The sequence below is a fragment of the Martelella radicis genome (assembly GCF_014196625.1).
Classification (GTDB): domain Bacteria; phylum Pseudomonadota; class Alphaproteobacteria; order Rhizobiales; family Rhizobiaceae; genus Martelella; species Martelella radicis.
Genome location: NZ_JACIDZ010000011.1, coordinates 57672 through 169447 on the forward strand (window position 1 = coordinate 57672; position 111776 = coordinate 169447).

Genomic DNA, 111776 nt, shown 5'->3' on the forward strand with positions numbered 1-111776 from the left:
GGCGGCGGAAGGAGCCGCTGCAGGCCGTTGCCGAGAAGATTGGCGCGGAAACTTTCGCCGCCGATGCCGCCGATGGCGAAAGCATGAAGGAGACGGTGGCGGCGATCGGCGAACGCTTCGGCGGGATCGACATCCTGATCGCCAATGCCGGCGGACACGGCGTCGGCCCGACGGTCTCGATGAGCGACGAGACCTGGGAGACGTCGATCCGTCTCAACCTTAACACCGCCTTCGTCAGCGCCCGCGAGACGCTGCCGCAACTGATCGAGCGCAAGGGCAACATTGTCGTCCTCGCCTCGATCGCGGGGCTTTTCGCCGGCCCGGACGCGGCCGGTTACGTCACCACAAAACATGCCTGCATCGGCCTTGCCAAATCGCTTGCCCGCGACCACGGCCGCTACGGCGTGCGCGTCAACACCGTCTGCCCCGGCTGGGTGACGACGGCGATGGCGGACGAGCAGATGAAGGCGCTGATGGAGATGAAGGGGCTTTCCAGCGTCGAGGAGGCCTATGCGCTGGTGACAAAGGACGTGCCGCTCAAGCGCCCGGCAAGCGCAGAGGACGTGTCAAACGCCGTCTGCTTCCTGGCCTCGGACGAAGCATCGATGATCAGCGGCGCGATCCTGACGGTCGACGGCGGCACCGGCACGGTCGACCTGCCGACGCTCACATTCGCATCATGAACACAAGAGGAGGAGAACCCATGACAGCCAACAAACCCGACGAATGGAAGACCTACGACCAGTTCGCCTACGGCATCGGCACCAACCGCCTGCCGGAAACCAATGCGCTTTCGGGCAAGAGCTTCAAGCTCAGCTTTGATGACGGCCGCAAGCTCTCGCTCGTCTTTGCTGACGGCAAGGCGAAATGGGCCGACAATGACGGCTCGGGCGAGGATCGCGCCGAGATGATCGAGGTCGCGCCTGACACCTATTTCATCGATATCGACTTCGAAAGCCGGGCCAAGGATGCCGAAACGATCATCCTCAACGTCAAGACCGGCCGTACGCTGTCGATCTATGCCCATGTGCGGGAAAAGGAGGAGGCGGGCGCCGAGCCGCAGGTAGCGCAAATCTTCCGCGCCGGCACGGTGGACGGCATGGAGGCGACCGGCTTCACGCCGGAGGAGACCCGTGACCTGATCGGCCTTCGCGCGCATTTCACCTATAGCCCGAACCACACCTACGAACACACTTATCTGTCGTCGAAGCGCTATGCCTGGCAGTGCCTTGTCGGCGTGCAGCGCGGCCACGGCGATGTCGATCTCGCCACCACCTGGAAGTTCGACAAGGACCTCTACATCTTCACCTTCCGCGAGTTCAAGATCCCGGTGGCCTCCACCTTCTTCTACAATTTCGAGGACCGCCGCTCGACCGGCAAGTTTCTCGGCATCACCGGCGACGGCCGGATCGAGAACAACCCCGCCGGCGCCTTCATCCGCAAGGCCTCTGTCACATTCTACGAGCCGGGCCAGGAACCCATCTGAGGAGAGGCGCATGCCCACAGCCTATCAAATCGTCAAGGCCCATTACGAGGCGAGCGACCGGGGCGACATCAAGGCCATGATGGCCGATGTCGCGGCGGACTGCCGCTGGACGGAGATGGACGGTTTTCCCTGCCGCGGCACCTATGTGGGGCCCGACGAGGTGGTGGAAAACGTGTTCATGGCTCTCGGCAAGGCCTTCGACGGCTATAACCTCAAGCTGGAGCGGCTGCTCGATGCGGGCGACAGCGTCGTCGGCATCGGTGTCTACAGCGGCACGCATCGCGAGACGGGCAAGCACTTTACCGCCCGCGTCGTTCATGTCTGGGATGTCGAGGATGGCAAGATCCGCCGCTTCGAGCAGTTCACCGACACGCTGCGCGTGGCTGAAGCCATGCGCTGAGGCATGACGCTCCAATCAGGCAGCCGCGGCCCCGCGTGGTAGCGCGGGGCCGTTCTCGTTTCGCGTCCTGGTTCTCAAAGCGCGTCGAGCGCCGCCGTCAACCGGTCGACTTCTTCGAGCGTGTTGTAATGCACCATCGAGACGCGCAGCATGCCGCCCTCTTCAGTCTGGCCGAGATATTCGGCCAGGCGCCGGGAGTGAAAATCGCCGTGGCGGATGGCGATGCGGTGTTCATCGATGGCGCTGCAGACATCGGTGGAATCGCGGTTATCCAGGCGGAAGGCGATCGTTGGCACCCGGTTCGGATTGAGGCCGGAGGGATCGCCGATGACCTCACAGTCATTGCGGGCCCTGAGATAGGACAGGAGCCGCTCGGAAAGCGCTATTTCCTGGGCGGTGATCGCCCTGTAGCCCGCTTCGACCTTCGCGCGCGCCGTTCCGGTCTCGCCGGCCTGTTCGCCGAGTTCGCAGAGATAGTCGACAATGCCGCAAGTGGCGTAGGCCAGCTCGTAGTTCGGGTTGCCGGGTTCGAGCTTGCCGGGGATTTTGTCCTTGCCGTAGAAATAGTGGTAGAGCGTATCGAGTTCGGCAAGAAGCGCGTATTTGCCGTACATCAGCGCGTAATGCGGGCCGAACACTTTGTAGAGGCTGAAGACGTAAAAATCGGCGTCGAAGGCCTGCACATCGACGGCGCGATGGGGCGCATAGGCTACCGCGTCCACACAGATGAGCGCGCCGCGTTCATGCACGAAATCGGCGATTGCGCGGACGTCGTTCACCGACCCCAGAATATTGGAGACATGGGTGAAACAGACGAGCTTTGTCCGCTCGCTCATCAGCGGCGCGAGGTCATCCAGTTTCAGCGTCATGGTCGTCTTGTCGAGTGGCCAGAATTTTATGACGACTCCCTGCGCCTGAAGGCGTTCCCACGGGCCGATATTGGATTCATGATCGGCAATGGTGACGATGATCTCGTCGCCCGGCGCGAACTGGCTCTGCATGGCGCGCGCCAGGTTCTGCAGCAGAACGGTCGATGACGGGCCGAAGACAATCTCTTCGGGACGGTCGGCGTTGACCAGATGCATGGCGGCGGTACGCGCCTCATAGAGGGCGGCTGCGGCCTTCTGCGAAACGTCATAGGAACCGCCGATCTGTACGTTCTTCTCATAGAGGAAGGTGTTGATGCGCTCGACCGCGCCTCTCAGGATCTGCGAGCCACCGGCATTGTCGAAAAAGGCCCAGTCCTGTTTCAGGCCCGGAAACTGACTGCGGACGAAATCAAGGTCGAGAGAAGATGATCCGGACACGGGGTTTACCTCTTGTTGTTATCTAGTGATTGAGCACGGCGCGGAGAAAATCGCGGGTGCGCGCCTCCTGCGGACTGTCGAAGATTGCGGCCGGCGTGCCCGCCTCGACGACGCGTCCGCCATCCATGAAGATCACCCGATCGGCGACCTGGCGGGCAAAGCCCATTTCGTGGGTGACGATGATCATGGTGACGCCGGTGCCGGCAAGATCGCGCATGACATCGAGAACCTCGCCGACCATTTCAGGGTCGAGCGCGGAAGTCGGTTCGTCAAACAGCATCACGCGCGGTTCCATCGCAAGCGCCCGGGCGATGGCCACGCGCTGCTGCTGGCCGCCGGAAAGCTGGGCGGGGTATTTCTCCGCCTGTTCGCTGATTCCGACGCGCTTCAGCAGCGCAAGCGCATGGCTGCGCGCTTTCTCCGCCGAAGTGCCGCGCACCCGCATCGGTGCCAGCATGACATTGCGCACCACGCTCATATGCGGGAACAGGTTGAAATTCTGGAACACCATGCCGACTTCGGCGCGCACCTGCGCCAGTTCCGGCCCGCGTTTGACGGGGAGGCCGTCGATCTCGATGCTGCTTTCCTCCGAAAAGCCCTCGAGCCGGTTGATGCAGCGGATCAGCGTCGATTTGCCGGAGCCCGAAGGGCCGACGACGCAGACGACCTCGCCCTCGGCAATGTCGAGATCGATGCCATGCAGAACGGTGAAGTCGCCATAGGCCTTCTTCAGGTTGCGGATGGAAATCTGCGTGCGCGCTTTCTCGGCCATCAGCGCCTCCCCTTGCTGAAATGCTGCTCAAGCCGTGTGACGATGGCGACCATCGGCCAGAGAAGAATGATGTAGATCAGAGCCGCGCCGATCAACGGCGTCGGGTTGGCGGCAAGCGCCTGCGCCTGGGTCGCCTGTTTGAGAAGATCCGGCATGGCGACGACCGAGGCAAGGGCCGTATCCTTCAGCACATTGATGCAATTATTGGTGAGCGGCGGAATGACGATGCGGATCGCCTGCGGCAGCACGACATCGACCATGGTGTGACGTTCGGAAATCCCCAATGCGGCGGATGCCTCGAACTGGCCGCGCGGAATGGCCTCGATGCCGGCGCGGAAGATTTCGGCGGTATAGGCGGCAGACACCAGCGACAGGGCGGTGACGGCGGAGAGGAAAGCCGAAAGCCGGATGCCGACGAAGGGCAGGGCGTAATAGACGACGATCAGCAGCACCAGCAGCGGGATTGACCGGAAGATGTCGATATAGAAGCGGATGAGAATGGCAATGAATTTCGGGGCGTAAAGCCGGGTGACCGCGAGCAGAAGCCCGCCGGCAAGGCCGACGAGAATGCTGACGATGCCGATCTCGAGTGTCACCAGCAGTCCGCGCATCAATTGCGGCAGACTGTCGACGAAGACGTCGACATTCAGGAATGTATTGATCAGATCCATAGGCGGAAGAAGGCTCCGGGTTGGGCCGGCCAGAGCCACCTGTGGCGATGGCCGGCCCGAATGCGGATAAAAGGCGCTTACTTCGCCATCGGCATGCCGAGGACCTCAACCGTGGAGGTGCCGGCCTCGGGTGCTGCGCCGAACCAGGTCTCGTAGATTGCGGCCAGCGTGCCGTCTTCCTTCAGCGCCGTGATCACGCCGTTGACCTCTTCGGCGAGCGGCGCATCCTTGGCGAACATGATCGAGTATTTTTCGCCGGTGGGGATGCGTTCAACCACCTTCAGCTCCGGCTTGTCCTTGACGTAGTAGAGCACGGCGGGAATGTCGGAGATATAGCCGTCGATACGGCCTGCCGTCATATCGAGCATGGCCGGCGCCAGGCCTTCATAGCGGCGGATGTCGGAAAAGCCGTACTCGTCCTTGTGGGCTTCGGCCCACATGTCGCCGGTCGAGCCGGTGTCGACGCCGACGACCTTGCCGTCCATGTCGGCGAGGCCGGACACGCCGGAAGAGGCGCTGGTCGAGAGCGACTGGTCGCTGTCGTAATAGGGCTGGGCGAAAGAGACCGATTCGAGGCGCTTTTCGGTAATCGTGATCGAGGAGACGGCCATGTCGATGCGGCCCGACTGCACGGCAGGGAACAGGCCGTTGAACGGCGTGTTGACGAACTCGACGGTCTTGCCCATGCGCTCCGCGATCTCTTCGACGAGGTCGACCTCGAAGCCGACGGCCTTGCCGCTGGCATCCTCGAATTCCCACGGGACATTGCCAATATTGGCGCCGACGGTCCAGTCGGCGGCGTTTGCGCCGGCGGCGGCCAGCGCGGCGACGGCGGAAAGAAGCGTGATTTTCAGTGTGCGTTTCATTGTGGTTCCCCTTGTGCTTTGGTTTGGTCTTCGCCTAGATTGGCCTAACTGGTTAAACCGGTCTGACCAGTTAGGCCAATCATGCACGGCTTTTTCCGCTTTGCAAGACGGGGCCCAAAAAAATAGACTGACCGGATCAAACGGGGAGGCGGGGACCGCATGCTCAACAAGACACTTCTGCCGCAATCGGTCGCGCGCCAGTTACAGACCATGATCCAGTCGGGAGAACTGAAGGACGGCGAGAAGATCCCGTCCCAGCGCGAACTCTCGCTGAAATTCGGCATTAGCCGCCCGTCGCTCAGGGAAGCGCTGCTGACGCTCGAGACGCTGGGGCTGGTCAAGACGGAACCGGGGCGCGGCACTTTCGTGACAAAAGGCGGTAGCCCGCAGGCGCGCGAAACCGGCAATTGGCGTTATGCCGACAGCTATTCCGTGTTCGACGTGTTCCAGACCCGGGTGATGCTGGAAGGCGAAATCGCGAGGCTTTCGGCGGGAAGGCTCACCCACTACCAGTTCGACCTGATGGAACAGGCAACGGCAGCGATGGAGGAGAGTTGGGCGCGCCACGACCTGATCGCCAATGTCGAGGCCGATCTGGAGTTCCACGGGATCATCGTCTCGGCCTGTTCCAACGTCATGCTGCGCGACCTCTACGAAGCCGTGCGTGACAAGCTGACGGAAACCCAGCGCCAGCCGATCCCGCGCACGGATCCGGAACGGATGAAGGCCTCCGTCGGCGAGCACCGGACCATCGTCGCCGCCCTGCGTGCGGGCGACAGCGAGGCAGCCGGCGCGGCCATGCAGGCCCATATCCGCAACACGGCCCAATGCGCGGGCCTCGCGCCGTAGGGTAATACCGCCAACCTCGACAAATCGCCGAAACTTGGCAAGATGGCTGCGGCCAGCAATGAAGAGACCGGACATTGAACCTCAGGCAGCTTGAGATTTTCCATGCGGTGATGACCGCAGGCACCACCGTGGGTGCGGCAGAGGTTCTGGGCATGTCCCAGCCTGCCGTCAGCAATGCCATCAGGCATCTGGAAGGTGTTGTCGGATTCACGCTGTTCGAGCGGCTCAGCAACCGGCTGGTGCCGACAGAGGAGGCGAAGCTGCTCTATGCACGCGCCGAGCCGATCTTTCAGCTTCAGCAGACGGTCAATCAGAGCGCGGCTGACATCAAGGCCGGCCATATAGGTCGCATTCGTGTGGTGGCGACATCGGAAGTGACGGAAGCCCTCGTGCCCATGGCGATGCGTGAATTTCTGGAGCGCTTCCCGGATGTCTTTGTCGTGCTCGACACCAAGCCGCTGCATAATGTTCTGGAAGCGGTCGAGGCGGGGATCGCCGATGTCGGCTTTGCGATCGACCCCGGCGAGCGGCATTCGCTCATCCTGCAGCCGATCGATGAGCTGAGAACCGTCTGCGTCTGCTCGGCTGACAGCCCGCTTTCGAAACTCCCCTTCGTCTCGCCGCAGGACCTGGCAAGCGAAAGGTTGATCTGTCCGCTATCGGGCACACGGATAGCCATGCTTCTGGAAGAAGCCTTCCGGAAATCAGCGATACCCTACGAGCCGAAGGTGGAGGTACGGTTTCTCAATGCGGCCGCCCGGATCGTGCAGGAGGGTTGGGGCGTGGCGCTGCTCGATGAGGTTACCGCCACATCGGGTCATTATTCGGACCTGACCGTGCTGCCGTTCGAACCCCGCATTCCGCGTCCGCTGACCGCCATCCTGCCCCGCGGCCATGCGGTTTCGCGCCATTCGCGCGAATTCGTGCGCACCTTCACGCTGACGACCGGCACCCGGATCGCCGAAATCCGGGGTTAGGTCGCTTCAGCCGCGCTCGGTGATCTTCCGGAAATCGCCAAGCGTGCGTTGCGCGCCCTCAAACAGGAGGTTGATCTCGTTCGTCGCGACGATCATCCTGGCGCCGAAATCAAGCGCCTGTTCACGCACCCGCTCCGGCGGCAGGCCCATGACGCCGAATGTCTTGCCCTTGCGCTTTGCCGCCCGGCCGATCGCGGCGAAGGCCTCGACCACCGCATCATTGGCGATATCGCCGGGACAGCCGAGTGCAGCGGCAAGGTCGTTCGATCCGATCATCAGCCCGTCGATACCGTCAAGTGTCGCGATCTGTTCGGCGGCCTCAAGTCCGCTCAGGCTTTCGACCATCGCGATCACTTGTGTGCTGGCCTCGGCCTTGTCCACGAGTTCTGCGACCGGAACCGGCTCGAAACCGGTGATGGCCAGCGGACCGGGTAGGGCGCGGCTTCCCGTGGGCAGAAACCGGGTCTTTTCCACGATGGCCTCTGCCTGCTGAAGCGTATCCACATGCGGTACGATTACGCCGGTCGCGCCGCAGTCCAGCACGCGTGCAATATCCGGAGATGCGGGGCCGGTCACACGCGCATAGACGGGCAGGCCCGCCAAGAGACCGGCAACACAGATATCCGTCATCTGGTCTAGCCCGATCCGCCCATGCTCCATGTCCACCACAAGAAAATCGAAACCGGTCCGCCGGGCGACCGCCACGGTCTCGACCGTTCCCATGACACAGATGGCAAGGCCGATGGCGGCGGCTTCGGGGGATTTTCTGGTCATTGGGGGCATGGTCGATCCGGAATTGCGGTTGGCGGGAAGGAGACGGCGCGGGCCGTTTCGAGATGATGTCTTTATCGCCGCCGACGCAGCAAGAGGCAATGCAAATACTGCCTATAATTTGTGCATGCCTAAATATAATACACAGTGCTCTGGCGGGCTTTTCAAACCACGTTAAGCTGTTCCCATCAAAACGACGCCGTTCCTTCCGGGACGAAGCAAAACTGGAAACGTTATGGCAACTGAAACGTCCGTTGCGCGCGGTGGCGCGCAGGCTGGAACCTTCCGTCTACGCGATCTGCCCTGCCTCGCACTCACAGTCCTGAGGCGGCTAGTCGATATCGTCGCGGCCTGCCTGTTCATCTACATGGCCTTTGCCATTCTGGTGCAGATCCTTGGGCGCTATGTCTTTAACTATTCAATTGCCGGGACGGAAGAGACGGCAACCTTCGCACAGGTCTGGCTTGTGATGCTCGGCGCCGGCATCGCCATGCGCCACCATCAGCATGTGGGCGTTGACGTGCTGATCGTGCGATGCCCCGTCTGGATACAGAAGCTCGTCGGCGGCATTTCCTTTCTGCTCGGGCTCTGGTTCCTGGTCGTCGTCGTCAATGGCAGTTTCGGTCTTGTTGCCATCGGCATGATGGTGAAATCGGCCGCGCTCAGGCTGCCGCTCGTCATTCCTTACAGCGCCATTCCCGTTGGCATGACCTATTTCGCGCTCGAGTTCACCATCGCCACTCTGCCCGGCCTTTTGGGCCGCAAGAAGAGCGCTGCCGAAGCCGAACACGGAGAACTGCTATGAGCCTTGCCTTTGGCGGTTTTGCCCTCCTCATCTTTTCCGGCATGCCGATCGTGCTGGCGCTCGGGGTGGCGGCGCTGGTAACGATCGTTGCTTTCACCGATGTGCCGCTTACCATCATCGCCCAGCGCGTTTACGGCGGGGTCAATTCCTTTCCGCTGATGGCAATCCCCTTCTTCGTCGCGGCTGGGTTGATCATGGAAGCGGGCGGCATCGCGCGCCGCTTTGTCGAGCTGGCAACCGCGCTTGTCGGCTGGATCACCGGCAGCCTGTTCATGGTCGCCATTACCACGGGCACAGGTCTTGCCGCGATTTCCGGCTCCGGCTCCGCCGATACGGCGGCCATCAGCTCCATCCTCGTGCCGGAGATGAAGAAGCGCCGCTACAATGTCGATATGGCCGTTTCCATCATCGCGGCCTCCGGCTCCATGGCCTCGATCATCCCGCCCAGCATCGTCATGGTGGTGATCGCCATCACGTCGAACCAGTCGATCGGCGCCATGTTTCTCGGCGGAATCGGGCCCGGCCTGCTGATTTCCGCCAGTCTTCTCTTCGGCGCGTGGCTTTATGCCAGGAATGGCGGCGAAGCCTATCGCGATGCCGAGCCCTTCTCGCTGAGGCGCTTATGGCGGGTGTTCATCGATGCGGTGCCTGCACTGTTCGTGCCGGTCATCATTGTCGGCGGCATTGTTGGCGGCGTGTTCACAGCCACGGAAGCGGCCTGCATCGCGGTCTTCGTCACGCTCGGCATCTCCTGCTTCATCTACCGCGAGCTGAAGATCACCGATCTCGGTCCGCTGATTCTGCGCACCGTCAGCCTTTCGGCCGCCGTGCTGATCATCGTTTCAACGGCCAGCATCTTCTCCTGGATTATCGCCTCGCTCGGCGTCACTCGCGCACTCGACGGCTGGCTGCGCGAGGTTGCCTCCTCGCCGGTCGCCTTCCTGCTTGTCGTCAACGTGCTGCTGCTTGTCGTCGGCATGTTCATGGAAAGCATCTCGGCAATCCTGATCCTGCTGCCGGTTCTGATGCCGATCGCCGTCGGTTACGGCATCGATCCGGTACAGTTCGGCGTCCTGATGGCTCTCAACCTCTCGATCGGGCTGATCACGCCACCCTATGGCATCTGCCTCTATGTCGCTTCCATGGTCGCCGGCCGGCGGATCGAACAGGCGGCCTCCAAGGTATGGCTGCCGCTCATACCCATGGTCATCGTGCTCTTGATGACGGCCTTCATCCCGGCCGTAACGCTTTTCCTGCCCAATCTGGTCTATCGCTGATACGCGGCGGCCCGATCATTCCAACCTGCCTCAAAAAACAACAAGGGGAACTGAAATGAAACTGATACCGGCCTTTGGCCTTGCCGCACTCATGTGCACCACCGCCGTACCCGCGTTTGCTGCGGATTATGTCTTCAAGGTCGCCCACACCAACGCCGCCGATGAGGTGCAGGACAAGGGGCTGCAGTTGATGCGCGAGCTTCTGGAAGAGAAGACCGATGGCCGCGCGACCATCGAGATTTTCCCCAACGGCGTGCTCGGCGACGAAGCCCAGCTTGTCGAAGGCACCATGCTCGGCACGCTCGACATGGCGATGACGGCAAACTCCACCATCTCGAACTATATCACTGATTTCCGCGTCTTCGACCTGCCCTTCCTGTTCACCAGCATCCCCGCCTTGAGCGAGAAGCTTGAGGACGAAGAGGTCTATGCGGCGATGGAGACGTCAGCCGAAACCGCCGGTTTCGAACTGATCGGCGTCTTTTCCTCCGGCATCCGTCACCTGATGACGAAGGATCCCGTCGAAAGCATCGAGGATATTCAGAACCTGAAGATCCGGACCATGCAGAACCCGATCCATGTCGATGCCTTCCGTTCGTTCGGCGCCAATCCGACGCCGCTTGCCTATTCGGAACTTTACGGCGCGCTGCAGAGCGGCGTGGTCGACGGCGCGGAAGGCGCCGCCACGAACTATACCGGTCAGAAGCTCTACGAAGTCGCCCCCGATTTCGCCATTCTTGGCTGGCTGAACATGACGGCCGTCGTGTTCATGAACGAAGGCATGTTCTCCGGTCTTCCCGAAGACATCCAGGTGGCGCTGAAGGAAAGCGGCGAGGAAGCCTCCATGTGGCAGCGCGGCTACGTCGATGAGCAGGAAAAACCGCTGCTCGACGCTCTGGTCGAGAACGGTGTGACCCTCAGCTACCCCGATCCGGCACCATTCCGTGAGGCCGTCATCCCGCTCTATAACGAGATGCTGGAGACCGACAGCCAGAAGGAACTCTTCGGTCTGGCCACCAAGGACTGAGTGTACATAACGCGGCGGCCGCCACCGGCCGCCGCAACAAGGGCTTCCGTGCCGCTTCAGAAAAGCGGCCGGAGAACATCCTCAAGCAAACGCATTTCCTCAGGCTCCGGCTGCCGGTTCGGCGGCATCACGCGGGCAGACGGAATAAGGCCAAGAATATGAAGGCAGGCTTTCAGACGCGCCGTCGGCGTGACACCGGTACGCTTGCGATAGATGGCGACGGAGAGCGGGTAGAGCTTTTCGTGAAGCGCTCGTGCGCGGCTCCAGTCGCCGGCGGAGGCCGCTTCGAACAGATCACAGACAAGCCCCGGCACGATCGCCGCAAGGCTGACCTGACTACCGGTTGTGCCGATCATGTAGCAGGTCAGAAGATGCTCGTCGCCGGAGGCCATGACCGAAAGCCCAGGCCGGATTTTCTGCAGCAGCCTCCAGTTTTCCTCATAGGTGGCGACTTCCCAGCTCCCTTCCTTCACGCCGGCAACCGACGGCAGTTTCGCGAGCGCTTCAAGCGTGTCCGGCCGGTAGGCCATTGCCCCGGCGCTGACCGGCGCCTGGTAGAGCACAAGCGGCAGAACAGTGGCGGTGGCAATGCCGGCATGATGCGCGACGACGGTCTCTTGGTCCTGTCCGAGCGCCCAGCCGTTGGGTGGAAAGATCAGGACCGCATCCGCCCCGGCCGCCTCGGCATCTTGCGCCCTGCGGGCCGCTTCGGCGGTGCTCTCGGCATAGATGCCGGCGGTCAGGAAACACGTAGCCGGGGCTGTCTGACGCGCCAGGCCGACAACGCGCGCCAGTGCCTCGCGGGAAAGCTGTGCGTTCTCGCCCGCATGGCCGTTGATCAGCAGTCCGCGGATACGCCGGTCCTTCGTGACTTCGGCGATATGGGCCTGCAGCGCGTCCGGATCGATCTCAAAATCTTCTGTCAGAGGACAAATGGTGGCGGCATGAATGCCGGTGAGCTTGGCGGCGGTGAGAACCTTGGGCATGGTTCGGGCCTTTCTGTGCAATGCGGGCGCCCGGGAGCGCGGGAAGGGCCGTATTTCTGACTTCGGCCGTGTTTCCGTGCCTTGACGAAAACACGGGAAGAGGGCGGTTTCAAGCGAAAATAACGAATAGATTCAATATTTTAATGGCGAGTCAGTTGTGATTCTCATGGCCAGTAGCCATGGTCTGCGACGCCCTTGAAGAAGGTGTTCTTGAAAATGTCGACCATGGTCGAGATCTGGAGCGGGTACAACGCGGCGGGCGGTGATTTCCGGGCGCCCGCGCCCTGCCGACAAGGGTGCTGAGATGGCAAGGTCTGCAGGAGCCAAGGCCGTGCCCGGCGCGCATATACACGATGTCATCATCGTCGGCGGGGGCATTGCCGGCCTCTCCGCCGCATGGCGTCTTCGTGACCGTGACATTCTGGTGCTGGAGGCGGGCGACCGTCCCGGCGGACGGATCTGCTCCGTCGACGGCGACAATGGCGTGATGAATTTCGGCGCGCATATGTTTGGCGGTCCGGGCACGATCGTCGGCGATCTGTGCTGCGCGCTCGGCCTATCCTTGCGCCCGATCGATGCGGGACTGATGGCGATAGCCCTGAAGGGCCGTCTCCGATTGAAGGGCAGGGCGGAGCTTCTGCCCTTTCTGCTGCCGCTTGCGCCAGCCGCGCGCCTTTCGCTGATCAAGGCGGGACTTGGGCTTCGTCTCGGTTCCGGAAAGGCCGCGGCGATGTTGCGGCGGACGGCCGATGAACCATGGCCGGAGATGACGCGGCAGCGTCTCGATTTCGCAGGTGCGGAAACGCTTGCAGAGCGGCTCGGTTGTCTCCATCCGCAGGCTGCCCTGATTATCCGCGCGATCACCGAGCGATGCGGCGGAGATCCTTCCGGCATTTCAGCCGGTCACGGCCTGCGCTCCTTTGCCAATGTCTGGTCATCGACTTCGCCCGGCTTTCACCTTGTTGGCGGTTCATCGCGCCTGCCCGAGGCGCTTGCAGAACGTCTCGGCAGACGCCTTCGCCTTCAAACGCCGGTGCGGCATGTGGAGCGAGGCGAGGGCTCGCTTGAGGTGAGGGTCGACGGGAAGGGGGCGGAAACGGTCAGGCACTTTGCGCGCACCGTGATCCTGGCCACGCCGGCCACTCAGACGCGAACGATCATGCCCGCCCTGCGATCATCGGTGAAGGCGGCGCTTGGCGAAATCCGCTATGGTCCATTTCTTTCGGTCGCCCTCAATACGGCCGAGCAGGCGCCCGGCCGGCTCGAGCGAACCTATGCGGTCTCCACGCCTGACAGTGCCTTTGGCGTGCTCTTCAACCAGTCGGTCAACCGCTTCTCCTTGGCGGGCCACGAAAAGGGAGGCAGCCTGATGATGTTTGCGGGCGCGGCGCGCGCCGAAAAACTGATGCAGCTTGGCGATGACGAGATCGCGTCCCGTTTTGCCGGCGATCTCCGCAAGCTTCTGCCGGAGCTGATACCGGCAGGAGCCCCTGTGGTGAAGCGCTGGCCGCTCGGTGCGCCTTATGCCTTTACGGGTCGCGCTGCGCTTCAACCAGCCCTCACGCAGAGCCTCGAGCGGATCGCGCTTGCCGGCGACTATCTGGAATTTCCGAACATGGAGGCTGCCATTCGAAGCGGCAATGAAGCCGCTGACCGGGTCTTGCGCTGGCTTTGACGCCGTCGGGCTCAGTCCTCCGTCTGCCGTCCCTTGAAGGATTTGGCCAGCAGGAACATTTCGACCGATTCCGAGCGCGATGCCGCCGGCTTGACGTGGACAACCTGTTTGAAATTCTGTTTCAACATGGTCAATAGATCATGCTCGGCGCCGCCCTGGAAGGTCTTGGCCAGAAAATGCCCGCCTTCGGCAAGGGTTTCGATGGCGAAATGGGCCGCCACCTCGCAAAGATGCATGGTGCGCAGATGGTCTGTGCGTTTGTGCCCCGTGGTCGGCGCGGCCATATCGGAGACCACCAGGTCTGGCGGGCCGTCGAGGGCCTCGCGCAGAAGCCTCGGCGCCTCGTCATCGAGAAAATCCATCTCGAAGAACCTGACGCCGGGAACCGGCGCCATTTCGAGGAAATCGATCGCTGCCACGCGCACATCGGTGTCGGTCGAATCGGTTACCTTGGCGGCGATCTGCGACCAGCTTCCAGGCGCCGCGCCCAGATCGATGATCCTCCGCGCGCCCTTAAGGATCTGATGCTTTTCGTCAATCTCGAGCAGCTTGTAGGCAGCGCGCGCCCGAAAGCCCTCGGTCTTCGCACGCTGCACATAGGGGTCGTTAATGTGTCGCTCGATCCAGCGCCTCGAAGAGGCCTTGAGCTTGGACTTCTTGACCTTCTGGCCGAGCTTGCGGCCCGTGCGGACCGGTTTTTGGGGTTGTTTGGCCATGGTCAGTCCCTGGTGTCGTTGCGAGGCGCGCGGTTGAAGCCGCTGCGGCGTCTTTTCGAACGCCACACGCCGTCGCGCATCATCATGTCGGTCAGAATGCCCTCGCGCAGACCGCGATCGGCTACGCGCATGCGTTGCGCCGGCCAGCGGCGACGGATGGCTTCCAGAATGGCGCAGCCGGCAAGCACAAGGTCGGCCCGGTCCGGACCGATGCAGGGATTGGCGGCGCGTCCGGCGAAATCCCAGGAGAGTAGTTTCTCCTGCATGGCCGAAACCTCGTCATCGGAAAGCCAGATCCCGTCGACCTTGCGCCGGTCGTAGCGCGGCAGGTCGAGATGGACGCCGGCAAGGGTCGTTACCGTACCGGACGTGCCGATCAGGTGGAAGCCATCGTCATCGGCGCCGCCTTCGACTTCCGGACAATGGAAATCGCCGAGGAGCGCGGTCACTTCCGCGACCATATCCTCGAAGATCGCCGGCGTCACGTGGTGGCCGCCGTAACGCTCCGAAAGGGTCACGACCCCGACCGGAAGCGATGTCCAGTGCGAGATGTGGTTGGCGATGCGCTGGGAGCGGTTTTCGCCAAGCTTTATCACGGCGATCTCCGATGAACCGCCGCCGATATCGAAGAGTACCGCCGAACGCGTCTCGCGGCCGATCAGCGAGGCGCAGCTTGAAACGGCAAGGCGCGCTTCGGTCTCGCGGTTGATGATTTCAAGCTCTAGCCCGGTTTCATTGCGCACGCGTTTCAGGAACATGTCGCCATTGTCGGCCGCGCGGCAGGCCTCTGTCGCGATCAGCCGCATGCGGCGGACAGACCGGCCTTTCAGCTTGGCGGCGCACAGCGAAAGCGCTTCGACCGCGCGGTCCATGGCATCCGGGGATAGGCTTCCGGTCGCAGCCAAACCCTCGCCGAGCCGAACGATGCGCGAGAAGCCGTCAACCACGCGAAACTGGTGGTGACGTGTTGGCTGGGCGATCAGAAGCCGGCAATTATTGGTGCCGAGATCGAGTGCGGCATAAAGCGTGTTGCCGGCATGATGCTGGCCGCCGGGCCTCGCACCGCGCAAGGGCGCGCGCTCCCGGCTTTGAGAAACGGGCTGGGAGGCCTGGCCGTTGCGCGCCTCGTGCTGACCGGCTGCAGCCTGTGCCCTCGAGGCGTGTTGATTCTCGGCCTTTTCCGGCCGCTCCGCCTGCTGCGTGCCGGCGCGCTCATGCTTGCAGCCGTCCGCGCCAAGCGGGCCTTTCGTATGGGCCTTGCGTCGTCGCCGACGCTTCTTGTGCCGTCCGCCGCCGGTCTCGTCCGCGCGCGCTGCGTTGTCGCGGTCCTTTTCGGAGGCGTCGACAGCATCCTTTGCCGCGTTCGGTGTCGGCTTGGTGCCGTTCTGATCGGCTACAGCTTCGCCTCCACCGCGTCGTTTGCCGCGGCGGCGCTTGCGTTTGCGGGGACCGGCTGAAGCTTGCGGCAACGCCATGTCATTCGGCGCCATGGCGCCGCTCTTGATCGCGGGCACTCCGGCGGCGGCATTGCTGCTGCCCTTCCGGGATCGGCGACGGCGGGCTCGCTTGCCCTCGCTGCCTTTTGTCAAGCGCGCCCCGCCATCCGACAGCCTGTCGCTGTTTTGGGGGTCTTCCACTTTTTCAGTTCCATCGCACCGCGCAAGCCGTCGCCGCAAAGGGCCGCTCGCAACATGGCGCTCAATCGATTTTCAGTTGGCGTCATCATAGCAGCGGCGGCAGGCAAGGCCAATGCCTTTTCTGTCCGTGCTCGTCTCGCCTGTCCGAGGTCGGCATGCGCTTGAAGGCCGCCTGCGTGCATCGGCCTGGCCGGCCAGAAGGTCAGGGTGGGCAATCATAGGAAAATTTCCAGCCCCCCCCCTTGGCAAGCCGGGGCAATTCTGTTTATAAGCGCCCCACAACGACGGCGCGCCCCGCGCCGGATGTTGGGGAATAGGTTAACGGTAGACCCACGGACTCTGACTCCGTTAGTCCTGGTTCGAATCCAGGTTCCCCAGCCATTTGATTTTCCTAGGTATTTTCTCCTGTTGCACTAGAACATACCGTGTCAGTTGGATGTTCGGTTGGGAATTTCTGTTCCCCTTTCGAGCTTTCTTATCGCGCTCTCTGCAAGTTTCTGGTCTCGTTTGAGGTAGTGCGAATCGAGGATCGATCGCACCTGCCGCAGTGAATGGCCGCTGATCGTCACGATCTCTGGTTCGGTACATTCCACCAGTGCGAGCCGGGTAACCGCCGTGCCACGAAGGTCGTTGAAGGTCACGCCGATAATGCCAGCCTTGCCGCAGGCCTTGCGCCAGGAGGAGCGAAACCCATCCGCCGTCCAGGGTTGCCCCTCGCTGTTCAACAGAACATGCCCCACCTTCTGGCGATGAGGCTCAAGAGCCGCCCTCAAAGGTGCGCCGACGGGAATCACGACACGTGTTCCGGTCTTGCTTTGCCGCAGCCGGATCGTCTTGCCGTCGTATTGCGGCCATGTCAGCGCCAGAAGATCGCCTTGGCGCTGTCCCGTCCAAAGGGCAAGGATCAGCGGCAAATGGAGATGGGCAGGCGCTTTTGCGAGAAACGCCTGTTCGTCAGCCTCGGTCCAGATGAATTCGGCGCGGGAGCCGCGATAAAGCCTGCCGCCCTTCTCGCAGGGGTTCGCGGGCACCAACCCGCGCCCATGCGCCCATGAGAGAATACGGGCAAGAACCTGCCAGCCATAGTCGGCCTGTCGGCGCGATGCTTTCGCCCTTTCGTCGCGCCACGCCATGAAAAGCGCCCGTGAGCGCCGATCGGACAAAGCGGAGATCGGGAACGTGCCGAATTTCTGTTCGATGATCTTGATGAGGCGCACATAGTCGCTTCGGGTGCGCGGCGCGAGTCTGTCCCAGTCGCTGCTGTCCTGAAAGCCATTGATGACGGTCTGCAGGGTTCCGGCCTTCGGCGCCACCTTTTTGGAAATGGCAGCATAGTAAGCCGCCATGAACTCGGGGTCACCGCGCTTTCCCGGCAGGCGAGGCCCGCCCTTCCAGGCATAGAAATACTCAACCGTCTCACCCGAGGCGAGCTTCTTCCTGACCTTGTTGAGACCCTTCAGCTTAACGCGCATTGGACTTCAGCCAGTCATCAAACGGGGAGGGTGCGGCATTGGTATCGGCGCTCGACACGATCACGATCTTGCCGCCGTCGATTTCGACCCGACCGACATCGACGCCGCCGGCTTTGACGGCTTCAATTGCGCGCGTCACGTCGACCTTGCGCCACTGGGTTTCGCGTTTTGCCATCACACCTTCCCTTCCGCTTTCAAGCGCTTATAGAGCGCGGCCTGTTTCTTAGGCAGATATGCGGCGGCACTGGCGATCAGTGCCGCGCGCTCTTCTTCGCGCCGGATAGCGCGTCGGGCGGCCGCCTCGCGGCGCTGCTTGTAAGTGCGGGCCACTACCGTTTGCTCCTGCTATCCGAGCTGATCTTCTTGAGATCAGCCTCGCGCATCCGGATCGGAGACGTGCCGCCGCCAAGCTTGAACGCGCCGGGAAGGCGACCTTCCTTGAAATGCCGGGAGACCGTCCGCTCGCTCACTCCGAGCTCGTAAGCGATTGCCTTGCGCGTAAGAATTTTCTCAGCCATCCAGATACTCCACTACTCAAGTGTTGCGCAGATCTTCCCGCAAGGCCGACTGTTCTTCTTCCGAAAGTGAATCGAAAAAGTCGTTCCAGAATAAACCCGCCACCCGCTTTATGGTTGAACCGCTTATCTTTCTGGTCATGAGAAGGTCTTTGAAGCTGTATCTATGAACATAATCGATAGGAGATAAAGTTTTTGTGCTTTCCGAATATAATTTACTTTCGGAAATTTTCTTAGAGAATGCTTCTTTACCAAAATATATAACTTCGAAAAAGCAAGATTTTTCTTCAGAGAAAGAAAAATATATTTGTATTTGTGCCATCGCAATGGGAGAGAAAAACTCAATTTCGATGTTTCTATATGAAAAATCCTTTACTTTTCTCGGCTCTTTATTTTGAAAAGATATGAATTCGTCATTCAGCTCCGCTTCAATAATTGCTTCGATTGCCTGCACAAAGCTGTGCCCCGGTCCTAAGGCATCGAGACTAGGAATGCCGACCCCTTCGAACTCGAATTCTCCGCTTCCTCGTGCCGCACTATCTTTATGTTGTTGATCTTCACCCTCTAAAAATGTCGTCCTGGTTATGCGTGTGCTCTCAGTGGCCTTAAGTGCACTATAAGTTCTGGCCACGTCGCCAACACTGCCATTCTCAAGCATCCGTCCACCGATGGTAGTAAGAAGCAACGCAGCTATTCGAGGGGTCATCGCAATAGCGCTCTTTGGGCCGCGCCCGGCTTTCGGCACCAAGCCCTCTTCTCTCAACCGCCGGTAATATGTTGCGACCACGGTCTCAGGAACACCGAGAACGTCAGCAACTTCTTGAACTAGATATCCGCTAGTTATCACTTCGAGTCCTATTGCTTCCTGCTGCTAAAGGAATATTTTTCTTTTAGGTCGAAGTCAACCCCTAATGGAATCGGAAACCTTTAGGATGGCATGTATCTTGCCGACTGGCGCTTGCGCGGAATGCGGGCGAGCAACGCCCGTCCGTCGCGAACGCCGGTTCCATAGAAATTGCCGCCCACGCTCCATTCCTGCAAGCCGCGTTCTGTGAGTCGTTCCTCGCCGTCCTGGTCGCGGTCTTCGCTCCACCCGCAGAAAGGCTCCAGGTCATCGCCATCATCTTCCCGATCCGGCTCAATTCCGCTGTCGCCAATAGCGCCGGCCAGCGTCCATCCGAGCGAAGGCTCGTTTTCGTCGCCGCTCTCTTCGCAATCCGAGTCGTCGAACTCACGATCTTCATCGCAGGACATGGCGTCGGTGATAGGGTGTGAGCCGGTGCGCTCATTCTGATTCGGCCATCCCAATAGCGGTTCCGCGGTGCCATCGTCTTCGTCTTCTCCCTCGCCAGTCGGCGCGTAGTATTTCCGGTGCGGCACTTCCTCATCTGTCCACCCCAAAAGCGGCTCTGCATCCGGTTCGCCGTCATAGTCGTCAAGTAATGATACAAGGTGTTCGATCGTCCGCTCGATCCGCTTCCGCAGCTCCGGCGTCAGCTCCAGAATGCGGACAAAGTTCTCCTGTTCGCGAAAATGAGTGTTCATTCGCGTTGCTCCTAATTTTGCAGAGTGGTAATAGACATAATACGTGCAACTTTGCTCGTTTTATGTCAACACAAAAAGTGCAATTAGGTGTTTTTTATGATTACTTCTGCTCAGTGTCGCGCCGCTCGTGCTCTTATCGACTGGTCCCGCGACGAGCTGGCAAGAGCGTCTAAGGTTGCTGTTCGAACGATCGTTGACTTTGAACGGGGTGCCAGAGAGCCCAGAGAAGTGACGAAAGATGCAATTCAGAGAGCACTGGAGGGCGCCGGTGTTGTCTTCGTCAGCGAGAATGGTGAAGGCCCCGGTGTCAGAATGAGGAAGGTCAAAAGATGACGCCGCGCGCACTGGAAATGATCGATCGCATGCTTCAAGCGGCCAGTCCTGCCGACTATGGCATCACGGTCGGGAAGGCTCAGAATATAGCCGCTGACCTCAGGCAGGATTTATCCTCTATCCGAGGCGAGGTGCTGCAGGCTGGGCTTGCCCCCAACCTTAGGGCGATCGAAACACTGATTTCAGACCTTTGCCGTGAGCGGTCTGATAAGGCCGACGTGCTCTCTCGTTTACATTCAGCTATATATGCTCTGAAATATTAGGACGGACAGAAGCGGGCAGGGGTTATCTTCGTCGGGGAGAACGGTGAATATGCTGGTGTTAGAATGAGGAAAAACGCCAATGAGTAAAAGAGACGATTTTTTGTTTGCGGTTCAAACGGCGATTTTAGCGGACTGTATCCTGCGACAGTCCAAAAAGGACCCGACCAGCAAGGAAAAGACCTTTTCACATCCGGCTCATATTATCGGCCGTATGGATGATCTTCTTTATGCAGCAGATCGTATCCCCGAGCACATGACCGCCTTTGAAGCGGCACATTCCTACTGCTTTTATATGATCGATAGCCTCCGTGAGGATGATGAACGGTCATCAGGGAGAGAAGCTGAGTTACCTTCTTGGTTCGCTCGATACTGATTGCTGACATGAACCAGATTCACAATGAGCGTATCAAGCTGCTGGCGACCTTTCTGAATGGCCTCGGCATTGCCGTGTTCGGTGTCGGCGGGCTGGCGCCGGTCTTTTCCAGCCTCAACAGCGCCACCGGCACGCCGCTGTTCCTGATCCCGGTCAGCATCATTTGTTTTTTGACGGCCGGTGCACTACATTATGTGGCGAGCACCATTTTGAAGAGGCTGAAGCCGTGACCATGATGGAAATCATTTCCCTGCTGATCATGCCGGTCGCCGCCCTGGCGATTGCCGGAACGGCCTGGTACATCGTCAGCCACCACAAAGTCTGAACAGGAATGGCGGCGGAAGACACTCCGACGACGCGCCAGCGTAATGCGCTCCGCGCCGCTGCGGATCCCGACGGAGCTTCTGTTGCTGAATTCAGCAAGGAAGGCGCGGGCGATGGAACAATCGCTATCCTTCTCGAAAACGGCTGGATCGAGGAGTTCCTTTCGCCAGACGGAAACAAGCGGTGGAAGATCACCGAGGCAGGCAAGGAGGCGCGGCGGCGCAAGCCCGAGAAAAAGCCCAAAGCGCCCAAACTTGCATCGATGAAGCCCCGATTAAGCCCCGCACCGTCAATCCTTGAAGCCCGTCGCAATCGCAAGGCCTAGGCCGCCTCAAGCATGCCATCGAAGATTGCCGGCGTCAGCGGCCGAGGATCCGGAACAGGCAGGCAAACAATTGTCGAATCGGACAAAGCTTTCTTCCGATTTCTATACGCTCGGCTTCTTGCTCTAGCACTACACTGATCCCCGCAGTACCGGCTATTTTGCGACTGCGGCGTGAAGTCGGTCCCGCATTCATCGCATACTCGTGTTTCTACCGCTAGCCGTTCTTTCCGCGCTTTTCGAGCTCGCTGGGCAGCTACGGCGGCGCAGACCCTGGAACAGCAGACACCGTTGCTGTATTTGGGTTTGAAGGAATCGCCGCAAACAGTGCAAGTTCGCGGCTTGATGGTGTTGACAGCGTCGTAACAAGCAGAAGAGCAAAATCGTCCAGCACTTGCGTAATGGGGATGAAACATGCTGCCGCAAGCTTCGCAGGTCACCTTGGGCTTGTTTGTTCGGTTGATGAGCATCCATGCTGCCCGCCAAGCTACATCCCTATCGCGCTTATCACGTCCCGCCATCGATTCTAACATCGATCGCGCGCATTCGCGGGAACAAAATCGCCCGGAACCAGCCTCAATTGGTCCATGGCACCAGTTGCAATTGCTAGTTCCATCGGCGTAATACCGCTGTCCTTCTTCCCACCGAGGCCGTATCGCTCCAATCGACTTCAGCGCTTCGCTTACCAAGAGAGCGGCCTCGTTGTCCGCAGCCGCCCAAGAGTGTCCTTCAAGACAAAGCGCGGACCTGAGACCGTGACGGCAAGTCGCCTCATGCTCGAACCGCGTTTGTCTAAAATCGTCGAGGACCTCAATAAGCTGCGAAACAATTTGCTTTCTTTTGTTGTGGTTGAAGAGACGTTTGGGCGGGCGTTTCTGCTGCTTGTCGCCATTTCCATATCGGAATTCGGTCCAACCGGAGCGGAGACCGTGAACGTAAAAATTACTTCCTCTTCCCTTTTTGGCCATCACATCACCCGAAAATCGCGTCGAAGAGGCCCGGCGTCATCGTGCGTCGAGACTGTTTATTTTGTCTCGAATTGCCCTCCGGAAACTGCATGGCTGCGACCTGCTTCAGCCAGGCCGCATCCATCGCCTGAAGTATGTCGACATGCACTCTGCTGATCGGCCAACCGGTTACGCGGCAATAGGCAATGATCTCGGCAAAGCTGATCGGGTTCGGTCCGTTCGCGTTCCAGGTCCGGGTGGCGCTGAGTTCACAAAACCATTGCCACAGAAGCTCCGAGCCTGCTGGCAGGACAGGAACCTCTCCGGACGCGAAATGCTGATCGAGCGCCGAAATCACCAGTCTTCTGAAGCACGCATCACTTGTCATGATCAGCCCTTCTGTTGGGACCATGCCTGTTGCACGGTATTGATACCGCCTCGCTTCATCTCTCTGCCGAAGGTCTCCAGCCCAACGGCTACCGCCCCGTTGGCTTCTTGCTGCGAAATACGCACAACCTCAGCCCTCCAGTTGTGGTTTTCATCCATGAAGACACGAATGTCGGACTTCACCGCGACGGACTGGCCCTTGCTTGCCGCCGTTGCCTTTGTTGGCCGCAGCATGTGGTTTGGAATGACCTGAGAACCACGGGGGAGGTTTACGAGCTCCGGGCCTCGTTCACCGACGATGGCAGGCCCGCCCGGCGCAAAGTTTGTCCCATCGGCATACAGGCCGGTGACAAGGCCGGCAGCGACATTTGACGATGCAACGGCCATCTGCCCGCCGCCAAACCCACTGAACAAGCCGCCGCCGAACATGCCGGCGAAAGGACCGGTTCCCAGCAGCGCCGCCTGCGCAGCCGCCTCAATCAGCTTGTTGATGAGGTTGTCGAGCGCGGCGTTTCCGGTTTCGATCGCGGGGATCAACGCCGTGAAGCTGTCATAGGCCGTTTCCCTGAAGAAGTCCGCCGTCTCTGCCGCTTGCTCTTGAGCTGCCTTTTGATCATGAATGGCGCCGGTCAATTCCGTTATCGCCGCCCGCTCGTCATCGGTCGCGGCCTCACCCGCCCTGCGCAGGTTGGTGAAGATTTCCTTCTCACGCTCGCTCATGGCAAGCGTTGCCTGTTCGTCCTTGAGCGCCTGAATAAGCCGCTCGATAGCGCGGCGATCCCGATCCGCCGAGCGTCCCCCTCCGCCACCTCGGCCGGATCCTCCGCCGCTCGGTTTGGTGGTGACATTGACCGGAGGAAGCATGATCGTGTCATCATCATCGCCTGGCGAGAGCCTGTCGTTCAGGATTTGCGTTATCTCGGCATCCTTGCGGTTCGCGTCGGCAAGCTGGCGGTTGATGTTGTTTTCCGCCCGCCGTCGGCTCTGATCCGTCATATTCGGATTGTTGCGAACCTCGAGGAGCTGGTTCTCAAGCGAGAAGCGTTCATGGGCGAGCTCTGCCTGTTTGACCTCGAGGCTCTTCGTGCTTCTGTTCTCGAATTCCCGGAACATGTCGAGAAACGACGCCAGGGCGGAAGCCGCCTCGACGATCGCGGATTTGAGCGCGGTTCCAACAGTGTCCGCCACGATGCCGAATTGCCGGTCAAGCTCCACGGCCTTGTCGATGAGCTCTTCGTCCATGACGATGCCCATTTCATTGGCCGTATCGATCATTCGCTGAATGCCGGCCTCTCCGTCATCGATGAGCTTGACGAATTCCTCACCGCCCGTTCCGCCGAATATCTCGTCAGCAATCCGGATTTGAGCGGCCTTGTCGAGCTGCTGAAGCCTGCCGATGATCTCGGCAAACAAGGCGGATGGCGTCTTGAGCTTGATCGCCAATGTCTCGGCGTCATAGCCCAGCCGCTGGAATGCCTCGGATGCAGAGCCGCTCTTGCCGCCGGAGAAAATGAATTCATCTGCCCGCAGGTTCATTTCCTTCAACCCGTCTGTCAGAGCGTCGACCCCGATCCGGTTTTGCTCGGCAACGAACTTCAATTCCTGAAACGACTGCACGTCGACGCCGGCGATGCGAGCCTGATCTCCAACTTCAGCAACACTAGCGGCAACATCGCGAACCTTGGAAACCATCGCCGTCAAACCTGCGATCGTCAGCCCTCCCACGATGCCTCCGGCGAACGCCTTCCCGAAGGTGCCGATCTGCGCGGTCGTCGAGGCGAGAGCCTTGTTCATCGCTGAGGTTGACCGCTGCATGTCCCGTTCCATGCCTCGCGTGGCAGAGCGTGAGGAACGCCGCATGCGATCGAAGTTCTTGTCCGCGGTGTAGCTCGCCTTGGCCATGTTTTTTTCGAGGTCACGAATACGCGCCTCGACCAGGACAAGCAGTCGCTCTTCATCACTCTTGGCCATCAGAACCACCCCATGTCTTCAGTGAAGTCTTCGCTGTCATAGACCGATCGGCCGGTATCGCCGGCCGCCGCGCGGCCCACTGCCATTGCGCAGGCAACCGCGCCGTCGATGCGATCCTTGCTCTTGCCCTTGTGGAAGGCCGTATTTCCCGCCGCGTCGACGTGCACCACGATGTTCTCGAAATTCCACCGCAACACCGGGTGTCCGCCATGGATCAGCCGGCGGCCGAGAATGGCGCGCTCAAGCTCCTTGACGGCGGGCGCCATGGTCACCCAGCCCTGCCGCATTTCCACGGCAGGCAGGCCGTCTTCCTGCAGGTTGTTAAGCATGTTGCGCGCCATGTGCGGATCGAAGGCGATTTCCTGCACATTGAAGCGAGCGCAAAGCTCCCTGATCTGGTCTTCGACAACGCGATAGTCGACGACGTTTCCGGGCGTCGGCGTGATGTAGCCCTGTTCGGCCCATTCCGGATAGGGAACGCCGTCACGATCCGCCCGGCCGCGAAGATTGTCTTCCGGACAGAAGAACCACGGATGAACGATATAGCCGTCGCCGTGCTGCCAGGCGGCAACCACTGCGGTCAGGTCGTTGTTTGAGGAAAGGTCGACAGCCAGCCAGCACGGATATTCCTCCATGTCATCCACATCGACGGGGAAGGCGCCCTGATCATAGACCAGCATGTCAACGAACGGGTCGGAGGAATGGTCGAGCCATACATTCAAGTGGAGCTGGCGAAACGCCTCACGATCGCCCGGTCGCTCTTTGGCCTCGCGCGCCATCTGGCGAAGCCCTTCGATGTCGGGAAAGCCATCGGTAAGGCCGGGATTGGCGCGATACCATAGGTCTTCATCCAGCCAGTCAGCATCGCGTGGTGTTTCGAAGAGAATCGGAAGGGTCGCCGGGTCATCGATCTCACCGCGCGCCACCTTGCGCGCATAGTCATAGAAATCATAGGCGACATTCTCTTGCCCGCGACCGGCAGTCGAGATCACCATGAGAAGCGAGCCCGGCACTTTCACAAGGCCGGTGCGAACCACATCCCACAGTTCACGCTTCTTCCAGGCATGAAGCTCATCGACCAGAGCAAACAACGGGGTGCGCCCATGCTGGGTTCCGGCATCCGCCGATATCGCCTCGAGGAATGCTCCGCTCTTTGGTGCCGTCAGCCGGTTCTTGGAATCGGTCAGCTTCAGGCGGCTTTCAGCGGCAGGAATAGCCCGCACGATGCCGATTGCCTCATCATAGGCAATGCGAGCCTGTTTGCGGTCGGAAGCCGCACAGATCGCCTCACCACCCTGCACGTGCTCCGGGCCGATGGTGTGAAGCAGACCAAGCGCCGCTCCAAGCGATGTTTTCCGATTGCCGCGCGGCAGAAGCATGGCGACATTGCGCACGATCCGCCGCCCGTTTTCGTTGCAGGGACCATAAATGCGCCGAATGATACGTTCCTGCCACGGCGTCAGGTCGAAGGCGCGACCCGGCAATCGTGATTTTGGATGGCGCAACGACCGCAGAAAGCGCACAGCGCGCTCGCCATAGCCGAACGGGTCGGGGATGGGGGATTCGTCATAAATCCAGTCCGGATAAGTATCAGAAGGTAAACAGGCCGAATTGCTCATCGCCATCCTCTTCCGGTCCCATGCCAGCCCGCGCGCGCGATGCCGGCGTCAGGCCAAGTTCGGCTGAAAGCCGGGTGATTTGCTGTTGCGCGCGGCCGAGAACCGTGCAGGCCGGGTTCTGTTTCAGGAAGCCTTCCTTGGTGGCGATCAGAGCGCCATGCTCGGCAATGGCCTTTTTGGCTTCTCCCTGCATCCACCGGGCAAGGATGTAGGTTTCAACGGCCCCCAGCATTGCCTTGCTGAGTATCTGACGCTTCACCAACTCGGTGGTCACCGCGTCCCATTCGTCACGCATGCTATCCGGCATGCTGTCCGGCATCGGTGGCGCTTCGGTCAGCGCATCTTCCAGTTCGCGCGGATCGGCTTTACGTCCGCGCGTGCTCATGGCCCTGCCTCTTGACCGCTCGAAACGCATCGCAACTCCAGACCTTTGCGGCGGCCGATTTCCTTCACCTGTTTCAGCTTGAAGACCATGCCGTCATGAACGACGCGATCGGCCGGGGTGATACCGTCGCGCCAGCGAACCCGGAACACCACTGCGGTTTCATCGATCGCGCCATAGTCGCGCAAGAATTCGTCCGTGCTGGCCTCGACTTTCTGGGCGCGCAGCGTATCAATATCCGTCCAGGAGAAGACGGGTGCGCCATATTCATTCACCGTCTCAGTACTGCGCTGAACCGTAATGATCTGATCGAGGCTTCCGGCTCTCATGCGGTCACCTCGACGACGGCTTCAATGGTCACAACGCCATGGCTGAATTCCCCGCTCGGGTCGCGAAGGAAGCGGGAAGAAGAGACGAAACAATCAGCGCAGTGAAAGCCGGGCGCGAGAACAGGACGACGCATATTCAGGACCGCCCGGGCGACGGAGGCGATCAGCTTGGCGCCGGTCAGCGCCTCTTCGCGCTTCCAGACATGCAGGTCCATGTAGATGCGCAGGCGGTTGCGACTGATCGCGCCGTCATCGACGCTCTGCCCCTCGCCAATGATGATGGCCGGGTCTGGCGCCGGACGCTCATTGCGGTCCAAAATGTTCTCGGCAGGCACCAGGGCGGTCATTGCTGCGCTTGAGATCAGGCGCTCACGAATGGCTTTCTGAAGGGCGAGTTCGGCGCTCATCACTTACCCCAGCGCTTTCTGACGGCTTTGGATATCGTTCGCTTCGTCCGGCTGGTGATCCGCTTCTTCAGAAGACGGTATGCCGGCCAGAAGAAGGGTTGCGCCGGCGCTGCCTTCGTTCCGTACTCGACAAGGTGCGGATAGCGGACATCTTCATTCCCGACCGTCACCGCCACGGCGTTTTCCGGAACCATGCTGGCGCCGCCAGGCTGCGAGTACGGTGGCGTCTGCTGTCCGGGTCCTGTGACAGCGATGCTGCTCTTCAGGTCTCCACTGTCTTCCGGCGCAAGGCTTTTCATGGTCGAAGCAAGCTCATTTCCCGATTTCATGAGGTCAGGGACGATCGCCTCGCGAACATCCTTGGGGATTGCGTTCAGCCTTCGCTTCAGTCTGGAGATGCCGCCGTCATTCGCCATGTCAGAAGCTCCAGTCCCGATATTCTCGGATGATTTCCCGGACCCCGAGGGGCATGGGAATGGCGGTCACGCCGACAATCACGGCCTCCCGGTTTTCATACCAATGAGCGGCAAGTTGCATCACAGCCTCGGCCAGTGAAGGCGGTACGGGATCCTGATCGGCATTGCCGTAGCTCTCTTCGATCCGGTATCCCAGAAGACGCTCGATATGGTTTTGAGCGGCGGCGATCTTGTTCGTGATCAGATCGTCGTCGCTGTCGCTGGTCACGTTCAACTGTGCCTTCATCTGATCGAGCGTCACGATTGCCATTGGATCAGTCTCCGGTCGTGGCCGCGATCTTGACGACGTTCGAGTTGACTGCCAGCGAGAGGTTCAGCTTCGGAACATTGTTGGCCTCGTCATAGGCTTCAGACACGCTCATAACCTTGGCAATCCACATGCGCTCGGAAGGTGCGGGCGCACTTCCCGTTTCCGGGGCGTCGGTCAGCACCAGCCGGAAGGCATAATCGTGTTTGGTTTTCTCAGCCGCCAATGCCGCAATCTGGCCGGCGTCCTCATTGTTGACGCTGCAGATGACTTCCATCGTCCCCGCCGAGCGGACGCCCTTCAGCGTGCGTTCCCGCGGATATCCGATATGCGCGACGGTGATCGGCTGGGACGTATCGCCAAGAGACCCCAGGTTTTCGAGATCGGCAATCTCAGTCCATGTCTCGCTGGAAAAATCGGCCTCGGTAAAGTCGGCGCTCTTCTGCGCCTTGGCACGGCCGATATAGAGCTTGGCGCCGGCTGTCGGGAAAAGGCTCATGGTTCCACCTCTTTGGATGCGCGCCGCTCTTCCGATTGCTTGGCGCTGTTGTGACAGTGATGGCAAAGGGGTTGCCAGTTGGTGCGGTCCCAGAAGAGCCGCTGATCGCCCCGATGCGGTATCTTGTGGTCGACCAGAGCGGCCGGCTCTCCGCAGCGGATGCACATGGGGTAGTCTTCAAGGAAAGCCTTGCTCTCCTTCTCCCACTGTCGGGTGTAACCCCGCTGGCGGGCATTCGGTCGCTTCCGGTCAAAGCGGGCTTTCGTTGCCCTGTCCCGCGCGGCCACGAGCCTGCATTGCTCACCCGTCATATGGGTGAGGCCGCAGTATCCACACACGCGCGGGGCTTTGCTCGGCATGGGCGTCAGGCCACCGGCCGTTCGGCGGCATTGCCCTTGATCAGCACCGCGCCGGCCGCGATCGAGGTGCCGCCATTCTTGGTGACGACGAGCCGGACATAGCGCTTGAAGCCCTTGTAGCCGACCTTCACAACCGCGTTTTCGGCGAGACTGGCAGGGAACGCCCCTTCCAGGTGACCGGCCGCGACATCGGTGAAATCGCCGCTGGTCGTGGTGTCCGATTCCTGCAGCTTCGCGGTAAAGTCTCCGGCCGAGTCGATCGCTCCGGTGTTGATCACAACGGCCACGCTGCCGAAGCCGATCAGGTCCAGCGCCGCGCCCGTCACTGTCGCGGTCAGAACGGCCGGCGCAAGCGCCGCGACCGCTCCGATATTGTTCACAAGATCACGCATATCGTGTTCCTCATCTGAGATGCGGCATTCGCCGCCGTTGAAATCGGGAGACGGTAACCCTTACGAGGTCGCCATCTTGAGTTTCTTGAACCGCGCGGCCTGAAGCACGCGCCCGCCGACGCGCCGCGTGGCGTGAATGCGGGTGAGGCCGGAGGTTGCGAGAAGGTAGGGGTTGACCAGAATGGACAGGCTCACCCGGTCGAGGATCCGGTAGGCGGAAAAGTCGCCGTAGATCAGCGGGAAGGCATTGGCCGCGATATCCTCCATGTCGACCATCTCGACAACCGGACGGCCGAGAATGGTTTCGGGCTGGCCGGCCTGATAGGACGGCTGCCAGAGATAATTGCCGTTGCCATCCTTCAGCGTGCGGATGACGCCGAGCGTGGTGCCGTTCATGGCCCAGGAGCCGCGACCGCGATAGGTTGCCGGCAGCGAGTACATGAGCTTGATCAGCGCATCGGCGGAAAGGTTGGTGGCGTGGCCATTGGCGAAAGAGGCGATATCCGGGTTGGTCATGAACCCTTCGGGCTGCTTGGCGCCCGTGCCGTTGACGAAGGCCGAACCTTCCTTCTGGCCGAAGTCTTCCGACAGCGCCAGGCGCACTTCGGTTTCAGCCTGTCCGGCGCTGTCGGCTAAGAGCTGGTTGGAGATATCGACGTAGGTCTTCAACTCATGAACCGGAATTTCGGCCTGTCCGAAGCTGGCCGTCGATTCTTCCTGCGCTTCGGTCTCGCCGCCCCACTTGGCATTGGTGATGCCGGTTCGCTTCGGATAGACCACGGAAGGTGCGCCGGTCGATCGCACTGAAGCGACCGAACGAACGGGAGAGAACTCGACCAGATCCTTGATGAACTCGGACGACATTTCCGCCGGCGCGAAATAGCCGCCGCTCGGGTCGCTCGAAACCGTCAGCGCCTTGCGCTCTTCGGCGGGAAGGGCATCGCCGCGCGCCAGATAGATCGAGAACGCCTTGCGCTCTTCAGTCGGCTCTTCGGTTTTCTTGTCGCCGCCCGGCCGGTTGGCTTTCGTCTCCAGCGCCTTCAGACGCTCTTCGACCTTCGGGTCGACGCCCTTTTCCTCGACCTTCTTCAGGCGTTCGTCGACGGTTTTCGACAGGTCCTCGATCGCCTTGGTGACGATGTTTTCGGGGTCGTCTTCCTCACCCTTCAAGATCAGCGCCGAGCTTGCCAGCGCCTGTTTGGTGAAATGCTGCATAGGTTGTTCACCCTTTCAGTTGCGCCGTGGCGCGGTTGAGGGCTTCTGCCAGTGTCAGAGCCCTGATTGCGGATTTCGCGCTGGTAACCCGTGCGCCGGGATGCATGCCGAAGGTGACAAGCGACACCTCCCAAAGATCGAGCTTGGTGATTGTCCGGCCGCCGCCCTTGCGCGGACTGGCCTTGCGGGTCTGGAAGCCGACCGAAAGCCCTTTGACGGCGCCAGCCTTCACCAGCGCATGAACCTCACGGGCGCGGGCGACTTCCTCGATCAGAAGCGAACCCTTCACCTTGAGGCCTTCATCGTCTTCGTCGGCCTCCGTCCAGGTTCCGACTGGATCATTCGGATCGTGACCGAACAGGAGAGGAAGCGGCAGCGACACACCCTTAAAAGCGCCCTTTTCGATGACGTCGCCGACACGATCGGGTGAGCCCCACGGCCACGCGATCCCCTCGATTACGCCGTCATCAAGCGCGGCCAGTTTGGTTTCGAAGAGGATTTTCTCCATCGTCACGCCTCCGGCCTGAAATTAGCGCGATCGCCGGCAAAGGCATCCGCCTGCGCCTGTATCCATGTGCCGGCGCAAAGGACGCGAACCACGGCCTTGTGGGTCATGGCGATAGCCTTGCCATCCTCCTCGATCTCCCAGCGCAGAACGCAGCGGGCGAGCATGTTGAGGCGGGCCTTTTCGCGGCTGGTCGCCGAAACCTTGCCGTGTTCGTCGGCAGCCTCGGCAAGCTCATCCATCATCGCGATGCGGGCGCGCCGCTGGGTGTCGCTGTCGGGGCCTGCCATCCAGAACCGCATGCCGGTTTTGGTCCCGGTCCACGGATCGATGATTTCGAGCATGCGGCCCTTGTCCTGGTCGGCCACGTTGGAAAGAACGTCACTCAGGTCCATTGCCGGGCTCCTGTGTCTGGTCATCGAGCGCAGGCCCGCCATTGTGGCCAAGGCCTGGCTGGTTGCTGCCCGTGTTCGGGTTCGCATACTCCTCGCCGCCATCGCGCGGCGGCAGGTCGAGCCATGCCCGGCCCTCATTGGGGTTCAGCACGCGGCTTGCGATAAGGCTGTTGATCGCCGTCGCACGGTCGTTCAGATCGGCGCGGGTCAGGTCGTCGCGGTCGAAGCGAATGCGGAAATCGCCGCGCTCCTCAGGCAGAAACAGCGCCCGGCGAAGCGCGCCCTCCAGCGCTCGCAGCCACGGCTCCAGCGTGTAAGAGAGGAATTCCTTGCCCATCTGCTCCGAGTTCGACCAGGTGGCGCGGTCGAGGTCGTAGATCATCGATGGCGGGACGCGGAAGGCACGGGCGATTTCGATGATCTGAAATTTGCGATTTTCGAGGAATTGGGCGTCGGTCGAGGTCAGCGTCATGGCCTGCCAGGTCGCGCCGTCCCAAAGAATGGCCGTGCGGCCGGCATTGTCTGGACCTTCATGGGCGGCACGCCAGGCCGCCCCCATCTTCTTGAAGCCTTCGTCGCCGAGAGGTTTCGGAGACTGGATCACGCCGCCGGGACGGGCGCCGTTCTTGAAGAGCTTGCTCGCGTGCCCTTCCATGTCCTTTGCCGCGCCGATGGCGCCGGCGGCGAGCGCCAGGCACGACCGACCGAAGGGGCCGCGAAGATGGACGATATTCTGCGCGTCCTCGGCGCGATTGTTGATTTTGAAGCTGGGTTCCTGCCGCCCGTCGGCGCTGAAGTCGACGGTCACATGGTCGGGCTCATACCGGACGATTTCCCGGACTTCATCGCCGACGCGGTTCACCCAGGCGATGCCGCCGCGATCATGGGTCAACGCCGTGGCGACGAGATCGCGGATCAGCTCGAAGGTCGAGGTCCAGTCATTGGGCCGGTCAGCCAGAAGGCGGGCGACCGGATGTTCGGTCTCGCGTGTCCAGTTGTTCCCGTCGCGCCTTTCAACGATGATATCGAGCGTGGCGGATGCTTCGGAGATCAGGCGGATCGACGATTGTACGGCCGGGACCGTGAGCGCCGTCGCAAGCGACACAGTGGATCCTGCCACGCTCCCGCCGGTGAACAGCGCGTATTCCGCCTCGGTCGGATTGCCGAGCGATTTTTTTTCAGAACGTGGAAAGGGCCATATCTTCATGTTCCATTTTATGCCCCCAATCGAGTCGTTTTCGGAAGGTGACAACTGGGGACAACTTGGGACACGAAATTTTCCTTACTAAATGTCACGCGCTTCCGCCGAAAACCCCATAACATATTGGTTCAAAATGGTTTTTCTTCCCAATTAGAAAAAATCTCGCGCAAACCTCCCCGCACCGGTCCCCGATAAGGGCGGGAAGTTTGAGACCACCCCCGGTCTGGCGCGGTCAGTCCGCGAACCTGTATCCATCGCGATCGATATCCACGATCGGCCCGCTATCTTCGGGGTCCAGTTCCGGCTCGCCCCGCAGGTTCCGGATGGCGCGCGCCTGACGCTGCCGAACAGCCGCCGCATAATTCGGGTCGCGGCCCATTTCGCGAACTTCGGACAGTTCATGTTCCAGCCGTTCACGGACTTCCCGCTCCCTGTCAAGGCGCTCATGAAGTTCATGGCATTCATGCCGAACGTTGCCATCGTCTTGTCTCTGCGATGCGAAATCGTCAGGTTGACGCCACCTCTTCCATTCGAAAGCCTCTTTCGGCCTTTCCTCACGACGATTGTTCGTAGTGTTATTGTTCTTGGTCTTCGAGGGGTTCAGCTTCTTGAACCCTATCAGGTTCTTCAGCCATCGCTTCCATTCCTGCGACACGATGCGAATGATGTTCGTGAGGTTCTTGCGTCCAGGCCGTGGCCGCTCCTGAATAGCGATATAGGGAGAAGCGCCGGACCGTGCTTTGCGGAAAGCATTCTGACAGGTCGTTCTTGATACGCCCGCAAGCGCCGCGATCTTGTCAATCGGAAGGTCACAGAGTCCGTTCCGCTTAACCTGTTCCGCTACGATGCTAAGCGCCGCACGTTCGCCTTCAGTGAACTCCTCACGCATTTCCTTGGGCAACCGGCTTGATCCGGCCCACGACCGCTTTCGCCGGCGGGATGCGTCCCGGTCAGGCGAGGCAACGCGCAGGCGATCCTTCTCGATAAATCGTCCTGGCCGACGACCGCCAACATTGCGCGGGCCGTGAAATGCCCGCCAAGTGTGGGCTTTCCCTGTCTCATAGGCATGGGCCAGTTCACCGTCACCAGTCCAACCACGCGCGACGATGGAACTGCGCAGGAGCGCAGCCGAGGGAGCGAAGCTGTCTGCCATCACTGCCCCCCGAAGTCGATCTCGTGAGCGCGCTTGGCGGCGTCAATGGCCTGCAAGTTCGTAAGACCAAATCGGTCTTTGAGGGCAGGTACGAACGCCGACCCAATCTCATCTCTGTGCTGGTTGAGACAATTCGCTGCTTCTTCAAGACGTGCGTCATCGTCCCGAAAATCAGTTGGATTTTCGGTCGTAACCCTTTGATTTCTCATCGGGTATTTTCTCCGGATTTGGAGAAAATCGTTCGGAAATTCAGCCTTTAAGCTGGGCCTCTGACTCCGTTAGTCCTGGTTCGAATCCAGGTTCCCCAGCCATTTTTTTCCTGCCTTGTTCAACATGATCTCCAGTCACGGACCCTCTCATCCTGAATTTTCAGGGTGTGGTTTGATGGCGGGTACAATTTCGGCGTCTGTATTTTTTGCGCGGTATGGCTGTATGGACGACCTAAAGTCACAATGGGCGTGACAAAGCCGCGAGGACCCCTTAAGGAAGCCGAAGCAGATGTTGGAAAAGGTCGGTTCCGCCAATGCCGCTTGTTGTCGAACAATTCCTGAAGTATGGCCTTGTCGGCGTAATGAACACGCTCATCACGCTGTTCGTAATAGCGGTTCTGAGCTATCTCGGCTTTTCTCCTGTCGCCAGTAACATCATCGGCTATGCCTGCGGGTTGCTGAACAGCTTCATCTTCAACGGCCGGTTCACCTTTGCCTCGTCTTACAACAGAAGGGCGGTCTACCGCTTCCTGGCAGGTTTTGCCGTGGCTTATGGCCTCAACCTGGTCGTCCTTGTCGCTTTGACGCGGCAAGGCGAGTTGCCTGAAATGGTCTCGCAAGTCGTGGCGATGGTGGCCTACAATGTCTGTTTCTTCCTGGTCATGAAATTCTGGATTTTCGAAAAAGATGGCTGATCCCTATTCCCTGGATGTCGTGGTTCCCTGTTACAACGAGGAAGACAATCTTCCCCACACCATTCCAGTCCTTCATGACTATCTCGCAGGCCTTCTCACGCGGGAGGACGTGAGCCTGGCTCGGTTCAGGATCATCCTCGTCGACGATGGCAGTTCGGATCGGACCTGGCAGCAGATCGAGGCGTTTACGCGGGAAATCGGCGCTACCGGTTTGAAGCTCAGCCGCAATTACGGCCACCAGAATGCCATGCTGGCGGGCCTTTCGGTCGCTGATGCCGACGTCGTTCTGACGATTGACAGCGACCTGCAGGACGATATCAACGCCGTTCTCGAGATGTTGAAGGCTTACCAATCCGGCGCGGATCTTGCGCTCGGCGTTCGCCGCTCGCGCGGCGAGGACAGTTTCTTCAAGAAGAACACCGCGAAGGGATATTATGCGTTGATGAAGCTGATGGGCGCGCAGATCATACCCGATCATGCGGACTTCAGGCTGATGTCGCAAAAGGCGCTCAAGGCGCTCCTGGCGCATGAGGAGACAAACCTGTTTCTGCGCGGGATCATTCCGAACCTCGGTTTTAGGGCTGAGGTTATCAAGTATGACCGGCAGACGCGCGAACATGGCGAGACCAAATACACGCTCAGGAAAATGCTCTCGCTGGCCGTCAACGGCGTGACATCGTTCTCTGCCGCGCCGCTCCGGTTCGTGGCCGCCTTGGGTATTTCCGTGTTTGTGCTTTCGATGTTGCTTGCTTTCTGGTTCCTCATGGAGCGGCTGTTTGTCGCCAAGAGCACGGTTCCGGGCTGGGCCTCGACCGTGCTGCCGTTGTTGTGGCTCGGAGGCCTCCAGATCTTTTGCATGGGGATCATCGGCGAATATGTCGGCAAGATATATCTGGAAGTGAAACGGCGGCCGCGGTTCATTATTGATGAAGAAATTAGCGCTGCAGATATTATGTAAGTATATTATATGTATCTATATTGAATAACTAATGTAAGGTGTAGGGAATGGACAAGGGGACTATCGAATCTAAGTTAATGTATTGGAGTTTCGGAGCGTTTATTTTATCATTTTCGCTAGGAATCGTTCATCACAGTCTATTTTTCCCAACTTTCTTTGATGGCGATGCGGCGGCCATGCAAGTTTTGGCTTCTGCCATAGTTGATGGAAAATCAATATTACCATCTGACTTTAGCTATGGAAATCAGATAATAATTCTTAGATCAAGTCCATTCATTGCTTTCTCTCTGGCTATCGGCCTTAAGGGCTATACAGCATTCTTAATCGGATCAGCTCTGAGTGTCGCATTCTGGGGCGTGGTGTTATATAATATTCTAAATATTCACTTTAAATATCCTCAAAAATCTATCTTGCTCACCGCAGTTATGCTTCTCCCCTTGGGAGTGTTTGAGTCCAATTATATCTTGGGTCAGCAATCTCACCTAACAAATGTGATACTAGCATTAGGCGTTGTCATCTTTGCAAAAGAATACTTGCATACCTTTAATAGAAAATATCTAATATTATTATCAATCACTGTATTTTTACTATCATTTGAGTCCCCTATTAGAGGGCTCCTCGTGATGTTTCCAACTTTTATGGCGGTTTTTCTATTTTCAAAACTCAGAAGCGCGGTATCTGTTTTTTCTACGGTCTGTCTTTCATTTGTGGCGGCTTTCTTCACAAATAAAATTCTTGTTCAAATGAAGGGAGTTAGAGTAAATTACTTTGAAACCTTAACATTTCGATCCGTAGATGAGATAATTTCAAATATTATAAAAAATTCGAATGAAACTTTGAATAACCTGTCAAGTTTGAATTTGTTTGCCGGGCAAAAACTTTCATTTTTTGCGCTTGTAGTTATTTCCTTCTCAGTATTATTATTATTTAGCTATTTTTATTGCCTCCTTTCTGGCGTGGCACGGGCAAATCAACTTGCTAAGTTAATGTTGCTCGCCATTCCAGGTGGTCGTTTCCCCAGTTCAATAGGGAGTCCAGACTTTGTACAGCTTGTGGGAATATTCGGTGTTCTCGTTGGCGCGATCGCCGTAGCTACACTGAATCCGGATTCATCAAGGCACTACCTTTGGGCCATTTTTGTATTAAAGCTGGTTATCTTCGATTGGTTCTATAATTTGTTCGCGCATAGAATTCGTAGAATTCCAGCTTCGCTACTTTTGAGTTCGCTTGCATTCGTCATGTCTCTCTGGTTCGCGCTGATTGTTCGGGATGGGGTATCTGTAGTGCATTCCGTCGATAGAAGATTGAGCGATAGCTCCGTATCCGAGATTGGGCGGTTGTCGCGCGAACTTGAAATTAGGAATATATATGGTGAAGACTTCTGGCGGATGATGCCCCTGAATGCGTTTGTCGACGATATGCACGCGCAAACTCTTTTGCTCTACGATGGCGAAATCCGCCCATATATGTGGCTATCCCGTCCGAGCGTTTTTTGCGCTAGTGATGAAGTGCTGTATTTTCTTAAAAATGGTGAAGCTGATGAAGCCCTTAAAGAACGGCTGCCAAGCCTTGGCGGTCAAATCATTGCCGCGGGAGATGGGTATTCGATCTGGAAAGGTCAGCCTGCTTGGAAGAAATTGGATGACTTAGACTGTGAGGAATGAGGCGGTGTTGCCCTTTGACTGAACGGCCCAAGGTTTCTCGGACATCCCTTCCGTCGTCTTCGCGTAAATCTCACTCCGTTAGATTGATGGACCTTACTGCGGGCGTATTGTCATGGCCTCTTCCCTGAAAGGCCCACCGAAGGAGCAGATTGTGCTTCACGAGAAAGGCCGCCAGTCCATCCTGGCAAACTGTGCCCCAGCTTCGAGTGGAGCAGCAGCGGCGCTTCGACAAGGAGCTTCTGGTTGATGGTCTCAATACACTCGTATTCGATTTGCCTGACGCTCGTAGGCTTGGTGGGCCGGACCAACGCGAACTGGCATTCGGCGTCAAAGAGATCGCGATCCGATAAATTCATGAAGCGAAGCCAGATGTTTGACGCAGGCTACTAGATGCAGTTCTGTTGGCGTCGACGAGGGACGCTTTATGGCCGATACGTCGTGTAGAATTCTCAAGAAGGGGAAATTATGCAATCGAAGTCTGGATACGGCATCGTGCTGGGGGGCGCGATACTCGTATTTGCAGCGCTGAACATATCGCTCGCACTGAATGTGGGGGCCTTGTCCGCACCTCCGGTCTATGACGATAACGGCTACCTTCTGGATGGCTACTATCGGTTCATGTTCGACGGTGTGCGCTCTTTTCGGTCACTGGCCGAGAACTTTGTCCAGCACCCCCCGCATGCGCCGGTCGAAACTTTGACGGTAATTCTCGGTTTTTGGCTCTTCGGTTCGAGCAATATCGGGCCGTACATCATGAATTTCTGGGGCTTTACCGCCTTTGCCGTGATGATGTTCAGCGTTGCGCATGACAGGATTGACGCCCGCTCGGCGACATTTCTTGCGATCACCGCCATGTTCGTTCCAGCCGCAGGCGCTATCATGTCGGAACTCAGGCCCGACATGATAGCCGGGCTTTTCTTCGCGTACTCCGGTTATGTGCTTCTCGTCCGGGACGGGGCGAGGCGCGACCGTCGGTCCGCGGCGCTAGTCGGTCTTCTCTGCGCGTTTTCGCTGATCATCAAACTTAGCGCCGTTGTGATCACTGTTCCGATGCTTGGTCTTGCGCTTGTCGCCGGCGCTGTCCTTCAGCGCGAGTTTAGATCACAAGCCATCTCTCGCGCTGCCATCACTGTGGCGACAACGCTCGTCATTCTTGTACCGGTCACGTATATTTGGGGAAGTCAGACGTATGCCTATATCTACCAGGCTTTGATTTCAAACAGAGATGTTTGGTTTACGCCCGGAGACAGGTGGTTCCATCTCAATTACTACGCAATGGGTCAGGGCGGTTCGATAGGGCTGGGTAACCTCTTTTATATCGCGGTCGCTTTGGTTCTTTTCGATGTCGCCGTCTCACTGGCGACAAAGAGAGGCGATCTTCGTTCCTTCGCTTATTATGCTTGGAGTTTGTTGATCTTTATCGGGATCGCCAATTCGGCGGAGAAGACGGTTTATCAGGGTAGCTTCTTTTTCTTTCCGCTTGTCATAAGCGCGGTGTTGGCCCTTAGCAGGTTGCTTGCGACGATTCCTCGCCGGGCTTTCGGGCTCGCGGGCGCTGTCACCCTGTTGGCGGTTGTGTTTCTTGAGCCCGCACACACCTATCAACAGGGCGTCTATCGCAAAGACACCTGGCCGATGCTTGAACAAATCTCGGATCTGGTGGTTCAGGGGACCTCTGTTGCACCTATTTGCAGCGGCCCCTTCTATCGCTACGCCACAGTGGGCTCTTATCCTGTAACGGCTCAAGCCGTCGCATTGGAGGTGGCGAAGCAGGATCACCTGCGCCTCGCCATTGATCAGTTGTTTATTATGCGGGAGTTGGAGCCAATGATGCAGGAGATCGAGAAAGCCAATTTTGTCCTGCTCCCAAATGAAGCCGGGATGCGCGAAGCCGTCAACCAACATCTGCCAGGTGTTGAGTTTAGCGATCAGATCATGGGTTTGCTGCGACAGGATAGTCGTTGGCGCGAATACCGCATTGATGCGACCGATCCGCCCACACTGTTTGTCCGTGAGGTCTGCGAACAGGCAGGATAACCGACGGAAGAGCCATGTGACTATTCCCCAGCGCTGTATTGTTGTTCCTGAAGCAACCTGTCGATGACGTGTTGCTTGGCATGCCGATCAGCGTCGATCGCGTCGCGTTCCGATACTAGTCTGTCGATGACAGCCTGCTTCGCTTGCCTGTCGGCATCGATATCGTCTCGATCTCTGGTGAGCCTGTCGATGACAGCCTGCTTCGCTTGCCTGTCGGCATCGATATCGTCTCGTTCTCTGGTGAGCCTGTCGATAACGGCCTGCTTTGCCTGCCTGTCGGCTTCAATGGTGTCGCGCTCGTCCAGAACTTGCTGGATGATGTTGGCTTCATCGTCAAAGAAGACGTCACCCATCGATTCTTTCCTGACGTAACGGGCTGTCTCTATCTGGTCGAAAGCCCCCGGTGGCAGGACAAAGTGCTTTTTCAGCTCAATGTCTTCATTTCGAAGGTAAAAATTATTCAGCCCGTCAAACCAGACCCTATTGTAGCCGTTGTCGGTCAGGATATGCTCCCATTCATCGCTGACCTGTTTTGTACCGTTGACCTCGACCGCTTCCATGACGATCGCCCGTGGTCGATACCGGTTCCAATCACCGCTCATGAGCAGTTCCGTTTCACCGCCTTCGACATCGATCTTCATGAAATCGATATCCTGTCCGTCAAGAAAGCGTTCGCAGATTTCGTCAAGGCGCATGAAGGGAACATCATGGGTCTTGATGGTGTGCCCCTGTTCTTCGAGATGGCGCGCAAGGCTTTCCAGCGCTGTCGAGTTTTCGGGATAGTCGGCGATTTCGTAGAACCGGCACGAACCGTTGGCGTTGCCGACGACTGCCTGAACGTTGATGTCTTCCGGGCGCAGGGCCGAAAGCCGACGTTGACAGCGCGGTAAGGGTTCAACGTTCACGCCGCGCCATCCCTTGTCGTAGAAGTGCTTGGTGACGGAGAGATACACGGGATCGGCCGCTCCGATGTCCAGATAAACGCCCCGGTGGTTCTGGGGGAATAGACGTGCGAGCATCACATCTTCGAAGTTTTGAGCGTAAGAGATCATTCGTCTTGCCTCCTGCCTGATGAGCGCGAGTTTGCGCAACTCTGCCCGGGTGTGATCATAAAGTTTTCGTCCTTCTCCGCAACGTATGTAAATATATCAGGGAAAGCTAAAGTGAACGCCTGATTCAGACGGCAAGGGCAATTTGGAGTTTTGCTAGTTCTCGTGATTGACGTTCGTAGCGAAATCCCTATCACTGCATTCATTGGACTAGAATCGGGCAGAAGCGCGATGCGTGGCAGTTGAGACATTAATCAGGCAAGGCTGAGGTCGTCGGCATGATGGGTAAGAAAAAAGAACTTTCGGAAAATGTAACCCAAGTCGTTGACTATATGTTTCGAAAGTATCTGAACCGCAGCCCGGACCCTGAAGGGCTAGAGGCTTACAGGACGGCCCTTCTGGGTGGAATGTCGCTTATATCCTTTATCAAGAGCATCTCCGACAGCGAAGAAGCCAGACAGAAGCGAAAGGGCAGGCGCAGGAGAGCAAACCTGGACTGGGCCGTTGATGACATCGATACAGTGATTGCCCTGTCATACCGCCTCTACCTGCATCGAGAGCCCGACGAAGCTGGCAAGCAAGGCTATCGAGCGGCAATCGAGCGTGGGATGTCCGTTTCCACGTTGGCCGATATCCTCTCCTCAAGCCCTGAGGCAGAGCAGAAGCAGCAGTTCTTCTCACCCGGAAACGAAAAGGCCGGTATCTCGGATGGCGCATTCATTCGCGAGATCGGTTATCTGCTCTTTGAAAGTACGGTGGCTCGGCCCCGGGATTTCGAACACTTCAAACAAAGGCTCGGCGAAGACCCGTTGAACCGCATGCCGGTTGTGCAGCAGCTTGTCTCCGAGCAGATTATCCGCCGCGAAGCACAGAAAAACTTTCGTCTGGAGATGGATAAGTGCTGGATAATGGGCACCAATGAGTTCCTCACACGGGAATCCTGGGACGCCAAGGTTGCCAGCCTTGACCCCGCAGCGATGGCATCACCGCCTCATGCTCGGCTCCAGGAACTCGAGCAGCGAAAATTCCGTCACACGGGCGAGTTTCGCGTATCAGCGATTGCCAGCATGTACAAAGGCGGGAAGTACCTTGAGACATTTCTCGAAAACATCGTCTCGCAGTCCATGTTTGACCAGTCGGAGCTGATTATTGTCGATGCCTGCTCGCCGGATGGCGAGAAGGAGTTGATTTCGCGTTACATGAAGGTCTACCCGAATATCGTTTATAAGCGTTTCGACTACCGAATAGGGATCTATGATGCTTGGAACTACGCGGCTCAGATCGCACGGGGAAAGTATCTCACCAATACGAATCTCGATGATCTGCGTCGCTGCGATTCGTTTGAGATTCAGGCCGCTGCATTGGACAGGCACGCGTTTGCCGATGTCGTTTACCAGGATATTTACTACAGTTTGGACTTCACGTTCGATTTCGAGACGATTAGCAAATGTGGCTTCAAGAGCAATCTGCCGATCGTGACCGTCAACAACATGTTGGAGTTCAATTCTCCCCATAACGCTCCCATGTGGCGAAAGCAGCTCCATGAGGAGATTGGCTATTTCGATCCGAGCTATCGGTCTGCCGGTGACTATGAATTTTGGCTGCGCTGCCTGAAAGGCGGGAAGTCTTTCCTCAAAACAAACACACCGCACGTTGCCTATTATCAAAACCCCGATGGAATTTCGACGGAGGCCGATACGCCAGGCATCCACGAGGCCCGCCGTGCGTGGCGGGCGCATGCCGAAGAGCTGATGTCGCGCGACTTCGAGAAGTCGCGTGCCGAATTCGCGCATGATCTCGGGTTGGCCGAAGCTCCCGGCACGGAGGTTTCTGACTATGATATGGTTCAGCAGAGACTTCGGTCCTTTGCCGCCGAGGCGCGGGCTGGTTGGCCCGAAGTGCGGCAAGTTGCGCAGACGGCCTGATCTGACTGAGAAGACGCAATGGAGTTTATATGAGACTTTTGGTTGATGGTGTTTTCTTTCAGCTATCGAACTCGGGAATTGCTCGCGTCTGGCGCTCGCTTCTCCCGCGCCTCGCGGCGTTTCCCGGCGTCGAAATAACGGTGCTAGACCGTGGGCGAAGCCCGCGTTTTGCGGGTGTCGAATATATCGACTTTCCTTCCTACACCTTTACGAGTACCGCTGCGGACTCCCTTTTGATTGATGTTTTCGCCAAGGATTGCGGTGCTGATGTGTTCTTGTCGACCTATTATACGACACCCACCCAAATACCTTCAGTCCTGATTGTCTATGACATGATCCCCGAGCTTTTTGGCTTCGACCTGAAGTTGCGCGCTTGGCAGGAAAAGAATCTGGCGATAAGCTTTGCTCAGTATTGTTTGTGTATTTCTGAGAACACACGAAAAGATTTGTTGGATATTTATCCGGATTTTGACCCGGATCGTGTTGTTACTGCCTATTGCGGACTTGATTCCAAAGCATTTCGCCCGCGTGAAGAACAAGAAGTTTCGGCATTTCGGAAGGAATACAAAGTTGCGGAGGATTACTGCATTCTTGTCGGCTCGCGCGAGCAGCATACCGGCTACAAGAACGCTGGCCTCCTTTTTGAGTCGCTGAAGAAGCAAGATCAGCTTCGCGACGTGTTCGATCGGCCGAACCGGCCAGAGTTCGAAGTATTGTGTGTTGGCGGTGAGCCCGAAATTCAGGCGCACTTTACCGAAGGTCTGCCGGATAACATCACGGTCAAACGCGTCGATTTGACGGATGACGAGCTGGCGTGCGCTTATTCTGGAGCTCGTGCGTTGGTCTATCCCTCCTTGTATGAAGGTTTTGGATTGCCGGTGGTCGAAGCCATGTCCTGCGGCTGTCCAGTAATTACCACCCCTCACGGTTCTCTGAAGGAGGTGGCTGGTGATGCCGCGGTTCTAATTTCGGGCAAGGACCCTGGCGAGTTGATGAATGCCCTCAAGCTGGTTCGTAATCCCGCAAAACGAGACGAATTGCGCGAGCGCGGCCTTGAGCGCGCCGGGCGCTTTACCTGGGAGCCTATGGCTGAGGAACTGCGCAGGCTTGTCTTCAAGGCGGCTGACGAGCGTGCATCGCCCGAAATTGTCAATTTCATGGAGGAGTGGAGCAGGCTTCGGCGGATTCAGGCCGACATTGACGTTAGTCTGTAGCGGAAGGGTATCGAGTTTCCAGCGGCCAGCCAAAGGCCGACTTCGGCCGATATTTGCAATAGTGAGGGTCGTTTCGACCTCAGAAAAGTTGGATTGGTGCGACATGGGGCGGTCGATCCTTAGTGCGTCAGTTGGTTTTGCACGGAAATTCAATTCCGCCCAGAACCTAAAACCCGCCAGGGGAATGGATTGAGACATCAAAGGGCTAAGGATGAAGCGAGCTCTCATTACGGGCATCACGGGGCAGGACGGATCATACCTCGCGGAGTTGTTGCTCGACAAAGGGTATGAAGTTTATGGCTTTGCCCGTCCGGAAAGCTGGTATCGGGCGAATTGTGCTACCCATCTGGCAGGGAAAATCAAAATGCTTCTCGGCGACATTGCCGAAGGCCTTGATGTTTCCAACGCCATTTGTGATTCGATGCCTGACGAAATTTACAATCTCGCTTCGCAGTCGCGCCCAGGTGAGTCATGGTCGCGTGCTGCAGAAACCTTGCAAGTAAATGGATTGGCTGCAGTACGACTATTCGAGGCTGTCAGACACAACCGGCCTACGGCGAGGATCTACCACGCCTCTTCATCTGAAATGTTCGGGCGGCCATCAAAAGCGCCTCAAGATGAGGATACGGCGTTTAGCCCGGTAAACCCTTATGCCGCAACGAAGGTTTATGCGCACAACATGGCATCGATCTACCGGTCAAGTTATGGTCTCTACATTGCGTGCGGAATTCTCTTCAATCATGAAAGCGAGCGAAGGCCACTGCACTTTCTGACGCAAAAGGTCGCCTACGGCGCTGCCTGCGCGGCTCTTGGGGTTACGGATTCACCCGACAGAAACGAACGCGGGCGTCCTATCGTGGAGCAGGGACGGCTTGCGCTGGGAAACCTGCAGGTAGCGCGTGATTGGGGCTATGCTCCGGATTTTGTTCGCGCAATGTGGATGATTTTGCAGCAACCGGAACCTGCCGATTTCGTAATTGGGACTGGAAGGTTGCATACGCTGGAAGATCTATGTGGCTACGCCTATGAATGCGTCGACTGTGATTGGCGAGAAAGCGTATTCAGTGATCCAGAGCTCGTTCGCCCCCTGGAAACCGCGCATGTGCTGGCTGATGCCTCCAAGGCCGAGAACGATCTTGGCTGGAGGCCAACAGTCAGCTTTCAAGAGATGGTCCGTCTGATGGTTGAGGCTCAGATAAAGCGCCTGAAACCACTGATGACCAGATAGGCCCTCAAAATGCAGGAGTGCCCGACGATCGAGGAACGCGCACCAGTCGCCTTCCGAGTGACAGGATGCTTTTGGGAAGTGACGGCTTATTAGCCAGGCTCGCCTCACCAATTTGTGTGTTGCACTAGACGTGGTGGCTTGATCCGGGCCGAATTCGGGGAGGTGGGTCTTGGCCCGAAATGGAAAAAGGTGTAGTTAGCCAGCAACCTGCGAAATCGGTCTGCCCGTGGTGGATATCTGCACTTTGAAGTTAAGGTTGGGGTGTTTGGTGCTTGCCGGCGAAGGACACTAAACATCAGTGCTTTCAACTATTTGGAGGCAACAATGACTTACCGCATCCGAGGGGAGAGTGGCGTTCGAACTTGAAGGCGCTCGCCCCGCGGTGCCAATGGCAGCAGGGGCGGATGCGCCGAAGGGCTGCGGTATTCATGCGGTAGGTCCTTGGCATCTCTGAGCATTTCTAAGAAGTACGGTCTGTCAGTTCGGGGCAGACATAAATGGATGATGAGAAGATGGTGCAGCTCACGGTTTCTGAGCAAAAGAAAACAAAACGTTCTCTTCGCTTGAAGTCTTTTTATCATCACCCATTTTCAAGCGAGAAGCGGAAGCATTACCGCAATCGCAAATTAGGCAAGCTGGCCGATGCTGCAGGCACGCCCGCGGCCGTCACTTCTGATCTCGGCCCCGGTTTCAGCGAGCGCGAAGAACGAAGAAAGATCAGATATACGGCGTTGTTGCGACATCCTTTCAGCGCCAGGAAGCGTCGGAAGTATCGGCGCAAGCGTCTGGACGCATTGGCGTTTGCGCTTTTGCCGCGCTTCGCCATGCCGGTTCCGCCCGCAAGAAAGCCGCATTCCGCTCGACCGGTCAAGGATTCTCCGGACCTCTGGTTCTATCTCGGCGACACGGTCGATTGGCTTGAAGTGCATGAGCGTTTCACCGGCGTCGGGCGTGTGTCGATTGAGCTGTTCGATGCGTTTCTGCAGGAGGCGACGGCATCGATCCGGCCATGCCGCACCGGCCAATCCGACCTCGATATTGTCGGCATGAGCAGCGCGGAATTGCGCAGTGGTGTGCTCGACCGGCTGGATGAGCGCTACGGCATAGGCCTGGGGACATTCAGTGGCGGCGGCGCTCCGGCAAGGGGCGATCATGTTTTCTTCACGGGTTTGGTCTGGACGCCCAAATTCACCTCCCTTTTCCGCCACCTTTCTTCGAAGGGTATCGGTTTTTCCATTCTGGTCCATGACATCATCCCGCTTGAGGGAGGCGACCATGTGGAGGAGGCGGAAGCCGTAAATTTCGCAGAATGGCTGGCCGTTTCTCTTCAGACAGCTGACAGGCTTTACGTGTCGACGAACGTCGTTCGAGACCAGATCCTGCGTTGGGCGACGCTGGAAGGGATCGAAGTGGCGGCTGAGGTCGTCAAGATCTCCTTCGGGTCGAAGCCCTGGAGCGAGGACGAGCTTCAAGACGCCGAGGGACTGAAGGCGTGTTTCCCAACGCTTGATGCCGATGATTTCGTCTTGAGCGTGGGAACGATCGACCCACGCAAGAATCAGACCATGCTCTGCCGGCTATGGCGAAACCTGATCAGGAGCGGCCTCGATGTTCCACAACTGGTGCTGGCCGGACGCGACGATCTGGGACTAGGCAGCAAGCATTCGATCTTCAGCGATCTGATGCGATCAGGCAAATTGCTGGTTCTGCCCGGGCTTGGCGACGCCGACATAGCCTCGCTGACTGCCGCCTGCAGGTTTACCGCCTTCCCCTCGACCAGCGAGGGCTATGGTTTGCCGGTTGCCGAAAGCCTGCGTCAAGGCAAGCTGTGCCTGGCATCCAGGCTTCCGGTGATCGAAGAGCAGGCAGGGGATCTGGCCTGGTATTTCGATGTTGACGATCTTCAGCAGGCTGAAGCGCTGTTCCGCACGGCCATTCAGGACCGTGATGCCGTTGCCGCGGGTGAAGCGAAAATCAGGTCCGGCTTTGTCCGCCCCAGTTGGTCCGAGGCGGCAAAGCGTCTTGAAGCCGAAGGCCTTGAGGCGGCGCGCGAAAAGCCGATTTCCATTATTCCCGGACGGTTTCTTCCGGAGTTTCCGGGCGCCGAGACGTGCAACAAAACCGAAGTGTTGAACCTGGCGTCGCGCTGGTGCACGGTCGATGCGCCGGAAGTGTCGATCTTGATCGTGAACTGGAATGCCGCGCCACTGACGCTCGAATGCATACGGCAGATCTGGATGCATACCGAGGGGCACACCTATGAGGTCATCATCGTCGACAATGGTTCGGACGAGGACGACATTGTCCGCTTTTCAAGACCAATCCCGGGTGTGACCTTCATTCCGATCGGAAGAAACCGGTTCTTCGGCGAAGCCAACAACATCGCTGCCGAGGCGGCGCGCGGAAAATACGTCGTCCTGCTCAATAATGATGCCTTTCCGCAGGACAAATGGCTTGCGGCGCTGATGAATATGATGGCTGAAAATCCCGCCCTTGGCGCGGCTGGGCCCATGTTTCTCTGGCCTGACGGCCGTGTTCAGGAGGCCGGCGGCATGATCGACGAAGGCGGCTATCCGGTCCGATATGGCCGCGGGTTGGCCCACCCGACGCCGGACATCCTCATGGAGCGTTATGTCGACTACATATCGGCCGCTGCTCTGCTGATCGATCGCGCTCTGTTCGTGAAGGTTGGCGGGTTCGATCTCACATTTGAGCCCGCCTACTATGAAGACTCCGATTTGTGCTTCAAACTCAAGGCATTGGGGCATCCGGTTGGCTATTGTCCCGCAAGTCGCGTCATCCATATCGAAGGGGCGGCCGCAAACGGAAATACCAAGGCCGAGGCCAGGCGAAAGGCACTGGGTGACGCCAACCGCGACAAATTTGTGTCGCGCTGGGCCAGTTTCCTGAAACCGGATGGCGACAAGACGCCAGAATTCTCTGTCGAAAGTATTGTCCCAACCAGGTGGTCTTCGCCGCCCGGCGAGAACTGCCAGCGGCCCACTGCCGTCGTCTACACGCCCTATGCCGTGACGCCCGGCGGTGGAGAGCGCTATGTTCTGAGCGCGGCACGCCAGTTGGCGCGCACACATCGTGTCGAAGTTGTAACGCCTTATCGCTATTCGAACCTGCGGCTTCAACAGATTGGCTGCGCCCTCGATCTTGATCTCGGCATGTTGCGGTTCAAGACGCTCCAGGAATTCGAACAGGATCCTGAGCCGGACCTGATGTTGACGATGGGGAATGCGGTTCTGCCTCCGATTGCCGGTCGCGGACGCAAGACGGTCTATCATTGCCAGTTTCCTTTCCTCCTGAAGGAGGAGCAAGAAAGTGACGAGGCCATGCTGCGGAGTTACCAGGAGGTCATGGTAAACTCGGCCTTCACGCAAGGGTTCTACGAGAGGCGCCTGGCGGAAGCCGGCATGGCCTCCATCCCGACGCGCATTGTCAATCCGCCGGTGCCGCCGGTGGCGCCGAGGACGCCACGCAAACGGTCCATATTATCCGTCGGTCGTTTCATCGTCGGCGGTCATTCCAAGCGGCAGGATCTCCAGGTCGAGGCTTTTCGCGCGCTCATTGAAAGCGGCGTCGAGGACGTCGAGCTGCACCTGGCAGGTTCCTCGTTCCCTGAGGCGACCGATATCGACTTCCTGGCCGCGATCAGACAATCTGCATCCGATCTGCCGGTATACTTTCATGTCAACTGCTCGGTGAGCGAACTCGAGACCCTCTATGGCGACAGCCTAATCTATTGGCACGCCACCGGTCTTGGCCGTGACCTGGAAGCTGAGCCGGAAAAGGCGGAGCACTTTGGCATCAGCATTGTCGAGGCTATGTCGGGCGGAGCCATCCCGATTGCGCTCCGTGCGGGCGGGCCGACAGAGATCATCACTGAAGGTGTCAACGGATTCTTCTATGATGATATCGAAGGTCTGGTCGATCAGACCAGACGCGTGCTGGATGAAACGCCGGAGGATGGGTTGAGGCAATTGAGCCGAGCGGCTCATGCACGCGCAGCGGATTTCAGCTACGATCGCTTCAACGCCGCGGTTTCCTCGCTTTTCGGGCTGGACAGTAGCGAAAGAGGCTCGGGCGTTTCCGGCAATGCCTAGAGTATCCGTGTTGCTCAAGCCCGTTTCCTGACCCATTTCCGATTATCGCGGAGCAATGCATTTGCGATTACGACGAGCTTTCGCATGACCGCTGCTATCGCGACTTAAGAGCATTTCGCAGTCAGATGCGAGCAGCTTGCCGCTTACGGTCTTTGGCCCGGCGCTTGCGAGCAAGATTAGCGGTTGACCTGCGCATCTTGCACATCCCAAGTCAGGCCTGCGTCACAATGTGTCCTTGCAATCTAGATTGCTTCCGTCGTGATGCCGAATGAAGGTCCTGGGGCAAATCGTGCGGCCTCGAGGTGTGACTGCTGCAAGCGGCGGGTAGGCGTCGGCAACATGGGCACGCGGGCTGCGGCGCCTGGGCTACGTGATGTCCGCATTGGGTCGAGGAATGATGCAGGCTCAAGCCGGTTGATAAACTTACCGGCGCCAGGCCGCTCACCGTGCTGCAGTTGCTCGTTGGAAAAGGCGGGAGGCGAAAAAGGGTCGCGGCATTCGCGCCGCGACCGAGGTGGGTTACTTCGCCGCTTCCGGGAAGATCGCTGACCAGTCATTTTTCATGCTGATCACGGTCCAGTCGCTGGCATCCGCCTCGTCGAGGGTGGACTGCGACATGTGACCAAAGGGGGAATCGGGCAGTCCGCCTGCAGGCCCATAGGCATATTCGCGAGTTCCGTCATCGTGATGGACCAGCATCATCAAGGTTGCGGCATCGCCGGCAGCGGTCCATTCCAGCATCTGGCGGTCGCCGTCGGAATTGCCGAAGGCGGCAACGGGCCGTTTGCCGATGAAGGCGTTGATGCCGACGGGTTTGCCGTCCTTGTCATCGTCGAAAGCGACTTCGGCGAGCCTGGTGAGTTGCGGTTTGCCGTCGATGATCTCGAACTTGGTCTTGACCGAAGAGCCGACGACCTGCTCGGGGGGAATGCCGTAGACATCCTCGGTGATGACGCGCATGAACTCGATGCCGCCGCCGGAGACGATATAGGTCTTGAACTCATTGTCGCGAAAGTAGTCGAGCACTTCCAGCATCGGCTGGTAGGCGAGCTCGGTATAGGGGCGGTCGAAGCGCGGGTGTTTGGCCGTCTTGAACCAGTCGGCGACGATTGTCTCGAATTCCGCCGTGCTCATGCCGGTATGGGTCGCCATGACCAACTGGGCCACACCTTTCTCGCCGCTCTTCGCCAGCCCCTTCATGTCGCCGGCGAGCACGGACTTGAACGGCTCGGTCGTCTTCCATTCCGGATGCTGCGGCGCCAACGCCTTGACGCGGTCGAGCGCGAAGGCAAGCTGGGTATACATGGGATGCTCGGTCCACAGCGTGCCGTCATTGTCGAAGACGGCGATCCGGTCCGCCGGCGCGACATAATTGGGGCCGGTCTCATCCGTGGCGCGTGCCACGAAGTCGAGAATGGTCTGCTTGGTGTCGCCCGCGTTCCAGGAGGGAAGCGGGTCTTTTTCCTGGGCCTCGGCGAATGCCACCATCGCGAATGCCAGGACGGGCGCGACCAGCGCGACCCGGAAATTCCTGCTCATTTTCATTGCATGTTTCCTCAGTTATCCGCTGAACGGAAAAGGCGACCCCGGGGCCGCCTTCTCTCGAAATTTCGACTTCGGAACTAGTCGCGCGCGGCGTTCGAGTTCTTCACCTGCTCCATGACCGCATCAAGGTTGTAGGCGGCCGGCTGTTGCAGCGGCGGGAACTCCTTGTAGGTCTCCAGTTCCTTCATCCACAGCGCCTGGCCGATGGGCAGCATGTTCCAGTCATAGGCATAGGCCGTCGCCGGAGCGCCGAGCGCGCCGCCAACGCCGTTGAACGTCTTGGAGAACGTGCCGATCGACTGTTCGAAGGGGTCGCGCTTGATGTTGACCACCTGCGTCCAGCTATAGTTCTCGACGCCGTTGAAGGTCTTGGTCGGGTCCTGGTCGACCATGGCGAAATACATCTTCCAGTTTTTGTAGCGAACCGCGGAAGCCGTCTTGCCGGAATAGTAGAAGAAGGTGTCACGGTTCGAACCGCCCTTGCCGGTCAGCGATCCGACCTGATTGACGCCGTCGATCGTTGTCTTGACGATGCCGGGATATTCGCCGGCCTCGATCTGCTTCTTCAGGTCGTCGCCCTTCGCGCCGCCGGCAAGTTCGACCAACGTCGGCACCCAGTCGAGCGCCGCGAAGATATCGTTGTTGACGGTGCCGGGCTTGATGTGGCCGGGCCAGCGCACGACGAGCGGAACGCGCATGCCGCCTTCCCAGGTCGTCAGCTTGCCGCCGGCAAACGGGGTGACGCCGCCATCGGGGAAGGTGATGGTTTCCGCGCCATTGTCGGTGGTGAAGACGACGATGGTGTTGTCGAGCTCGCCCATGTCCTCGAGCTTTTGCAGCACGACGCCGATATTGTCGTCGACCTGCTTCATCGCGGCTTCGTTGACGCCCCAGTCCTTGCCGCCTCTGGTGCCGAGCATGGCCTGATATTTGTCGGACAGAACCGTGGTGACGTGCATGCGCGCCGGGTTGTACCAGACGAAGAAGGGCTTGCCGGTCTTGTCGGGGTCCTTGCGGTCGAGGAAGTCGACGACCTTGGCGGAGATCTCCTCGTCAACCGTCTTGGAGCGCTCGAGCGTCAGCGGGCCTTCGTCCTTGCAGCTCTGGTTGTCTCCCGTGCCGTCCGATGATGTGCAGGCGATCACCGGGCGCGGCGGCGTCATGCAGAGGCCCTCGGAGGGGTCGATCGCGCCGGGCGGATCGGAAAGGCCGGGCACGGGCGTATTGGTGCAGGGCGGCGCGACAGCCTGGTCCGTCGGGCTGGAATTGATATCGGGGAAGGAGACGCCCTGCATTGCGTCGAGGTGGTAGAGATAGCCCCAGAATTCCTCGAAACCATGGGCCGTCGGCAGGGATTCCGCCGTGTCGCCCAGATGGTTCTTGCCGAATTCGCCGGTCGTATAGCCGAGGTCGCGCAGGAAGACGGCAAGCGAGGGGGTGCCCTTGCGCAGATAGGACTCCGAGCCCGGAATCTCCGGCAACAGCATGCCGGCGCGCACCGGGTTCATGCCGGTGAAGAAGGCGGTGCGGCCCGCCGTGCAGCTCTGCTGGGCGTAATAGTCGGTGAACATTGCGCCTTCATAGCCGATCCGGTCGATATTCGGCGTTTCGCCGACCATCAGGCCGCGGTGGTAGATGCCCGGCTGCATGTAGCCGACATCGTCTGCCATGATGAACATGATGTTGGGTTGGGCCGGCGTGGTGCCAGCGCTGTCCTGGGCGAGTGCGCTCATCCCCGTCAGGGCCGAGGCGCAAAGGGCAGCGGCCATCACGGCCCCCGTCTTTGCCATGCGTGCAGGCTTGAAACTCAGTGTCATGGGTAGTCCCTCCATCTCGCTCCGGCTTGGCCCGGGCGTCGCTAGAATGGTTGCGAATGCGTCAAGTGCGTTGTCGGACGGCAGGTTGCCGCGCAGACCGAAATTGGTGTGACCCCCGAAGCGGCCGTTGGACCGCTTCCACTTGTCTGAACTTGTCTTGTCGTCATCTGCGCGTTGAGGTTGATGCCTAAAATTGCTATGTCAGACACGGCATGAGTATCGTCAGTTCCGCCTGCGGGCTGATGGAGTAGCATTTGACGCTTGTTCAGTTTAAATCGGTTCGCACCCGTCCCTTGGTGCTCTATTTAAGTATCGTCAAATGAGGCAGATAGCTTTTCATTTGACGTCACTTTGGAGATGACAGTGCCGAAAAGAAGAGGTTCAGTCGCGCTTGCGCGCCTGCGAGGGATCGGGCCGCTACCGGTGATGATCGAAGAGGCGGCCGGTGAACGCGGACTGATCAGGGCGTTTCAGATATCCGGCCTTCCTCTCGAGATCCTCGAACACAAGGATATGCCGATACCGCTGAACCTGATGAGCGCGCTCTTCGAGACCAGCGCCAAGGCGCTCGGCGATCGGGGCTTCGGTTTGTCGGTCGGAAAACAGATGTCCTATCAGGTCTATGGACAATGGTCCGAATACGCGGCGCAGGCTGGGCGTTTGGGCGAAGCACTGCTCCGCGCCTCTGCGACGGTCGAATCGCAATTATTCGGTACGACGATGACGTTGGGACCGGAAGATGGCCGGTGGATCTGGCGGGTTGTCCCGCCGCTCGGTCACGAAACAAGCGTGCAATACGCCGACCATATCATCTTTCCCATGCTGGCATTCGCGCAAATCTATCTCGGTTCGGGTTGGCGGCCGGACTTTGTCGAGGTTGGCTATTCGCGCGATAGCGTCGCGGCGGCAATTGAGAACGCGCTTCAGACCGGTCTGCGCTGCAATCGGGGCGGGGTTGCGCTTCCCTTTTCGCCGGAGGATCTCGCCCGACCGCATCCTGCGGCGGCCGCGGCGGGACCGGCGTCGATTGCCCTTCCAAACGTGGTGGACGACCTCGTGTTGAAGGAGGCGCCCGAACCGGCGCGTTCGTTCTCGGCGATTGTGTCGGTGCGGCTTCTGGCTGGCGATACCGATATCGAGGGTGCTGCTGAGATCGCCGGTTTCGGCGTACAGGGCCTGCAACGGCGCCTGCGAACCACGGGATATACCTATCGCGACATCATCGAGGTGGCGCGGCGAGAGCGGGCATTGACGCTACTGGCGCAGACCGATTTATCTGTCTCGCAGATCGCACTTGCCCTCGGTTACGAGGAACATGCGAATTTCAGTCGGGCCTTCCAGCGCTGGATGGGGTGTTCTCCGTCTGAATTCAGGGCTGCAAGGAAGCAGACCTGTCCGTCGACGGTCGGGTGAGAAATTGTGTCTTGCGAGAGCAGAACATCCCCGGAGGCGAAGCCTGCCGGGGATGCGGTTCGCGCAGAGCGCGAAAAGGCGTTTACGCCGATTGGCCGTCGGAGCGGCGTCTTGCCTTTTCCTCTGCCGCGGCGTGGTAGAACGCGTCAGCCATTATACTCTTCGTCGGTCACTTTCTCGCCCCAGTCGACGGCCGAACCGTCGACCGATTCCTGGATAGCGTAATGGGTCACGGAAGTGGTGTCGGTCGCGCCGTGCCAGTGTTCAACGCCCGGCGGGCACCAGATGACATCGCCGGCCTGCATGACGAGCTTATCCTGACCGCGTTCCTGCACCCAGCCCGTGCCGGAGGTTACCACCAGCTTCTGTCCGCCGGGATGGGTGTGCCAGGCCGAACGCGCGCCGGGCAGGAAGGTCACTTCGCCGGCGCTGACATTGGCCATGTCCGGGCCGAATACCGGGGCGACATAGGCGGTGCCGGTAAAGGTTTCCGAACTGCCGATGCTGCCGCCGCGGTCTTCGGCGCGGGTGATCTCCATGGACTGGGCAAAGGCTGCCGGCGCGGCAAGGGCGATGGCGATTGCTGCGAGTGTACGTTTCATATCAGGTCGTCTCCTTGTTGATGAGGCGGCCATAAGGGCCCGTTCAGGACGGTTATCCGTCTCTGCCATTGAAGTGGGGCGCAGAAAAAGGAGAATAATGCCGGCACTTCACAAGACACTCATGAGGCCGGTTCATGACCCTGCCGACGTCAATCATGGTGTAAGAGCCAAAATTGATGAGTTGTGCTCATGAGTGACTGTATCTTACGGGGTATTATCTTTGGCCCTCAGAGCGCCATTTATGGAGCCAGAGAGGAAAGGGAGATCATATGTTCGGCAAGCACGCAGTTCTGACCACAGCGGTCGCGACCTTCCTTTCCGCCGGTTTCGGTTTTGCCGAGACGTCGAAAGGAGCCGAAATGATCAGGATCGAGTTCATCGCTGGAGAAGATGTGCTGACTGCAACGCTGGACGACACGCCAGCCGGTCGCGATTTCGCCTCCCTTCTGCCGCTTGAGTTGACGCTCAGCGATTATCACGGCGTCGAAAAGGTCGCCGACCTTCCGCGCAAGCTGGATACCACTGGCGCACCGGCGAGCTACGAGCCGAAGAAGGGCGATATCACGCAATATGTGCCCTGGAGCAATATCGCGATCTTCACCAAGCCGTTTTCCGATTCACGGGGGCTGCTGCGCCTCGGCGAATTCGACGGGCCGATCGATGTTCTGACTGAGAACGACGAAGTGTCCGTAGAGATCCGGCTTGCCGACTGAAAATTCCACCGAAGGCGGCTTTGCCTCTCCGGCTGCCATGGGCGCCGGTTGATTGGGCATTCCCGCACAACGAAGGAGCCTATCATGACCGACAATATCAAAGACAAAGTCATTATCATCACCGGCGCCTCGAGCGGCATGGGCGAGGCGACAGCCCGCGACCTGGCTGCCAAGGGCGCAAAACTCGCGCTTGGTGCAAGACGCAAGGACCGCCTCGACACGCTCGTCAAGGACATCACGGACAAGGGCGGTGAGGCAATTGCCGTTGCAACCGACGTCACGAAACTTGAGGATGTTCAGGCTCTAGCTGATGCGGCCAAGGACAAATACGGTCGTGTAGACGTGATCTTCAACAATGCCGGCCTGATGCCGCTTTCCCCGCTTGAAAGCCTGCGCATTGACGAGTGGAACCAGATGGTAGACGTCAACATCAAGGGTACGCTCTATGGTATCGCGGCCGTTCTGCCGATCTTCAAGGAGCAGAAATCGGGCCATGTGATCAACGTTTCCTCCGTCTACGGCCACAAGACCGTGGCGACCGGGGCGGTCTACTGCGCCACCAAGCACGCCGTGCGTTCGCTGTCAGAAGGCCTGCGGCAGGAAGTCAAGGACTACAATGTCCGCGTCACCGTGATCTCGCCCGGCGCTGTCGATACCGAACTGACCAGTCATATCAGCGAGCCCGGCGTTGGCGACCAGGTGCGCGATTTCGTCAGCCAGATTGCCGTCCCGGCCAGCACCATGGCCGACATGGTATCCTTCGCCGTTTCCCAGCCGGCCAATGTGGACGTGAACGAGATCCTGTTCCGTCCGACCGTCCAGCCGGAATAAGGGCGGCAAAAACAACCATTCAGGGCGGCTCTCGAGCCGCCCTTTTTCGCGGCGGCCTGAACCTCCGCCTCGTCTGATCCTGCCAAGAAGAAAAGGGGAAAACCATGGCTCACTCACCCATTCGCGTCGGCTTTATCGGTCTCAATCCGGACAGCAACTGGGCGGCGACCGCGCATGTCCCGGCGCTGAAATCGCTTGGCGACCGGTTCGAGATCGTCGGCGTTGCCAATTCGTCGCCGGAAAGCGGAAAACGCACGGCCGAGGCCCTCGGGCTCAAGCACGCCTTCGATACGCCGGCTGATTTGGTTGCCTCGCCCGAGGTTGATCTGGTCGTCGTCACCGTCAAGGTGCCCTTCCATTTCGAACTGGTGTCGCTGGCGCTCAATGCCGGCAAGCACGTCTATTGCGAATGGCCGCTCGGCAACGGGCTTGAAGAGGCGAAGACGCTCGCCGCGCTCGCCGAGGAAAAGGGCGTCGTCGCCGTTGCCGGCACGCAGGCCCGCGCCGCTCCGGAGATCCTGCATCTGAAGACGCTCATCGAAGACGGCTATGTCGGCAAGATGCTTTCCACCTCGCTGATCGGCACGGGCGGCAACTGGGCAGACCAGACGAGCGCCGCGCTCTACTATCTCTTCGACGCCAGAAACGGCGCCAAGATGGAAGATATTCCGATGGCCCATACCCTGGCCGCCGTGAAAGACGTTCTCGGCGATTTCGGGCCGCTGGATGCGACGCTCGGCTTCAATTTCGAGACCGTGAAGATCACCGACACCAACGACGAAAAACCGAAGACGGCCGCCGACCAGGTGATGGTGCAGGGTAAGCTGAAGAGCGGCGCGGCCTTCTCGCTGCACTACAAGGGCGGGACCAATCGCGGCACCAATTTCCTCTGGGAGATCAACGGCACGGAGGGCGACATTCAGGTCACCGCCGGTCTCGGCCATGCCCAGATGGTGCAGCTCACGGTCAAGGGCGCGCGCGGCGAGGAGAAGGTTTTGAGCGACCAGATGCCTGATCCGTCTGTCTACAAAGGCAAGCCCGAATTTCCCGGCGCCCGCAATGTCGCCGGCATCTATGCTCGCCTTGCCGATGATATTGAGAACGGCACGCGCACGGCGCCGACCTTTGCCGAGGGCGTCGCGCTGCATGAAGTGCTGGACGTTATCGCGAAATCGGCTGCCGCCAAGGCGTGAGCCGGCCGGAATCTCGGGTTTGATGAAGGCGGGCGCTGCGGCGTCCGCCTTTTTCTTTCGGTGCGTTTTGATAGCCTGCCCTTTTCGCAAGCGCCAAAAGCGGATAGGGCTCGGGAAGAGCCGGAAGGCCGTTGAAACCGATTGGCCAGGATGACGCGCGATGATGCCGAAGCAATATATCATTCCCGGGATGATGATCCGGGACATGCTGGTGCCGGTGCCGCTCGACTGGTCGAAGCCCGATGGCGCCTTCATCCAGATTTTCGTGCGCGAGATCGTCGATCCGGTCAAACGGCGCGATGACCTGCCGACGCTTGCCTTTCTGCAGGGCGGGCCCGGCGGCAAATCGCCAAGGCCCGTCGGCGGCGGCCCGTCCTGGCTTGCCGAAGCGCTGAAGACCCACCGTGTGATCCTGATTGACCAGCGCGGCACGGGGCGAAGCGCCCGCATCGAGGCGGAAACCATGTCGCGCTATGAAAGCGGCGAAGCGGCGGCCGACTATCTGATGCATTTCCGCGCCGACAGCATCGTTGCCGACTGCGAGCATGTGCGCAAGAACCTCATGGGCGATCGCAAGTGGGAGACGCTCGGCCAGAGTTTCGGCGGGTTCATCACGCTCACCTATCTGTCGCAGGCGCCGGAAGGGCTTGCCGCCTGCTATGTGACGGGCGGGCTTTCCGGGCTTTCGGCCTCTGCGGACGAGGTCTATCGCCGCACCTATCCGCGCGTGGCGGCCAAGAACCGGCAGTATCACAAGCGTTATCCGCATGACGCCGCGCTGTTCTCGCGCATTGCCGATCATATCGCGGCCAATGATATCCGCCTGCCGGACGGCGACCGGCTGACCGTGCGCCGGCTGCAGACGCTGGGGATCGCCTTTGGCGGGGCGACCGGCTTTGAAAGCGTGCACTGGCTGATGGACGAGGCCTTTGCCGATCCGGATGAGACGCGGCTTTCCGATAGTTTCCTTTTTTCGCTGATGGCTGAAACGGGATTCGATACAAACCCGCTCTACGCCGTTCTGCAGGAGAGCATTTACGGGCAGGGGGCTGCGCCCACAAACTGGGCCGCCGAACGCATTCGTTCGGAATTCCCGAGGTTCCATCCCGATCAGCGGCCGCTGATGATGACCGGCGAGATGGTCTATCCGTGGATGTTCGAGGAAATGCGCTCATTGCGTCCGTTCCGCGATGCGGCGGAAGCACTCGCCGCGCGGGCCGACTATCCGCCGCTTTATGATGCGACCCGGCTTTTTGCCAATGACATTCCCGTTGCCGCTGCCGTCTACCACGACGACATGTATGTCGATGCCGGGCTTTCGCTGGAGACGGCAGGCCGGCTCGGCAATTGCCAGGCCTGGGTCACCAATGAATACGAGCATGACGGGCTGCGCCAGAGCCCGGCAGTCTTCCGCCGCCTGCGCAAGCTCGTGCAGGAGCGCGGCGGCCCGCTCTGAGCGGTTTGCGAAGCTGCCTGAAGCCCAGAAAACCGCGCCTTTCAAGGCGGCCGGGGCGTGATTTTGTGCGCCTGGCGCTGTTGCCGCCTGTTATGAATTCTTCATCTTCCGTTTAACGAATTGTCGCGTTGCGAGCGTAATTGCAAATAGCCATCACATTGCAATTTTCGTTGCGACAAGGATTTTTCGAATGATGAAACTCTCCGCCTATCTTCTGGCCGGCTCCGTCGCGCTTTCCGCGTCAGCCGCCTTTGCCGCCGACACCACGGTTGAATTCTGGCACAGCTTCTCCGACACCAGCGCCAATGGCGCAGCATTGGCAGAAATCATCGACAATTTCGAAGCCGCCAATCCCGGCATCACCATCGATTCCCAGTTCATCGGCAACTACAACGACATCGTCGCCAAGCTGCAGGCCGCCATCCCCGCGCGTCGCGCGCCCGATGCGGTGATCATGGAAGTCACCCGCTATGGTCTTTTTGCCGACCGCGGCGTGCTCGATGATCTCTCCGATCGTCTCGCCAATGATCCGCTTGCCGACAACCTGTTCGATTTCGCCCGCGAGGTCGGCGTCTATGAGGGCAAGAACTATATCGTGCCGTTTAATTCCTCGACGCCGGTTCTCTATCTCAACAAGGCCGTTTTCGACGCTGCCGGTTTTGAGGAAGAGCCGAAGCTCGAGACCTATGACGATATCCTGGCTGCCGCGCAGCAGATCACCGATAGTCTGGGTGACGAAGGTATCATGGGTATGACGGCGCCGGGCCAGTTCGCCCGCTGGGGCCTGATCATGTCGAATGACAGCGATCTGATCGATTCCAAGACCGGCGAAATCCTGATCGACGCGCCGAACACGGTCGATGCCTATGAATGGATGGCTTCGCTGGTCAACGACTACAAGGTTGCCTCGCCGGATGGCGTGACCGACGAGAAGAAGGACAAGCAGTTCTTCATGTCGGGCAATGCCGGCATGATGATGAACTCGACGGGCAATTACGGCGATGCCAAGGAAGCGCTCGGCGATGATCTTCTGGTCCGTCCGATGCCCTGCAACAAGACCTGCGCGGTTCCGATCGGCGGCGCCGGTATCGGAATTCTCTCCTCGGCCGAGCCGGAAGTGAAGGACGCCGCCTACAAGTTCATCTCTTTTGCCGCCTCGCCGGAATCGAACGCCATCTGGTTTGCCGGAACCGGCTACATGCCGATCAACCGTCATACGGCAGAACAGCCGCGTGCCGCCGAAGCGCTCGCCAATGCCGAAGGCATCGATGTCGCCATCAACCAGCTCGATTTTGCCCGTGGCCGTCCGCGCCCGGTCGTCGTCACCTGGATGCGCGCCAACGAATATGATGTCTGGCAGTCGATCGCACTCGGTCAGCGCAGCGCCGAGGAAGCGCTGTCCGACTTTGCCGAGCGCACCCGTCAGGAAGCCCAGCGCCTTTCCAACTGATTGGTCTGTCGAAAACAACGGCCCGCGCGGTGTTCACGCCGCGCGGGCATCTTCCAATGACAAGCGCATTTCCGGCGCCTGTGCGAAAGTCCGCCCCATGCCGCGCAAGCTGACGCCCTATCTCTTCGTCCTGCCGCTGATCTCCTTCATCGCGGTCTTCACCTATATTCCGATTGCCACCAGTATCGATCTGAGCTTTCGGCAATGGGATTTCATGACCGCCGACAAGCCGTTTGTCGGGTTTGAGAATTACCGGATCCTGTTCAATTCCCGCGAGTTCTGGAATTCGGTGCGGGTGACTATGATCTTCGCCTTCGTCTCCGTGCCGATCCGCCTCGCGCTGGCGCTTTTGATTGCAAGCGCGTTGACGCGCGAGACCTTCTCACGGCGCATTCTGCGCGGCGCGCTGTTTCTGCCATCGGTGACCTCGACCGTTTCCATCGCCGTCGTGTTCTCATGGGTGTTCTCCACCGATTTCGGCATGGCGAATGGCGTGCTGGAGATGTTCGGCGTCGAGAAAATCCGCTGGATGCAGCGGCCGGATCTGGCGCTTGGCGTGCTGATCTTCATCAACACCTGGAAACAGCTCGGCTATGATATCGTCATCTATATTGCCGGCCTGCAGGCCATTCCGCAGGAGCTTTACGATGCGGCGGCCGTCGATGGCGGCAAGCGTCGTCATGTCTTCCGACGCGTCACCATCCCGCTTGTCATGCCGACGACTTACTTCCTGCTGGTGATCTCGGTGATCGAGGCGTTTCAGGTGTTTACCCTTGTCTCGGTGATGACCGAGGGCGGTCCGGCTGGCGCGACCGATCTTCTGGTCAACCTGCTTTACCGGATCGGCTTCACCTTCTTCGACATCGGACAGGGCTCGGCGCTTGCCGTGCTGCTCTTCATCCTCCTCATCGCGCTTGCCGTCATCAAGTCGCGCGTTCTCGGCCGGAAGGTGCATTATGAAGCCTGACAATCCCATTCTGGCCGGGTTGGCACTCCTGGCCGGGCTCATCTTCCTGTCGCCGGTTCTCTATTCGATCTGGATGTCGTTTCAGACTTCGACGGCCTACTACACCGGCACGGTCGATTTCACGCTCGGCAATTACCAGCTCGCCATCGGCCAGTATAATTTCGCGCGCTATCTGCTGAACAGTCTCATCGTCTCCGGCGCGGTCACGCTCATCGGCATCAGCTTTGCCACCATGGCCGCCTATGCCTTTGCCCGCTACAGCTTCTTCGGCTCGAACCTCTTGTTTGCCGCAACGGTGGCGACGCTGATGATCCCGAGCCATATCAGCCTGATCCCGAACTATCTGACGCTGGCGAAGGTCGGGCTGCTCGACAGCTATGCCGGCCTCATCCTGCCGGCGATCTCGAACGGCTTCGCCGCCTTCTTCCTGCGGCAATATATTCGCGGCATTCCGCGCGCGTTGGACGAGGCCGCCTATATGGATGGCGCATCGCCGCTGAAGGTCTTGTGGCGGGTGATCGTACCGATTGCCAAACCGGCCATTCTCTCCATGGGCCTCTACATCTTCATCACCGAGTGGAACAACTATATCTGGCCGCTCGTCGCCACCAGCCGAGAAGATCTTTACACGCTGCAGGTCGGCCTTGCCCGCCTCTACCGGATCAATCCGGGCGAGGGGCTGATCAACTGGCCACTGGTCATGGCGGCATCGGCCATTTCCATGCTGCCGGTCATTGCCGGCTTTGTTCTGGTCGAACGGCATCTGGTGCGCGGCATCACCATGGGCGCCGTCAAATGACGCGACATTTCATAAAAAAGGAAAAGACTGTGACACGCATTGCCTCCCATCGCGGCGGAACCCTGGACTATGGCGACAGCACCTTTGCGGGCTTTTCCGCAACGGCGGCGATGGATGTCGATGAGGTGGAATTCGACCTCCACCCGACCGCCGACGACCGCATCATCGTCAATCATGACGCAACGCTGGACCGAACCACCGACCGCACCGGCGTGATCGCCGAGATGAAGGCAGCGGATGTGCGCGCGGCGATTGTCAATCACGCCGCCGACGGGTTTCGTCATCCGCTGTTCGTCGAGGAGCTTTGCGACATCTTCAGGCTGAGCAAGGTCGCCTTCCGCTGCGAGATCAAGCCCGGCGCCGATGGCCGGCCTTACGAGAACTTCGTGCCGCAGGTGATTGCCGCGCTCGACAGGGCCGGCCGGCTGGAAACCACGGTGTTTTCGTCCTTCCTGCTAGAAAGTCTCGATGCTCTGAGAGAGGCAACCGAGCGGCCCGCGCTCTGGCTTGTCAGCCCGCCGGTTCTGACCCAGCTTGGCAGTCGCGGCGTGATCGAGATCGCCCGCAGCCGCGGCATTGGCGAGATCGCCGTCAATATCGACATGGCCGATGCCTTGCTGAAACAGCAGGCGGAAGACGCAGGCCTCGCCTTCGGCGCCTGGGCCGCGCACACCACCGCGCAGATCACCAGGGCCTTCGATCTCGGCCTCAAGGTGTTCACCACCGATCGGCCTCGGCTGGCGATCGACATACGTGATCAACGGACAAAGGAGGCCGCGCGATGAGCAGCATTTCCTTGAAAAACATCCGCAAGGCCTATGACAATGGCCCGACGGTGCTGCATGGCGTTTCGATGGATATACGCCCCGGTGAGTTCGTGGTCATCGTCGGCCCCTCCGGCTGCGGCAAGTCGACGCTTTTGCGCCTGATCGCTGGGCTCGAAGATTGCCGCGAGGGCGATATTGAAATCGACGGCAAGCGCGCCAACGACACCTCGCCGCAGGACCGCGATATCGCGATGATCTTCCAGAACTACGCGCTATACCCGCATATGAGCGTGCGCGAGAATATCGCCTTCGGGCTGGAACTGCGCGGCGTGGCCAAGAAGGAGCGCAATCGCCGGGCCGAAGAAGTTGCCGCCACGCTGCAGCTCACCCCCTATCTCGATCGCAAGCCCGCCGCCCTTTCCGGCGGGCAGCGTCAGCGCGTTGCCATGGGCCGGGCGATTGCGCGCGACACCTCGACCTTCCTGATGGACGAGCCGCTTTCCAATCTCGACAATGCGTTGCGCGTGGTCATGCGCCGCGAGATCAAGGAACTGCACAAGGCGCTGAAGGCGACCATCGTCTACGTCACCCACGACCAGACCGAGGCCTTGTCGCTTGCTGACAGGATCGCTGTGATGAAGGGCGGCTATCTGCAGCAGTTCGACACGCCAGAGGCGATCTATGACCAGCCTGCCAACCGTTTCGTTGCCTCATTCATCGGCGCGCCGGAGATGAATTTCCTTGATGCCGGCAATGTGCCCGGCGGCGTTGTGCCGGCAGGGCTGACGATCGGCCTGCGCTCCGATGCGCTGACGATCACGGCGACAAGACCGGAGGGCGTGGCGCTGCCGGCAAGCGTCACCTTGAGCGAAATGACGGGATCGGATGTCGTGCTTCATTGCGAAACGCCTGCGGGCCGGGTTACGCTGACGTGTCACCGCAGCGCGCTTCCGGGCGACCTTTCCGATTGCTGGATTGCCTGCGACATGAATGCGGCGCATTTCTTCGACGCGGAGACGGGCGCGCGCGTCGAAACGCAGCAGCAGGTTGTCTTGCAGGACTGAGGAAGACTTTAAGAGCCGACATGAACATACCCGATGGCATTCCCCAGCACCTGAGCGATCTCGTGGCGCTCAATTCCGAGCGTCTGACCCAGGCCGATACGCGGCTTCTCGACGTGCTTCTGCAAAACCCGCTGCGCGCGGCGCTGGAAAACGGCAAGGAGATCTCGACCCGCGCCGGGCTTCATCCCTCATCCGCCGTTCGGCTTGCCCGCCGTCTCGGGTTTGAAGGCTATCCGGAATTCCGCACCTTTCTGCAGAACAGCCTGGCAGGCGAGGGCGAGGACTTCGACAATGGCGCCGCCCGCGTCGCCGCCCGTCTCCTGCGCGCCGACGAGGGCGAACTGGTCTCCTCCGTCATCGACAGCGAGATCGCGGCTCTCGAGGCGGCCCGCAACAGCGTCGATGACCGGCAGATCCGAAAGTTCGCCGAAACGGTTCGCGACTGCCGCAAGGTCTTCATCATCGGCACGGGACATGCCGGTGCGCTTGCCCAGCTTCTGGGCCTCAGGCTCAACCGCTCCGGCTATGATGCGGTCGATCTGACAGCCACGCCGAACCAGATGCGCGAAAAGCTGATGACGATGACGGCCGATGATGTGCTCTGGCTCTTCGCCTTTCGCAAACTGCCGCCGCTGGTGCAGGATATCCGCACCGTTGCCGCCGAACGCGGCGCAACGACGCTTGCCGTGACCGATGTGCGGGGCGGCAGGTTTTCCCCGCCGCCGGAGCATCACATCACCATTTCGCGCGGCTCGCTCGGCCAGTCGCAATCGCTCGTCATCCCGATGACGGTCGCCAACACCGTGATCCTCGACCTTGCCGCCATCGACAACGGCCGCTCGATCCGCGCCATCGAGCAGTTCGACCGATTTCGCGAAGACGGCCCGCCGCTGAGCTGGGGGTAGGGCGATAAGATCGTGCTTTGCTGCGGGGCAATGATCTGATGATGTTGGGTCCCCGAGTGATTTGCCGCACCAATCTCCCCCCTTGAGGGGGAGATGTCGCGAACGCGACAGAGGGGGGTAACAGACCTCACCTCAGGCACTCTGCCGTCTTGCAGGTGTTTCACCCCCCTCTGCCCCTGTCAGGGCATCTCCCCCTCAAGGGGGGAGATCGGATGACCAGCGACTGGTGCTGTTCCGTCCCAGGCAGACAGGTATTATGGCGATCTCGCCGACTTACTTTTCGCGCCGCTCGACCAGATAGACATGGTCGCAGGCCATGACGACCTCTTCGCGCTGGTTCCAGACGCGGACCTCCTCGATCACCCGGCCATGGCCCGGCCGTTTCGGATCATCCTCGCAGCGGGCGATCGTCAGCACGGTGTGGATCGTATCGCCGATGAAGACGGGCTTCGGAAAGCGCAGCCGCTCATAGCCATAGGTGAAGGAAAGCGGGTTGATCTCGGATGCCGACAATCCGATGCCGATGGCAAAGGTCATGGTGCCGTGGGCGATGCGCTGGCCGAAGGGGTGATCCTTCATGAATTCCGTATCCATGTGATGCGGGAAAAAATCGCCCGTATGGCCCGCATGGACGACGAAATCCGTCTCGGTGATCGTCCGTCCATAGGTGCGGCGCTCCTCGCCGACCTTGATATCCTCGAAATGGCGTGGCCGCTCCATCAGAAACTCTCCTCGAACAATTTATTGATCCGCGCGATGGCCGCATGGGCGGTTGCCCCATCGCTGAGCGCCTCGTTAAGCGCATCGGAGGCTTCCGCCTGGAAACGCATGTAGCCGTTATGGCGCGGACGCAGGAACGACGTTTCCAGCGTTTGTCGCGTGTTGCGGTAGAAATCATGGGTCTTCGCGTTGACCGCTTCATCGGTCCAGCCGGCGTCATGACCGGGCTGCCCGCCGGCTTCCGGGTAGAGACCCGACTGAACCGCGCCGCCTGCGACCCAATAGGCATAGTCGATAGCGGCTTGCCTGTTTTCGGAAAACGCCGAGACGGCAATGCCGGTGCCGCCAAGCGCCGAGCCGCAGGGGCCGTTTTCGCCAAGTGCCAGAATGTCAGTGAAGGTCAGGCGTTGCGGACGGAAGCCGTCCATGGCGTAATTCACATAGCCGTAGATATAGGGTGAAAGGGCCGCCTTCGGCTCAGGCTCGGCCAGCGCTTCAAGCACGGCGATCGGGTCCATGGCAAAATTTTCCGCCGGCACCATGCTGGCCAGTTCGGCGAGTTTTTCATAGACGGCGATGCCGTCGTCAACGGCGATCAGCGGCGCTCGCGTTTCCGTCTGGCAGGGCGTGCCGGTATTGGCGGCGAGCGTATAAAAGGTCATCAGATTGTGCGGCGGGCGCAGCGGCAGCATGACGCGACCCTCGCAGGCAAGCGCGATCAGGCTGTCCCAGTCTTGCGGCAGCGCCGAAACCAGGTCCTCGCGGTAGGCCATCACCTGGGCAGCGGCATCCAGAGGGAAGGCCCATTGATGGCCGTGATAGTGGTAGCTCGGATAGGACGCGCCGACCGACCCCCTAGCAAGCGCATCCCGCTCGTCCTCGCGGCCGGGGACATCAAGCAGCGCCAGGCAGTTCTCGGCCGTGATCTGGCCCACATGCGGATGATCGATGACGATCATGTCGTATTGCCGGGCCAGTTCCTCGACCGGAAAACTCTCGAAATCCTGCAGGCTGCGCTTGTCCCACTCGATTGCGACGCCGGTCTTCTTCTGCCATTCGGCGGCACTTGCCACCATCGGATCATAGCCGCGCGGATGGCTCCAGGTCATGCCTTTCAGTTTGATCGTCACAGGCCGAACTCCGCTCTGATGGCATCGCTCTGCTCGCCGATTTTAGGCGCGGCGCGGTCGGTCTGCATGCGTTTGCCGTCGACCCTCAGCGGCGAGCGCGTGGTGCGGATCGAAACCCCGTCCTCGCGCGTCACCGTCTGCAGCATGTCGAGCACCTTGAAGCCGGCATGGTTCATCAGTTCCGGCCAGTCGAGCACCTTGGCGCACCAGACATCGGCGGGTTCGAGAATGGAGAGCCAGTGTTCCGTCGTTTCGGTGGCAAGGTGTTTGGCGATGATGCGCTTGATGTCGTCGCGCGCGGTAAACCAGAGGTCCGGCTTGCCGCGATAGGGCGCCAGATCATCGAGCTTCAGCACATCGGCCAACTGGTCGATCGGCATCATCGCAAGCGTCAGCCAGCCATCGGCGGTCTGATAGACGCCGTAGGGGGCGGAGAGATAGGCGTGGGCCGAGCGGAAGGCGGAACGCTTCGGCGGCCGCTCACCGTCATTGAGATGCGTCGTCAGAACCTCGAACTGGAAGTCGATCATGGCTTCCAGCAGGCTCGTTTCCACATGGGAACCCTTGCCCGTGCGGCCCTGCTTCACCAGCGCCGCGAGAACGCCCTGCGCGAGCGCGGCGCCCGCCAGCATGTCGGCAATGGCAAGGCCGAAGGGAACCGGTCCCTGGCCGTCATCGCCGTTCAGCCACATCACGCCGGAGCGCGCCTGCGCCAGAAGGTCCTGGCCCGGACGACTGACCCAGGGGCCCTCATCGCCATAGCCGGTGATCGAACCGTAGACGAGGCCGGGAAAGTCCTTCTTCAGCGTCTCGTAATCGAGCCCGATCCGCTTGATCACGCCGGGGCGGAAGTTCTGCAGCACCACATCCGCCTTGCCGATCAGCTTTTTCAGCGCGGCCAGGTCGTTCGGGTCCTTCATGTCCAGCGCGAGGCTTTCCTTGGAGCGGTTGATCGCGTGGAAAATCGTCGAATCGCCGCCGATCTCGGTGTCGGAGAGGTAAAGCCGGCGGGAAAGATCGCCGAGGCCGGGCCGCTCGATCTTGATCACGCGCGCGCCGAGGTCCTGCAGGCGCAGCGAACAATAGGGGCCGGAGAGAAACTGGCACATGTCGAGTACCAGCACGCCCGAAAGCGGCAGGTCAGTCTTGTCTGCGGTCATGGTTTTTCCTTGATCGGGGTCGCCGGGCGGGCGCTGCTCTCATAAGCGGCCTCGACCAGCGCCATGGTGTTCCATGCGTCCTCGACGCTTGTCAGAAGGGTGTCGTCCTTGCCGGCGATGAAACGCTGGAGATTGTTCATCACGCCGATGAAGGCGTGGGGAAACCAGGTGCCGGAAAGAGGGATCTCTTCCCAGTCGCCGCCCTTTTCGCAGAACCAGAGCTCGTCCGGCACGCCCTTGGGGTAGTCGAGATTGACGCCGAGCGTGGTGATGGCGACGCCCTTGGTGCCTTCGAAACGGAAATAGCAATCCTGGAATTTCGGGCCGAAATCATGATTGTGATTGACCGACATGACCGCGCGCACGGGCTCGGGATAATCGAGGATCGCCGATGTGCGCGACTGCGAAACCGTGGTGTCGGGATGGCCGAGGGTCTTTGCGTGGATGCCGCGCGGATCGCCGAGGAAATGGCGCATCAGGTCCAGATAATGGATCGAGTGCAGCAGGATCTCGACGCGCTCCATGCCCTTCAGGAACGGCCAGAGATGCCAGGGCGTCATGATGTTGGCGTGCAGTTCGACATCGACCAGTTCGCCCAGCGCGCCGCTCTTGTAAAGGTCATGGATCGCCAGCATCATCGGCGAGAAGCGAAGCTGGAAATTGACGGCGGCCGTCAACTTGCGCTCGCGGCAGGCTTTCAGGATCGCGGTCGCCTCTGCAAGGTCACGGCCCATCGGTTTTTGCAGAAGGGCGGGCGCCCCTTCCGGCAGTTTCTCGATCACGCCCTGATGAGCGACCGGCGGCAGCGCCAGATCGAAGACGGCGTTTTCCGTCGCGATCGCCTCCTCAAGGCTGGCAAAGGGCGTGATGTCCCAGTCGACGGCAACCTTGGCGGTGCGCTCGGCATCGAGATCGAACACGCCGGCGACCGGCAGGCCGGCCATGCGATAGGCGGGCAGATGGGCATCGGCGACGATTGAACCGCCTCCGATGATGACGATAGGGCGCGGCGAACCTGCCGCTGCCCAGCTTTGCGCCGGGCTGCGAGACGTTTTTGACAACCTGCTCCTCCTTCAGGTGAGAGCGTCATTCTTATGTGAAGAGATTATTCAAATTTGGATGGAATTCAAGGGGGCGCATTCGGCTCCGTGCGTTTTCCTTCCGGTCGCGGTCCTTGAGCGTGCTGCCGCGTAACTACGCGTCTCCACTCGACAGGCGTTCCTTTTCACACTACGAAGCCTTGTTTTCTCGACCATCGCAATATGCGCCGTGCAGTCTTCGTGGCGCCAATCCGGCTCACCGCAGCGCCAACAATCAAGAGGATGATCATGAGCGAATTGCCGCCCTGTCCCAAATGCCAGTCCGTTTACACATACGAAGACGGAGCGCTTTTGATCTGCCCTGAATGCGGGCACGAATGGACGCCGGGGACGGAAGAGAACGGCGAACCGGAATTCAAGGACGCCAATGGCAATCTGCTGGCCGATGGCGATACGGTCACCGTCATCAAGGACCTGAAGCTCAAGGGCTCAAGCCAGGTTCTCAAGGTCGGCACCAAGGTGAAGAACATCCGTCTTGTCGAAGGCGATCACAATATCGACTGCAAGATAGACGGTTTTGGCGCCATGAAGCTGAAATCGGAATTCGTGAAGAAGATCTGAGGCCCGCTCCGACAGGGGCCTCAGTTTTCTTGATGCCTCAGCCGCCATTGCTTCCGATTCGGCAATGGCGACGGATGACCGCGGCTTCGAACAGCCCAGTCCGTTGCAGCCCTCAGGCGAGATGGAAGACGTCTTCCATTTCGACCCACCATTCGCCTTCCTTGGCGGTGTCGAGCGGTTTCTGGCATGGCATGCAGACAGACCACCATTCTTGCGTCTTCGGATCGGCGGCCATCTTGGCCTGATCAGCCTCGTAGTCGTCGCCGGTATATTCGTAATAGGAAAACAGCAGGTTTTCCGGCTCGCGGAGAAAAATCGTGTAGTTCTGGATATTGCACTTCTTGATCATGTCCAGCACGTCCGGCCAGGCATTGGCGTGCAGTCGCTTGTACTCGTCAATCTTGTCGGCGTTGAGTTTGATCACCATTCCGATGCGCTGCATGGGTTCCTCCCTGTTTCAGCAATAAGATGAGGTCGCGTCGATGCCTTCTAGAGCCGGTAGACCTTCTCCGCATTGACGCTGAACAGTTTCTTCTGCTCGTCCGCGCTGGCATCCGCGACCAGTTCCTTCGACGCCGCGACCCAGTCCTCAAGGCTCGCGAACAGCGTGCACACCGGAAAGTCCGAACCCCAGACGACGCGGTCGAAGGTGAAGGTGTCGATGACGTGGCTGACATAGGGGCGCAGGCTTTCGACGCTCCAGTCCGCGCCGCCATAGGCGATCACGCCTGAGATTTTCGCCGTGACATTGGCGAGCCTTGCGATCTCACCGATATGATCGCGCCAGGGGTCCAGTCTGTCATTCTCGATGTCCGGCACGCCGCAATGGTCGAGCACGAACTGAACCTCCGGGCATTTCTGCGCCAGATCGATGGCGAGCGGAAGCTGCCGCGCGGCCACGCAGAGGTCGAAGGTCAGGTCGTGGGCTGCAAGCCGACGGATATTCTCGACAAAAATATCCGACTGGGAGAGCGCGTCCGGCATGATATGCAGCACGCGGCGCAGGCCCTTGACCCCATCGATTGCGGCGATGCGTTCCAGATAGGCGGCAAAGTCCGGACTTTCCGGCCGACCGGCGGCAATCGCGCCGGCAATCCTCTCATGAGCGCCGACGATGAAGGCGCTCTCGGCTTCCATGTCACCCTCCGCGACATCGACCTCCATGTGCAGCGCCTTTTCGATGCCGAGCCTTTCGGCGCGGGCGAAATAGTCTTCCGCCGTTGTCTGGCGGTCAAGGGCCGGGGCGTCCTTCAGCCAGGGATAGGAGAAGCGGTCCTTGTAGACGAGGTGGAGATGGGTATCGATGATGCGCATTTGGTCCTCCCTTGGCCCGCGCGGGCGTATTGCCTCGGTTTGCCCGGCCTTTTCGGGGCGGGCTGTCTAGATGTCAGTCCTCCGGCCGTCCCTTCGACAGGTTGGCGGCAGCCGCGCGCACCAGTTCAAGCGTATGGGCGCGGTCTTCGCTGCTGTCGCGGTCGAGGCGTTCCGTATAGGGCGAGGTGACGACCGCCATCACCGAGCCGAGCGGGCCGATGACGGGGGCCGAAAGGTTTGTGACGCCGGCGATCTGTTCCGACGGCATCATTGTGTAGCCGTCCCTGCGAATGCTTTCGAGCAGCGCCTCGACCTGCGGCGACATCGTCTCGCCCGCGCCCTTCAGCATCAGCGCCCGGTTCTCGGCCGACGAGAAGGCAAGGAAAACGAGGCCGGAGCCGGTCGAGGTCAGCTTGAGTTGAGTGCCGACACGAACGGCGAGCGTCCAGTAGCTCGGCGCGTCCACCTGGGCGACGACGACGGCGGCATTGCGGTCGAACACCACGAGATGGCACGACTGGCCCGATTCCTGCGCGACCTTCTGCAGAAGCGGGACCGCCTGGTTGACGAGCCGCCGCAGCGGCGGGCGGGCATGGACCAGCTCGAACATTTTCAGCGTGATCTCGTAACGGTCCTCCGGCGTGCGGCGGATATATTCGCGCCGGACCAGCCGGTCGAGCATGCGGTAGATCTCGTTTGGCGTGCGTCCGAGCGACTTGGCGATCTCCGCCTGGCTGAGCGCACCGTCCGTTTCCGCGAGCAGCTCGAAAATATCGAGTCCCTTGTCGAGCGCCGGAGCGCGGTAACGGTCGGATTCATCTGTTGCCATGGTCGATCCTCAAGCGGCGGGTAATCTTTTTCACCCTGAAAATGCAGCGAAGTTGCCGGTGTTCCTGTCCAATATCAAGAGCAGCGTTGACGGCCTCGCCGAAATGGTGCTTATATACGAATAGACTTTTCAAATATGGAGGATCAAGTCTTTTCTGGGCTTGAACGCGAGAGGAGGAGAATGATGCGAATGAAACTTCTGAAAGCGACGCTCGTCGCTTGCTGCGCCGTCGGCGGCCTTGCCGCATCGGCCCAGGCCGATGATTTCGACTATGGCAGCTTCCCGGACTATACGCTGAAGGTGAAGCTGATCGGCGGCACTCAGTATGAGAAGCTCTATACCCGTATCCCCGAATGGGAAGAAATGACGGGCGCCAAGGTCGAGATCGTTTCTTCGAAGAACCACTTCGATCTTGACCGCGAGATCAAGCAGGACATTGCCGCCGGCGGCATTTCCTGGTGCGTCGGCTCCAACCATACGAGCTTCGCCCCGCAATATGGCAATCTCTATATCGATCTGTCGGAGCACATTCCGCAGTCCGAGCTCGACAAATATGTCCAGGGCACGCTGAAGGCTTCCACGGTCGATGGCCGCCTCGTGCAGTTGCCGCGCGTCACCGACGTTTCCAACATCTACTACCGCAAGAGCCTTTATGCCGATCCGGCAAACCAGGCCGCGTGGAAAGAGAAGTATGGCACCGAACTGGCGCCGCCGAAGACCTTCGACGAGTTCCGCGACCAGGTGATCTTCTTCGCCGACCCGCCGAACCTCTACGGCACGGCCTTTGCCGGCAAGGACGAGGGCATGTCGGGCCGCTTCATGGAAATCCTCCGCGCCAATGGCGGCGATATGTTTGATGAGGACATGAAGCCGGTGTTCAATTCCGAGGCCGGCGTCGAGGCGCTGCAGTGGTTCATCGACATCTACGAGGCCGGTGCGGTTCCGGCCGGCACGGTCAACTACACCTGGGACGATATCGGCCAGGCCATGGCCGCCGGTCAGCTTGCCGTCGACCTCGACTGGCCGGGCTGGGCAGCCTTCTTCGCCGATCCGGAAGCCTCCAAGATCGCCGATGACCTCGGCTATGCGGTTTCGCCCGTCGGTTCGTCCGGCAAACGCGGCGGCTGGTCCGGCTCGCACTCCTTCTCGGTCACGCAGGACTGCGACAACAAGGACGCCGGCGTTTCCTTCGCCGTGTTCATGACCAATGACGAGAGCGAACTGATGGAAGCCATGGCCGGCAATCTGCCGACCCGCACGGCGACCTATGATGAAGTCGTCAAGTGGTTCAACGAGAACGGCAAGGAAAACCTCGCCGAGATGTTCACGGTGTGGAAGGGCTCGCTTGATGACGCCCGCACGCCGCCGCTCATTCCGGAGTGGATCCAGGTCTCCAACGTGTTGTGGCCCGAGCTGCAGGCGGCCATCGTCGGCGAGAAAACGGCACAGGAAGCCCTCGACGATGCCGCCGAGGAAGCGACCTACATCATGGAAGACGCGGGCTACTACTGATCCCGCTACCTCCCAAGGCATGACGTCGCCGGCCTTCGGGCCGGCGGCATTTGACCGGCCCCGGGGCCGGATATTCCTCCCATTCTTTTCAATTCTCGAAGGCGCGACATGAAGTTTTTCAGGTCTCCGCAGGCGACGCCCTACCTTCTGCTGCTGCCGGCCATCATCGTCATTCTGGCGGTCGTGCTGGTGCCGCTTCTCGTGTCGTTCTGGACGAGCTTCACCAGCTACAACCTGGTGCGTCCCGATTCCCTCTACAATTTCGTCGGACTGCGCAATTACGAACGGCTGATGGGCAATGACGACTTCTGGTGGGCCTTCGGGCGCACCGTCGTGTTCATCACCATTGCGCTCAACCTCGAAATGGTCATGGGTCTCGGGCTTGCGCTTCTGGTCAACCGCATCACCTGGGGCCAGCGCACCCTCAGAACCATCATGATGTTCCCGATGATGTTCTCGCCGATCCTCGTCGGCTTCCAGTTCAAATACCTGTTCAACGATTCCGTCGGTCTGGTGAACAATGCGCTGTTCGCGCTGAACCTGATCGAAAAACCGATCCCGTGGCTGGTCAATGGCTGGCTCGCCAACTTCTCGATCATCGTCGCCGAAATGTGGATGTCGACCTCGATCTTCGCCATCCTGCTGATGGCCGGCCTGCTGGCCATGCCGAAGGAGCCGATCGAGGCGGCCAAGGTGGACGGCTGCAACGCCATCCAGGTCTTCCGCCATATCACGTTGCCCTTCCTGATGCCGTTCATCTGGATCGCGATGACGATCCGCTCGCTCGACGTCGCGCGCGCCTATGACATGGTGAAGATCATGACCAATGGCGGGCCTGCGGGCCGCACGGAACTCATCTGGACGCTGATGACGCGGACCGGCTACCAGAACTCGCAGATGGGCATGGCGAATGCCATGGGCTATGTCTCCATCCTGCTGTCGATCGCCTTCACCATCATCTTCTACCGCAACCTTTCCAAGTCGCGGCTATTCATGGGAGGCGCACAATGAGTAGCGCAATGTCCATCGAAAAGCCCTGGCAGCGCTGGCTGTTCAGGATCACGCTGTTCATCGCCATGATGATCCTCGTCGTGCCCGGCGCCTGGGTGGTGATGACCGCCTTCCGTCCCAATGTCGAGGTCATGGCCCGCCCGCCGGTCTGGATCCCGCAGCAGTGGACGCTGAACAACTTTCTCGGCATTTTCGGGTTTTTGCCTGATCGCCAGCAGGGATTGCCTGTTCCGAGCTATTTCATCAACTCTCTGGTGATCTCGCTCACCTCCACCTTAGTGGCGATCCTCGTCGGCATGATGGGCGGCTATGCCTTTGCCCGCTATCGCTTCAAGGGCAAGGGTGCGCTGTTCCTCTCCTTCATGCTGTCGCGCACCGTGCCGGGCGTGGCGCTGTCGCTGCCGCTCTTCATCCTGTGGAGCAAGATCGGGCTGATCGATACCAAGTTCGGACTGATCCTGGTCTATATGGCGATCAACATCCCCTTCACCATCTGGCTGACGGACGGCTTCTTCCGCCAGATCCCGGCGGATCTTTCCGAGGCCGCCCAGATCGACGGCTGCACACGCTGGCAGGCCTTCTGGAAGGTGGAGTTCCCGCTCGCCCGTTCGGGCCTGGCGTCTGCCGGCATCTTTGCCTTTCTGACGGCATGGAACGAGTTCGCGCTGGCAAGCCAGCTCACCCGGACCACCGCGTCGAAGACCATGCCGGTCGGGCTGATGGATTTTACCGCCCAGTTCACCGTTGACTGGACCGGGATGAGCGCCATGGCGGTGCTGATCATCATTCCCGCGCTCATTCTCACCTTCATCGTACAAAAGCATCTGATTGCCGGACTGACGTTCGGTGGTGTGAAAGGATAATCCCGTGGCCGAAGTGCACCTTTCCAAAATCGTCAAGCGTTACGGATCGCTGGAAGTCGTTCACGGCATCGATCTTGAAGTCGCGCACAACGAATTTGTCGTTCTCGTCGGTCCCTCCGGCTGCGGCAAGTCGACGACGCTGCGCATGATCGCCGGGCTGGAGGAAATCTCCGGCGGCGAACTGAAGATCGGGGACCGCGTCGTCAATTCGCTTCCGCCCAGATCGCGCAATATCTCCATGGTGTTCCAGTCCTATGCGCTTTATCCGCACATGACCGTGCGCGAAAACCTCGGTTTCGGCCTGAAGATCGCCGGCATGACGCCGGAGGATATCAAGCCGCGCGTCGATGAGGCAGCCGGCATTCTGGGGCTGGAAAGCTTCATGGACCGCCTGCCGGCCAACCTGTCCGGCGGGCAGCGCCAGCGCGTGGCCATGGGCCGTGCCATTGTTCGCCACCCGGATGTCTTCCTGTTTGACGAGCCGCTGTCGAACCTTGACGCCAAGCTCCGTGGCCAGATGCGCGTCGAGATCAAGAAACTGCATCAGCGGGTCAAGACAACGGTCATCTACGTGACCCACGACCAGGTGGAGGCGATGACGCTTGCCGACCGGATCGTGATCATGCGCGATGGCTATGTGGAACAGGTCGGCACGCCGACCGAAGTGTTCGAAAACCCGGTCAATACCTTCGTTGCCGGCTTCATCGGCTCGCCGCCGATGAACCAGCTTGACGGCGTTGTCGAAAACGGCGCTGCGAGATTGAATGACGGTACGCTGGTGCCGTTGCCGGAAGATATCGCCGCAAGACTTTCCGACGGTCAGAAGGTCGTGGTCGGCTTCCGTCCGGATGCCTTTGCCCCCAAGGGCCATTCGCTGCACCCGGAAGACCGCTCGATCGAGATTTCGCTTCCGGTGGTGATCTCAGAGCCGCTTGGCACCGAGACCATCATCTTCACCGAGTTCGGCGGCAAGGAAGTGCAGGCCAAGATGCTTGATCCGCGTCCGCTGAACGATGGCGAAACGCTGACCTTCACCCTCGACCTCGAACGTCTGCACGTTTTCGACGGCGAGACCGGCAAGAGCCTGAGGGCCTGACAATGGCAAAGATCGTCCGTGCCGAACTGGTGATGGTGGATCTGAAGCCGAAGGTGACGCGGGTCGATGCGATCCAGTCTTTCGTCAGCCAGGAAACCCCGATCGTTCGCATCACCGATGCGGATGGCGTTACCGGCACGGGCTATTCCTATACGATCGGTACCGGCGGTCCGTCGGTGATGGCGCTTCTGGAGAAGACGCTGCTGCCGGCGATCATCGGCCGCGAGGCGCATGACATCGAGCACATCTGGCGTGATCTCTCCTTCCTGACCCATGCCACCACGGTCGGCGCGATCACCGCGATCGCGCTTGCCGCCATCGACACCGCGCTCTGGGACCTAAAGGCGGTGAAACTTGGCCTGCCGCTGCACAAGCTGGCCGGCGGGGCGAAGGACGAGATACCGCTTTACACAACGGAAGGCGGCTGGCTGCATCTGGAAACCGAAGCGCTTGTCGCCGATGCGATCGAAGCCAAGGCGAATGGATTCTCCGGCTGCAAGCTCAAGGTCGGTCGTCCGCTGTCGGAAGACGTCGCGCGGATTTCGGCGGTGCGCGAGGCTGTCGGCCCGGCGTTCGAGATTTTCACCGATGCCAACCAGGCCTTTGCCGTGGACGAGGCCGTGCGCCGGGCCGCCGCCTATCAGCGGCTTGATATCGGTTGGCTGGAAGAGCCGCTGCCGGCAGACGACATCGAGGGCCATGCGGTTCTCTCGCGCCACACGAGCGTGCCGGTTGCCGTCGGAGAAAGCCTTTATTCGGCGCTGCATTTCCGCGAATATCTGGAGCGGCGGGCCTGCTCCGTCATCCAGGTCGATGTCGGGCGCATCGGCGGCATCACGCCCTGGCTCAAGGTTGCGCATATGGCCGAATGCTTCAATGTCGCCGTGGCGCCGCATTTCCTGATGGAATTGCATGTTTCGCTGTGCGCGGCGGTCCCCAATGCGCGCTGGGTGGAATATATTCCGCAACTCGATGCGATCACGCTTGAGGGCATGACCATCCGTAATGGCCGCGCCATTCCTTCTTCCTCCCCGGGCCTTGGCATTGCCTGGGATTTCGAAGCCATCGGCCGCATGGCCGTCGAGGGTTCGCACAAGACAATCAACTGACGTTCAAGGGAGCGATCATGACCGACCTTTCAGGAAAAACCTGCTTCATCACCGCCGCCGCGCAAGGCATCGGCGCGGCATCGGCCAAGGCTTTCGCAAAGGCCGGCGCGAAGGTGATCGCAACCGATATCAATGCCGAGAAACTGAAGGAGCTTGAGGGCATCGAGAACGTCTCGACGCGGCTCCTGAACGTGCTTTCCGACGAGGCCGTCACTATCGCCGCGCGTGAGATCGGCCAGGTCGATATCCTGTTTAACTGCGCTGGCATCGTCCACAACGGCTCGATCCTTGAGAGCAATGAAGGCGATCTCGACCTTGCCTATGACCTCAACGTCAAGGCCATGGTGCGGACCATCCGCGCCTTCCTGCCCGGCATGCTCGAGCGCGGCGACGGCGCGATCATCAACATGTCCTCGGTCGCCTCCAGCATGAAGGGCGTGCCGAACCGCTTCGCCTACACCACGACCAAGGCCGCCGTTCTCGGCATGACCAAATCGGTTGCTGCCGATTATGTCGCCAAGGGCATTCGCTGCAACGCCATTTGCCCGGGCACGGTCGATAGTCCCTCGCTGCAGGATCGTCTGAAGGCGACCGGCGATTATGAAAAGGCGCGCACCGACTTTATCGCCCGCCAACCGATCGGCCGCATCGGGACGCCGGAAGAGATCGCCGATCTCGCCGTCTACCTTGCGGGCGCCACCTACACGACCGGCCAGGCCTACGCCATCGATGGCGGCTGGACCTGCTGATCCGCACCGACAACAACCGAAGTTCAGACCATGACCGAAATCACCGGACTGTCCGTCCACGACCTGCGTTTTCCGACCTCCGCCAAGCTCGACGGTTCGGACGCGATGAACCCCGATCCGGATTACTCCGCGGCCTATGTCGTGCTCGAGACGGATGGCGAACTTGAAGGCCACGGCCTGACCTTCACTATCGGGCGCGGCAATGAAGTGGTCTGCGCAGCGATCGCCGCGCTTGAAAACCGCGTGAAGGGGCTGAATCTCGACTGGATCGCCGAAGATCCGGGCCGCTTCTGGCGTCACGTCACCGGCGACAGCCAGTTGCGCTGGATCGGGCCGGACAAGGGCGCTATGCACCTGGCGACCGGCGCCGTCGTCAATGCTGTCTGGGACCTGATGGCAAAAGCCGCCGGAAAACCGGTCTGGCAGCTTGTGGCCGACATGACGCCGGAACAGCTCGTGTCGATCATCGATTTCCGTTACCTGACCGACGCGATCACGCCGGACGAGGCGCTCGCGATCTTCCGCAAGGCTGCGGCCGGAAAGGCGGAGCGGATCGCGGAGCTGAAGAAAAACGGCTATCCCTGCTATACGACGTCCGCCGGCTGGCTCGGCTACAGCCATGACAAGCTGCGTCGTCTGGCGCAGGAAGCGGTCGATAGCGGCTTCACCTTCATCAAGATGAAGGTCGGGCAGGACCGCGACGAGGATATCGCCCGGCTGAAGATCGTGCGCGAGGTGATCGGCGAGGACCGCACGCTGATGATCGACGCCAACCAGGTCTGGGAGGTCGATCAGGCGATCGACTGGGTGAAGGCGCTTGCGCCCTTCCGGCCCTATTTCATCGAGGAGCCGACAAGCCCCGATGATGTCGCCGGCCACAGGAAAATCCGTGAGGCGGTTGCGCCGGTGAAGGTCGCGACCGGCGAGATGTGCCAGAACCGCATTCTGTTCAAACAATTCATCGCGGGCGGCGCCATCGACATCGTCCAGATCGATGCCTGCCGCATTGGCGGGTTGAACGAGGTGCTCTCGGTTCTGGTGATGGCGGCGAAATACGGTCTGCCGGTCTGGCCGCATGCCGGCGGCGTCGGCCTTTGCGAATATGTCCAGCATCTGTCGATGATCGACTATCTCGTCGTCTCCGGCACCAAGGACGGTCGGGTCATCGAATATGTCGACCATCTGCACGAACATTTCGTCGATCCCTGCCGGATCGAAGGCGCGGCCTATATGCCGCCGGAAATGCCGGGCTTTTCGATTGAGATGAAGCCGGAAACGCTTCATAACTACGCACACCCGACGCCCCAGGCGTCGTAATACGGGAGAATTGACATGAAACTGCTTCGCCTTGGCGCCAAGGGCGCCGAACGGCCCGCCATCCTGCACTCCGATGGCACTTACCGCGACATTTCCTCCGTCGTCGTCGACATTGCCGGCGACACGCTGACGGCCGCCGGGCTGGCGCGCATCGCCGCTGCCGATATCGGCAGTCTGCCGGTTCTGCCGCAGTCGAGCCGTATCGGTCCCTGCGTCGGCAAGGTCGGAAAGTTCATCTGCATCGGCCTCAACTATGCCGACCACGCGGCCGAGACCGGCGCCGATATTCCGAAAGAGCCGATCGTGTTCATGAAGGCGACCAGCGCCATCATCGGTCCCAACGACGATGTCCGCATTCCGAGGAACTCGAAGAAGACCGACTGGGAAGTCGAGCTCGGCGTTGTCATCGGCAAGGAAGCATCCTATGTGGATGAAGCCGACGCCATGGACCACGTCGCCGGCTATTGCGTCGTCAACGATCTGTCCGAGCGCGAATTCCAGATCGAGCGCTCCGGTCAGTGGGTGAAGGGCAAGAGCGCCGACACCTTCGGCCCGATCGGCCCATATCTGGTGACGCGTGATGAGGTGGAAGACCCGCAGAAGCTCGCCATGTGGCTCGAAGTTGACGGACATCGTTATCAGGACGGCTCGACCAAGACGATGATCTTTGGCGTTTCGCACCTCGTCAGCTATCTGTCGCAGTTCATGAGCCTGCAGCCCGGCGACATCATCACCACCGGCACGCCGCCCGGCGTTGGCATGGGCATCAAGCCGGAACCGGTCTATCTGAAGGAAGGCCAGACGATGAAGCTCGGCATCGAAGGCCTCGGCGAACAGAAACAGAAGACGATTGCCTGGAACGCCTGACGTTCTTTCCCGGCGGTGTGATCATCAGCCATGCCGCCGGTGCTTGCCGTCGCTTAGGTAATCCTGTCGACGGCAAATTGGACGAGCGAGCGCAGGTGAGCGGCCATCGCCTGCTTCGCGCCTTCGCCGTCACCCTTTTCGATCCTGTCAAGGATCGCCTCATGCTGGCGGATATCCGGCTCCAGCCTTTCGGCCAGACGGTCGACCTCGAACAGTTTCGTCGTCACCCTGAGCGAGCGGATGATCCCGGCAACGACCTGATTGCCGCAGAAATCCGTGACCAGATCGTGGACCACCTTGTCGGCGGCCCAGTGCTGTTCCGGATTATAGGCCTGATCGCCCTTGAGCGCCGCCGTCATCGATTTCGCCACGGCCAGCCGGTCGGCAGCAGCATGGCCCGCACACATTGCGCATGCCTCGGATTCGATGATCTCGCGGGCCTTCAGGCTTTGCAGATACTCCTTGAGGTCGACCTTGCGCACGACGAAGGATTTGGTGTTCGCCTTGACCAACTGGCCCTCGATCTCAAGCCGTTGCAGCGCCTGGCGCACCGGCGTTCGGGAAATGCCGAGATAGGCGGCAAGTGATTGCTCGACCAGAACTTCGCCACCCGCAAGCTTCTTCTGCTCGATCAACCGCGCAATTTCCTCATAGGCCAGCGTCGCCCGGTTTCTTGTTGTCTTCGGGGCGAGCAGGGACGTTTCGCGTCCCTTTCTGGCCCTCATATCCTGTTCCGGAATAGCGCTCATCCGCTTATGCCCTCATTGCGTCAGGCTCCGCCTCTGCGCTGTTGCCCGACTCGCCCCTTCCCAGATTTTCAGGTCTATCATGCCTGACCTGAGCCGACAAAGATCAGCCGGTCCTGCCCGGCCGGTCGTCCCATGACGCGATGAAAAGCGCTGCGGCTGCAATCATGTCGCGGAATTCATCGCGGTCGACCCATTCATCGGTGAAGCCGTTCTGGCTGAGATTGCCGCAAAGCGCGCCGAACCCGACGGCGGGGATTGCCTTCTGGACGAAAGGGTTGCGGATGTCGCTGCCGGTATGAAGCGGGTTGAGCGCCGGCCTGTTGCCGGTAATGGCCGCCACGCTACGCGCAAGCGTGGAAAACAAGGGGGCCTCCGGGTCAACCTCGCTTGCCGAGACGCCGGTGAGAAAGGTCAGGTCCGGCGGGTTTTCGGCAAACCAGCCATCCTCTTCGGCGGCGGCCTTCAGCGTGGCCTCGATTTCCGCTGAGACCGCATCCAGGGTCTCGCCCGGTGGAAAGGAAAGCGCAGCGGAGAAACTGCAACTTTGCGGGTAGCGCGCAAGCGCACTCGGCTTGCCCATCGCGATATGGGAGACCATCAGATTGGTGGAGCGCTGCACCGCTTTTTCCAGAACAGGATGACGGATGCGCTCCGCCCGCTCGATGTCCATCCGGCGCAGCGCCGCGACAAGAGCAAGAGCCTTTTCCAGCGGATCGACGCCCTGATGGGCAAGCGCTGTCTGCAAGGGTTCTGTCGTCGGCGGCTGTCGACCCGCAATGGTTACTGAAAATTCGACATGTCCGGAGGACAGTCCCTTGATCTCGCCAAGCCCGGCGCCCGATTCTGCAGGATGAAGGTAGACGGCGATATCGGCCGTGATGCCGTGATTACACAGCAGCGCCGCCGTGCCGCGCGCAAGCGCCTTGCTGGGCGCGGAGGCGAAGATCACCTCGGTATCGTCCAGGTCCGCTGTCGCGTTGAGAACATCTGGCAGAGCGGCCATGGCGGCAACGCCCGCGAGATCATCGGCAATGCCCCAGCCATGCATGCGTCCTTCATCGGTGTCGAGCGTGAACGGATCGCGCGACCAGTTATCCGGCTCGCTGACCTTCTCTGCATCTGGATGGGCGAAGATGAGGATCCTGCGCGCGGCGTTGCTCGCGCCGAGCCGCGCCACAACTGCGGTCTGTTCGCTTGCGGGAAGAAGGGAAGGGTGGGCGAACTCATCCACGAGACGGACATCGGCAGGGTGATAGCGGACCGTCTCGACAGAACATCCATTATCGGCAAAATGCTCCGCGAGAAGCGCCTGGACCTGCCCGCCGCCGGTCTTCTGGTCGGCGATGAGAGCGCCAAGAAGGTCGAGAACCTTCGCCTCTTGTGTTCTGATCGCGTTTCTTATGTCTGCAACAAGGCTTTCGGGTAACGGCGCGTTCATGACGGTTCCTAGAATGTGATGACTTCCGACCGGGCGGAGAGCATGGCGAGGATCGAATAGGCCGTATGATCCGGGCCTTCCGGCGGCCGATCCCTGTATGGTCCGATATCGAGACGGATCGGCGCGCCGCAGCTTTCGATATCGAGCGCGTAGCGCATGTTGCCGACGCCCGGATCGCCGATCAGTTCGATCACCGTGTCATCGAGACCGGCGCCGGCCAGCGCGACGCCGACGGCGGCGTTGAGGTTGAAAGGAAAGCGCGCCGCAGCGGAGCGGACCGACCCTTCGAAGAAGGAACCGGTAAACTGAAAGGCGTCGTTCTCGCCGGCAATCTTGGCCCAGTGAGAGGGAAGATAGGTCTGGCGGAAGCGGACTTTCTCGAGTCCGGCCTTGCGCGCGACCCTGAGAAGGGGAAGGGCGGCGGCGGCTCCAGAGGGAATGTGCAGCCGCCCCGGTCCCGCCTTCGCCGCCATCCGCAGGCGCGTCTCGACGGCGGGGTCTGCAAAAGCGGTCAGCGACAACGCCACGAGATCGGCGCCTGCTGCAAGGATCTCTGCGCCCGTTCCGGCAAGCGCCGGCGGCGAGGCGCATTCGATCACCAGGTCGGGCTTCGTCGCCAGGGCTGCGTGAATATCCGGGAAGACGGGAATAGCCGGGTCCTCGAGATCCGCCGAGATTGCCGCAGGGTTCCTTGCAACAATGCCCGCTAGCGCCGGTCCGTGTCGATCGCGCAAAAGTGCGCCGGCGATCCGGCGACCGATGCGGCCATAGCCAAGGAGCACGCAGGTTTCGCGTTTGATCGGCGGATTGGGGGCCATGGTGAGAAACCTTTGATATCGGGACCGGCGTGCGGATGAGGCGCGCCGGTTCCTGTTTTCGGGAAACGAATGATCCTATTGGGGGCCGGGACCACGGATGGCAAAGCTATCACCGTCGATCTTCAACACGCCATAGCGGTCGAAGAGTTCGTCGTAGTAACCCTCTTCCTTCAGCTCGTTGAGCGCGTCGACTGCGGCGTCCGCAAGATCCTTGTCGGCAAAGGCGAAGGTGGCTGTCTGCGGGAAGAGACCGGAGATGGCTCGGGTAAAGTCACCGCGCTGCTGCCAGTACATGGCCGTGGCGTCGATCGAGGTGGCGGCATCCACCTGGCCGGCGCGCAGCGCCTGGAAAGCTTCGGCGAAATTGTTGAAGGTGCGGACGGTGATGCCCTCCATACCCTTCTCCTCCAGCATCTTGTTGACCTCGCGCGTGCGGGTTTCCTCGACCCCGCCGAGCTCCACGCCGACGGCGTAGCCCGACAGGTCTTCCCAGCTTTCGATGCCGAGCGGATTGCCCGCCTGAACGAGGAAGCTGATCGCCGCCTGCTCATAGGGGATCATGTACATGAGCTTGGAGCGTTCCTCGGTGAAATAGATGCCGGTATTGATCATATCCCACCGTTTTGCCGCAAGGCCCGGCACCATGGCGGCAAATTCGATGCGGATATATTCCGGCTCCAGGCCGAGTTTCTCGGCAAGCGCATTGCCAAGTTCGACCCGCATGCCCTGAAGCTCGCCCTTGTCGTTGACATATTGCAGTGGCGGCAGGGTGGGGTTGATCGACATGGTGAGCTTGCCCGGCGTGATGGTTTCAAACTCGGGAGCTGACTGGGCGAGGGCTGGTGTGCCGGCGACAATCAACAGGCCGGCAAGCCCTGCGGTGGCGGTGAGAAAACGGCGGCGGGCTGATGCGAAAGACATTTCTGTTCCCTTCTGGATTTTTTCGTCGCGCTTTTCAGTTTGAGGTCCGCTTGCGCCTGTCCGTCAAACTGTATATGTATTGTATACCGTAAGTGCACAAATAGGGCAAGCGGCGTGCAAGAGCGATCGCAGGCCCGCGAGACTGCAGGCAGGAATGGCATTTTGACGATAGATGATCCCCGAAAGGGCACGGGTTATGTGGAAACCGTGACCGGCCCGATCCGCCCGGAAACCCTCAGTGCAACGCTGATGCATGAGCATGTATTGTGCGATCTGACGCCTCTTGAAAGACGTGGCGAAGATGAGGCCGAGATCACGCTTCAAAACATCTTCGACGTGAACTGGCGGCCGAATGACTATCCAGGCAATCACCGCCTGCAGGATGAGGACGTCGCCATCCGCGAGGCCCGGTGGTTCGGAGAGGCGGGCGGCGGAACGATCGTCGACGTCACGACCGGCGGGATCGTTCCCGACCCTGAAGGGCTTGCGCGTGTGGCGCAGGCAAGCGGCGTCAACATCGTCATGGGTGCGGGCTTTTACACCGAACCCTTCCTTGATGCCGACACGCTGTCATTATCGGAAGATGCGCTTTTCGACATCATGCTGGGGCAGATGGTGGACGGCGAGAACGGTATCCGCTGCGGTGTCATCGGCGAGATCGGTTGTTCATGGCCGCTGACGCCGTTCGAGGCGCGCAGTCTTGCGGCCGCTGCCCGGACCCAGGTCGAAACCGGGGCGGCAATTACCGTACATCCCGGCCGCCATCGCGATGCTCCCCATGAGATCCTGGATATTCTGGAAAGGAACGGGGCGGACATCAGCAGGGTCATCATCGATCATATGGACCGTACGCTTGAGGAACCGCAGGTTCTGGCGCTCGCGCAACGTGGCTGCGTCGTCGAATATGATTTCTTCGGCATCGAGCAGTCGAACTACTGGCTCGGCATTCTTGATCTGCCTACTGACTGGATGCGGATCAGGACGCTTCGCAAGCTCTTTGACGCCGGCCTCGGCGACAGGGTGACGCTGTCGCACGACATCTGCACGCGCGGCCGTCTGCAAAGCTATGGCGGCCATGGCTACAGCCACCTGCTGCGCAATGTCGTGCCGCTGATGAAAGACCGGGGCTTTGCCCAGGCGGAAGTCGATCAGTTGCTGGTCGAAACGCCCCGCCGGCTGCTGACATTGCAAGGGTAGGGGCGGGGCGCCAAAGACTGCGCCCCTCCGCCTTCAGGCTTCCGCCAGTTCGAAGCGGATGTCCTGTGCGCCTTCCCAGAGCGTCAGGCGGCCGATTTCGGGCAGCTTGTCGAGGTTCGACGTGATTGTGATGAAATGGTTGCCGGCAAGCTGGCCCATCTTCGAGGAAAAATCGACGCCGCCATAGGCAAGCAGGATTTCCGTCTCGCTGATGCCGCCGGGATAGAGAATGATATGGCCGGGCGCGGGATGGCTGGTGTGGTTTTCGTAAGTGACGCCGAAATCCTTGTCGCCGAGCGGGATCCAGACGCCTTCGCCGGACCAGCGCACGTGAACGACCTGCCCGGTGAACGGCATGTGCTTCAGGAAGGCTTTGACGGTTTTCGGCGCCTTTTCGGCTTCCAGAACGGCATCGAATGTGTGCGGGCCGGCGGTGATCTTCAGTTTCATGGTCTGCCTTGCTTTGCTATTGGTTGGATCTATCGGTTTCGCAGGCTCAGTGCTGCAGGATCTTGCTGAGGAATGCCGCGGTGCGCGGATTGTGATTGCCGGAGAAGAAGTCTTCGCTCGGCCGGTCCTCGACGATCTCGCCCTGATCGATGAAGACGACGCGGGTGGAAACGCGGCGCGCGAAGCCCATCTCGTGGGTGACGACGATCATCGTCATACCGTCCTTCGCAAGGTCCGTCATCACGTCCAGCACCTCGGAGATCATTTCCGGGTCAAGGGCCGATGTCGGCTCGTCGAAAAGCATGGCGACCGGATCCATGGCCAGTGCGCGGGCAATGGCCACGCGCTGCTGCTGGCCCCCTGAAAGCTGGCCCGGAAATTTCTTCGCCTGATCGACAAGGCCGACGCGGTCGAGAAGCTGCATCGCCTTGGTATTGGCCGCGCCCTCGGAGCGCCCCAGCACGATTTTCTGCGCCAGCTTGATGTTCTCGATCACCGTCAGGTGCGGGAAGAGTTCGAAATTCTGGAATACCATGCCCACTTGCGCACGTAGTTCCGTAAGATCCGTCTTCGGATCGCCCACCTCGATCCCGTGCACCCGGATCGAGCCCTTTTCGAATGGTTCCAGCCCGTTGATGCATTTGATCAGCGTCGATTTCCCGGAGCCGGACGGTCCGCAGACAACGACGATTTCGCCGCGATCGACTTTCGTCGTGCAGTTCTTCAATACGTCGAAATCGCCGTAGGACTTTGTGACGCCGTTGATCTCTATCATCTGGTTGTTCCCGAAAAGCGCTCGATTGAAAAGGGGGCCGTGTCGAAGCCGGCATCCTCGCCGAGGATGGCTTGCGCTGTCGTTCTGCCGACCAGCGGCCCAAGCGTATAACCGTTGGAGGTGACTGCGTTGAAAAATCCGGGGCAGGCGGGATGTTCGCCCAAAATCGGCGCGCCGTCTATGTTGATGTTCATCGCAGCCCAGCTTCGGATTACATGAAGTTTTCTGAGGCCCGGCACCACGTGCTGGGCGACCCAGAGATTACCTTCCAGGCTTGCGGGCAGGGGGCGGGGGTGCTGGTGGACGGGGTCGAGCCCCGCCGTCCAGCCGCCGCCGATGATGAAATTGCCATTTGACGCCTGTTTCAGGGTGAGGTGCCGGTCGGCATGGGCGACGAGCGCCGTGATCGTCGGCGCCGCAGCCTCGGTGACGACCATCTGCAACGGCGCGCCGAAGACCGGGACATCAAGTCCGAGCATTGCGCCGATGCGGGAGGCAAAGGCGCCGGCCGCGTTGACGACGCGTTTCGCCTTGATCGTGCCGCGCGAGGTCGTGAGCGTGAAGCCATCATGGTCACGCTCAATGGTCTTGACTGTGCAGCGGTCAAAAAGCTGTGCGCCGTTTCTCTTCGCCTCTCTCAGCACGCCATCGGTCGCCACCAGAGGATTGATCTTGCCTTCCTGCGGGCAATAGGCCGCGCCGATGAATTGCTCGGAAAGCGCCGGCTCGAGCTTGCGCAGTTGCTGTTTGCCGATAACGTGACAGGAGATGCCCGCGCGCCGTTCGACTTCGGTTTTTTCTTCCAGAAAACGCAGGTGCGCCTCGGTCTCTGCCACCATCAGGCCGCCGGTGATCTTCAGTTCGAAGTCGCAACCCGTCTCTTTCTGCAGTTCCTGCCACAGCCCGATCGAATCCCGCTGCAGCGGAAGGGTTCGCGCCGCAGGGCCGCCGCCCGCCTCCGCTCTTGCGCCATGATCGAAAGAGAGAAGCTGCGCATGGAGACTACCGGCATTGCCGCCGGAGGCAACGGCATTGGGGAAGGCGTGTTCCAGCACCACGACGTCCTCTCCAGCACGGGCCAGGAACAGCGCCGTCGAGATGCCGGCGATCCCGCCGCCGATGACAACGGTCGACGCTCTTGTGAAAGGCAACGGTTCTTGTGTTTCGAAGGGTGGCTGCAAGGGCAGCATTGCATGCTTGTGACCGCCCCATTCGGCCTTTTCCACGGCAAGCGCTGAGAGCGGTACGGGTCGCAAGGGCATCTGCGGCGCCAAAAAGCTGCTCGTCTCCGAGGAAGCGGGCTTTGCGCCATTGGCTATTTCGGCAAGCGCTCTGCCGCAGTAGCGGGACTGGCAGCGCCCCATGCCGGCGCGGGTCAGCCGCTTCAGGCTGGCGATATCCGAAACGCCGCGCTCGACAAGATCATGCAGTCTCTTGAAGCTCACGCCTTCACAGCGACAGATGATCGTGTCGTATTCGGGAGCCGTGTCGGCATGGCAGACCGGAGCGAAAAGCAGCCAGAGCGCCTTCTGGAAGCGGCGGTGGCGGGCAAGCTTGCGTGTCTCTGTCGCCGTGTCGGCCGTAGTGTCGCCGCCAAGCTGCCTGATCAGAGATGCCGCGGCGATCCGGCCTTCGCTCATGGCAACGAAGGCGCCGCCGAAACGGGCTGCTTCGCCAATCACGTGGATATGGGGAAGCGAGGTCTTGCCGGTGTCGTCGGTCACCGTTTCCAGCGCGCCGTTCCTGGTCGAATGCGCGCAGCCGAGCAGGCGCGGCAATTCGTTGGATGATGTGAAACTGCCACCTATCAGAACCGTGTCTGCCGGAATGGTCTTCCTGCCGCGCGGGCCTTCCAGCGTTACGGTCTCGACGCCGCCACTGCCCTCGATGCGCGCGATACGGCTCTTCCAGTGGATCTTGACACCGGCGGCCTGCAACCGGGCGAGCTGGGCGGTGCCGGCGATCGCAAGCGCCCTGTCGGAGCGCACCAGATCCAGCCCGGCCATCGGCTGTGTGAAGGGAGAAGCCGCTTCTTCGATGATGGCTGCGACCTTGCCGCCAGCGCGGATGATTTCGAGCGCCACCTGGAAATTCAGCGGCCCGTTGCCCGCAATGACGATTGATCGTCCCGAAAGCGTTCCGTAGCTGCGCAGCAGGGTCTGCGCGGCGCCGACCGTCATTGCGCCGGGCAGTGTCCAGCCCGAGACCGCCGGCGGGCGTTCATGGGCGCCGGTCGCGATGATGATCGCGCGGGCCTTACAGTAGAATGCGCCGTCAGGACCAAGACAGGACAGCACGGTGCGCCTGTCTTCCTCGTGGAAGCCGCCCCAGACCAGCGTTTCGTGGTGAATGTTCACCCCGGCCTCTGCCACTCGGGCGATGAGTTCGGCCCCGTCTGCCGCCTGCCTGTCGCCGGCAAGCGCCTTTCGTGCACCGGCATTGGCGGGTTGCTTGAAGAACTGGCCGCCAGCAGCGTGACGCTCATCGACAATCGTGACGGAAAGCCCACTCTTTGCAGCTATCTCGGCGGCGGCAAGACCGCCAGGGCCGGCGCCGACGATCATCAGGTCCGTCTCAACGGACGGAATTGCTTCCGGCAAGGGGGCAAGATCGGCGATAGCGGGGCTTTCGATCCGGGGGCGGGGCTCCTGCAGGGTGATTGCCATGCCTTCTTCGGCCCGGCGCATGCAGGCACGCTGGCTCACCCTGCCGTCGATGGTCACCAGACAGTCATGGCATGTGCCCATGCCGCAGAAGAGGCCTCGTCCATTGCCTTTCACATCGCGCGAGAAACCATGGCAGCCCCAGGCCGTCAGCGCAGCCGCGACCGAACTGCCGCTTTCGGCGGAAACCGGCATGCCGTCGAAGGTCAGACGGACAGTCTGATCGGGCTCGGTTCCTGTCGCGGAAATGGGATCGGTTGCCATGGTCTTCACGTCGTCAGTTTTCGAAGCGAAGGCCGAACTGTTCGACCAAAGCCTTCATTTCGGCGTCGCGCTCGGCAGGGAGCGGTAGGCGCGGCGGCCGGGGCGGGCCGGCCTGAAAGCCCATATGGGTGAGCAGAGACTTGGACCCGGCGACATAGGCCTGACCGCCAACCGCGTTGATGATCGGCAGCCATTTGAGATAGAGCGCACGCGCCTCGTCATATTTCATCTCGTCTGCCACCAGTTCGAAGATCCGCGCCATCGGGCCGGGCGCGACATTGGAGGCGACCGCGACCCAGCCTTTCGCACCCATGACGAAGGATTCGTAGCCCATGATACCGCCGAAAACGGTCATGTTGTCGCCGACACCGAGAATGATATCGCGAACGCGGAAGATTTCGAGCGTCGATTCCTTGATGTAGTCGCACCCGTCGATCTCGGCGATGCGAGCGACGATGTCCGGCTTCAAATCGACATTGGCTGTTGCCGGATTGTTGTAGACCATGACCGGAATGTCGATCGCTCCGGCGATCTGACGGTAGTGTTCGACCAGCTCGTCATCGGTGGGGGTCGAGTAGAAGGGCGGGATCACCATCACCCCGTCCGCGCCCATGGCTTCGGCCTCGCGGCTGAGGCGCACGGCCTCGCGGGTATCTTCCGCGCCGGTGCCGATGAGGACGGGGACGCGACCGGCCGCTGTCTCGATCACGGTGCGGGCAACGCTGTCGCGCTCCTCCTGGCTCAGCGACAGGAATTCGCCGGTGGAGCCGAGCGGGATGAGCCCGTGTATGCCCTGATTGATCTGCCAGTCGGTAAAGCGCGCCAGCGCATCGAGATCGACGGCGCCGTCATCGGCGAGCGGCGTGATCATCACGGTAAAGACGCCGCGGAAAGTCTTGGTCATGTCAGTGGTCCTGTCATTCAGCGCTTCTCAGAGAGCGTCAACCGCTGGTCCGACTGGCCGAAATGCCGTTCGATGCGAACCTGGATAAGATCCCAGAGCGTTGTCAGTAAGAGATAATAAATTGCCGCGACGGCGAAGAGTTCGAGCACCATGAACTTCTCCTGGATCAGGATTTGCGTGCGGCGCAGGAGCTCCTCCATCGAGATGACGGAGGTGACGGACGTGGTTTTCAACAGCCCGTTCACGGAATTGCCGAGCGGGGGGATGATGATGCGGAAGGCCTGCGGCATGATGATCTTGCGCATGATCTGCCGCTCCGACATGCCGAGCGCCCTGCCGGCGCGCGACTGGCCTTCGGAGACCGCCTCAATGCCGGAGCGAATGATTTCCGCGAGATAGGCCGCCTCGTTCAGCGAGAGGCCGAGGAGGGCGGCTTCGGTCACCGAAAAACGGATGCCGATCACCGGCAGCGCCGTGTAGATGACGATGAGCTGCACCAGAAGCGGGGTTCCGCGGAAGAGCCAGATATAGGCTTTTGCGATCATCTTGATCACGCGGATCTTCGAGCGGCGCATCATGGCGATGCCGAAGCCGAGGATGAGGCCCGCGACCAGCGAGACTGCCGTCAGCCAGATCGTGGTGACCACGCCGCCCATCAGGAAGGGATTGAAAAGATAGTCGAAGAAGCCCGGCCAGTTCCAAAGCGACATTTAAGGAAACTCCGTTGGAAACGGACGCAGCCGAATGGCCGCGTCCGCGTTTCATGCATGCGAACGGGGCGTGATCAGCGACCGGGGCCCATGACGGAATAGTCGCCATCGACCATCGGCAGGCCGTATTCTTCGAAAAGCGCGCCGAGCGTGCCATCCGCCTTCATTTCGACGAGAGTCTCGGAAACGGCATCGGCGAGCGCCGGGCTCTTCATCGCAACGGCAACCGGAGCGGGGTAAAGGCCGCTGAGCGCTGTCTTGAAGTCGCCGCGCGTGTCATATTCCTTGGCCACGGCATCGATCGAGACCACGCCGTCGACCTGGCCGGCGCGCAGCGCCTGGAAGGCCATGGCGAAATTGTCGAAGGTGCGGATGTCGATGCCGTCCAGGTTTTCCCCCTTAAGCTCTTCATCCATCAGACGCAGCTTGCTTTCCTCGAAACCGCCGATCTCGACGCCGATGGTCATGCCGTCGAGGTCTTCCTTGGTGGCGTATGTGGTTTCGTTGTCTGGTGCGACGGAAATGCTGATTGCCTGATTTTCATAAGGGATCATCTGCATCAGGCCGGCGCGTTCCTCGGTGTAGAAGATGCCGGTGTTGATCAGGTCCCAGCGGCCGGACTGGAGGCCCGGGATCATCGCGGAAAATTCGATGCGGATATATTCCGGTTCAAGGCAAAGGCGCTTGGCGATTTCCTTGCCAAGTTCGATGCGCATGCCCTGGAGGTCGCCGTTGGAATCGACGAACTGCAGCGGCGGCAGCGTCGGGTTGGTGGACATGACCAGCGTGCCGGGCGTGATCAGTTCGCTGTCTGCGACCTTGGGCGTGCAATCCTGGGCGCTGGCGCTCGCGGCTGCGCCGAGAAGCAGTGCAGCAGAGAGCATTTTCATCGAAAGGGTTCTGGACATCATGTTCTACCTCTGGAGTTTTGTTGCCATCGCTTGATTATGTGTTCAAGTGGGATCCCACTATAGTGCACAAATCGGTTCGTAATGCAAGCTCCCTTCGCCCCGACGCATTCAGTAGTTTCTGAGAACGCCCTCGCGCACCATTTCCAGATGGCGCACCATTGCCTGGCGTGTGCCTTCCGGCTCTGCGGCGGCAAGCGCGTCAAGGATCGCGCGGTGTTCGGCCACGCCGGGCTTCGATCTGACCGACTTTGCCTGTCGCTCGAAAATGGTGGTGTAGCGCCGCATGTCGGCGATGGTTGCCTCCATGAAACCATTGCCGCATTGGCGGGCGATGGTCAGATGCAGCCCATCATCGAAATGCCAGACATCTTCCGGATCCGGGTCGCGCGCGCGGTCAATCGCGTCAAGTTCTTCCGAAAGGGCGGCAAGCGCATCCGCGTTGATATTCCCGCAGGCCTGATAGGCGGCACTCGGCTCCAGCAGCATGCGCATGGCCAGGCTGTCGAGATATTCCTTGAGCGTGACGACCCGGACGGCGAGAAGGCCCTTGCCGGTGCGCACGAGAAGCCCTTCGCCCTCAAGCCGGCTGATGGCGTGGCGCATCGGCGAGCGTGACACGGAGTGCTCGGTTGCCAGACGGCGCTGCTGGATCACCGTGCCGCCGGCAAGCCGCGCCGAGACGATCTCGGCGAGCAATGCGCGATAGGCCTCCTCGGCGAGGCTCGTTTCGGGCGGGTCCTGATTGTCGTCGAGCATCGGCCGAATATGTCCTTTGGTAAAATATGAAGATTATGCAACATATGTGATTCTTGAAAGACGCCGTGCGGCTCTGTTCGAAGACGCGCACAATCTGTTTCCGGGAATAGACCTTTGACTGGCTCTGTCGCACATCAAAAAACGAAACTTTCCGGGGGTGGTCAGCACAACCTCGCCTCTCTGACCTACAGGGCCGTCTCCGACATGATCCGCCACAGGCGCTTGCGTGGCGGCTCGGTCATCGTCGAGGCAAAGCTTGCCGAAGCGCTCGGCATTTCCCGCACGCCGCTTCGCGAGGCGCTGCAGCGGCTCGAGGGCGAGGGGCTGGTGCTGAAGGGAAACGGCCGCAACTACGTGGTGCGTCAGGTCGACATCGGCGAATATCTGCAGAGCCTGAAGCTGAGGCTGCTGATCGAGCCGGAGGCGGCCGTCCTGGCCGTGCCGGCGATCCCCCGCGCGAAGCTGATCGAGGTGCGCCGAGAGATCCAGGAACTCCTCGAGGCAAGCACTTACCATACGGACGAACACTGGTTTTCCGACGACAATCTGCACAACATGATCATCGACCACTGCGGCAATGCGGTCATGGCCAAGGTTCTGCGCGAATTGCGGGCGACGACGCGGCTGTTCGAGATCGACCAATTGAAAGACCGGCTCAGGCCGGATTCGACCGAGCATCTGGAAATCATCGAGGCGATCGAGAAGGAAGACCTTGCGGCAACGCGCCAGTCGGTCGTCAATCACATTCAAAGCCTTATCGATTTCGCCCGCAAGAACCTTGTTCTCGGCGTGGGGTAAGGCAGCCCACGCCTCAGCCATGCGGCTGATAAAGTGCGCGGAAGCGGGCATAGGCCTCGTCGTAGACCACCTTGTTTGCAGCATCCGGCGTGATCGTTGGTCCCTGGCCGACAAAGGCGGACACGCCCGCCCAGTCATCGACAAGGCCCGCCCCCATCGCCGCCGTCCAGGCAACGCCGAGGCAGGAGCCCGGATGACCGGTGAGGCACTGCACCGGCTGCTGCAACACGTCGGCCACGATCTGCATCCAGATCACGCTCTGCGCACCGCCATCGGAGACCAGAAACCGCGTGGTCTCAAGCCCCATATCATTCAGCACATCGATATGGTGCCTGAGCGCATAGGCATAGGATTCCAGCAGCGCCCTCCAGAGATGGCCGATATCGTGCGACAGTGTGAGGCCGGAGATCAGCCCGCGCGCATCGGGATCGTGGATCGGCGTCTTCTCGCCCAGGAGATAAGGCAGGATAACCACGCCTTCAGCGCCTGCCGGTCGGTTCCCGGCCAACCGGTCAAGGTAGCGATAAACCGAAATGCCTTCCGCTTCGGCGGCAAGCTGCTCCTTGCCGGCAAAATTGGCGATGAACCAGTTGAGCGCCGAGCCGCCGGTCGACATGCAGCCATTCGGCATGAAAAGACCGGGGATCAGGTGATAGTCGAGGAACAGACGCGGGTCGGGGCGCACCTTGTCGGTCGCCGTCAGGATATCGACCGCGCCGCCGAATTTTAAGAGAACATCGCCGGCCTCCTGCACGCCCGCGCCGAAGGCGGAAGCCACCATGTCGGCCGCGCCGCCGACAACCGGCGTGCCGGCCTTAAGCCCGGTGAGGTTTGCTGCCTCCTCGGTCAACCCGCCGAGCACTTCATGCGAGGCGATCTTCGGCGGGATGGCGCCTGCCGGAAGGTGTGCCCAGCCGATCAGGTCGTCATCGAGTTCGCCGCGTGAAACATCGACGAAGCCCGCTTCCAGCGCCCAGTTCTGCTCCACCGCGCGCTTGCCGGTGAGCTTGAAATTGATGAAGTCGTAGGAGCCTAAAACCGTGGCAATGCGGGAGAAAACCTCCGGTTCGTGCTTTTCGATCCAGCGCAGTTTGGCGGTAACGAGCTGCTGGTTGATTCCGTTGCCGGCCCTGGCGATGAACGCGGCTTCGTCGCGCTCCTTGCGCATGGCCTCCACCTCGCGCCCCGAACGGCCATCGCTCTGCTGGATGGAGGGGCGGAGCACCTTGCCTTCCTCGTCGAGAAGCACCACGGCCGGCAACATGCCGGTGACGCCGACAGCGCCGATATCGGCGGGTTCCGTTCGCTCTATCGCCAGAAGCTCGCGCGTGATCGCCTGCACATTTTCCCACCACTGAGCGGGGTCTTCCTCCGCCCAGCCGTGATGCGGCGAGGAAAGCGTGACCGGACGGCTCGCAAGACCCACGACCCGGTCAGGCAGTTCGATCAGAATGCCGATCGTGGATGTCGTCCCGATATCGAGACCGATCACATAAGCCATGCGGGGCCTCCGGGCGCGGATCAGCGCAGCGTTGCGACCTTGTCCATGAAGCGGCTGACGCGATCCTGATCGACCGGGTTCCAGGTGTCGCCGTCAACCTTGAAATGCGTGCCGATGATGCAGCCGTCGGCCACCGACATGACGTCGGTGACATTGTCGATATTGACGCCGGTATTGGCAAAGACCGGCACCTCCTCGATCGCCTCGCACACCGTCTTCAGGTCCGACTGGTCGGCTGGCTGACCGGTAATCAGGCCGGAAACCAGAATGGCATCGGCCATGGAGGAGAAGACGGCGCTTTTCGCCCTGAGCGCGATCGGACGCTGGTCCAGCGGATGGGCGAATTCGGCGTTGATGTTGAACAGGAGCTTCATGTCCTTGGCGCCGAGATTGGCGCGAAGCCTTGCCGGCGTGGCGCAATCGGGGGCCCAGACGCCCATGTCGGAGGCGAAGACGCCGGTGAAGATCTCGCGCACGAAGCTTGCGCCGGTGACCGAGCCGATCGCCACGCTTGCTTCCGGATCCCAGAGATAATTGACGCCGAAGGGCACCTTGATCTCGGGCTTCAGCGCCTGCACCACGGCGGTCATCGCGGCAATGCCCTCGACGGGAGCCTTCTTCACATAGGGGCGGTCATTCTCGTTGCCGAACATGATTGCGTCGACGCCGCCGGCCTGCAGCTTCTCGATATCGGCGAGAACATCGGCGATCAGCTTGTCGAGCCCGCCATCCTTGTCATATTGCGGCGAGCCGGGCAGGGCGCCGATATGGGCCATGGCGATGACGGCCTTCTTCTTTGCGCCGAAGAACTCGAAGATCATTGAAAAACTCCATTCAATAAAACAGTCCGGCGTGACCCGGAAATTGCGGTCAGGAGGCCATCTTGCGGGCGGGGCTGGCGATGCGGACCTCGACCTCGGCCTTCGAAAGCGCCTTGGCGATATCCGCCGGCGGCTCGGCGTCGGTGATCAACACGTCGAACTGCTGGAGATCGGCGACGTGCACGAGCGACATGCAGGAGAATTTCGACGCATCGCAGAGAACCACCTTGCGGGTCGAGCGGGCGAGGAAAACCCGCTTCATCTCGGCGTCATCAAAGGAATAATCGTAGATGCCCTGTTCGGTCAGGCCGGAAATGCCGATGAAGGCGATGTCGAACCAGAGTGCCTCGAACTCGGCAATCGCCGACGGGCCGGAGATCGACATCTCGTCGCCGCGCATGCGCCCGCCCGGAAGGTAGACTTCCGCCAGACCCTCGCCGAGGAAGAAGGCATTGCGCACTGAACTGGTGAAGATCTTGGTGTGCTGGCGGTCCTGAAGGCGGCGGGCGAGGAGCAACGTCGTGGTGCCGACATCAAGCGCGATCGTGCGGGCGCCGGCGGAAAGCGTTTCGGCTTCCGCAGCGATTGCCTGCTTGGCAAGGCCGTTCTTTACCGCCCTGAGCTGGAAGGAGGGTTCGCCGGGAAGGGCCGCGGCCGGCGCGGGGGCGGGGTCTGCCGCCTGATCGGAGCGCACGGCGCCGCCATGGGTGCGGGCAAGCTTGCCTTCCTTTTCCAGTTCGGCAAGGTCGCGACGGATGGTCATCTCGGAAACGTTGAGCTGTCCGGCAACATCGGAGACCGAAAGCGCACCGAATTCGGCAAGAACATCAAGGATGCGCGCATGGCGCACCTGCGCGAGAACCTTGGTCTTTTCTCCCTGCCCACCCTGCAAGACGGTTCCTTTCGGTAAGATAAAGGTTGCGGTCGAGCGCCATTCCGGCTGCTGCGACCTGGTCAATTCTGATCTTCATGACTATCAGCAGGTTCGAACAAATTCAAACATTATTTTCTCTTGTTGTGTATGTTTTTGTTGATATATGATCGAACGAACCAATAAGGGGAACGAAAAATGACTCACCCGATCTTTCCGGAGCTTGAGGGCCGCAAGGCGGTCGTCACCGGCGGCGCCGGCGGCATCGGCCGCGCCATTGTCGAGGCGTTGAGACGCCAGAAGGTCAGTGTCGCGCTGTGCGATATCGATCCTGATGCGGCCGGAAAGACCGCTGCCGAGACCGGCTCCGTCGCCATCACCATTGATGTGCGCAAGCGCGAGTCAGTCGAGAAAGCCTTCGCGGAGGCGGAAGAGAAGCTTGGCGGCTTCGACATGCTGTTCGCCAATGCCGGCGTCTCGACCATGCGGCCGGCGCTGGAACTGACGGACGAGGAGTGGGACTTCAACTTCGACGTCAACACGCGCGGTATCTTCCTGACCAACCAGATCGCGGGCCGTCGGTTCAAGGCCAATGGCAAGGGCGTGATCGTCAACACCGCCTCGCTTGCCGCCAAGGTCGGCGCGCCGTTTCTCGCGCACTACTCGGCGAGCAAGTTTGCGGTTCTGGGCTGGACCCAGGCGCTGGCGAAGGAGCTTGCCGGCGACGGCATCCGCGTCAACGCCGTCTGCCCGGGCCTCGTCAAGACCGCGATGCAGGATCGCGAGGTTGCCTGGGAAGCAGAGCTGCGCGGCATGACGCCGGATGAGGTGATCGCCGACTATATTGCCCAGACGCCGCTTGGCCGGCTGGAAACGGCGGAAGACGTCGCCGATGTGGCCGTCTTCCTCGCAAGCAATTCCGCCCGCTTCATGACCGGACAGGGCGTGAATGTCACCGGCGGCATCTACATGACGTAAGCCCGCTTTGCGGACAGGCCTGAACTGACGACGAAAGAGCGGGAAAGCGCATGGCAGACATCATTTTCGACGGCATCGGCAAGCGCTATCCGGACGGTTTCGCGGCGATCGCCAAACTCGACCTTCACATCAGGGACGGCGAGTTCCTGGTGCTTGTCGGCCCGTCCGGCTGCGGCAAGTCAACCGCGCTCCGGATGATCGCGGGCCTTGAGGAGATCACCGACGGGCGGCTGATCATTGACGGCGTGATCGCCAACAACCTCGCTCCGCGCGACCGCGACATCGCCATGGTGTTCCAGTCCTATGCGCTCTACCCGCATCTGAACGTCGAGGAGAATATCGGCTTTGGCCTCAGGGTGCGCGGCGCGGAAAAGAAGGCGCTGGCCGAAAAAGTGCGCCAGACGGCCGAACTGCTGGAGCTTTCCGAACATCTGAAGCGCAAACCCGGCCAGCTTTCCGGCGGTCAGCGGCAGCGCGTGGCCATGGGCCGGGCGCTGGTGCGCGACCCGAAGGCCTTCCTCATGGACGAGCCGCTCTCCAATCTCGATGCGCGGTTGCGCGGGCAGATGCGCACCGAAATCGCCCGCCTGCAGAAGCTCACCGGCGTCACCACAGTCTATGTGACCCATGACCAGGTGGAGGCGATGACCATGGGCGACCGCGTCGCCGTCATGCGCCATGGAGTGCTGCAGCAGCTCGACACGCCGCGCGCGCTCTACGATACGCCTGCCAATCTCTTCGTCGCCGGCTTCATCGGCGCGCCCTCGATGAATTTCATGGCCGCCGATCTGGTTAAGACGGAAGCTGGCATCGATGCCCGGGTCGGCCCGTTCGATTTCCTGTTCGAGGCCGATGATCTTGCCGCAAGGCCGGGCCTCAACCGCTCGGCCGGCGACCGGGTGATCCTCGGCATCCGCCCGGAAATGTTCACGCCCGTGGATAACCCGGACAGCGCGGTCAACACCGTGACCGGCGAGGTCATCTTCGTTGAGGATCTGGGGTCGACCCTGCTCGCCCATATCGACATCGGCTCCGCCGATGGCAGCCTGCGCGAGATCGGCGATGACGGCGAGGACGACGGCGCGTTGTCCGCCCCAAGGCTTCGTGTGGTTCTGGATGGACAGTTGCGGGTGAAGGCCGGCGAGACGATCACGCTTGCGGTCGATGCCGGCAACATCCACGTCTTCAATGCCCAGACGGAAGGCGCTATCCGGGATTAGGGCGGGTGCGTCCCTTTGGACGCACCCGCCCTAATCTATTGAATCTGCGCATCGTGCCTTCCGAAAATCGATTCCGATTTTCGGGCCGATGCGCTAGGCCCGCCGGTCCATCGCGCGCGAAACCAGCAGAACGGGCACCAGGCCGGCCAGAATGATGATCATCGCCGGCACGGAGGCGCTTTCGACCTGAGCGCGCGAGGCGTCCTCGTAGACGAGGGTCGCCAGCGTGTTGAAGTTGAAGGGGCGCAGCAGGATGGTTGCCGAAAGCTCCTTCAGCGTTTCGATGAACACCAGAAGCGCCGCCGTCCACAGCGCCGGGCGCATGTTCGGCAGCAGCACGGAGAAAAGCGCCTTTGCCGGGGAGCGGCCGAGCGTGCGGGCCGCCATGTCGAGGCTCGGAGACAGCTTGTGAAAGCCGGCGTCGACGCTGCCCTCGGCCATGGCGAGAAAGCGGACGGTGCAGGCATAGACGATGGCGAAACCGCTGCCGGAGAGGATCAGCCCGGTGGAAATGCCGAAATTGGCCCGCAAGGCCCCGTCCACGGCGTTATCGAGCCCGGCAAGCGGGATCAGCACCCCGATGGCGAGCACCGTGCCGGGAATGCCGTAGCCGAGGGAGGCGAGCCGCGTGACAGAACGGATCCTCGCGCCGGGATGGGTCCTGACCGCATAGGAAAGCGTCAGGCCGAACAGGACGGCGAAAGCGGCGGCCAGGCCGGAAACCGAAAGGGAGGTCAGAAGCGCTTCCAGCAGGCGTTCGGAGAAAAAGTCATCGAGCCTCTTGAGCGCGAAGTCGGCGAGAACCAGGGCTGGCACGACAAAGCCGATGATAACCGGCAACAGGCAGGCAAGGCTTGCTGCAAGCCCTGCCGCGTCCGAAAGCCGCTGGCGTTCCGTCTGTCCGCTGATCGAGCGCCCGGCGCTGTAGCGCTGGTTGCGGCGGGCGACCCGCTCCAGAAGGATCAGCGCCAGCACGAAGACAAGCATGATCGCCGACAATTGCGCCGCACCGGCAAGATTGCCGCGGTTGAGCCAGGTCTCGTATATGGAGAAAGTCAGCGTGTTGACCCCGAGATATTGCACAGCGCCGATATCGTTGAGGCTCTCCATCATCACCAGGGTCAGACCGACGACGATCGCCGGCCGGGCCATCGGCAGTTGCACGGCGCGGAAAACACGAAACCGCCCCGCGCCAAGCGTGCGCGCCACCTCGGCCGCATTGCGCCCTTGCATCGAAAACACCGAGCGGGCGGTCAGGTAGACATAAGGGTAGAGCACGGCCGACATGACCAGCACGGCTCCGCCAAGCGACCTGATGTCCGGGAAATAATAGTCCCGCGCGGATTGAAAGCCGAACAGCGCGCGGTAAAGCGTCTGGACCGGGCCTGTGAAATCGAAGAATTCTCCGAAGGCATAGGCCGAAAGATAGATCGGCATTGCGAGCGGCAGGACCAGGGCGACCGAAAGAATCCGTCTGAAGGGAAAATCGAAGGAAACCACAAGCCAGGCGGTGACGACTCCGACCGTCCCGGTGACGATGGCGTTGAAGAGAAGAAGCCGGAAAGTGCGGCCTGCCACGCGCGGCAGAACGGTCTCGGCCAGATGCGCGATGGCTGAGACGTCCGAGGAAAGGGCAAGCCAGCAGATCGCCGCCAGTGGCAGAAGCATCAGCGCGCAGATGAGACCGGCGGCCAGGGGCAGCGGCCGCAGCGCGCGTCGCCGTTCGGGGCGGGAAGGGGTCGCGCTTTTGGCGAAGTCGAGGGCCATGCTTTCCGGTCGCGTGTGGGCGCCGCCTGTAAGGTACGCCAAAGTTGACAAGTTTCGACCGGTTTTATTGCCTCTCGTCAAATTGCGCAATATGTCCGCTTGCCGCAGCCTTCGGGCATGGGGTGCGGGAATTCGCCTTCGGGCCTGTCGTCTAGTAGTGGAGCGGCCTTGCCTCTTTCAGCGGCAGGAAGACTTCGACCAGCATGCCCTCGCTTGGCACGGCGTGGACCAGAAAGCGTGCGTCGATTCCCTCGGCAAGCTTGCGCGCCTTTTGCAGGTGCTGGTTTTCCGCCTCCTTGCCCTCCGCGCGCGCGCCGGTCGTGCGCCTTCTGCTCGGCGCAATCCCGTTATCGCGGAAGCGCAGCACGGTCTCGCCGCTGGCAGAGACCGCCGTCGACACCACGACCTGGCCGCCGGCCGGCGTGAACTGCACGGCGCCTTGGAGGAGCTGGAACGCCATTTCTCTGAGCGCATCCGTGTCGCAAGGCGTTTTGGCAAGCGTAGGTGAAAGCGCCGCCCGGATGATGATGCGCCGGGCATTGGCGCGCGGCTGCACCATGCTCACGGCTTCGGCAATCGCGTCGTTGATCTGGGCGGTCTCATGCGCGCTCGACTGGGGCAGGCGTTCGGGCTTTCGGGGTTCATGCACAGGCTCTGGCGGCGCTATTTCCTCCGGCTCAGGCTCCGGTTCGCCGAGCAGCCGGCCGACGATACTGCGCGCCTGGCGGCTCTTGGCGGCGATCTCGCGGGCGAGCGCGTGGTAGCGGTTGTCGCCGAGCGCGCCGAAGGCCTGATGATCCATGGTTTCCGATAGCGAGACAATCGCATCAAGCGGCTGGCGCAATTCGTAACGCAGCGCCGAGCGGACGGTGTCTCGCTCTTCTTCCGCCTCTCGCGCTTCGCGCCGCGCCGTGCGCAGATCCTCTTCGCGGCGCTTCAGGGAGGTGACATCGCGCAGGATCGCGCAAACACCGCCCGATTGGGGCAAAAGGCCGAGCGTTAGGAACAGCGGAATGAGTCCGCCGCCCGATTCGCGGCCGATCACTTCCAGTCCCTCGTGCATCACGTCGCTGCCGCGCCCTTCGAGCAGGCGGGCGATCTGGATCTCCAGGTCGTTATGGCTTTCCTCGGCAAACAAAGTGCCGACATCCTCGCCAATCACATCCTGGCTTTCGACGCCGAAAAGGGCAGAAGCAGAGCTGGAGATGGAACGGATATGCCGCTTCTCATCGAGGATCAGGACGCCATCGGTGGACGTATCCAGCATGGCGTGCAGTTCCGCGATCTCGCCGTCATTGCGCGTGGTCGGCGCTGTTTCGTTCCCGCCAGCACGATCGGCGATGACGGGAAGCTCAGCCCTACCGCCTGCGGCCTGTTCCGGCCGGAGCGTCAGGGCCAGAGCGCGTCCGCCATTCCAGGAAATGGCCTGGAGGTGGAAGGAGACCGGCAGGCGACCGCCATCGGCCGTGCGCAGGAACAGCCGGTCGTCATCGCCGCGCTCGACGAAGGCATCGGGTCCGCCGGCGTCGATCACGGCATCGAGCGATCCATAGCCGGAAAGCGACAGGAAGGCGGGATTGGCGTGCAGAACGCGCTCTCCGGACTGAACGACGATCGCATCCCGGCTGGCATCGATTTCCAAAGCGTCAGGACCGGTGTGTCCGTCTTCTTGAACAGGCTTGGTTCGCCGCAGGATGACCGGCCCGGGCGTGTGCTCCGCAATCACGGGTTCGTTCGCGGGTGCCGGTGCAGCCGATCCGGTCTCGGCGGACCGGAGCTGGCTTGCGATTTCGTCAAGCGCGTGGCGTTCGTCATCCGTCAGTTGCGGTGCTGGTCTTGCGGGACCGGGGGCCGGGCGAGCGGCGGGCACGGCCTCGACACTAGCAGTTTCCTCGCCGAGCCGGACCAGGCCGAAGCCCCTGAAACCTTCGAAACGGCGTTCGCGCGTGTAGGTCGGCAGTGCGGCAAGGTCGATCGGCACCAGCTTGTCGGTGCCTGAGACCGGCCACTCGACCGTGCGGCCGGACCATGTGTCGGCGCTTTGCAGAAGACGTGCGATATCGCCTGCGCCTCTGACGCCAAGCTGCGTCTCGATCTCGCCGAAACGAAGGCCGGTGACGGCGGCCATCTCGGAGCCGACGGCCTTGGCAAGCTCGCCGGAAACATCGCTGATCCGTCCCGCGCTGTCGGTGCGCCAGACGAAACGCAAGGGGCGCGGCGTGTCGGCTTCGGCCCGCTCGGTTTCCCCGGTCCGTTCCTCGGGCAGCGCGGGCTGCCTGCGCACGACGGAAGCAGGGATTGAGGCGGGGTCGACCGGCGCGTGCTCGGCGGCGATAAGCGCGCCCAGGCTTTCATCGATGGCGGCAATCGCCTCGCGGGCGGAGCGCGTATCTGCCGAAGTGTCCTCTTCCTCGGTCGCTTCGATGATGGTGTTGACTTCTTCGGCAAGTTCTTCGGAAACGAAAAGCAGGAACTGCCTGGGGTTTCGCGAAAGCCGGCCGAGCGCCAGCGGCCATATGCCGGTTTCGGTCGTGACAAGCCGCTCGGTGTAACTGTCGGCGCCTGCCGACAGGCTCTCGATGATCGGCCGAAGGTTGCCGGCGCGAAGGCCGGTGCGGTCGAAACCAGCCGACGCCTGTCTGATTTCGCCGTTTTCATCTGTCAGCGCCAGATGCGCCTCGTCTTCCGCAAAGCCCGATACGAGATCGTTCTTTGGTTCTCCGCCGGCTTCGTTCTCGCATTCAAGGAGCAGGTATCGGCGACCATCAAGCACGAACAGGCTGGCGCGCGCCGGGGCGGAGACCCTGCGAAAACGCTGTGTCGTGCTGATCGCAAAGTCCCGGCTGTCGCCGGGTTCCCCAAGAGATCCCGCTGCCGCCATGAACTGGCGCAGGAGAATATTCTTGTCGACGTCGGTCCCCGACGCTTCCGATATCAGCGTGTGGCCGAGCAGTTTCGCGCCGGCGGCGCTGGCAAAGACCACTGTTCTTTCTCTCGGATCGACGACCAGCATGGCCCTGCCATCCAGGAAGCGTCCGCGCAGCGCGGGATGGCTGGCAAAGGCGAGGTAATGTGGAATTGCCGCATTCATGGCTCTTCGGTCCGCTCGGGGTTCTCTTCAAAGCGATGCGTGCCTGACCGGCGTTTCGCGCATCCTTCACTTAACGCTTTCTTAATAATAATAATGGCGATTGTGGTCCAGATCAGGTCCGGTCTTTTCATCGCGCACGGTTAACGGTCGGATTGGCGCCAAGGCACAGGATTTTTATCGATCGGTCATCAAGGGGCTTGCAAAAAGCTGTCAGGCCTTTTATGTGAGCCGCGATGCATGACGCATCGTCCTTGTGCGGTTGTAGCTCAGTTGGTTAGAGCGCAGGTTTGTGGCACCTGAGGTCGGTGGTTCGACCCCACCCAACCGTACCATCCATTTCTTCCGGATATTCGACTTGCAGCGGATAAATGCTTGGCTAAGCGCAATCTTCCCGCGGGCCTAGCGTCGCTCGCGCAGCACGATCACGCCGCTTGCAACGATGATGGCGCTGCCGAGAAGCGAGATGGCGTCGGGACGCTCGCCCAGAATCAGAACCCCGAGAACAAGAGCAAAGAGCAGGCGGGAATATCGGAAGGGCGACACCGAAGCGATGCGTCCGGTTCTCATCGCAAGCGTCAGTCCGCAATAGCCCAGCATGCCAAAGAGCGTTGCCGCCGCCAGAAAGCTCCAGGTCAGAGCTTCTGGTGGTGCGGTGCCGCCCGAAAAGATCAACAGGACGGCGCCAGCCAGTGTCAGCATGGCAAATCCCAGCACGCCGATCTGTGCCGTTGACATGGAGACCGGCGCTGCCCGCGTCGCCAGATCCCGCCCGGCAAACCCGATCGTGCCGAGAACGGCGAAGATCGCGCTGGCGCGGAAACCTTCAAGTCCGGGGCGCAATATCAGCAGGACGCCGATAAAGCCCGCAAGGATCGACAGCCATTTTCGCGCTGTCACCTGTTCGGAGAAGAACAGGATCGCGCCAAGGGCAACGATCGCCGGCGCCGCCTGCAGGATTGCCGATGCGTTTGAAAGCGGCGTCAGGGCCAGAGCCAGAGCATAAAACAGCCGGCCGCCGATCTCGCAGACCGAACGCAGCATCATCACCTTGGAGAAGATGGCGGGATGCAGCGCCCGCTCGCCCTTGAAGCGGGCGAAGAGGGCAAAGCACAGCGTGCCGACAAGCCCGTAGATGACGACAGCCTGTCCGACCGGAATGTCCGTTGATGCCTGCTTGACCGCCAGATCCTCAAGCGCGAAAGCGCCCATTCCGAGCGTCATGAACAACGCTCCCCGGGCTTCCGCGGAGAAATGATCCGGCGGGTTCAGGCGTCGGGAAAGGGGCAAGGCCATCTGTGCTCTCGGATTTCGGTCGGGACGAATGCCCGCGAAGGGCTTGGCCTATATCCATGCGAAGGTTGAAAATGTAAAGCGGATCCTCACTGCAACGCGCAGGGTCAGGTCTCGCCAGACATTCCTCGAATTCTGTTGTCGGGCTCTACTGCGGATGAAGCGTCTTCTGCCACCTTTCGCGACCGCGTCCGATCAGCCAGTCGCTGATGGCGATCGCGGCACGGCGGTTCATGCCGTGCTGGGAAAGTTGCAGGTAGTAGACGGAGGCTTTGTCGATCCGGATATCGGACAGTCGGACCAGTTCGCCACGTTCGAGATAGGGTTCGATCAGGGCTTCCCGGCACAACGCGACGCCGAGCCCGCTGAGCGCCGCGTCGCAGATCAGCGCCGAACCCGAGAAGAAAAGCCGCCTTTCGTCTCCATCTTTCAGTGCCCCAATGCCTGCGGCGGAAAGCCATGTTCGCCACATGCGCATGTCCTCGTCATGCAGAAGCGTGGCGCTGGCGATATCGGCTTCGCTTTCGATCGCGTGGCGGGCCTGGTAGGACGGCGCGCAGACCGGGATTGCCGATCCGGGGATGATCGGCTCGGCACCTTCCGGAATCTGGCCGTCGAGGGCAAAGCCGATCAGAAGATCGGGCTCCGGGCTTACCGGCTGGTCCGAAATATGTTCCTGGACATAGACGGAGACCTCCGGGTTTTCCGCCATGAAGGCTTCGATTTCCGGCAGCAGCCAGTTGGGGATCACAAATCGAAGCGAGGCGATCGAGACGGGAAGTCTCTCGCGCATCGTCAGCCGGTCGATCTCGTGCCTGATCGCGCCGAAGCTCTCGTTGATGACCTGCGCCAGGCTTTCTCCGGCCTCCGTCAGCGCGGTCTGGCGGCCTTCGCGCCGCATCAGCCTGATACCCGCCCAGTCCTCGATCTGCTTGAGCTGATGGCTGACGGCGGAGTGCGAGACGCTCAGCGTCCGAGCCGTTGCCGTCACCGATCCGCTTTGATGAAAAGCCTCCAGGGTTTTCAGCGCCCTTAATGGGGGCAGGCGATCCTGTGCCATGTCGATACCTCCTTGCGGCGCAATGTCATGTTAGTTTTATAGACGAGAAGAGGAAATTTTGTACTTTTTTTGTCGGATTTCTCATTCTAGCCTGTGGTTGATCGATTTTTCGGCTCTGCCCGTTTCTGAGGCATTGCCCTTGGCCGGAGGGACGCAGGATGACCACAACGACTGTCGCGACCAACGATCATGCGACCATCCGTCTCGCAATGGCGCAGATGTGCTCGTCAAATACGCATGTCCGCAATATCGAGATCGTCACAAGCCTTGCCGCCGAGGCCCATGCGGCGGGCGCCGACCTTCTGGCCCTTCCGGAAGCTTCCGGCATGGTCAACAAGGACGTGGCGTCCGCGCGTCTTTCCGTCACGGATGAAACGCGGGATCCCTTTCTTGCGGCCTGCCGTGAACTTGCGGCGAAATACGGGCTCTGGATCCATACCGGTTCGACACCGCTTGCCGGCGCCGATGGCGGCCGGTTCTCGAATGCCAGCCATCTCATCGACGGGAGTGGCGTGTTCGTGGCACGCTACGACAAGATCCACCTGTTCGATGTCGACCTGCCGGGAGAAATCTCGCGCCGCGAATCCGATCGATACGCGCCGGGTGGAGAAGCGGTGCTGGCGGATACGCCCTGGGGGCCCTTCGGCATGTCGGTCTGCTACGACGTGCGCTTCCCCCATCTCTACCGTGACTATGCCCATGCCGGCGCCAGGATCCTGTTCATACCTTCGGCTTTCGCGATGTCGACGGGAGAGGCGCATTGGGCGACGTTGCTGCGCGCGCGCGCCATCGAAAACGGCTGCTATGTCGTGGCGGCGGCCCAGTGCGGCCATCACGATGACGGGCGGGAGACCTGGGGGCAGTCGATGATTGTCGATCCGTGGGGCACGGTCGTGGAGGACATGGGCAAGCGCATCGGGCTTGCGGTGGCCGATCTCGACCTTTCGCTTGTCTTGAAGACCCGCCGCTCAATTCCGTCGCTCGTCAATGAACGCGACTACAGTTTTGAACCGGATGCAACGAACCGGAGGCGGCAAACCGCCTGAAGCGTTGCGGCAGCATCGTCATGCAATAAGAAACGGCGGGCCCGCCGCCCGTTGCGAGAAACGACTTTCAGAGGGATCGCATACCATGTTGAAACGAAGAACGCTTCTGACGTCCGCCATGCTTTTCCTGAGCGCCGGCGTATCGTCCCTTGCCACGGCGCCGGCCTTTGCGCAGGAAGACACAAGACCGGACTTTGCCTTTGCCGTCGACAATCTCTGGTCGACGCTCGACCCGGTGATCGGTCTTTCGACGACCGGCGGCCGGGTCTACGGCAATGTCTTCGACACGCTGGTGAAACGGAATTATTTCGAGGACCCGGAAGGCAACACCATCATCCCCGGGCTTGCTACGAGCTGGGAGCAGGTGACGCCGACCACCTGGCGGCTGCACCTGCGTGAAGGGGTGACGTTCCAGAACGGCGATCCGATGACCGCCGAAGACGTCGCCTTCTCGCTTTCCGAGGAGAGGCTCTGGGGCGAGAAGCCGCTCGCGCCGCGCGGCAAGAACTACGCGCGCGGGCTCGTCGGCGTCACCGTTGTCGATGACTATACGGTCGATCTGGAAACGGCCTATCCCGATGCCACCTTCATCAACCGTCTGACGACGCCGATCGGCTACGTTCTTCCGAAGAACTATTATGAGAGCCTTGGCACCGAGGCCTTCGGCCAGATGCCGATCGGAACCGGTCCCTACAAGATCACGGATTTCGATCCCTCCGACCACGCGATCGCGGAAGCCTATGACGACTACTGGGGCGGAACGCCGCCGCTGAAAAGCGTGACCTGGAAGATCGTTCCGGAGTTCTCGACGCGTTATGCCGGTCTGGTCTCCGGCGATTATGACCTGATCATGAGCGTTCCCGTGGACCAGATGGAATCCGTCGAAGCCACTGACGGGATTCATCTGATCGTTGACCAGATCGGCAATTATCCGATGTTCGCGTTCAACACGCTCACCATTGAGGGGATGGACGACAATCCGCTCGTCGATGCCAATCTGCGCAAGGCGATGGTGATGGCGATCGATCGGGACGCCATTACCGAGGCGCTGTGGAACGGCATGACGTTTACGCCGACGCCGTTCAATTTCCCGGAATACGGCCCCTATTATGATCCCGAACGCAAGGCGACCTACGGCTACGATCCGGAGCGCGCGGCCGAGTTTCTTGCCAAAAGCGACTATGACGGTCAGCCGCTGACCTGGAACATCGTGCGCGGGTTCTACCCGAACTACGAGGTGGCCGCCGAATACATGGTCGAGATGTGGCGCGACCTGGGCATCAATGTCGAACTCAACATCGTCGACAACTTCTCGCTCGCCTATCAGCGCCCGTTCCACATGCTCAACATGTCGATGTCGTCCGAGTTTACCGGAGACCCCTACCGTCCGCTCTGGCTGGACTGGGGGCCCTCGTCGAGCCGCGTTACCGCCGCCCACCGCACATGGGCGCCGACCGAGGATTTCCTGGCCGATGGCGAGCGCTTCGAGCGCGCTCAGACCTTCGAGGAGAGGAATGCCGCCTATCTCGACCTGGTAGAGGACTGGGAAGACGTCACGCCGGGCATGTATCTGTGGCGCAACGTCCAGACGTTTGCCATGAGCGACGAGTATGAATGGGATCCGGGAAGCTCGCAGTTGACGATTTTCACCAGCGATTTCCTGACGATCGAACCCTAGGACATGCATGTGCCTGACGATCGGTCGGAACTGCTGGAAATTCGCGGCCTGACGATCGCCCTGCCGGATGGCGCTGACCGCGAGCATGCGGTCCGCGGCCTCGATCTCTCGATCCGTCCGGGCGAATGCGTATGTCTGGTCGGCGAGAGCGGCTCGGGCAAGTCGATCACCGCCCAGGCATTGCTGGACATGCTGCCGCGCGGTCTGGAAAAGACCGCCGGCGCGATCATGTTCGAGGGCGCTCCGCTTCCGACGGGCGATCCTGCCGCCATGCGCAGGCTCAGGGGAGGAAGGGTCGGCCTGATTTTCCAGGAGCCGGCGGCCACGCTTGATCCGGTGATGACGGTCGGAAAGCAGATCGAGGAATTGCTCCTGGTCCACGGCATGGGGTCGGCGCGCGCCCGGCGCGAGCGAGCCATGGAGATGATTGCGGCCGTCAGGCTGGCCGAACCCGAACGGATCCACAAATCCTACCCGCATCAGCTTTCCGGCGGGCAGGCCCAGCGGATCGCCATCGCCATGGCGCTGGCGCTCAAGCCGGCGCTCTTGATCGCGGACGAGCCGACGACCGCACTCGACGTTACGACACAGGCGGAAATCCTGGCTCTGATCCGAGACCTGCAGGACGAATTCCAGGCAGGCCTTCTGTTCATCACCCACGATCTTTCGGTCGTCGCCGATATTGCCGACCGGGTGATGGTCATGCGCGATGGCGAGATCGTCGAAGCCGGCACGCGCGACGCGATATTCGAGGCGCCCAGCCATCCTTACACGATCCGTCTGCTCGAGAGCCTGCCGAGGCCGGGCTCACGGATTGCTCCGGAACGCGACAGGCCGGCGGTGCTCGAGGCGCGCGATATTGCCATCACCTATCATCAGCGCGACGGTCTTTTCGGGAACCGGGACATCGAGGCCGTGCGCGGGGTGTCGCTTTTGCTGAAACGCGGCGAGACCCATGGCCTTGTCGGCCAGAGCGGGTCGGGAAAATCCTCCCTCGTGCGCGGCATTCTCCAGCTCGAGCCGCTGGCCGGCGGGTCGGTGATCCTCGATGGCACCGACATCGGACAGTTCGCGACCGGCATGCCGCGCGCCATGCGCAAACGCATCCAGCTCGTGCAGCAGGACCCGTTCAGCGCGCTCAACCCGCGCCAGAAGGCCGGATGGAGCGTTGCCGAGGGCGCTCTGATCCACGGCGCGACCCGTAAGCAGGCAGCCGAACGCGCGCGCCAGATACTCGCATTGGTCGGACTGCCGGAACAGGCCTTCGATCGCTTCCCGCATGAATTTTCCGGCGGGCAGCGACAACGGCTCTGCATTGCTCGCGCGCTGGTGGTCGAGCCGGAAATTTTGGTCGCCGACGAGGCGATCTCGGCGCTCGATGTTTCGATCCAGGCCCAGATCCTGGCGCTGTTTTCAGCACTTCAGGAAAAGCTCGGCTTCGCCATGCTGTTCGTGACCCACGACCTGCGCGTCGCCGCTTCGATCTGCGACGAAGTGACGGTGATGTACCGCGGCGAGGCAGTCGAGCAGGGGCCGGCTTCAAAAGTGCTGGTGACCCCGGCCCATGATTATACCCGAACGCTGCTCAACGCGGTTCCAGACAGGGCCGGGCGCGCGACCTCATCGCTTTCGAGGACAGGGGGGGTATCGGCCATGGGAGGCGATCTTTCATGACCCGGATCATCCTGTTTCGCGTTGTTCGTTCGCTGATTACATTGCTGATCGCAGTGACGATCGTATTCTTCTTCATTCGCCTTTCCGGCGACCCGGCGCAGGCGCTCGCGCCGCCGGACGCTCCGCCGGAAGTGGTGGAGGCCTACCGTGTCAAGCTGGGGCTCGACAAGCCGCTGCCGGTTCAATACGCCAATTACGTTCTCGGCCTGTTTCAGGGCGATTTCGGCTATTCGATCCACACCGGGAAATCGTCGCTCACGCTGTTTCTCGACCGGCTCCCGGCAACATTGCTGCTTGGCGGCACGGCGCTCGCCATCGCGGTCGTCTTCGGCATCCTGATCGGCGCAGTCGCCGCGCTTAACCGCAACAGTTTCATCGACCGGCTGGTGATGGGCTTTTCGGTCTTTGCCTTCGCCATGCCGAATTTCTTCTTCGGTCTGGTCGTGATCCTGACGGGCGCGCTCGTCTTCGGCGTGTTCTTCGGCGCGGCGGCCAATGGCCATATCTCGCTGCTTCTGCTGCTGCCGCCTGCGGCAACGCTGGGGCTTGCCTCGATGGGCGCCTTCGCGCGGTTCACGCGGTCCTCGCTGCTGGAAACGATCAACCAGCCCTTCATGATGGCGCTTGAAGCGCGCGGGGTGCCTGCGGCGCGGCGATTGTGGCGGCATGCCGCTTCCAATGCGGCCATTCCCATCGTCACCATGCTGGGCCTCAGCCTTGGCGGACTGGTGGCAGGCGCGGTGGTCACGGAGCAGGTTTTCGCATGGCCGGGCGTCGGGCAGTTGCTGGTGCGTTCGGTCGCCACCCGAGACATCGCCGTGGTTCAGTTCCTGGTGCTTGCCGTCACCTTCTCGATGACCTTCGCCAACCTTGCAGTCGATATCCTCTATTCGTTTCTTGATCCGAGAATCCGGAGGGCTGCGTCATGAGGCACGGAAACTCGCTTTTCCATGGCATGCCGCTCGCCGTGCGTATCAGTATCGGCTTCGTCGTCCTGTTCGTCCTGTTCGCCCTCTTCGGTGGCTTCCTGACGCCCTATGACTTCCGTCAGACGTCGTTGCTTGACCGGTTCGAACCGCCGGTGTTTCTCGGCGGGTCCTGGGATCATGTTCTGGGCACGGACGGCCGCGGCCGCGATCTTCTGGCTCGGCTTGCCATGGGGGCTAAGGTGACTCTGCTGGTCGCCATCTTCGGAACGCTGATCGGCGCGGTGTTCGGCTCGCTTCTCGGGTTGATTGCCGGCGGCATGCGCGGCAAGACGGACACGCTGATCATGATGGCGGTCGACGTGCAGGCCTCGGTCCCGATCATCATCGTCGCATTGTTCGTGCTGGCGCTGTTCAAGAGCAGCCTGCTGCTGATCGTGATCATGGTCGGCTTCAGCGGCTGGGAAAACTACGCCCGTCTGGTGCGCGCCTCCACGCTTTCGGTGCGCGAACGCGGTTACGTCACGGCCGAACGGGTTCTGGGGGCCTCCGCGTCTCGGATCTACCTGCGCTATATCCTGCCCAACATCTTCAACGTCATTCTGGTTCAGTTCACCATCAACCTGCCGCTGACGGTGCTTCTGGAGACGGCGCTGAGCTTTCTCGGCCTTGGCGTGCAGCCGCCAATGACGAGC

General features: G+C 60.5%; 110 protein-coding genes and 2 tRNA genes (2 of these 112 cut by a window edge). 53 read left to right on the forward strand and 59 right to left on the reverse strand.

The features are described from left to right. The 3 genes in view from GGR30_RS15775 to GGR30_RS15785 are tightly spaced (at most 20 nt apart) and all read left to right on the forward strand, a layout consistent with a single transcriptional unit that may run on beyond the window. On the forward strand, positions 1–683 hold the 3' portion of the coding sequence (locus tag GGR30_RS15775) for an SDR family NAD(P)-dependent oxidoreductase (RefSeq protein WP_183488047.1). It extends 106 nt beyond the left edge of the window; only the last 683 of its 789 coding nucleotides appear in the window; its start codon lies beyond the left edge, outside the window; the stop codon is at positions 681–683. 20 nt (positions 684–703) lie between these two features. Beyond that, the gene (locus GGR30_RS15780) at positions 704–1486 is read left to right on the forward strand and encodes a MoaF C-terminal domain-containing protein (RefSeq protein WP_183488049.1); all 783 of its coding nucleotides are present in this window, start codon (positions 704–706) and stop codon (positions 1484–1486) included. A gap of 10 nt (positions 1487–1496) precedes the next feature. Further along, entirely contained in the window at positions 1497–1886 is a 390-nt protein-coding gene (locus tag GGR30_RS15785) for a nuclear transport factor 2 family protein (RefSeq protein ID WP_183488051.1), read from the forward strand. 74 nt (positions 1887–1960) lie between these two features. Here GGR30_RS15785 and GGR30_RS15790 read toward each other — a convergent pair whose 3' ends face one another. From GGR30_RS15790 to GGR30_RS15805, 4 genes are all read right to left on the reverse strand, one after another. Further along, positions 1961–3193: a cysteine desulfurase-like protein gene (locus GGR30_RS15790; RefSeq protein ID WP_183488053.1), complete on the reverse strand. Its 1233-nt coding sequence runs from the start codon at positions 3191–3193 to the stop codon at positions 1961–1963. Positions 3194–3215: 22 nt separating this feature from the next. Beyond that, a complete protein-coding gene (locus GGR30_RS15795) occupies positions 3216–3965 on the reverse strand; it encodes an amino acid ABC transporter ATP-binding protein (RefSeq protein WP_183488055.1) in 750 nt (249 codons plus the stop codon). Beyond that, entirely contained in the window at positions 3965–4636 is a 672-nt protein-coding gene (locus GGR30_RS15800; protein ID WP_183488057.1) for an amino acid ABC transporter permease, read from the reverse strand. Before GGR30_RS15800 ends, GGR30_RS15795 begins: the two co-directional genes overlap by 1 nt. A gap of 77 nt (positions 4637–4713) precedes the next feature. Next, positions 4714–5502: a transporter substrate-binding domain-containing protein gene (locus GGR30_RS15805; protein ID WP_183488059.1), complete on the reverse strand. Its 789-nt coding sequence runs from the start codon at positions 5500–5502 to the stop codon at positions 4714–4716. A 159-nt stretch (positions 5503–5661) separates the two neighbouring features. On the opposite strand from GGR30_RS15805, the gene GGR30_RS15810 reads away from it, so the two are divergent. Together GGR30_RS15810 and GGR30_RS15815 are read left to right on the forward strand one after the other, a co-directional pair. After that, positions 5662–6351, forward strand: coding sequence for a FadR/GntR family transcriptional regulator (locus GGR30_RS15810; RefSeq protein WP_183488061.1), 690 nt, complete (start codon positions 5662–5664; stop codon positions 6349–6351). 74 nt (positions 6352–6425) lie between these two features. Beyond that, on the forward strand, positions 6426–7328 hold the full coding sequence (locus GGR30_RS15815; protein WP_183488063.1) for a LysR family transcriptional regulator: 903 nt from the start codon (positions 6426–6428) through the stop codon (positions 7326–7328). A gap of 6 nt (positions 7329–7334) precedes the next feature. On the opposite strand, the gene GGR30_RS15820 is transcribed toward GGR30_RS15815, so the two are convergent. Continuing rightward, complete coding sequence (locus GGR30_RS15820) at positions 7335–8102, reverse strand: HpcH/HpaI aldolase family protein (protein ID WP_210288077.1); 768 nt, start codon at positions 8100–8102, stop codon at positions 7335–7337. A gap of 232 nt (positions 8103–8334) precedes the next feature. Between GGR30_RS15820 and GGR30_RS15825 the strand changes: the two genes are divergently transcribed. The 3 genes from GGR30_RS15825 to GGR30_RS15835 are packed head-to-tail and all read left to right on the forward strand — an operon-like array spanning position 8335 to position 11208. After that, positions 8335–8904 carry a TRAP transporter small permease gene (locus GGR30_RS15825; RefSeq protein ID WP_183488065.1) on the forward strand — a complete coding sequence of 190 codons (570 nt, stop codon included), beginning with the start codon at positions 8335–8337 and terminating at the stop codon, positions 8902–8904. Next, positions 8901–10181: a TRAP transporter large permease gene (locus GGR30_RS15830; protein ID WP_183488067.1), complete on the forward strand. Its 1281-nt coding sequence runs from the start codon at positions 8901–8903 to the stop codon at positions 10179–10181. The genes GGR30_RS15825 and GGR30_RS15830 overlap by 4 nt, the downstream gene beginning before the upstream one ends. A 55-nt stretch (positions 10182–10236) precedes the next feature. Further along, entirely contained in the window at positions 10237–11208 is a 972-nt protein-coding gene (locus GGR30_RS15835; RefSeq protein ID WP_183488069.1) for a TRAP transporter substrate-binding protein, read from the forward strand. 56 nt (positions 11209–11264) lie between these two features. Here the strand turns inward: GGR30_RS15835 and GGR30_RS15840 are convergent, their stop codons facing one another. Then, complete coding sequence (locus tag GGR30_RS15840) at positions 11265–12194, reverse strand: dihydrodipicolinate synthase family protein (protein WP_183488071.1); 930 nt, start codon at positions 12192–12194, stop codon at positions 11265–11267. A gap of 304 nt (positions 12195–12498) precedes the next feature. Between GGR30_RS15840 and GGR30_RS15845 the strand changes: the two genes are divergently transcribed. Continuing rightward, complete coding sequence (locus GGR30_RS15845) at positions 12499–13869, forward strand: flavin monoamine oxidase family protein (RefSeq protein WP_183488073.1); 1371 nt, start codon at positions 12499–12501, stop codon at positions 13867–13869. 11 nt (positions 13870–13880) lie between these two features. Here the strand turns inward: GGR30_RS15845 and GGR30_RS15850 are convergent, their stop codons facing one another. After that, positions 13881–14585 (reverse strand): RlmE family RNA methyltransferase, encoded by a 705-nt coding sequence (locus GGR30_RS15850; RefSeq protein ID WP_183488075.1) that lies wholly within the window; start codon positions 14583–14585, stop codon positions 13881–13883. Between the two features lie 2 nt (positions 14586–14587). Next, positions 14588–16222: a Ppx/GppA phosphatase family protein gene (locus tag GGR30_RS15855; RefSeq protein ID WP_183488077.1), complete on the reverse strand. Its 1635-nt coding sequence runs from the start codon at positions 16220–16222 to the stop codon at positions 14588–14590. Positions 16223–16529: 307 nt separating this feature from the next. Between GGR30_RS15855 and GGR30_RS15860 the strand changes: the two genes are divergently transcribed. Continuing rightward, positions 16530–16603 (forward strand) — tRNA-Gln (locus tag GGR30_RS15860). 47 nt (positions 16604–16650) lie between these two features. Here the strand turns inward: GGR30_RS15860 and GGR30_RS15865 are convergent. The 6 genes from GGR30_RS15865 to GGR30_RS15890 all read right to left on the reverse strand — a co-directional run bounded on the left by GGR30_RS15865 (position 16651) and on the right by GGR30_RS15890 (position 19754). Continuing rightward, positions 16651–17694 carry a tyrosine-type recombinase/integrase gene (locus GGR30_RS15865; protein WP_183488079.1) on the reverse strand — a complete coding sequence of 348 codons (1044 nt, stop codon included), beginning with the start codon at positions 17692–17694 and terminating at the stop codon, positions 16651–16653. Beyond that, positions 17684–17869 (reverse strand): hypothetical protein, encoded by a 186-nt coding sequence (locus GGR30_RS15870; RefSeq protein ID WP_183488081.1) that lies wholly within the window; start codon positions 17867–17869, stop codon positions 17684–17686. Before GGR30_RS15870 ends, GGR30_RS15865 begins: the two co-directional genes overlap by 11 nt. After that, the gene (locus GGR30_RS15875) at positions 17869–18024 is read right to left on the reverse strand and encodes a hypothetical protein (RefSeq protein WP_183488082.1); all 156 of its coding nucleotides are present in this window, start codon (positions 18022–18024) and stop codon (positions 17869–17871) included. The genes GGR30_RS15870 and GGR30_RS15875 overlap by 1 nt, the downstream gene beginning before the upstream one ends. Continuing rightward, entirely contained in the window at positions 18024–18212 is a 189-nt protein-coding gene (locus GGR30_RS15880) for a helix-turn-helix transcriptional regulator (RefSeq protein ID WP_183488084.1), read from the reverse strand. The genes GGR30_RS15875 and GGR30_RS15880 overlap by 1 nt, the downstream gene beginning before the upstream one ends. 16 nt (positions 18213–18228) lie before the next feature. Continuing rightward, positions 18229–19056, reverse strand: a complete 828-nt coding sequence (locus tag GGR30_RS15885; protein ID WP_183488086.1) for a COG3415 family protein — start codon at positions 19054–19056, stop codon at positions 18229–18231. 80 nt (positions 19057–19136) lie between these two features. After that, positions 19137–19754, reverse strand: coding sequence for a hypothetical protein (locus tag GGR30_RS15890; RefSeq protein ID WP_183488088.1), 618 nt, complete (start codon positions 19752–19754; stop codon positions 19137–19139). 96 nt (positions 19755–19850) lie between these two features. Between GGR30_RS15890 and GGR30_RS23690 the strand changes: the two genes are divergently transcribed. The 5 genes from GGR30_RS23690 to GGR30_RS15910 all read left to right on the forward strand — a co-directional run bounded on the left by GGR30_RS23690 (position 19851) and on the right by GGR30_RS15910 (position 21372). Further along, complete coding sequence (locus tag GGR30_RS23690) at positions 19851–20087, forward strand: helix-turn-helix domain-containing protein (RefSeq protein WP_343066511.1); 237 nt, start codon at positions 19851–19853, stop codon at positions 20085–20087. After that, entirely contained in the window at positions 20084–20350 is a 267-nt protein-coding gene (locus tag GGR30_RS15895) for a hypothetical protein (RefSeq protein ID WP_183488090.1), read from the forward strand. Before GGR30_RS23690 ends, GGR30_RS15895 begins: the two co-directional genes overlap by 4 nt. 79 nt (positions 20351–20429) lie before the next feature. After that, entirely contained in the window at positions 20430–20723 is a 294-nt protein-coding gene (locus tag GGR30_RS15900; RefSeq protein WP_183488092.1) for a hypothetical protein, read from the forward strand. 8 nt (positions 20724–20731) lie between these two features. After that, on the forward strand, positions 20732–20953 hold the full coding sequence (locus GGR30_RS15905) for an amino acid transporter (RefSeq protein WP_183488093.1): 222 nt from the start codon (positions 20732–20734) through the stop codon (positions 20951–20953). Positions 20954–21054: 101 nt separating this feature from the next. Further along, positions 21055–21372, forward strand: coding sequence for a hypothetical protein (locus GGR30_RS15910; protein ID WP_183488094.1), 318 nt, complete (start codon positions 21055–21057; stop codon positions 21370–21372). A 969-nt stretch (positions 21373–22341) separates the two neighbouring features. Here the strand turns inward: GGR30_RS15910 and GGR30_RS15915 are convergent. The 16 genes from GGR30_RS15915 to GGR30_RS15990 form a co-directional block, all read right to left on the reverse strand. Then, positions 22342–22704 carry a phage tail assembly chaperone gene (locus GGR30_RS15915; protein WP_183488095.1) on the reverse strand — a complete coding sequence of 121 codons (363 nt, stop codon included), beginning with the start codon at positions 22702–22704 and terminating at the stop codon, positions 22342–22344. A 2-nt stretch (positions 22705–22706) separates the two neighbouring features. Beyond that, positions 22707–24683, reverse strand: coding sequence for a phage tail tape measure protein (locus GGR30_RS15920; RefSeq protein ID WP_183488320.1), 1977 nt, complete (start codon positions 24681–24683; stop codon positions 22707–22709). Beyond that, positions 24674–26293, reverse strand: a complete 1620-nt coding sequence (locus tag GGR30_RS15925) for a terminase large subunit (RefSeq protein WP_183488096.1) — start codon at positions 26291–26293, stop codon at positions 24674–24676. Before GGR30_RS15925 ends, GGR30_RS15920 begins: the two co-directional genes overlap by 10 nt. Then, positions 26265–26678 (reverse strand): phage terminase small subunit P27 family, encoded by a 414-nt coding sequence (locus tag GGR30_RS15930; RefSeq protein WP_183488097.1) that lies wholly within the window; start codon positions 26676–26678, stop codon positions 26265–26267. Before GGR30_RS15930 ends, GGR30_RS15925 begins: the two co-directional genes overlap by 29 nt. After that, entirely contained in the window at positions 26675–27004 is a 330-nt protein-coding gene (locus tag GGR30_RS15935) for a phage head closure protein (protein ID WP_183488098.1), read from the reverse strand. Before GGR30_RS15935 ends, GGR30_RS15930 begins: the two co-directional genes overlap by 4 nt. Continuing rightward, positions 27001–27411: a DUF3168 domain-containing protein gene (locus GGR30_RS15940; RefSeq protein ID WP_183488100.1), complete on the reverse strand. Its 411-nt coding sequence runs from the start codon at positions 27409–27411 to the stop codon at positions 27001–27003. The genes GGR30_RS15935 and GGR30_RS15940 overlap by 4 nt, the downstream gene beginning before the upstream one ends. Continuing rightward, positions 27411–27827: an HK97-gp10 family putative phage morphogenesis protein gene (locus tag GGR30_RS15945; protein WP_183488101.1), complete on the reverse strand. Its 417-nt coding sequence runs from the start codon at positions 27825–27827 to the stop codon at positions 27411–27413. The genes GGR30_RS15940 and GGR30_RS15945 overlap by 1 nt, the downstream gene beginning before the upstream one ends. A gap of 1 nt (position 27828) precedes the next feature. Continuing rightward, positions 27829–28137, reverse strand: a complete 309-nt coding sequence (locus GGR30_RS15950; protein WP_183488103.1) for a head-tail connector protein — start codon at positions 28135–28137, stop codon at positions 27829–27831. 4 nt (positions 28138–28141) lie between these two features. Beyond that, entirely contained in the window at positions 28142–28633 is a 492-nt protein-coding gene (locus GGR30_RS15955) for a hypothetical protein (protein ID WP_183488105.1), read from the reverse strand. Continuing rightward, positions 28630–28992: an HNH endonuclease gene (locus tag GGR30_RS23695; RefSeq protein ID WP_183488107.1), complete on the reverse strand. Its 363-nt coding sequence runs from the start codon at positions 28990–28992 to the stop codon at positions 28630–28632. Before GGR30_RS23695 ends, GGR30_RS15955 begins: the two co-directional genes overlap by 4 nt. Before the next feature lie 5 nt (positions 28993–28997). Beyond that, positions 28998–29384, reverse strand: a complete 387-nt coding sequence (locus GGR30_RS15965) for a hypothetical protein (RefSeq protein ID WP_183488109.1) — start codon at positions 29382–29384, stop codon at positions 28998–29000. Positions 29385–29444: 60 nt separating this feature from the next. Further along, entirely contained in the window at positions 29445–30599 is a 1155-nt protein-coding gene (locus GGR30_RS15970) for a phage major capsid protein (protein WP_183488119.1), read from the reverse strand. A 7-nt stretch (positions 30600–30606) separates the two neighbouring features. Further along, positions 30607–31107, reverse strand: a complete 501-nt coding sequence (locus GGR30_RS15975; protein ID WP_183488121.1) for an HK97 family phage prohead protease — start codon at positions 31105–31107, stop codon at positions 30607–30609. Between the two features lie 2 nt (positions 31108–31109). After that, complete coding sequence (locus tag GGR30_RS15980; protein WP_246413950.1) at positions 31110–31499, reverse strand: hypothetical protein; 390 nt, start codon at positions 31497–31499, stop codon at positions 31110–31112. After that, positions 31486–32706, reverse strand: coding sequence for a phage portal protein (locus GGR30_RS15985; RefSeq protein WP_183488123.1), 1221 nt, complete (start codon positions 32704–32706; stop codon positions 31486–31488). Before GGR30_RS15985 ends, GGR30_RS15980 begins: the two co-directional genes overlap by 14 nt. A gap of 226 nt (positions 32707–32932) precedes the next feature. Continuing rightward, positions 32933–33853, reverse strand: a complete 921-nt coding sequence (locus GGR30_RS15990; RefSeq protein WP_183488125.1) for a hypothetical protein — start codon at positions 33851–33853, stop codon at positions 32933–32935. A gap of 523 nt (positions 33854–34376) precedes the next feature. Here GGR30_RS15990 and GGR30_RS15995 point away from each other — a divergent pair. The 4 genes from GGR30_RS15995 (at position 34377) to GGR30_RS16010 (ending at position 39416) form a co-directional block, all read left to right on the forward strand. Further along, entirely contained in the window at positions 34377–34757 is a 381-nt protein-coding gene (locus tag GGR30_RS15995) for a GtrA family protein (RefSeq protein ID WP_183488127.1), read from the forward strand. Next, positions 34750–35715, forward strand: coding sequence for a glycosyltransferase family 2 protein (locus tag GGR30_RS16000; RefSeq protein ID WP_183488129.1), 966 nt, complete (start codon positions 34750–34752; stop codon positions 35713–35715). Before GGR30_RS15995 ends, GGR30_RS16000 begins: the two co-directional genes overlap by 8 nt. A 47-nt stretch (positions 35716–35762) precedes the next feature. Further along, a complete protein-coding gene (locus GGR30_RS16005; protein WP_183488131.1) occupies positions 35763–37379 on the forward strand; it encodes a hypothetical protein in 1617 nt (538 codons plus the stop codon). Between the two features lie 465 nt (positions 37380–37844). Beyond that, positions 37845–39416, forward strand: coding sequence for an ArnT family glycosyltransferase (locus tag GGR30_RS16010; protein WP_183488133.1), 1572 nt, complete (start codon positions 37845–37847; stop codon positions 39414–39416). A 20-nt stretch (positions 39417–39436) separates the two neighbouring features. On the opposite strand, the gene GGR30_RS16015 is transcribed toward GGR30_RS16010, so the two are convergent. Further along, complete coding sequence (locus GGR30_RS16015; protein WP_183488135.1) at positions 39437–40468, reverse strand: FkbM family methyltransferase; 1032 nt, start codon at positions 40466–40468, stop codon at positions 39437–39439. 275 nt (positions 40469–40743) lie between these two features. On the opposite strand from GGR30_RS16015, the gene GGR30_RS16020 reads away from it, so the two are divergent. The 4 genes from GGR30_RS16020 to GGR30_RS16035 all read left to right on the forward strand — a co-directional run bounded on the left by GGR30_RS16020 (position 40744) and on the right by GGR30_RS16035 (position 48944). Continuing rightward, positions 40744–42390: a glycosyltransferase gene (locus GGR30_RS16020; protein ID WP_183488137.1), complete on the forward strand. Its 1647-nt coding sequence runs from the start codon at positions 40744–40746 to the stop codon at positions 42388–42390. Positions 42391–42419: 29 nt separating this feature from the next. Beyond that, positions 42420–43604, forward strand: coding sequence for a glycosyltransferase family 4 protein (locus tag GGR30_RS16025; RefSeq protein WP_183488139.1), 1185 nt, complete (start codon positions 42420–42422; stop codon positions 43602–43604). A 211-nt stretch (positions 43605–43815) separates the two neighbouring features. Continuing rightward, positions 43816–44832: a GDP-mannose 4,6-dehydratase gene (locus tag GGR30_RS16030; RefSeq protein ID WP_183488141.1), complete on the forward strand. Its 1017-nt coding sequence runs from the start codon at positions 43816–43818 to the stop codon at positions 44830–44832. A gap of 497 nt (positions 44833–45329) precedes the next feature. After that, positions 45330–48944, forward strand: a complete 3615-nt coding sequence (locus GGR30_RS16035; RefSeq protein WP_183488143.1) for a glycosyltransferase — start codon at positions 45330–45332, stop codon at positions 48942–48944. Positions 48945–49463: 519 nt separating this feature from the next. Here the strand turns inward: GGR30_RS16035 and GGR30_RS16040 are convergent. Together GGR30_RS16040 and GGR30_RS16045 are read right to left on the reverse strand one after the other, a co-directional pair. Further along, positions 49464–50489, reverse strand: coding sequence for a haloacid dehalogenase-like hydrolase (locus tag GGR30_RS16040; RefSeq protein ID WP_183488145.1), 1026 nt, complete (start codon positions 50487–50489; stop codon positions 49464–49466). Positions 50490–50566: 77 nt separating this feature from the next. Next, a complete protein-coding gene (locus GGR30_RS16045; RefSeq protein WP_246413971.1) occupies positions 50567–52222 on the reverse strand; it encodes an arylsulfatase in 1656 nt (551 codons plus the stop codon). A gap of 510 nt (positions 52223–52732) precedes the next feature. On the opposite strand from GGR30_RS16045, the gene GGR30_RS16050 reads away from it, so the two are divergent. Further along, positions 52733–53719 (forward strand): AraC family transcriptional regulator, encoded by a 987-nt coding sequence (locus GGR30_RS16050; protein ID WP_183488147.1) that lies wholly within the window; start codon positions 52733–52735, stop codon positions 53717–53719. A gap of 146 nt (positions 53720–53865) precedes the next feature. On the opposite strand, the gene GGR30_RS16055 is transcribed toward GGR30_RS16050, so the two are convergent. Next, a complete protein-coding gene (locus GGR30_RS16055; protein WP_183488149.1) occupies positions 53866–54321 on the reverse strand; it encodes a (R)-mandelonitrile lyase in 456 nt (151 codons plus the stop codon). A gap of 269 nt (positions 54322–54590) precedes the next feature. On the opposite strand from GGR30_RS16055, the gene GGR30_RS16060 reads away from it, so the two are divergent. The 10 genes from GGR30_RS16060 to GGR30_RS16105 all read left to right on the forward strand — a co-directional run bounded on the left by GGR30_RS16060 (position 54591) and on the right by GGR30_RS16105 (position 64466). Then, on the forward strand, positions 54591–55034 hold the full coding sequence (locus tag GGR30_RS16060) for a cyclophilin-like fold protein (protein ID WP_210288078.1): 444 nt from the start codon (positions 54591–54593) through the stop codon (positions 55032–55034). Between the two features lie 84 nt (positions 55035–55118). Beyond that, positions 55119–55865, forward strand: a complete 747-nt coding sequence (locus tag GGR30_RS16065; protein ID WP_183488152.1) for an SDR family oxidoreductase — start codon at positions 55119–55121, stop codon at positions 55863–55865. 104 nt (positions 55866–55969) lie between these two features. After that, positions 55970–57058, forward strand: coding sequence for a Gfo/Idh/MocA family protein (locus GGR30_RS16070; protein ID WP_183488155.1), 1089 nt, complete (start codon positions 55970–55972; stop codon positions 57056–57058). Positions 57059–57221: 163 nt separating this feature from the next. Continuing rightward, entirely contained in the window at positions 57222–58514 is a 1293-nt protein-coding gene (locus GGR30_RS16075; protein ID WP_183488303.1) for an alpha/beta fold hydrolase, read from the forward strand. 190 nt (positions 58515–58704) lie between these two features. Continuing rightward, on the forward strand, positions 58705–59964 hold the full coding sequence (locus GGR30_RS16080; protein ID WP_183488157.1) for an ABC transporter substrate-binding protein: 1260 nt from the start codon (positions 58705–58707) through the stop codon (positions 59962–59964). Positions 59965–60061: 97 nt separating this feature from the next. Then, a complete protein-coding gene (locus tag GGR30_RS16085; protein ID WP_183488159.1) occupies positions 60062–60931 on the forward strand; it encodes a carbohydrate ABC transporter permease in 870 nt (289 codons plus the stop codon). Beyond that, positions 60921–61730, forward strand: a complete 810-nt coding sequence (locus GGR30_RS16090) for a carbohydrate ABC transporter permease (protein ID WP_183488161.1) — start codon at positions 60921–60923, stop codon at positions 61728–61730. The genes GGR30_RS16085 and GGR30_RS16090 overlap by 11 nt, the downstream gene beginning before the upstream one ends. A gap of 29 nt (positions 61731–61759) precedes the next feature. Further along, complete coding sequence (locus tag GGR30_RS16095) at positions 61760–62515, forward strand: glycerophosphodiester phosphodiesterase family protein (protein WP_343066512.1); 756 nt, start codon at positions 61760–61762, stop codon at positions 62513–62515. Then, positions 62512–63561: an ABC transporter ATP-binding protein gene (locus tag GGR30_RS16100; protein ID WP_183488174.1), complete on the forward strand. Its 1050-nt coding sequence runs from the start codon at positions 62512–62514 to the stop codon at positions 63559–63561. The genes GGR30_RS16095 and GGR30_RS16100 overlap by 4 nt, the downstream gene beginning before the upstream one ends. A gap of 20 nt (positions 63562–63581) precedes the next feature. Beyond that, positions 63582–64466 (forward strand): MurR/RpiR family transcriptional regulator, encoded by an 885-nt coding sequence (locus GGR30_RS16105; protein ID WP_183488176.1) that lies wholly within the window; start codon positions 63582–63584, stop codon positions 64464–64466. Between the two features lie 273 nt (positions 64467–64739). Here GGR30_RS16105 and GGR30_RS16110 read toward each other — a convergent pair whose 3' ends face one another. The 4 genes from GGR30_RS16110 to GGR30_RS16125 are packed head-to-tail and all read right to left on the reverse strand — an operon-like array spanning position 64740 to position 68537. Next, positions 64740–65186, reverse strand: coding sequence for a MaoC/PaaZ C-terminal domain-containing protein (locus GGR30_RS16110; protein ID WP_183488178.1), 447 nt, complete (start codon positions 65184–65186; stop codon positions 64740–64742). Further along, the gene (locus GGR30_RS16115) at positions 65186–66295 is read right to left on the reverse strand and encodes an ABC transporter substrate-binding protein (RefSeq protein WP_183488305.1); all 1110 of its coding nucleotides are present in this window, start codon (positions 66293–66295) and stop codon (positions 65186–65188) included. Before GGR30_RS16115 ends, GGR30_RS16110 begins: the two co-directional genes overlap by 1 nt. A 17-nt stretch (positions 66296–66312) precedes the next feature. Then, positions 66313–67476: a CaiB/BaiF CoA transferase family protein gene (locus GGR30_RS16120; RefSeq protein ID WP_183488180.1), complete on the reverse strand. Its 1164-nt coding sequence runs from the start codon at positions 67474–67476 to the stop codon at positions 66313–66315. Then, the gene (locus tag GGR30_RS16125) at positions 67473–68537 is read right to left on the reverse strand and encodes a Gfo/Idh/MocA family protein (RefSeq protein WP_183488182.1); all 1065 of its coding nucleotides are present in this window, start codon (positions 68535–68537) and stop codon (positions 67473–67475) included. Before GGR30_RS16125 ends, GGR30_RS16120 begins: the two co-directional genes overlap by 4 nt. Before the next feature lie 267 nt (positions 68538–68804). Between GGR30_RS16125 and GGR30_RS16130 the strand changes: the two genes are divergently transcribed. Continuing rightward, on the forward strand, positions 68805–69137 hold the full coding sequence (locus GGR30_RS16130; protein WP_183488185.1) for a zinc ribbon domain-containing protein YjdM: 333 nt from the start codon (positions 68805–68807) through the stop codon (positions 69135–69137). Between the two features lie 112 nt (positions 69138–69249). On the opposite strand, the gene GGR30_RS16135 is transcribed toward GGR30_RS16130, so the two are convergent. The 3 genes from GGR30_RS16135 to GGR30_RS16145 form a co-directional block, all read right to left on the reverse strand. Further along, positions 69250–69579: an L-rhamnose mutarotase gene (locus GGR30_RS16135; RefSeq protein WP_183488187.1), complete on the reverse strand. Its 330-nt coding sequence runs from the start codon at positions 69577–69579 to the stop codon at positions 69250–69252. Positions 69580–69626: 47 nt separating this feature from the next. After that, positions 69627–70451: an amidohydrolase family protein gene (locus GGR30_RS16140; RefSeq protein WP_183488189.1), complete on the reverse strand. Its 825-nt coding sequence runs from the start codon at positions 70449–70451 to the stop codon at positions 69627–69629. A 73-nt stretch (positions 70452–70524) separates the two neighbouring features. Then, positions 70525–71280, reverse strand: a complete 756-nt coding sequence (locus GGR30_RS16145; protein ID WP_183488191.1) for an IclR family transcriptional regulator — start codon at positions 71278–71280, stop codon at positions 70525–70527. Between the two features lie 189 nt (positions 71281–71469). On the opposite strand from GGR30_RS16145, the gene GGR30_RS16150 reads away from it, so the two are divergent. The 8 genes from GGR30_RS16150 to GGR30_RS16185 all read left to right on the forward strand — a co-directional run bounded on the left by GGR30_RS16150 (position 71470) and on the right by GGR30_RS16185 (position 79804). After that, positions 71470–72792 (forward strand): ABC transporter substrate-binding protein, encoded by a 1323-nt coding sequence (locus GGR30_RS16150; RefSeq protein WP_183488193.1) that lies wholly within the window; start codon positions 71470–71472, stop codon positions 72790–72792. Positions 72793–72900: 108 nt separating this feature from the next. Continuing rightward, the gene (locus tag GGR30_RS16155; protein WP_024706237.1) at positions 72901–73803 is read left to right on the forward strand and encodes a carbohydrate ABC transporter permease; all 903 of its coding nucleotides are present in this window, start codon (positions 72901–72903) and stop codon (positions 73801–73803) included. Continuing rightward, positions 73800–74666: a carbohydrate ABC transporter permease gene (locus GGR30_RS16160; RefSeq protein ID WP_246413953.1), complete on the forward strand. Its 867-nt coding sequence runs from the start codon at positions 73800–73802 to the stop codon at positions 74664–74666. Before GGR30_RS16155 ends, GGR30_RS16160 begins: the two co-directional genes overlap by 4 nt. Before the next feature lie 4 nt (positions 74667–74670). Then, entirely contained in the window at positions 74671–75762 is a 1092-nt protein-coding gene (locus tag GGR30_RS16165; protein WP_183488195.1) for a sn-glycerol-3-phosphate ABC transporter ATP-binding protein UgpC, read from the forward strand. Between the two features lie 2 nt (positions 75763–75764). Further along, positions 75765–76871 (forward strand): mandelate racemase/muconate lactonizing enzyme family protein, encoded by a 1107-nt coding sequence (locus tag GGR30_RS16170; protein WP_183488197.1) that lies wholly within the window; start codon positions 75765–75767, stop codon positions 76869–76871. 17 nt (positions 76872–76888) lie between these two features. Continuing rightward, on the forward strand, positions 76889–77620 hold the full coding sequence (locus GGR30_RS16175; RefSeq protein WP_183488199.1) for an SDR family oxidoreductase: 732 nt from the start codon (positions 76889–76891) through the stop codon (positions 77618–77620). A gap of 30 nt (positions 77621–77650) precedes the next feature. Continuing rightward, positions 77651–78937 (forward strand): L-fuconate dehydratase, encoded by a 1287-nt coding sequence (locus GGR30_RS16180; RefSeq protein ID WP_183488201.1) that lies wholly within the window; start codon positions 77651–77653, stop codon positions 78935–78937. A gap of 15 nt (positions 78938–78952) precedes the next feature. After that, positions 78953–79804, forward strand: coding sequence for a fumarylacetoacetate hydrolase family protein (locus tag GGR30_RS16185; RefSeq protein WP_183488203.1), 852 nt, complete (start codon positions 78953–78955; stop codon positions 79802–79804). A gap of 53 nt (positions 79805–79857) precedes the next feature. Here GGR30_RS16185 and GGR30_RS16190 read toward each other — a convergent pair whose 3' ends face one another. The 4 genes from GGR30_RS16190 to GGR30_RS16205 form a co-directional block, all read right to left on the reverse strand. Further along, positions 79858–80529 (reverse strand): GntR family transcriptional regulator, encoded by a 672-nt coding sequence (locus GGR30_RS16190; protein ID WP_183488205.1) that lies wholly within the window; start codon positions 80527–80529, stop codon positions 79858–79860. A gap of 127 nt (positions 80530–80656) precedes the next feature. Beyond that, complete coding sequence (locus tag GGR30_RS16195; protein ID WP_183488207.1) at positions 80657–81991, reverse strand: M20 family metallopeptidase; 1335 nt, start codon at positions 81989–81991, stop codon at positions 80657–80659. 8 nt (positions 81992–81999) lie between these two features. Further along, complete coding sequence (locus tag GGR30_RS16200) at positions 82000–82809, reverse strand: aspartate dehydrogenase domain-containing protein (RefSeq protein WP_183488209.1); 810 nt, start codon at positions 82807–82809, stop codon at positions 82000–82002. 75 nt (positions 82810–82884) lie between these two features. Continuing rightward, complete coding sequence (locus tag GGR30_RS16205; protein WP_183488211.1) at positions 82885–83730, reverse strand: ABC transporter substrate-binding protein; 846 nt, start codon at positions 83728–83730, stop codon at positions 82885–82887. Positions 83731–83892: 162 nt separating this feature from the next. On the opposite strand from GGR30_RS16205, the gene GGR30_RS16210 reads away from it, so the two are divergent. Next, on the forward strand, positions 83893–84927 hold the full coding sequence (locus GGR30_RS16210) for a phosphotriesterase family protein (protein WP_183488213.1): 1035 nt from the start codon (positions 83893–83895) through the stop codon (positions 84925–84927). 33 nt (positions 84928–84960) lie between these two features. Here the strand turns inward: GGR30_RS16210 and GGR30_RS16215 are convergent, their stop codons facing one another. The 7 genes from GGR30_RS16215 to GGR30_RS16245 all read right to left on the reverse strand — a co-directional run bounded on the left by GGR30_RS16215 (position 84961) and on the right by GGR30_RS16245 (position 92360). Further along, positions 84961–85377 (reverse strand): DUF3830 family protein, encoded by a 417-nt coding sequence (locus GGR30_RS16215; protein ID WP_183488215.1) that lies wholly within the window; start codon positions 85375–85377, stop codon positions 84961–84963. 46 nt (positions 85378–85423) lie between these two features. After that, the gene (locus GGR30_RS16220) at positions 85424–86152 is read right to left on the reverse strand and encodes an amino acid ABC transporter ATP-binding protein (RefSeq protein ID WP_183488217.1); all 729 of its coding nucleotides are present in this window, start codon (positions 86150–86152) and stop codon (positions 85424–85426) included. Beyond that, positions 86149–89079: an FAD-dependent oxidoreductase gene (locus GGR30_RS16225; protein ID WP_183488219.1), complete on the reverse strand. Its 2931-nt coding sequence runs from the start codon at positions 89077–89079 to the stop codon at positions 86149–86151. The genes GGR30_RS16220 and GGR30_RS16225 overlap by 4 nt, the downstream gene beginning before the upstream one ends. A 13-nt stretch (positions 89080–89092) precedes the next feature. Beyond that, positions 89093–89983: a 4-hydroxy-tetrahydrodipicolinate synthase gene (gene dapA / locus GGR30_RS16230; protein WP_183488220.1), complete on the reverse strand. Its 891-nt coding sequence runs from the start codon at positions 89981–89983 to the stop codon at positions 89093–89095. 17 nt (positions 89984–90000) lie between these two features. Then, positions 90001–90693, reverse strand: a complete 693-nt coding sequence (locus tag GGR30_RS16235) for an amino acid ABC transporter permease (RefSeq protein ID WP_183488222.1) — start codon at positions 90691–90693, stop codon at positions 90001–90003. 74 nt (positions 90694–90767) lie between these two features. After that, the gene (locus GGR30_RS16240; protein WP_210288086.1) at positions 90768–91601 is read right to left on the reverse strand and encodes an ABC transporter substrate-binding protein; all 834 of its coding nucleotides are present in this window, start codon (positions 91599–91601) and stop codon (positions 90768–90770) included. Positions 91602–91712: 111 nt separating this feature from the next. Next, the gene (locus GGR30_RS16245; protein ID WP_183488224.1) at positions 91713–92360 is read right to left on the reverse strand and encodes a GntR family transcriptional regulator; all 648 of its coding nucleotides are present in this window, start codon (positions 92358–92360) and stop codon (positions 91713–91715) included. Positions 92361–92474: 114 nt separating this feature from the next. On the opposite strand from GGR30_RS16245, the gene GGR30_RS16250 reads away from it, so the two are divergent. After that, on the forward strand, positions 92475–93158 hold the full coding sequence (locus tag GGR30_RS16250) for a GntR family transcriptional regulator (protein ID WP_183488226.1): 684 nt from the start codon (positions 92475–92477) through the stop codon (positions 93156–93158). Positions 93159–93171: 13 nt separating this feature from the next. Here the strand turns inward: GGR30_RS16250 and GGR30_RS16255 are convergent, their stop codons facing one another. Genes GGR30_RS16255 through GGR30_RS16265 form a run of 3 tightly spaced genes read right to left on the reverse strand, consistent with a single transcriptional unit; the run spans position 93172 to position 96372 of the window. Then, positions 93172–94659: an FGGY-family carbohydrate kinase gene (locus GGR30_RS16255; RefSeq protein ID WP_183488228.1), complete on the reverse strand. Its 1488-nt coding sequence runs from the start codon at positions 94657–94659 to the stop codon at positions 93172–93174. Between the two features lie 20 nt (positions 94660–94679). Then, a complete protein-coding gene (locus GGR30_RS16260; protein WP_183488230.1) occupies positions 94680–95480 on the reverse strand; it encodes a BtpA/SgcQ family protein in 801 nt (266 codons plus the stop codon). Between the two features lie 49 nt (positions 95481–95529). Continuing rightward, complete coding sequence (locus GGR30_RS16265; protein ID WP_183488232.1) at positions 95530–96372, reverse strand: DeoR/GlpR family DNA-binding transcription regulator; 843 nt, start codon at positions 96370–96372, stop codon at positions 95530–95532. Positions 96373–96549: 177 nt separating this feature from the next. On the opposite strand from GGR30_RS16265, the gene GGR30_RS16270 reads away from it, so the two are divergent. Then, entirely contained in the window at positions 96550–97329 is a 780-nt protein-coding gene (locus tag GGR30_RS16270; RefSeq protein WP_183488241.1) for an SDR family NAD(P)-dependent oxidoreductase, read from the forward strand. 50 nt (positions 97330–97379) lie between these two features. Next, on the forward strand, positions 97380–98549 hold the full coding sequence (locus GGR30_RS16275) for an ABC transporter ATP-binding protein (RefSeq protein WP_183488243.1): 1170 nt from the start codon (positions 97380–97382) through the stop codon (positions 98547–98549). A gap of 93 nt (positions 98550–98642) precedes the next feature. On the opposite strand, the gene GGR30_RS16280 is transcribed toward GGR30_RS16275, so the two are convergent. Then, positions 98643–100316: an ABC transporter permease gene (locus tag GGR30_RS16280; protein ID WP_183488245.1), complete on the reverse strand. Its 1674-nt coding sequence runs from the start codon at positions 100314–100316 to the stop codon at positions 98643–98645. Between the two features lie 151 nt (positions 100317–100467). Then, a complete protein-coding gene (locus GGR30_RS16285; protein WP_183488247.1) occupies positions 100468–103407 on the reverse strand; it encodes a PAS domain S-box protein in 2940 nt (979 codons plus the stop codon). Positions 103408–103662: 255 nt separating this feature from the next. Between GGR30_RS16285 and GGR30_RS16290 the strand changes: the two genes are divergently transcribed. Next, positions 103663–103739: transfer RNA gene (locus tag GGR30_RS16290), tRNA-His, on the forward strand. Positions 103740–103806: 67 nt separating this feature from the next. Here GGR30_RS16290 and GGR30_RS16295 read toward each other — a convergent pair. Then, entirely contained in the window at positions 103807–104700 is an 894-nt protein-coding gene (locus GGR30_RS16295) for a DMT family transporter (RefSeq protein WP_183488249.1), read from the reverse strand. A gap of 145 nt (positions 104701–104845) precedes the next feature. Further along, a complete protein-coding gene (locus GGR30_RS16300) occupies positions 104846–105757 on the reverse strand; it encodes a LysR family transcriptional regulator (RefSeq protein WP_183488251.1) in 912 nt (303 codons plus the stop codon). Positions 105758–105915: 158 nt separating this feature from the next. Here GGR30_RS16300 and GGR30_RS16305 point away from each other — a divergent pair, with 158 nt between their 5' ends. From GGR30_RS16305 to GGR30_RS16325, 5 genes are all read left to right on the forward strand, one after another. After that, positions 105916–106803, forward strand: a complete 888-nt coding sequence (locus GGR30_RS16305; RefSeq protein ID WP_183488253.1) for a carbon-nitrogen hydrolase family protein — start codon at positions 105916–105918, stop codon at positions 106801–106803. A gap of 85 nt (positions 106804–106888) precedes the next feature. Next, positions 106889–108481, forward strand: a complete 1593-nt coding sequence (locus tag GGR30_RS16310) for an ABC transporter substrate-binding protein (RefSeq protein WP_246413956.1) — start codon at positions 106889–106891, stop codon at positions 108479–108481. 9 nt (positions 108482–108490) lie between these two features. After that, positions 108491–110155, forward strand: coding sequence for a dipeptide ABC transporter ATP-binding protein (locus GGR30_RS16315; protein WP_425488363.1), 1665 nt, complete (start codon positions 108491–108493; stop codon positions 110153–110155). Beyond that, the gene (locus tag GGR30_RS16320) at positions 110152–111084 is read left to right on the forward strand and encodes an ABC transporter permease (RefSeq protein WP_183488257.1); all 933 of its coding nucleotides are present in this window, start codon (positions 110152–110154) and stop codon (positions 111082–111084) included. The genes GGR30_RS16315 and GGR30_RS16320 overlap by 4 nt, the downstream gene beginning before the upstream one ends. Then, positions 111081–111776: the 5' portion of an ABC transporter permease gene (locus GGR30_RS16325; RefSeq protein WP_246413957.1), read on the forward strand. It continues 171 nt past the right edge of the window; the window shows 696 of its 867 coding nt (coding positions 1–696); it begins with the start codon at positions 111081–111083; its stop codon lies beyond the right edge, outside the window. Before GGR30_RS16320 ends, GGR30_RS16325 begins: the two co-directional genes overlap by 4 nt.

What these genes read in the sequence shown, in the direction of transcription:
- GGR30_RS15905 (WP_183488093.1), top strand. Translation starts at nt 20,732, where the DNA reads ATGAACCAGATTCACAATGAGCGTATCAAGCTGCTGGCGACCTTTCTG.
- GGR30_RS15930 (WP_183488097.1), bottom strand. Translation starts at nt 26,678, where the DNA reads ATGAGCACGCGCGGACGTAAAGCCGATCCGCGCGAACTGGAAGATGCG.
- GGR30_RS15805 (WP_183488059.1), bottom strand. Translation starts at nt 5,502, where the DNA reads ATGAAACGCACACTGAAAATCACGCTTCTTTCCGCCGTCGCCGCGCTG.
- GGR30_RS15820 (WP_210288077.1), bottom strand. Translation starts at nt 8,102, where the DNA reads ATGACCAGAAAATCCCCCGAAGCCGCCGCCATCGGCCTTGCCATCTGT.
- GGR30_RS16105 (WP_183488176.1), top strand. Translation starts at nt 63,582, where the DNA reads ATGAACATACCCGATGGCATTCCCCAGCACCTGAGCGATCTCGTGGCG.
- GGR30_RS16050 (WP_183488147.1), top strand. Translation starts at nt 52,733, where the DNA reads ATGATCGAAGAGGCGGCCGGTGAACGCGGACTGATCAGGGCGTTTCAG.
- GGR30_RS16010 (WP_183488133.1), top strand. Translation starts at nt 37,845, where the DNA reads ATGCAATCGAAGTCTGGATACGGCATCGTGCTGGGGGGCGCGATACTC.
- GGR30_RS16030 (WP_183488141.1), top strand. Translation starts at nt 43,816, where the DNA reads ATGAAGCGAGCTCTCATTACGGGCATCACGGGGCAGGACGGATCATAC.
- GGR30_RS15890 (WP_183488088.1), bottom strand. Translation starts at nt 19,754, where the DNA reads ATGAACACTCATTTTCGCGAACAGGAGAACTTTGTCCGCATTCTGGAG.
- GGR30_RS16075 (WP_183488303.1), top strand. Translation starts at nt 57,222, where the DNA reads ATGCCGAAGCAATATATCATTCCCGGGATGATGATCCGGGACATGCTG.
- GGR30_RS16200 (WP_183488209.1), bottom strand. Translation starts at nt 82,809, where the DNA reads ATGGCCCCCAATCCGCCGATCAAACGCGAAACCTGCGTGCTCCTTGGC.
- GGR30_RS16115 (WP_183488305.1), bottom strand. Translation starts at nt 66,295, where the DNA reads ATGACCTGGAGCCATCCGCGCGGCTATGATCCGATGGTGGCAAGTGCC.
- GGR30_RS16085 (WP_183488159.1), top strand. Translation starts at nt 60,062, where the DNA reads ATGCCGCGCAAGCTGACGCCCTATCTCTTCGTCCTGCCGCTGATCTCC.
- GGR30_RS16055 (WP_183488149.1), bottom strand. Translation starts at nt 54,321, where the DNA reads ATGAAACGTACACTCGCAGCAATCGCCATCGCCCTTGCCGCGCCGGCA.
- GGR30_RS15880 (WP_183488084.1), bottom strand. Translation starts at nt 18,212, where the DNA reads ATGGCTGAGAAAATTCTTACGCGCAAGGCAATCGCTTACGAGCTCGGA.
- GGR30_RS16195 (WP_183488207.1), bottom strand. Translation starts at nt 81,991, where the DNA reads ATGAACGCGCCGTTACCCGAAAGCCTTGTTGCAGACATAAGAAACGCG.
- GGR30_RS15840 (WP_183488071.1), bottom strand. Translation starts at nt 12,194, where the DNA reads ATGCCCAAGGTTCTCACCGCCGCCAAGCTCACCGGCATTCATGCCGCC.
- GGR30_RS16300 (WP_183488251.1), bottom strand. Translation starts at nt 105,757, where the DNA reads ATGGCACAGGATCGCCTGCCCCCATTAAGGGCGCTGAAAACCCTGGAG.
- GGR30_RS16180 (WP_183488201.1), top strand. Translation starts at nt 77,651, where the DNA reads ATGACCGAAATCACCGGACTGTCCGTCCACGACCTGCGTTTTCCGACC.
- GGR30_RS16000 (WP_183488129.1), top strand. Translation starts at nt 34,750, where the DNA reads ATGGCTGATCCCTATTCCCTGGATGTCGTGGTTCCCTGTTACAACGAG.
- GGR30_RS16120 (WP_183488180.1), bottom strand. Translation starts at nt 67,476, where the DNA reads ATGACCGCAGACAAGACTGACCTGCCGCTTTCGGGCGTGCTGGTACTC.
- GGR30_RS16190 (WP_183488205.1), bottom strand. Translation starts at nt 80,529, where the DNA reads ATGAGGGCCAGAAAGGGACGCGAAACGTCCCTGCTCGCCCCGAAGACA.
- GGR30_RS15785 (WP_183488051.1), top strand. Translation starts at nt 1,497, where the DNA reads ATGCCCACAGCCTATCAAATCGTCAAGGCCCATTACGAGGCGAGCGAC.
- GGR30_RS15950 (WP_183488103.1), bottom strand. Translation starts at nt 28,137, where the DNA reads ATGGCAATCGTGACGCTCGATCAGATGAAGGCACAGTTGAACGTGACC.
- GGR30_RS16220 (WP_183488217.1), bottom strand. Translation starts at nt 86,152, where the DNA reads ATGATAGAGATCAACGGCGTCACAAAGTCCTACGGCGATTTCGACGTA.
- GGR30_RS15850 (WP_183488075.1), bottom strand. Translation starts at nt 14,585, where the DNA reads ATGGCCAAACAACCCCAAAAACCGGTCCGCACGGGCCGCAAGCTCGGC.
- GGR30_RS16305 (WP_183488253.1), top strand. Translation starts at nt 105,916, where the DNA reads ATGACCACAACGACTGTCGCGACCAACGATCATGCGACCATCCGTCTC.
- GGR30_RS16135 (WP_183488187.1), bottom strand. Translation starts at nt 69,579, where the DNA reads ATGCAGCGCATCGGAATGGTGATCAAACTCAACGCCGACAAGATTGAC.
- GGR30_RS16240 (WP_210288086.1), bottom strand. Translation starts at nt 91,601, where the DNA reads ATGTCCAGAACCCTTTCGATGAAAATGCTCTCTGCTGCACTGCTTCTC.
- GGR30_RS15940 (WP_183488100.1), bottom strand. Translation starts at nt 27,411, where the DNA reads ATGAGCGCCGAACTCGCCCTTCAGAAAGCCATTCGTGAGCGCCTGATC.
- GGR30_RS15900 (WP_183488092.1), top strand. Translation starts at nt 20,430, where the DNA reads ATGAGTAAAAGAGACGATTTTTTGTTTGCGGTTCAAACGGCGATTTTA.
- GGR30_RS15970 (WP_183488119.1), bottom strand. Translation starts at nt 30,599, where the DNA reads ATGCAGCATTTCACCAAACAGGCGCTGGCAAGCTCGGCGCTGATCTTG.
- GGR30_RS16130 (WP_183488185.1), top strand. Translation starts at nt 68,805, where the DNA reads ATGAGCGAATTGCCGCCCTGTCCCAAATGCCAGTCCGTTTACACATAC.
- GGR30_RS16170 (WP_183488197.1), top strand. Translation starts at nt 75,765, where the DNA reads ATGGCAAAGATCGTCCGTGCCGAACTGGTGATGGTGGATCTGAAGCCG.
- GGR30_RS16070 (WP_183488155.1), top strand. Translation starts at nt 55,970, where the DNA reads ATGGCTCACTCACCCATTCGCGTCGGCTTTATCGGTCTCAATCCGGAC.
- GGR30_RS15995 (WP_183488127.1), top strand. Translation starts at nt 34,377, where the DNA reads ATGCCGCTTGTTGTCGAACAATTCCTGAAGTATGGCCTTGTCGGCGTA.
- GGR30_RS16175 (WP_183488199.1), top strand. Translation starts at nt 76,889, where the DNA reads ATGACCGACCTTTCAGGAAAAACCTGCTTCATCACCGCCGCCGCGCAA.
- GGR30_RS15945 (WP_183488101.1), bottom strand. Translation starts at nt 27,827, where the DNA reads ATGGCGAATGACGGCGGCATCTCCAGACTGAAGCGAAGGCTGAACGCA.
- GGR30_RS16080 (WP_183488157.1), top strand. Translation starts at nt 58,705, where the DNA reads ATGATGAAACTCTCCGCCTATCTTCTGGCCGGCTCCGTCGCGCTTTCC.
- GGR30_RS16255 (WP_183488228.1), bottom strand. Translation starts at nt 94,659, where the DNA reads ATGGCTTATGTGATCGGTCTCGATATCGGGACGACATCCACGATCGGC.
- GGR30_RS16005 (WP_183488131.1), top strand. Translation starts at nt 35,763, where the DNA reads ATGGACAAGGGGACTATCGAATCTAAGTTAATGTATTGGAGTTTCGGA.
- GGR30_RS15780 (WP_183488049.1), top strand. Translation starts at nt 704, where the DNA reads ATGACAGCCAACAAACCCGACGAATGGAAGACCTACGACCAGTTCGCC.
- GGR30_RS16310 (WP_246413956.1), top strand. Translation starts at nt 106,889, where the DNA reads ATGTTGAAACGAAGAACGCTTCTGACGTCCGCCATGCTTTTCCTGAGC.
- GGR30_RS16160 (WP_246413953.1), top strand. Translation starts at nt 73,800, where the DNA reads ATGAGTAGCGCAATGTCCATCGAAAAGCCCTGGCAGCGCTGGCTGTTC.
- GGR30_RS16015 (WP_183488135.1), bottom strand. Translation starts at nt 40,468, where the DNA reads ATGATCTCTTACGCTCAAAACTTCGAAGATGTGATGCTCGCACGTCTA.
- GGR30_RS15910 (WP_183488094.1), top strand. Translation starts at nt 21,055, where the DNA reads ATGGCGGCGGAAGACACTCCGACGACGCGCCAGCGTAATGCGCTCCGC.
- GGR30_RS15795 (WP_183488055.1), bottom strand. Translation starts at nt 3,965, where the DNA reads ATGGCCGAGAAAGCGCGCACGCAGATTTCCATCCGCAACCTGAAGAAG.
- GGR30_RS16035 (WP_183488143.1), top strand. Translation starts at nt 45,330, where the DNA reads ATGGATGATGAGAAGATGGTGCAGCTCACGGTTTCTGAGCAAAAGAAA.
- GGR30_RS16245 (WP_183488224.1), bottom strand. Translation starts at nt 92,360, where the DNA reads ATGCTCGACGACAATCAGGACCCGCCCGAAACGAGCCTCGCCGAGGAG.
- GGR30_RS15830 (WP_183488067.1), top strand. Translation starts at nt 8,901, where the DNA reads ATGAGCCTTGCCTTTGGCGGTTTTGCCCTCCTCATCTTTTCCGGCATG.
- GGR30_RS16285 (WP_183488247.1), bottom strand. Translation starts at nt 103,407, where the DNA reads ATGAATGCGGCAATTCCACATTACCTCGCCTTTGCCAGCCATCCCGCG.
- GGR30_RS15870 (WP_183488081.1), bottom strand. Translation starts at nt 17,869, where the DNA reads ATGGCAAAACGCGAAACCCAGTGGCGCAAGGTCGACGTGACGCGCGCA.
- GGR30_RS16225 (WP_183488219.1), bottom strand. Translation starts at nt 89,079, where the DNA reads ATGGCAACCGATCCCATTTCCGCGACAGGAACCGAGCCCGATCAGACT.
- GGR30_RS16065 (WP_183488152.1), top strand. Translation starts at nt 55,119, where the DNA reads ATGACCGACAATATCAAAGACAAAGTCATTATCATCACCGGCGCCTCG.
- GGR30_RS15935 (WP_183488098.1), bottom strand. Translation starts at nt 27,004, where the DNA reads ATGAGAGCCGGAAGCCTCGATCAGATCATTACGGTTCAGCGCAGTACT.
- GGR30_RS16270 (WP_183488241.1), top strand. Translation starts at nt 96,550, where the DNA reads ATGACTCACCCGATCTTTCCGGAGCTTGAGGGCCGCAAGGCGGTCGTC.
- GGR30_RS23690 (WP_343066511.1), top strand. Translation starts at nt 19,851, where the DNA reads ATGATTACTTCTGCTCAGTGTCGCGCCGCTCGTGCTCTTATCGACTGG.
- GGR30_RS16100 (WP_183488174.1), top strand. Translation starts at nt 62,512, where the DNA reads ATGAGCAGCATTTCCTTGAAAAACATCCGCAAGGCCTATGACAATGGC.
- GGR30_RS16040 (WP_183488145.1), bottom strand. Translation starts at nt 50,489, where the DNA reads ATGAAAATGAGCAGGAATTTCCGGGTCGCGCTGGTCGCGCCCGTCCTG.
- GGR30_RS16280 (WP_183488245.1), bottom strand. Translation starts at nt 100,316, where the DNA reads ATGGCCCTCGACTTCGCCAAAAGCGCGACCCCTTCCCGCCCCGAACGG.
- GGR30_RS16275 (WP_183488243.1), top strand. Translation starts at nt 97,380, where the DNA reads ATGGCAGACATCATTTTCGACGGCATCGGCAAGCGCTATCCGGACGGT.
- GGR30_RS15965 (WP_183488109.1), bottom strand. Translation starts at nt 29,384, where the DNA reads ATGCGTGATCTTGTGAACAATATCGGAGCGGTCGCGGCGCTTGCGCCG.
- GGR30_RS15835 (WP_183488069.1), top strand. Translation starts at nt 10,237, where the DNA reads ATGAAACTGATACCGGCCTTTGGCCTTGCCGCACTCATGTGCACCACC.
- GGR30_RS15985 (WP_183488123.1), bottom strand. Translation starts at nt 32,706, where the DNA reads ATGAAGATATGGCCCTTTCCACGTTCTGAAAAAAAATCGCTCGGCAAT.
- GGR30_RS16140 (WP_183488189.1), bottom strand. Translation starts at nt 70,451, where the DNA reads ATGCGCATCATCGATACCCATCTCCACCTCGTCTACAAGGACCGCTTC.
- GGR30_RS16295 (WP_183488249.1), bottom strand. Translation starts at nt 104,700, where the DNA reads ATGGCCTTGCCCCTTTCCCGACGCCTGAACCCGCCGGATCATTTCTCC.
- GGR30_RS16320 (WP_183488257.1), top strand. Translation starts at nt 110,152, where the DNA reads ATGACCCGGATCATCCTGTTTCGCGTTGTTCGTTCGCTGATTACATTG.
- GGR30_RS15915 (WP_183488095.1), bottom strand. Translation starts at nt 22,704, where the DNA reads ATGACAAGTGATGCGTGCTTCAGAAGACTGGTGATTTCGGCGCTCGAT.
- GGR30_RS15975 (WP_183488121.1), bottom strand. Translation starts at nt 31,107, where the DNA reads ATGGAGAAAATCCTCTTCGAAACCAAACTGGCCGCGCTTGATGACGGC.
- GGR30_RS16205 (WP_183488211.1), bottom strand. Translation starts at nt 83,730, where the DNA reads ATGTCTTTCGCATCAGCCCGCCGCCGTTTTCTCACCGCCACCGCAGGG.
- GGR30_RS16215 (WP_183488215.1), bottom strand. Translation starts at nt 85,377, where the DNA reads ATGAAACTGAAGATCACCGCCGGCCCGCACACATTCGATGCCGTTCTG.
- dapA (WP_183488220.1), bottom strand. Translation starts at nt 89,983, where the DNA reads ATGACCAAGACTTTCCGCGGCGTCTTTACCGTGATGATCACGCCGCTC.
- GGR30_RS15925 (WP_183488096.1), bottom strand. Translation starts at nt 26,293, where the DNA reads ATGAGCAATTCGGCCTGTTTACCTTCTGATACTTATCCGGACTGGATT.
- GGR30_RS16260 (WP_183488230.1), bottom strand. Translation starts at nt 95,480, where the DNA reads ATGATCTTCGAGTTCTTCGGCGCAAAGAAGAAGGCCGTCATCGCCATG.
- GGR30_RS15810 (WP_183488061.1), top strand. Translation starts at nt 5,662, where the DNA reads ATGCTCAACAAGACACTTCTGCCGCAATCGGTCGCGCGCCAGTTACAG.
- GGR30_RS15825 (WP_183488065.1), top strand. Translation starts at nt 8,335, where the DNA reads ATGGCAACTGAAACGTCCGTTGCGCGCGGTGGCGCGCAGGCTGGAACC.
- GGR30_RS15895 (WP_183488090.1), top strand. Translation starts at nt 20,084, where the DNA reads ATGACGCCGCGCGCACTGGAAATGATCGATCGCATGCTTCAAGCGGCC.
- GGR30_RS16150 (WP_183488193.1), top strand. Translation starts at nt 71,470, where the DNA reads ATGAAACTTCTGAAAGCGACGCTCGTCGCTTGCTGCGCCGTCGGCGGC.
- GGR30_RS15845 (WP_183488073.1), top strand. Translation starts at nt 12,499, where the DNA reads ATGGCAAGGTCTGCAGGAGCCAAGGCCGTGCCCGGCGCGCATATACAC.
- GGR30_RS16110 (WP_183488178.1), bottom strand. Translation starts at nt 65,186, where the DNA reads ATGGAGCGGCCACGCCATTTCGAGGATATCAAGGTCGGCGAGGAGCGC.
- GGR30_RS15800 (WP_183488057.1), bottom strand. Translation starts at nt 4,636, where the DNA reads ATGGATCTGATCAATACATTCCTGAATGTCGACGTCTTCGTCGACAGT.
- GGR30_RS16020 (WP_183488137.1), top strand. Translation starts at nt 40,744, where the DNA reads ATGATGGGTAAGAAAAAAGAACTTTCGGAAAATGTAACCCAAGTCGTT.
- GGR30_RS16060 (WP_210288078.1), top strand. Translation starts at nt 54,591, where the DNA reads ATGTTCGGCAAGCACGCAGTTCTGACCACAGCGGTCGCGACCTTCCTT.
- GGR30_RS16185 (WP_183488203.1), top strand. Translation starts at nt 78,953, where the DNA reads ATGAAACTGCTTCGCCTTGGCGCCAAGGGCGCCGAACGGCCCGCCATC.
- GGR30_RS15980 (WP_246413950.1), bottom strand. Translation starts at nt 31,499, where the DNA reads ATGGACCTGAGTGACGTTCTTTCCAACGTGGCCGACCAGGACAAGGGC.
- GGR30_RS16155 (WP_024706237.1), top strand. Translation starts at nt 72,901, where the DNA reads ATGAAGTTTTTCAGGTCTCCGCAGGCGACGCCCTACCTTCTGCTGCTG.
- GGR30_RS23695 (WP_183488107.1), bottom strand. Translation starts at nt 28,992, where the DNA reads ATGCCGAGCAAAGCCCCGCGCGTGTGTGGATACTGCGGCCTCACCCAT.
- GGR30_RS16025 (WP_183488139.1), top strand. Translation starts at nt 42,420, where the DNA reads ATGAGACTTTTGGTTGATGGTGTTTTCTTTCAGCTATCGAACTCGGGA.
- GGR30_RS16235 (WP_183488222.1), bottom strand. Translation starts at nt 90,693, where the DNA reads ATGTCGCTTTGGAACTGGCCGGGCTTCTTCGACTATCTTTTCAATCCC.
- GGR30_RS16145 (WP_183488191.1), bottom strand. Translation starts at nt 71,280, where the DNA reads ATGGCAACAGATGAATCCGACCGTTACCGCGCTCCGGCGCTCGACAAG.
- GGR30_RS15865 (WP_183488079.1), bottom strand. Translation starts at nt 17,694, where the DNA reads ATGCGCGTTAAGCTGAAGGGTCTCAACAAGGTCAGGAAGAAGCTCGCC.
- GGR30_RS16045 (WP_246413971.1), bottom strand. Translation starts at nt 52,222, where the DNA reads ATGAGCGCACTCGCCCAGGACAGCGCTGGCACCACGCCGGCCCAACCC.
- GGR30_RS16090 (WP_183488161.1), top strand. Translation starts at nt 60,921, where the DNA reads ATGAAGCCTGACAATCCCATTCTGGCCGGGTTGGCACTCCTGGCCGGG.
- GGR30_RS15990 (WP_183488125.1), bottom strand. Translation starts at nt 33,853, where the DNA reads ATGGCAGACAGCTTCGCTCCCTCGGCTGCGCTCCTGCGCAGTTCCATC.
- GGR30_RS15955 (WP_183488105.1), bottom strand. Translation starts at nt 28,633, where the DNA reads ATGAGCCTTTTCCCGACAGCCGGCGCCAAGCTCTATATCGGCCGTGCC.